The following is a 115343-nucleotide window of genomic DNA, read 5'->3' as shown; positions in this document are numbered from 1 at the left end:
CATCGATGATCTTTTTGATGGGCTGTGCTGTAATTAGGTTATCTGATTTAAAGTGTGGTAATTATGGATAACTCTTCTCTTCCTGTTGCAGTGATTACGGGCGCAAGCCGTCGTTTGGGACTACTTATGGTGTCTTCGTTTCTTGCGCGGGGATGGCGTGTAGTGGCTCTTACACGAACAGTTTCCGACGAGCTCAGTAATTTGTCCTGTGACGAGTTAGAGTGTGTGCATTTTGATGCGCTAGATGCTAGCAATATTGAAACTGTAGTAAAGCGTCTTCAGGCTCGATACGAACACATCGACTTCTTACTTCACAATGCCTCAATCTATGAAAAAGACGCCGAGCATGAAGACGATTTTAGTGATTTTTATGACTCGCTTTATAAGATTCATATGAAGACGCCCGCTCAGTTAAACCGAAGACTAGAGGGGCAACTGACCAAATCAATTCGCCCAACCGCGAATGTTATTCATATAACCGACATCTACGTATCAAATCCGAACCCAGATTACGCCCTATATTGCTCGACGAAGGCAGGCCTTGAGAGCTTAATGATTTCTGATGCGAAGAGGCTTGCGCCTAAGGTTCGGGTAAATGCGATACGACCGGGTCCTGTAAAGTTTCTGCCTGAGCACAGTGATAGCGATCAAAAAAAGGTACTGCAAGAAACATTACTTGCTACAGAGGGCGGTTTCGAGGTTCTGGAGCAGGCTATCTGGTCGATCCTCGACAATGAATATATGACTGCCGCCGTGGTCAAAGTGGATGGTGGCCGCTCGGTCGCTCGTTAAGTGGCCTAAAACAGATATTGCATGAGTATTTGCTTTCGCCCCTTGCGCGGCCTCAATACAAATTCGCGTGTAGGGCTCTTCACTAGTTGTAAAGGGCTCAACAGATAGTTTGTCAGACACGGACAGAATGTCGATGTCTAATGGCCTGTCCTTCTGACTGCTAAGCGGGTCTGTTCTATCTCGTCCTTCCTGCTCTTCTAACTCTACAAAGTATGCTTTTAAATCGTCTGGGGCGAGGTCGGTACGAATAATCATGACAGCATTCAGGAATACATTGGAAGTATTAATGTTGCACGGTTGGGTTTGCACAATAGGAGATAAAAACGCCGCACCAAACTTTTCGATAATGGTTTCAATCGCTTTTTGTAAGTGATTTTCGGGTTCGATATTGGCGCCTAGACTCAAATAATACCAATCCATTAGTTTGACCTCTCTAATAGCGCTCGCAGTTGTGGTTCCATGATTCGTGCGATTTTGGGTTGTGCCGATAAGTTGGGGTGAATACCATCGTTTTGCATCCACTCAGGCCGGGTCGCAATTTCTAACATGAAGAACGGCACTAATTCTACGTTGTGCTCTTGAGCAACTTGAACATAGATTTGTTCAAACATTTGGGTATATCGCGGGCCGAAATTGGGTGGTATTGCAACAGCACTAAGTGCCACATTCACATTATTGTTTTTGCTGATTTGAATCATTTCAGATAGGTTTGCCCGTACTTCTGAAATTTGGAACCCTCGTAAACCGTCATTACCACCTAACTCAATAAATACCCAGTCAGGTTGATGCTGCTCGAGAAGACTCGGAAGTCGCCTTAAACCTCCTTCGGTAGTTTCTCCACTAATGCTCGCGTTGATTAGCTCAAAACTTGGTTGTTCCTGTTGCCATTGATCCTGAATGAGCGAAACCCATGCATCGGACTCAGAAAGTCCGTAACCCGCACTTAAACTGTCTCCTAAAATAATCATTGAGACTTTTTCTGCGTTCACCCGTATAGAAAAGCATGTCAAGATAAGAAAACAGACAATAACGAGGAATTGTTGACCACTATGGCGTTTATTGAAGCTCATTCTATTTCCCGAAAAGTTGAAACTGCGACCGGCGAATTACAAATTTTGTCGAATGTAGACCTATCTATTAACCGAGCTGAAACACTGGCCATCGTGGGCGCCTCTGGCTCGGGTAAATCAACACTTCTGTCTTTACTTGCTGGTTTGGACTTACCATCTACCGGTTATGTTGCCATAGATAACGTAAATTTATCAGATTTGGATGAAGAATCCCGCGCAATTCTTCGCGGTGACAAAGTCGGTTTCATTTTTCAGTCGTTCCTTCTGGTTCAGAGTTTAACTGCTCTAGAGAACGTGATGTTGCCGGCAGAACTTGCGGGTGTGCGCAACCCAGAGGACCACGCTAAGGAACTGTTGAAAAAGGTAGGCCTTGCTGAGCGTGTAACCCATTTCCCTAATCAGTTATCAGGAGGAGAGCAGCAGCGTGTCGCGATTGCTCGGGCGTTCATTGGTAAGCCTGAAATTCTTTTCGCGGACGAGCCTACCGGTAATCTGGACCGTGCCACAGGTGAAAAGGTAGAAGACTTACTATTTGAGTTAAACCGTGAATTTGGCACAACACTTGTGGTGGTTACCCATGACGAACGACTCGCAGAGCGTTGTCACCGTATTATCCGCATAGAGCAAGGCACGGTGGTAAACCAAAACAAAGAAGCAGAGGTTTAACTCATGCGTGTTGCAAACTGGCTGAAGATTTCCTTTCGCTTGCTTCGCCACGAGCTTAAACGGGGCGAGCTGACTATTATGGCCATAGCAATTGCGTTTTCTGTGGCGTCGGTGCTTTCTCTATCAGTTTTTAGTGAGCGCCTACAAGCTGGCATTTTGGCTCAAAGTTCAGAGTTCTTAGCAGCTGATCGTGTTTTACGTTCTCGGCAAGAAATTCCCATTCGTTGGATTGAGCAAGCGAGAGAGCAAGGCTTACAGAGTGCAAGAAGAACTACGTTTAACTCCATGGTGTTTGCCTCTAATGAATTGGCATTGGCGGATATAAAAGCCGTAAGTGAGGAATATCCGTTGCGCGGCACCTTGGAAATTGCTGAGCAGCCTTTTGCACAAGGTAATGCGACAGAAAGTTTACCAGTGCCGGGTGAAGCTTGGGTTCATTCAGGTCTTTTCCAACAGCTCCCTATTGAGCTAGGTGATTCGATAGAAGTTGGGAACACGAGCTTTGTTGTTACTAAAGTACTTATTAAAGAGCCTGACAGTGGTTTCAGTGTGTTTGCAGATGCGCCGACAGTACTTATTCCCTACAGCGACCTAGCCGCTACAGGTTTAATTCAACCGGGTAGTCGAGTTAGTTTTAATTACTTATTTGCGGGCGAGCCTGAAGATATAGATACCTATGAGCAGTGGATAATCCCACAACTTGATGACTTAACGCAGAGCTGGCGAGGCATTCGAGACGGTGACTCACCGTTGGCTTCAGCATTGAACCGAGCTGAACGATTTATGTTACTTGCGAGTCTGTTAGGCGTTGTATTAGCGGCGACAGCAGTGGCTGTAGCGGCGCAGAGATATTGTCAGCGTAATTACGACGCAGTCGCAATCATGAAAACATTAGGCGGAAACAATGGGTTTGTTCGTTCGATTTTCGTTACCCATTTATTACTGCTCTCTTTGTTTAGCATATTCATCGGTAGTGTTCTCGGCTACTTCATTCAGCTGGGTGTAGGCCACTGGGTGGCAAAGCAATTAGCTTATAGTTTACCTGCGGCAAGTTGGAAGCCTTGGGGGCTTGCAATTAGTACGGGGTTACTAAGTGCGCTTTTGTTTAGCTTATACCCATTGTTGCGCTTATTAAGCATTCCTCCATTGCGGGTCTTACGTCGTGAGCTGGATGGAGACAACGTAAAGCGAGTTATTCATTGGTTCGCGTGTGGTGGCGGAATACTGTTGCTCATGGTGCTTTATAGCCGAAATTTAACTCTTTCGTTAGCACTATTTGCGGGCGGGGCTTTCGCGGCTATGGTTTTGCTGTTGATAGGGCGATTACTGATTCGCCTTAGCCGACAAGCGGGGATGCAGGCAGGAAGTAGCTGGCGATTAGCTATGGCTGGCATGCAAAGACGCGCGAAGGAAAACAGTTTACAAATGTTGAGCTTTGCTACCGCTATTATGTTGCTTTTGCTGGTATTGGCGCTGAGAACCGAGTTGCTTGACGACTGGCAAAACCAACTGCCTGAAAACGCACCTAACTTTTTTGTCGTGAATGTAGCACCAGAGCAGGTGAGTGATATGCAGACGATGTTCACAGCAGAGAACATTCAGGCAACTGATTTATATCCCATTACGCCTGGGCGCTTGGTTTCAATCAATGGTCAATTAGTTCGCGATGAAGTGAGTAAAGAAGACCGAGACAATAGTGATGTGCGCGAGGGGTTTGGCAGAGAACTTCAGCTTACTTGGCGTAGCACTTTACCACCTGAAAATAACTTGATTTCAGGGCGTTGGTTTGAAGGTGAAGAGTTAGGTGTGTCTGTTGAGTCTGAGGTAGCAGAGCGCTTGGCATTGAAACTCGGTGATATATTGGAATTTCGTGTAGGAGGTGCGGAATTTGAAGTTCCAGTGTTGAGTATCCGTGAAGTTGATTGGAATACAATGCAGCCGAACTTCTACATGATTTTTAATGAAAACACGATTAGCCAGAATTCAGCCACCTATATTGCGAGTTTCTATTTGCCATCGGAGCGAAAAGCGGAGCTGTATGACTTATTTAAGAGTTTTCCCCAAGCGTCACTTATCGATGTAGACGACATAATCCAGCAAATCCGCGGAGTGATCGGCCATGTATCGATGGCAATTACGTTTGTTATGGTATTAGTAATGTTTGCCGGTGGTTTGGTGTTGCTTGCTCAGGTTCAGGCTTCACTGGAAGAGCGAGAACAGGAAATTGTGATTTTAAGAACCTTAGGGGCTCGCAGTAAACTTCTTACTCAGGCAGTGAGTTATGAGTTCATCATTTTGGGAGCATTGGCAGGGTTTATAGCTGCAGTTGCGATGGAAGCGTCAATCTATATTTTGCAAACCCAAGTTTTTGAAATGGCACCAACGATACACTGGCGATTCTGGCTGTTAGGTCCGGTGGTGGGAGCCTCAGTGGTAACGTTGCTAGGTTGGTTCAGCTGTCGTAGCCTTTTACGACAGCGAACCGGAACGCTCATTCGCGCACTAGCGTGAGGGAAAAATAGCTTTAAGGCAGGGCTCTATGTGTTCATATTTAAACGTAAAGCCTTGCTCTTGAAGTTTCTGCGGTAAAACGGCTTGGCCTGTGAGTAGCAAGTCCGCCATCTCTCCAAAAGCTAGCCGCATGGTAAACGCAGGAACGCGAAACAGGCACGGGCGATTTAACGTTTGTGCAAGGCATTTGCTGAATTTTTCATTGCTGACTGGCTGGGGCGCAGTCGCATTAAATACACCTTGGCAGTTCTCGTTTTCCAACAGGAATTGAATCATTTCAATCATGTCTTCGATATGTACCCAAGACATCATTTGTTGACCGTGGCCAATGGGTCCTCCTAAGCCAAGTTTGAACGGTGTAACCATTCGGTTCAATGCACCACCTGATGGCGACAAAACGATACCCGTTCTTAGAAGGCATAATCGGGTTTTGGTTTCTGCTTGTTTCGCTTTGTCTTCCCATGTTTTGCAAAGCTCGTGGCTAAACTCGTCGTGCGCAATGTAATCTCGCTCTGTGACTTTTTCATCTCCCTGGCGCCCGTAATAACCTACCGCAGAGCCTGAAATAAAAGTAGCTGCCGGCTTACTTGAGGCTTCAAATAATGCCACTAGCTCATCAGTGGTTTGCCAACGACTTTTCTCAATTCGCGCTTTATGTTTTTTGGTCCAGCGCTTCTCTGCAATGGGTTCTCCGGCAAGGTTAATTACAGCGTCAAAGTCGTTCAAGTTCTTTAATTCTGACAGACGATTGATATAGGTGTGTTTATCACTCAACTGTCGAGCTGCACTTTCAGGTCGACGCGTCAAAATAGTGTAGTCGTGGTCATACCGTTCGATGAATGCCGAACCAATAAGTCCTGTACCGCCTGTAATCAGTATTTTCACAAAAGCTCCTAGAACCGCAATTTACTCAATATACGTAAGTTTAGCCATTTAGCTCATTTCAGCACCTAGATTGCTTACATTACGTTCAACTTGTCATTGTGACAAGTTGCCCATGATGTGCTTTTCACGTATGTTCGTGATTTAGTTTTTACAATAAAGGGAAAGCTTGTGAATACGCCTCTAGAGTCTTACGGTGCGGTAAGTCGGTTGTTTGTTATTGTCGCCGCAGTTGTTGTTGTGTTGGCAGGCCTAAAAGCTGCTAGCGTAATTATCGTTCCGTTGTTGCTGGCTATCTTTATCGCAGTCATTATGCAGCCGATGCTAGCTTGGTTTAAGTCTAGAGGTTTTCCAACCGTACTGGCCATCGCCGCTGTTTTCGTAATTATTTCTGTTTTCGCATTTGGCTTAACTATGCTTATTGTGCAATCAGTGAATGACTTCTCTGCAAGTTTTCCAGAATACCGAGACCGGCTAACAGGTGAGTTTGCTGGCATCGTTTCATTACTTGCCCGATTCAATATCAATATTAATGTTGAGTTGTTGCAATCGCAGCTAGACCCAAGCCGTATCATGACTTTTTTAATGAGTATGCTTTCTGGGCTTGGTGGCATGATGACCAATGCATTTTTGGTGATTCTGATCGTGGTATTCATTTTAAGTGAAGCTGCAAACCTGCCAAGAAAAATAGCGATGGCTTTCGATAAAGCCGACGACCAATTACACTCACTTACATCGTTACTAAGCTCTATTAATAAATACCTCGCGTTAAAAACCGTAATTAGTTTAGTGACGGGCTTAACAATAGGTTTTGGTTTATGGCTTATGGGCGTAGACCACTATGTACTGTGGGGTGTGCTTGCGTTCGTTTTGAATTACATTCCAAATATCGGTTCTATATTAGCAGCCGTACCAGCAATCCTTTTGGCGCTCATTCAACACCACCCAGCAATGGCTGGCGCTGTAGCTTTGCTATTTTTGGCCGTTAACGTAGTTATGGGTAATTTAGTTGAACCCCGCGTTATGGGACAAAGATTAGGTTTATCAACCTTGGTGGTGTTTTTGTCGTTAATATTTTGGGGGTGGCTACTTGGGCCTGTAGGCATGTTACTTTCGGTGCCTCTGACTATGATGGTGAAGATAGGTCTACAAGAGAACCCAGATACGCGTTGGCTTGCTATTCTTTTGAGTGGTGATGAGGTGTTACACAGCCGCGCACATGCATTAACCGACGAGTCTAAACAACAGAAGCAGAGCGATGATTGATGTAGCAACAGGTCCGCTGTGGAGCACAGCTAGCCAAGTTTTTAGCCAAAGAAATCAGTTTCAAGCGGAACTTGATCGGCAAGATAACCTGCGAAAAACGCCTGAGCGCGAGCGGAGCAGGGTTGCGGACTATTTACGTCAAAATAAAGACTTAAACCGGGCTCAAGTGCGTTATCCGTTTGATAATCTCAACGCTACGGTGAACATTCAAATGCCACCGAGCGTTGTGAATATCTACGTATGAGCAGTTACATTAAGACCTTGTAGCTGCCTTCATTGATGCCGTGAACTCAGCGAGCTGTTCAAGCATTGCCACTTCATTTTCTAAATTATCTGCAATAATTTTCACCACCGCTGAGCCGCTAATTGCTCCAGAAGCGCCACTTTCTAATGCAGTTCGAACATGCTCTGGGGAGCTTATTCCAAAACCGAGAAGTGGGGGACTACTGTTCGCTTGTTGTAACTCCGCAATAGCTTCAGTTGCTGGTTTTTGTAATGTATCGCCCGTTCCGGTTACACCAGCTCTGCTCAGTAAATAAACATATCCTTGGCTATTTTGAGCTACTTGTTTACGTAAATCTGCTGTCGCATCAGGTGGGCATATATAAACCGACTCAACACCGTTGCTATTCGCTATATCTCTGTAACCACTCGACTCTCTCATCGGTACATCGGCTATGAGCACCGAATCTACACCAACTTCAGCGCATAGCTTGAAGAAGTGCTCAACGCCATTCGCGTGAACCAAATTACAATACACTAATAACCCGATGGGTAAGTCTGGGTATTTGTCCCGAACACGCTTAAGCAGTGAAAAGCAGTTTGCAACGGTTGTTCCTGCAGCAAGGGAACGAAAGTTTGCGGCTTGAATTACCGGGCCGTCGGCAACGGGATCAGAAAACGGTAAGCCTAGTTCAAGTGCGTCTGCGCCACCTTCTACTAGCGCATCAATAACTTTTTCGCTGCTCTCCAAATTAGGATCACCAAGCGTGACAAAGGGAACAAATGCGCCTTCATTGGCAGATTTTAGGCGAGAAAACATGGTTGTATATCTAGACATTATTCTGCGCCTCCTTGAGCCATAATTTTTCGTACATGATCAATGTCTTTATCTCCACGGCCTGAAAGGTTGAGTACTAATATTTCAGGCGATGTTGCTTCTTTAACGCGTTTCAATGCATAAGCTATTGCATGTGCAGACTCTAAAGCCGGAATAATGCCTTCTTTCTGACTTAATTGTTTGAACGCATCTAGTGCTTCGTCGTCGGTTACACTGGTGTACTGTGCGCGGCCAATGGATTGCAGGTATGCGTGCTGCGGGCCAACTCCAGGGTAGTCTAATCCTGCAGATACAGAGTAAGACTCTTCTATTTGACCTTCTTGCGTTTGCATAAGATACGAACGACAGCCATGTAATACACCCGGTTTACCTGCACTTAGAGTTGCGCCGTGCTCTCCAGAATCAACACCATGACCGGCAGGTTCAACCCCTGTTAGTTTTACGGAGCTTTCGTCAATAAACTCGGCAAACATACCAATAGCGTTAGAGCCGCCACCCACGCAGGCGATAACTTCATCGGGCAGGCGTCCTTCCGCTTTGAGTACTTGCTCTTTTGCCTCCGCACCTATCATACGGTGAAATTCTCTAACGATAGTTGGGAATGGGTGTGGGCCAGCTGCTGTACCAAGTAAATAGTGGGTTGTGCTATAGCTTGCAGTCCAGTCGCGTAGAGCTTCGTTTACCGCGTCTTTTAGAGTGCCACTACCCGTGTCTACCGGAATAACCTCGGCTCCCATTAGCTCCATTCGAAACACATTGGGTTGTTGTCTTTCGGCATCTTTTTTACCCATGTAAATGACACAGTCTAGGTCTAATAACGCACATGCTAATGCGGTAGCTGTTCCATGTTGGCCTGCGCCGGTTTCGGCGATGATGCGTTTCTTACCCATGCGTTTTGCAAGTAAAGCCTGACCAAGAACTTGGTTAGTTTTATGAGCACCGCCATGAAGCAAATCTTCCCGTTTTAGGTAGAGTTTTACTGGGCTATTTTCAGTTAAGTTTTGGCACAAAGTTAGCGGAGTTGGTCGACCCAAGTAGGTATTTAATAATCCCTGAAACTCTCGTTGAAACTCAGGATCTTCTTGCGCGTTGTAGAAAGCCTGCTCCAGCTGATCAAGCGCAGGTAATAATATCTCGGGGACGTACTGCCCTCCGAACTCACCAAAGTATGCGTCAAACTGTTTCATGATTACTGCTCCTGTTTCCGTTCAACGTGTCGTCCGTATTTACGGATAATTTTGAATAATTGAGAAATTGCATGTGCATTTTTAAAGCCTGGCTGGGTTTCTAAGCGCGAGTTAAAGTCGTAACCACGGCAGCCTGTCGATATTGCCTCTAAAACATTCGAGGACCCAAGACCGCCTGCGAGCATAAGGTTTGCGCGTTGCTTAGGCAGTAATGACCAGTCGAATTGCTGACCTGTGCCTCCGCGACCATGATCTACAACGTAGCGAGCTGCAGTTAAGTCAGGCAAGTTAGGTTTTTCGGAGTTTAAATTGACTGCTGCCCACACTTCACAAGACGCCGGAATTCGGTCTTTAATCTGCTGAATAATTTGGTTCGCGCTGTCTTCCTGCTTTGGAAGGTCGTGAATTTGAACCCCGAATAAACGTGCCTCGCGAACCCACATGACCACCAATTCAGCATTAAATTGGGGATCTTCAGCACTAAAAACGCCGATGTAATTAAGTTCAGGTACTTGTTTGGTAATGGTTGCTGCTTGTGTCAGCTCTACTTTTCGTGGAGAGCGAGACACGTGAATAAATCCACCAAACACTGCTCCACTGGCAGCTGCCACTCTTGCAGTATTCGGGTGAGTGATTCCGCAAACTTTATTTTCACCAAAAATAAGTTGGCGGCATGCTAAGTCTATGTCGACTTGCGCCGTAAGGTGACTGCCCACTAAAAAACCGTCTACAACAGCACCATGTTTCCTGACATCATCGTGCGTTGTATACCCAGACTCGGCAATAAGGACAGCGTCGCTTGGTGCTAATGCGGCAAGTTTATCCGTTTGTGATAAGTCCACAGTTAAATCACGGAGGTTACGATTATTAATGCCAATGATGCTTGCACCTAATTCTTTGGCGCGCTGCATTTCTACCTCGTTACTTACTTCGGTAAGCACTTCCAATTTAAGTTTGGTTGCTAGTTCGCATAGCTCCGCATATTGACGGTCGTCGAGAATGGAAAGCATTAATAAAATAGCGTCTGCACCAAAATATTTCGCTAAAGCAACTTGGTAGGGCAAAACAATAAAGTCTTTGCATAGCAGCGGCAACGAAACTTGAGACCGAACTGCTTGAAGGTAGTCAAAGCTACCTTGGAAAAAATCTGGCTCGGTTAATACTGAAATTGCCGAAGCATAGGGTTGGTAAGTTTTAGCAATAGCTACCGGATCGAAGTCAGAGCGAATCACACCTTTGGAAGGCGACGCTTTTTTACACTCCAAAATAAACCCTGGTTCTCCCTGCAATAAGTTCTCTTTTAGGCTGCGAGAAAATTTTTCCTGACGAACCATATTCATCGCTTGTTGCAAAACATGCTCTGGTGAATAGTGCTGCTCAAGCTTCTTCAAGCTTTCTAACCTTTGCTCGACTATTTTTGTAAGCACAGTGGGCACTGCTGAGCTTGTAGAATAACTCATAAACATAGCTCCGCTTGGAACTGTTGCAGGTGAGTTAGAGCTTGTCCCGAATCTAAAAAGGATATGGCTTCAGCTGTTCCAGCTTTCAGCGTTGTTGCTCGTTGGGTCATATATAAAATGGCTCCTACATTCATTGCTATCGCGTCTCTGTGCGCAACACGGCCTTTGCCGGCAAAAACATCTTTCATAAACTGTGCGTTTCTCTCGGCGTCTCCCCCTTTAAGGTCGTTAACACTTGCCCTTTGAACACCGAAATCTTCAGGGGTAACGGTATATTCGATAATTTCACCTTGATTAAGTTCGGCGATAATTGTTTCGTCATGCAAAGCTAACTCATCTAAACCGCTCCCATGAACAACCATTGCTCGCGGACAGTTGAGCAGTTTGAGTGTTTCTGCAACAGGTGCACAAAGTTCGGGTTTATATACACCAAGTAGTTGTACGTCGGGTTGCGCTGGATTGATTAGAGGCCCAAGCAAATTAAATAGTGTCCGTGTTTTCAAAGCTTGCCTTGCCGGCATCGCGTATCGTACTCCCGGATGATAATGCGGCGCGAAAAGAAAGCAAAACCCATGTTGGTCGAGAAGTTTCCGGTTGTCGTCTGGCGAGCCTTCTAACGGAATGGATAGGGCTTCTAGGACGTCTGCAGAGCCGGAGCGTGAGGACACGCTTCGGTTACCATGTTTAGCAACAGGCACACCCATTGCTGCGGCAACCAAACCAGCAGAAGTAGAAATATTAATGGTATTGCTACCGTCGCCGCCTGTTCCACAAGTATCCGCTAACAGACCTTTTGGGCGTGGAAATGGTTTTGCTGCTTGTCGAAGTGCTTGAGCTGCACCTGCAAGTTCTTCAGGTGTTTCGCCCTTAATTTTTAGTGCCATTAACATGCCGGCAATTTGCGTATCCGAAAGTTGTCCTGCAATAAGGTGGTTGAACAGTTTGTAGGTTTGCTCTTGATTCAGGCTTTCTCCGTTTAAAACCTTAGTTAACTCATTCATTGTGCCACCTCTGTAGTGCTTGATTTGTTCATTAGGTAGTTAACCGTTTGTGCTAAAAGTTGTTCGCCCTGTTGCGAAAGGATGGATTCAGGGTGAAATTGAAATCCCATTACAGGGAGGTGAGAGTGCTCAATCGCCATGGGGATGTCTTGAAAACTGGCTATAACATTCAATTGCTCACTCACTCGATGAGCCATTAACGAGTGATAGCGGGCTACCGGCAGCGGTGCCGCTAGGTTCGAGAAAATGTTGTGAGCTTCGGTATCTATATGCGACGTTTTACCGTGGACGGTCTCATAGCAGCGCGCGACTTGACCTCCGAAGTACTCCACCAAAGCCTGAAAGCCCAAGCAAATACCAAGCATTGGAAATCTATTTTCGCAAAGCCCAATTAATTCGATGAGTACGCCGGCTTCGCGGGGATGCCCAGGTCCTGGTGACATGACAACCAGTACCGGCCCTAATCCTTCAAGCTCTGTTAGCTTTGCTTCTAAGGTATTGATAGGTGTTGTATTTCGGTATACCTCAAGGTGATAACCTAAACTCGCCAAATCATCCACAAGGTTATAAGTAAAGCTGTCTTGATTATCGAGCATAAGAACGGACTGCTGCATTATCGTGTTCCTCTCGTTTGGCTAAGTTTTGACTCTGTAGTCGATATTGCGCTCAGAACTGCTTGCGCCTTTTGTACAGTTTCTTGCAATTCAGATTCAGGATTTGAGTCGTGAACAACACCGGCGCCTGCTTGCACGGTGGCGATACCGTTTTGCACGAAGGCGGAACGAATCACGATACAGGTGTCCATATCACCGTTACCTGTTAGATAGCCGACAGCACCGCCATAACTGCCTCGCCGCTGCTTCTCATGTTCTCGAATGAACCTCGCTGCACTTAACTTTGGTGCTCCAACTAAGGTGCCCATATTCATACAGGCTCGGTACGCATCTACAGCGTCTAACTCTGGCTTGAGGGTACATACCACTCGCGACACAAGGTGCATCACGTGTGAGTAGCGGTCCACTTTCAATAAGTCGGCGACATAACGGGAACCGGGTACGCCAATGCGCGCTAAGTCATTTCTGGCTAAATCAACGAGCATCATGTGCTCTGAAAGTTCTTTTTGATCGCTTCTAAGGGCAACCTCAGTGCGTGCGTCGAGGTCTAGATTTATAGAGCCGTCTTGGTGTTTTCCTCGGGGGAGTGTACCTGCTATGGGATAAAGTTCAGCTTGTCGCGTTGCTGCGGTGTATTTCAAAGCTGACTCTGGTGATGCGCCAAATAGTTCAAAGCTATCTGCTTGCATGTAGAACATGTAAGGACTTGGGTTGTCTTGTTTGAGTTGCGCATAACTTCGAAGTGCATTCGAGCAATTCAGTTTAAATTCCCGTGAGGGTACAACTTGGAATAGTTCTCCGTTTCTTATGTTTTCCTTTAATGCTGTGACCGTATTCATAAAACTTGCTTCATCTGGAGTCACAGAGATATGGACAAGATCTCCCATAAGGTTTTCTTTTTCTTGATGATCCATCTTGGGCATTTGTACGCGCGCCAATATTTCTCCCATTCGACTACAAAGTGTTTGGTAGCGTGCCTTAACGTCTTCACCACCCGGAAGTGTCCCTATCAGCGTGGCATCTTGTTGCTGGTGGTCAATAACAAGTAGTGTCTCGGCAAGGTAGTATTGGAAATCTGGGCATGTGTTAGAACCTTCTGGAACATCAGGAAGTTGTTCAAAAGACGCAAGGTAGTCATAAGCAAATACGCCAGCTAAAAAGGGCATAAGTGGTTCATCGCTTAACGACTTTAGCTTAAGTTGAAGGGTTCTCAGTACATCAATAGAGCTTGGATACAGCAGCCTTTCTGACTCACTGACTCCAACTGGTGGCGTTTGGAATTGAATAGTTAACGTTGACTCTTGAAGCGTGGACAATTCCTCAAACTCGCTTTTTAACCATGTGAGCAATTGTTTACCGTTTTTGGTTAAGGCAGTCACATTTACACTTTGATGAGTGCAGTTAATTCTTAGTGAGGCATCAATAAGAATTAAGCTTTTCAGGTGGTTTCTAGAGTCTATTTCTGCAGACTCTAAAAGAATGTGTTCTCCATTCTCCTCCCGCAAGCTTAAAAAGGCATTTAACGGCTCCTGTTGATACGGAGTAGTTAGGTGAAGGGGAACCACCTGCCCAGGTTTTATTGCGGTTAATGTTTCAAATTGATCCATGTTCTATGACTCGCTATCTCGTAATTTCTGCTAATGATTGGCGAGCCAAATACAAAAAAGCCCGCTTCAGAAGCGGGCTTTTCGAAGTTTGTAATTATAAAAAAGTTACAATACACCGTCACCCGCAAGCTGCGAGTGCCACCAAAAATTATGTTGTGTATTGTTTAAGTAATTCATATTTTCTCTAAATGCTTTTTCTTCTAAATGCGTGAACTCGAGAGAGTTATTATCAACTCGGAACTAATCGAGCTAAGTTGTACAGCGAAAAGATACCGATGCTTGTCATTTGTGTCAATAGAAATTTCAGGCGTTTGCCAGAAAGTTAAAATTAACACGGTAAATGGTGAGTTTATGAGCAAAAGGGCGTACCATATCTCGTTATGAACACGAACGAAGCCAAGACCCCGATGAGAATCGATCTGCACATGCATACCAACATATCTGATGGCGAGCTTACGCCCGAGCTTCTAATGCTTAGAGCCAACCAGATGCAGCTCGATTATATTGCTATTACCGATCACGATGCCGTGAGTGCTACAACACTTGCGCGCCAAGCGAAGACTCAGTATTCATTAAAATCACCGGAAGTTATTAGCGGAATAGAAGTGAGTTGCCGTTGGCATACTTTTGAAATTCACGTGTTGGGCTGGAACTTTGATGAGTCTCACGCCGCGATGGAAGCGTTAGTCCTAGAGCAACAAAACAAACGAGCTGAGCGAGCGAGAAAAATTGCCGAAAAATTAGTAAAGGCTGGCGTTAAAGCCGAACACTTGCCAACTAGTTCTAGCGACATAGACATCTCATCCCCTCGCGTACTCACACGACCTCACTTCGCTGATGCTCTTGTGCGTCATGGCTACGTAAAGACGCATGAGCAGGCATTCAAGCAATACCTAACCAAAGGAGCGCGTGCCTATGTACCTACCGCCTGGACTTCTATTGAAGATGCCGTAGCTGTAATAAAGCAAGCCGGAGGAACAACAGGTCTTGCGCATCCGTTAGCCTATAAAATGAGTTCGAAGTGGTTGCGTCGACTTATACAAGAGTTTAAAGCCGTTGGTGGCGATGCATTAGAAGTTGTATCCTGCCAACAAACAAAAGAACAACGTGCTTGGTTACAGGAGCTGGCCGATACTTATCAGCTTCCCGTATCCGTAGGTTCAGACTTTCACCGTCCGGGTCCATGGAGAGAACTTGGCAGGAATTTACAATTACCTGAGAACGCGACGCCCGTATGGTCGTCATGGAATATTACCCAGCGTCACGTGGAATAGAGCATGAGCGAATACATTGAAATACATCCCGTAAATCCGCAGTCTCGACTTATTCAAGCTGCCGTTACTGCTATTAAGAATGGGGCCGTTGTGGTTTACCCGACTGACTCGGGCTACGCCATTGGCTGTCAGTTGGAAAACAAAAATGCGGTGCAAACCATTTGCAGAATTAGAAACATCGGCAAAGACCATAACTTCACACTAATGTGTCGTGATTTGTCGGAGCTTTCGGTTTACGCGCGAGTAGACAACCAAGCTTTCAGGCTTTTAAAAAATAACACTCCTGGCGCGTATACGTTTGTATTGAAAGGTACCAAAGAAGTACCTCGCCGGCTGTTAAATCCGAAAAGAAAAACGATTGGTTTGCGTGTGCCTGAAAATAAAATAGCACAGGCGTTGCTGGAAGAGCTTGGTGAACCACTGATGTCGACTACGCTTATTTTACCAGGGCAAGATTTTGCTGAGGCTGATCCTGAAGATATCCGCGATAAACTCGACAGCCAAGTCGACGTTATTATTGACGGTGGCCGTATTGGAGAGCAGCCAACGACTGTTGTCGACATGAGCGATGGTGAAGTTAATATTTTGCGAGTTGGGCAAGGTGACCCAGATCCATTTGAGTTCTAAATATGAACGACAACGTTGAACTAACAGCTGATTCAGAATTGGGAGAACAACAGTCCTTACCACTTGGCTTCGTGCGTGGTGAGCCTGTTATTGAACGCCCAGAAGACTTGTATATTCCCCCTGAAGCTTTAGAGATCATGTTAGATGCTTTTTCTGGGCCCATGGATTTGTTGTTGTATCTTATTCGGCGTCAAAAAGTAGATATTCTTGACCTTCCTATACTGTCGATAACGAAACAGTATATGGAGTATGTGGAGCTCATGCGTGAGTTAAAGTTGGAGCTCGCAGCCGACTACTTAGTTATGGCAGCTATGCTTGCTGAGATTAAGAGCCGGTTGTTATTGCCTAAACCTCCTTCTGAAGATGATGAAGAAGAAGACCCAAGAGCCGAGTTAATTCGTAGACTGCGAGAATATGAAGTTATTCGTGAAGGTGCTCATCAACTCGACCAACAGCCACAACTGGAACGTGATTTCTTTTTTGCAGCGGCGACCACTGACGCTAAAGACTTAGCTGCCCATACGCCGCCGGAAGTGTCGATGGAAGAGTTAAGTTTGGCGTTAGCGCGAGTTATGCGGGTTGTACAAGCTCAAACGCACCATCATATAAAAAGAGAAGCACTGTCTACCCGAGAAAGAATGAGCGCAGTGTTAGAACGCTTAGCGGATAATGAAAACGTAGATTTCATTACTTTATTTAAAGTGGAAGAGGGTAAGCCGGGTGTTGTGGTAACTTTCTTAGCTATTTTAGAGCTCAACAAGGAAGGTTTAATTAAACTTGTTCAAGCCGAGCCGTATTCAGATATTTATGTCAGTCGAGCTAGTGAGCAAGCTACTGAGCTAGAGGCGTAATATGATTAACGATAAACAGTTAAAGCAACTGGTTGAAGCAGCTATTTTTTCGTCCGAGCAGCCGGTAACCATTGACCAGTTGCTCACTGGCGTGTTGGCTCAGTACTCATTAAACAAGCCTCGTATTCGCCAGGTAATCGATCAGTTACAAAATGAATACAACGAAAAAGGTGTAAACCTTGTCGAGTTAGCTTCGGGCTATCGGTTTCAAACGCGTCCAGAACTTGGTCCCGCATTATCTCAAATGTGGGCAGAACGCGCACCTCGATACTCAGCAGCGCTGATGGAAACGCTGGCGCTTATTGCATGGCGACAACCCATAACTCGCGGTGAAATAGAAGCGGTTCGTGGCGTTTCGGTAAGCACGCAAATTATGAAAACCTTGCAAGAGCGAGGTTGGGTAAAGGTTGTTGGTCACAAAGAAGTTCCTGGACGTCCAGCTCTTTTTGCCACGACCAAGACATTTTTAGACTATTTTTCTATTCAATCCGTGGCGGATATTCCTGCTTTAGCAGAACCGCCAGAGTCCGACACGCGGGAGCGTGACAATCAAGAGGAAATACCAAGTGGATAACACTGAAAAGTTGCAGAAAGTATTAGCACGAGCTGGCGTTGGTTCCAGACGCGAAGTTGAGTCGATGATTAAGGCTGGAAGAATTCGTGTGAACCAGCAGGTTGCTCACTTAGGAGAGCGTGTGGGTCCCGGCGCCGATATTCGCGTTGACGGACATAAAGTAAAAGTTCCTGATGCTGATGCCGTACCGTGCCGTGTAATTGTTTACCACAAACCAGAAGGGGAGCTAGTTACAAGGAAAGACCCAGAAGGCAGACCCACTGTTTACGAATCGTTACCGAAAGTGAGTAATGGCCGATGGATTGCTATAGGTCGATTAGATATAAATACTTCTGGGTTATTGTTATTCACAACCGACGGTGAGCTTGCGAACCGTATGATGCACCCGAAGTATGAAATTGAGCGTGAATATGCGGTGCGTGTATTCGGTGAAGTTACTGAAGCGAATGTGCAGCAGCTTAGAAAAGGAATTCAGCTCGAAGACGGCATGGCGAGCTTTAAGCAAATTAAGCGTCGCGGTGGTGAAGGCATTAATCAATGGTTCCATGTTGTACTTACAGAAGGACGTAACCGAGAAGTAAGGCGTATGTGGGAAGCATTGGGGCTTACTGTAAGTAGGCTTATGCGCATTAGAATGGGTGACCAATTGCTACCTAAAGGCTTAGTTCAGGGTGGCTGGCTTGATTTGAATTTGAAAGAAGTAAACCATTTACGCAGTTTGGTTAAAATGCCAGAGCTAGAGTCGGCACCGGTGATTACCAAGGAAGATAGGCAACGAGACATGAAAAGAGCCAGACGCTCAAAACAAGCGAAGTATCAAAAGAGGTCCTAAGCCTTGCCAGCAAGTTTGGTCCCCGAATGGATTCCTAGTAAGGCGCTTTGGTTACGTTGGCCGGAGCGCCCCGATGTTTGGCCGAACCACGGGAAAGCTACTCAACAAGAACTTCTATTGTTATGCAAAGCTTTGCGTGACTCTACAGAAGTTAGTGAGATAGCGATTAATCTTATGGTGAGTACCGCATCTAGTAGTTATGTACACAACCAACTCGCACAACATAACCTCACTCACGTCCAGTTATTTGAAGTCGCCTATGCGGACCTGTGGAGCAGAGATTGCGCTCCTTTAGTCTGTTCCGACGGTAGCTTGCACCACTTTAATTTTGATGGCTGGAGTGGCATTGACCATCAATGGCAACTCGATATTTCAGCAAGAAACTGGTTGAGCCAAAAGCTACAAGCTGAAACGCCGAGCTTGCTGATTGCAGAACATGATTTTGTCTTAGAAGGTGGAGCAATTCATACCGATGGGCAAGGAACCGCGCTTGTATGTGCCGGTAGCTTGTTACAAAGGGAAAAGAATAAACATTATTCAACTCAAGATATCGAAGCCTTACTAAAAGACGCTCTGGGTTTGAAGAAAGTGATTTGGCTTCCAGGAACAATGTCCGCTGACGAAACGGGTGGCCATGTGGATAATATGGCATGCTTTTTAGCACCTGGTGTGGTGGCTGTGAACGATACTGATTACTCGAATGAGCTGACTACGCGCCAGACACATCCAGATCATCAACAATGTTTAGCTGTAGAACGCGTGCTTAGCGAGAGAACCGATGCTAACGGCAATGCATTTGAACTGGTGAAATTACCATTGCCTATGCCGCCAAGATTAACTATGGAAGAGTCTTGTGCTATCGAGTCGTCGAGTAGTGTGCGTGAAAGGCCAAGTCAAATGCCTTTGATGGCAACCTACGTAAACTTTATAAGATTGAACAATACTATTGTTTTGCCGGCATTTGGTTGCTCGTTAGATCAAACCGCTAAGTCGATAATGACAACTCACTTTCCACAATTCGAAATTATTCAGACACCTTGTCGCGCCCTTCTGGTAGGTGGTGGAGGCTGGCATTGCGCAAGCTGGAATGAACCTGATTTTGAGAAGCTAGCAAAACTATGAAAAACAAAGACCCGCAACAGGAATTGAACGACGACGAGTCGCAAATTGAAGAGCGTGCAGTTGGATTACTTAGTCGACGTGAACACAGCTATGTGGAGCTGAAGCGTAAGTTAATCCAAAAGGGTTTCGAGAGTGATGCAGTGCTGCGCGTACTTAACAAACTTCAGGAAAGGGGTTGGCAATCCGATCAAAGGTTTAGCGAAGGGTTTGTGCGGCAACGGATTATGCAACGCCGTGGACCTTTGAAGATCAAGTCCGATCTTATGCAAAAGGGAATTCACTCCTCGCAAATGGAAGAGGCGATGAGCGTTGAAGACGTTGACTGGAAAACATTGGCTGTAGAAACATTGGTAAGAAAGTTTAGAGAGCCGGCAAAAGGCGACTTAAAAGCCCTTGCCAAGAGACAAAGGTTTCTTGCTAGCCGAGGCTTTTTGCCTGATCACATTCGTTACGCGATTGACGTTACAGAAAGCGATGATTGGGACTGGGAACACGCTATATTCTAACGCCAAAGCGTGGTATATTTTCGCCTTAATTTCACGCGTTTTCGCATAGTTGCGAGAGCGCTTCAGTTGTAAATCCAATAAGTTAATTCGGGATAGCATTCCATGAGTATGACAAGTGCTGAAATTCGTTCTGCGTTTTTTAAATTTTTTGAAGACCGTGGCCACACTGTGGTTCCTAGTGGTTCATTGATTCCCGGAAACGATGCAACACTGTTATTTACCAATGCCGGAATGGTGCCTTTTAAAGACGTATTTTTAGGGACTGACAAGCGAAACTACACCCGTGCGACAAGCTCTCAGCGCTGCGTAAGAGCTGGTGGTAAACATAATGATTTAGAAAATGTAGGCTATACCGCACGTCACCATACGTTTTTTGAGATGCTGGGTAACTTTAGTTTTGGTGACTACTTTAAGCGCGAAGCTATTCAGTATGCTTGGTCTTTCTTAACTGAAGAACTGAAACTACCTAAAGAAAAGCTTTGGGTAACGGTGTTTGAAGAAGACGACGAAGCATACGATATCTGGGCGCAAGAAATTGGCGTAAATGAAGACCGTATCAGCCGTATTGGCGCAAAAGATAATTTCTGGCAGATGGGTGATACCGGGCCATGTGGTCCATGCTCTGAGATCTTTTATGATCACGGCGAAGAAGTGTGGGGCGGTCCTCCGGGAACTCCTGAAGAAGACGGTGACCGATACATCGAAATTTGGAATTTAGTTTTCATGCAGTACAACCGTCAAGCCGACGGTACGCTAGACCCATTGCCGAACCCTTCAATTGACACCGGTATGGGATTAGAGCGCATTGCGGCGGTAATGCAGCATGTTCACTCGAACTATGAAACTGATACCTTCGTTGCGCTCATCAATAAAGCAGCTGAACTTACGCACACTAGCGATCTTTCGCAGCAGTCTTTACGTGTAATTGCAGACCACATTCGTAGCTGTTCGTTTTTAATTACGGACGGTGTTTTGCCTTCTAACGAGGGACGCGGTTACGTTTTGCGTCGTATTATTCGCCGTGCTATTCGTCATGGGCATAAGCTTGGTACCAGTGAACCATTTTTCCATAAGTTAGTTGCAGAATTGGTTCGTCTTATGGGCGACGCATTCCCTGAATTAGCGAAGGCCGAAAAGGCTATTGTAAAAGCGTTGCAGCAAGAAGAAGACCAGTTTGCTAGAACTGTGCAGCGCGGATTAAGTTTGTTAGAAGACGCTATGTCCGACTTAACTGAAGGTGACGTTCTGGCTGGCGATGTTGCGTTTAAACTTTATGACACATATGGATTTCCGCTTGATTTAACGGCCGACATTACCCGCGAAAAAGGTATTAAAATCGACCAGAAGGGTTTCGATGACGCGATGGCCGAGCAGCGTGAACGCGCGCAAAAAGCTTCAAACTTTGGCGTTGATTACAACGCTCAAGTTACTTCAGCCACTGTAACTGACTTTGTTGGCTATACAGAAACACAAAAAGACCAGGCCGAAGTCGTTGAACTATTCGTTGAGGGTAGTGCGGTAGACGCTGTTGCTCCGGGCACAGAGGCAACTGTTGTGCTGGCGCAAACTCCTTTTTATGCAGAAAGTGGTGGTCAGGTTGGCGACCAAGGCGTGTTTAACAAGGCAAGTAGTGAAGTTTTCGTAGTACAAGACACCCAATACCTAGGAAAGGGGATTGGCCATGTGGGTAAGGCTACTCAAGCTTTGAAAGTGGGTGATAAGGTCGAGGCGGTTATTAATGCTGAGCGCCGAGCGGCTATAAAGCGTAATCACTCCGCAACCCATTTAATTCACGCTGCGTTGAAAAACATTCTTGGCGACCATGTAAACCAGAAAGGTTCGTTAGTTGAAGCTGAGCGTTTCCGCTTTGACTTTTCCCATAGCCAAGCCTTAACAGCGGATGAATTGAAGGCCATTGAACTTCAGGTGAACCAACAGGTGTTGGCAAATCACACTTTGAAAACGCAAGTGATGCCTATCGAAGAAGCAAAAGCAGCTGGCGCAATGGCATTGTTTGGCGAAAAATATGACGACGATGTCCGTGTTGTTTCCATGGGGGAATACTCTATGGAATTGTGTGGTGGCACGCATGTTGAACGCACAGGCGACATTGGCTTATTCCGTATTTTGTCTGAGGGCGGTATCGCATCAGGCGTACGCCGTATTGAAGCGGTTACCGGAGATGCTGCATTGGCATTTATGCAAGGGCAGTCTGAACAGTTGCGAACACTGGCTTCTGTATTGAAAACCGATCCAAATAAAGTTTCGGAGCGTATCCAACAGGTACTTGAGAAGCAAAGAGGCTTAGAGAAAGAACTTGCTGATTTGCAGAAAGCAGCATCGGCTGAAGCTGGAGCCAAGCTCGCAGATTCTCCGGAAATGATTCATGGTGTAAAAACCGTTATTGCTTCTATACCGGGTGCAGATCCTAAGGGCTTGCGCGAGTTAGTAGACCAACTGAAAACACGCTTACAAGAAGGTATTGTACTTATTGCCGTCCCTGGTGATGACAAAGTAAGTTTAATTGCAGGTGTGTCAAAAGGACTAACAGGCAAAGTTAAGGCTGGTGAGCTAGTAAACGTAGCTGCTGGATATGTTGGTGGTAAAGGTGGCGGACGGCCTGATATGGCTCAAGCCGGTGGTAACGAACCAGCACACACAGAGAAAGCATTGGCTGAAGCCAAAACATGGTTAAATGAAAAGCTTGGATAGTTTGGTCGCATAACCTATTAATTTCAGCGCTGTTTTGAAATGTTGTTACTCCTGACTTAATAAGTTGTGCTATGCTTTTTGTTAGAGAGCAAGGTCAGCAGGTGCTGTTTACATAAGTAATAATTAATATACTACTTATGTTATAGTGTCATTCTTAATCAACTTGATACTATGCGTGCGCAGTAGCGCTTCAGTGGGAAACTCGAAGCCTATTTGGAATCGGTATTGAAGGAGCCAACTAAATGCTAATCTTAACCCGCCGGGTAGGTGAAACACTCATGATCGGTGATGACGTCACCGTGACTGTTCTGGGTGTAAAGGGAAATCAGGTGCGTATTGGTGTTAATGCGCCCAAGGATGTCTCGGTACATCGGGAAGAGATATACATGAGAATTCAGCAGGAAAAAGACGGGAACGACACTGCTGACGAATAAAGTTTAAATTTAAGAAACCGGCTCTTCGCCGGTTTTTTTGACCGAAATTGAATCATTTTGGCTATTAAAACCGCAATCAGTGGAAGAATTCCTAAAAAGCGTTGACATATTCGCTAATTTCTCTAGAATTCACGCCCACAAGTCGCGGTGAGGTGGCCGAGAGGCTGAAGGCGCTCCCCTGCTAAGGGAGTATAGGGTTTGTAGCCCTATCGAGGGTTCGAATCCCTCCCTCACCGCCAGTTAAAACAACGCGCTCGTAGCTCAACTGGATAGAGTACCTGGCTACGAACCAGGCGGTTGGAGGTTCGAGTCCTCCCGAGCGCGCCAGTTTTAACACATACCAACTTTATGATGCGCTCGTAGCTCAACTGGATAGAGTACCTGGCTACGAACCAGGCGGTTGGAGGTTCGAGTCCTCCCGAGCGCGCCATTTCCTTGTTTTATATCTACTATTACAAATGACACGGCATTTCCTTGCCTTGTACCCTCGAATATTTCTGCGCGTTCTGTACACTTAGATAATTCATTTACTCGTTGGAGTAAATATTAAATTCAGAAGAGCGCGAGTTTATGTCGAATCAATTAATTACAAACGCAGTTGAACTCATGTTTGCAGGAATGGGCGTAGTCTTTTTGTTCTTGCTCGTATTAACTACGGTCACCTATATCTTAGGTTGGATCGCACCGAGTAAAGAACCCGCTCAACGTGAAACTGCCACATCGACCAATACTTCAGATCATTCTTCCATAGTTGCGGCCATCGCTGTTGCTGTGAAGCAGTACCGTAAGGACAAGGGGAGTCAAAAATGAGTCAGCCATTAAAACTAACAGAACTAGTGCTAAGAGACGCTCACCAATCATTGTTGGCAACGCGGTTTAGACTAGAAGACATGCTTCCTATTGCTGAGAAGCTAGACCAAGTTGGTTATTGGTCTATGGAGAGCTGGGGTGGCGCGACTTTTGACTCTTGCATTCGTTATTTAGGCGAAGATCCTTGGGAGCGCTTAAGAGAAATTAAGAAGGCAATGCCAAACACGCCTCAGCAAATGCTGCTGCGCGGACAAAACCTATTAGGCTATCGTCATTATGCTGATGACGTAGTAAAGCGCTTTGTGGAGCGTGCTAAAACGAATGGTGTAGATGTTTTCAGAATTTTCGACGCCATGAATGATGTACGTAACCTAAAGACGGCTATTCAAGCAACCATAGACAATGACGGACATGCTCAAGGCACAATGTCTTATACAGTGAGCCCGGTGCATACGCTTGAGAAATGGTTAGATATGGCTGAAGAGCTTGAGTCTTTGGGATGTCATTCGATTTGTATCAAAGACATGGCCGGGCTTTTACGTCCGTACGATGCACATGAATTAATCACTGGCTTGAAAAAGCGAGTTTCTATTCCTATCGCCATGCAATGCCACGCAACAACTGGTTTAAGTACTGCAACGTACATGAAAGCCATCGATGCTGGAATAGACATGTTAGACACCGCTGTATCTTCCATGAGCATGACTTATGGCCACACAGCAACTGAAACTATTGTTGCAACAACGGAAGGCTCTGAGCGCGATACAGGTCTTTCTCTCGAGCGTTTGGAAGAGATTGCTACATATTTCCGTGGAGTACGGAAAAAATACGCCAAGTTTGAAGGTGCGCTTAAAGGCATTGATGCGCGAATTCTGTTGGCACAAGTTCCAGGTGGCATGCTTACGAATATGGAAAATCAACTGCGTGAGCAGGGGGCTGCGGATAAATTTGATGAAGTACTCGCCGAGATACCAAAGGTTAGAGAAGATTTAGGTTTTATTCCTCTGGTTACACCAACCTCTCAAATTGTTGGTACTCAAGCTGTATTAAACGTTCTTACTGGGGAACGGTACAAGTCTATTTCGAAGGAAACAGCTGCTGTACTGAAAGGTGAGTATGGCGCTACAGCTGCACCAGTGAACGAAGACATTCAAAAACGCGTGCTTGACGGTGGCGAAGCCATTACATGCAGACCAGCGGATTTGCTTGAGAACGAATTTGATAGCATCAAGAGTGAGCTTCAAGAAAAAGCCAAAGCGTCTAACATCGAACTTGCTGAAGATTTAGATGACGACGTACTCACATATGCGTTGTTCCCACAGGTAGGGCTTAAGTTTCTTGAAAATAGAAATAACCCAGATGCTTTTGAGCCAGCTCCAACGGGAGAAGAAACGACCAGTTCAGCAACTCCTCAATCAAATACCGGCTCAGAAACTTATGATGTGCGAGTGGACGGCAAGGTGTTCAATGTTGAAGTAGGTCCGAATGGTAGTCTGCAAAACATTAAACAAACCTCATCTCAAAAAGAAGATGCTCAACCTGCTCCTAGCACGACTGGAAATGGTGCTGAAATAAATGCTCCATTGTCAGGCAACGTCTGGAAAATCCTTGTGAAGAAAGGTGATCAGGTCGCAGCAGGGGATGTCGTTATTATTCTTGAAGCGATGAAAATGGAAACTGAGATCAGAGCTGAAGAGGGCGGCATAGTTCAAGATTTACACGTCGCAGAAGGCGCAAGTGTTCAGACTGGAGAGGCGTTAATTAGCCTGCAGGGAGAGTAACCAAAATGGACATTCTTAATACACTTTGGGAGTCAACAGGAGTTGGCTCGCTGTCTCTCGGCATGGCTGCGATGATAGCGGTAGGCTTATTGCTTATTTACCTAGCCGTAGTCCATAAGTTTGAACCCTTGCTACTACTTCCTATTGGTTTTGGAGCCATCCTGACCAATATTCCATTGGCCGGATTAAACGAAGACGGTGGCTTGCTGTATTACCTTTATGCGGCGGGTATCAGTACAGGTGTATTTCCGTTGCTGATCTTTATGGGTGTTGGTGCACTGACGGACTTTGGCGCATTGTTGGCTAACCCGAAGGTCATGGTACTTGGCGCCGCGGCTCAATTTGGTATTTTCGCAACCTTGATTGGTGCGGTGGCTTTGAATGTTGTGCCAGGACTCGAGTTTACACTTCAACAAGCATCGGCTATCGCGATTATTGGTGGGGCAGATGGTCCAACCGCTATTTATCTAGCATCACAGTTGGCACCAGAACTATTGGGTCCCATTGCTGTGGCTGCATATTCTTACATGGCTCTTGTACCGATTATTCAACCGCCGGTTATGCGTTTATTAACAAACGAGAAAGAGCGAAAAATTCGTATGGTGCAGCTTAAGCCTGTGTCTAAACGTGCGAAAATTCTATTTCCATTGTTAGTGTTATTACTTACTGCGATGCTGTTGCCTACCGCTGCTCCTTTGGTGGGAATGTTTTGCTTGGGGAATCTGATGCGCGAAAGCGGCGTAGTAGAGCGTCTAAGTGGTGCCGCGCAGAATGAGCTCATTAATATTGTAACGATTTTCCTTGGCTTGTCTGTGGGCGCACAGTTGTCAGCTGCCAAGTTTTTATCGGTGCAAACGCTAGGCATTTTGGTACTCGGTGCGATTGCCTTTGTTATTGGAACAGCAGCCGGCGTGCTTATGGCGAAGCTTATGAACGTATTTAGCAAGCAGCCAATAAATCCGCTTATTGGTGCTGCTGGGGTGTCTGCAGTGCCTATGGCCGCGCGAGTGGTGAACAAGGAAGGCTTAAAAGCCGATCCGCAGAACTTCTTGCTGATGCATGCCATGGGACCAAACGTCGCCGGCGTACTTGGCTCTGCGGTTGCTGCAGGTGTTCTATTGGCACTTGTTGGCTAAATGAACTAGTCGAGCTGCGTAAGCCACATCATTAACGTGTAAAACGCAGCGATAACACAGCTGAAAATGAGGATATACAAGAACCCTTGTTTTCCTTGTTTGAGGCTGTAGCCCCTTGTTTGTAAGTAAAATACCCAAATGAGGCAGAGCACTAGTGGTATTAAGAAGAGTAGTCTAATCATTGCTTTGTCTCGTTGTTTAATTCAGTTTGAACCATCTGTAAGTCATGTGACGCTTGCTCTGCTTGATCGAGCAGGGTCTCTAACCCCATAATTTGGTCTGCAATTGCCCCGGAGTCTTCCGCGCTTGCTGCAGTTTCTAACGCAGCTGCCTTTTTGTGCAATGCATTTAGCCCTAAATTACCAGCCGCACCTTTTAAGGTGTGAAAATAACGTCTGGCTTCATCGTACTTTCCTTTATAAATGAAGTCAGACACTTTCTGAGCACTTTGTCTGTATTGTGCTACAAGTTGCGACACCAATTTAATATAAAGGCCTATGTTCTGATTAAGGCGCTTTAAGGCACCTTCGAAGTCGACACCCTTTACAATCGGGTAACGCACAGTGGGTGCGCTCGTTGTTTCTACTTTAGGTTTAATTTCTTTCTGCTCGTATGGACCTGGTAATGCCCATTTGTTGATCTGGTTAATCAAGAACTCTTCGTCGATAGGTTTAGGAATATGTCCTTGCATACCAGCAGCCAGTGACTTCTCTATATCTCCACTCATTGCATTCGCAGTCATCGCTAATATAGGAAGTTGTTGATAACTAAACTGCTGTCGAATCGACTCTGAAGCTTTATAGCCGTCCATAATAGGCATTTGAATATCCATAAGAACAAGCGCGTAAACGCGGTTTTGAACTTGCTCTACGGCTTCTTGCCCATGATTTGCAATGTCGACCTGAAAACCTAAGTTTTCCAGTATTTCTCGGGCCACATGCTGGTTCACTTCGTTGTCTTCGACGACCAAAATAGGCGCGTTACGTAGTGACTCAGAAATTTTGTGTTCTGATTTCGAAGCCTGCCCGTCTTCAAGCTGTGATTTTGTCTTGAATACCGCTGAAGAAATGACGCGCGCAAGCGTGTTTGTTGTGTAAGGCTTGGTAATAAAGTCTCGGGCCCCAACTTGTTTAACTTTTTCAGCTAATTCTTCAGCATAGTAGCCCGTCGCAATAATCATTTGCGGGCAATTTTCTTCACTAAACTCTTGGTGTACGCGCTCTACTAACGTTACGCCGTCGATGCCAGGTAGCCGCCAGTCGATGAGCATTACCTGGTAGGGCTCTCCGTTTTTCACCGCCTCATGTAGAATATCGAGAGCTTGCTCACCTGTTCGTGCCACTTTTGCGTCCATGTCGTATGAGCGGAGTGTTTCGTATAGCATTTCACGAGTACTTAAATTGTCATCTACGGCAAGAATACGCGTGCCGCTTAGCTTTTCTAATATGAGTTGATGGTGAGACACGTCTTGGTCGCTTTGAATAGGTAACGCCAACTCAATGTAGAAGGTAGAACCTTGTCCTTGCGAACTGGTTACACCCATATCTCCGTTCATAAGGGTAATAAGACGACGCGAAATAGTGAGTCCTAAACCTGTTCCGCCAAACTTCCTCGTGGTAGAAGAGTCGGCTTGGGTGAATGCCTGAAAGAGGTTTGCGCGCTGCTCTTCGCTCATACCTATGCCAGTGTCGGTAACCGAAATACGCAAGTAAATTTGACTGGAAGTTTGCTCGAGCAAAGTACAGGTTACGGAGATTTCACCTTCTTCGGTAAATTTAATGGCATTGCTCACAAGGTTGATCAACACCTGACTTAAGCGCATTGGGTCGCCCAGCAGCATCGTGGGAATATTTGCTGGAAGGTTGATAATAAACTCTAGGTCTTTGTCATAGGCTTTGTAGGCGAACATATCGGCTAGTGTGCCTAAGACTTCGTCGAGGTCGAAAGGAATTCGCTCAATCGTAAGCTTATTAGCCTCGATTTTGGAAAAGTCGAGGATATCGTTAATAACCCCGAGAAGAGCTTTAGAGGAACTGTCTATGACTTTCAAGTAACGCTTTTGCTTAGCGTCGAGCTCGGTTTTTAATGTAAGGTTAGCCATTCCGACAATAGCGTTTATCGGCGTGCGAATTTCGTGGCTCATATTGGCAAGAAAGTCACTTTTAGACTGGTTCGCATGTTCTGCTTCATCTTTCGCTTGTTCCGCAGCTATTTTCGCTTTTTCCATTTGCTCAGAGGCCGCGCGTACACTAGTAATGTCGTAGTAACTACATAACACGCCAATAACTTCGCCATATTCTGAGTATAAAGGAACACAGCTATGCTCTACCCAGCGTTGTTGGTTGTTCGCATCTGTAATTTGTAGCGACAGCTCTCGGGGGAGGTTCTTGTCCTGATTTTTCAAATCTTCTGTGGTGAAGTTGAATAGGGCTTGATTGGCTTGAAAGCTTTCAAAGTTTTCAACACTTTCACCAATGATATCTTCAGGTTGTTGAAAGCCAAAATCTTTGAGGAACGCTTGGTTTGCACCCAAAAAGTTCATATTTTGGTCGAACCAATAAACTCGATTGGGTAAATCGTTAAAAACTTGCTGGAGTAATTGTGTGCTACTTGGTGCAAAAAATGCGGGTGAAGCTGTTGCTGTATGAAGCTCGCTGTCTTTCCAACCCGAACGTGTTTTCCAGCCATAAACCAATGAGGCAAGTAGTAAAACCACCAGCAAACCAACAGCTGGCGTTTTGGGTAACAAAAATACACATACCAAACCTAAGGCATTAAATAACCAGTATCCGTGTTGGAACCAAGTCCAGATTTTTGGACGAGATGTTGCGTTCAATCGCAGCTCCTTTGTATGTATTTTTCTGTAGAGTGTGGCAAACTACGCGGCATCATATCAAACATTAACTGGAACGTTATGCAGTTACATTATGGACTTGCGCCAGACGCTTTGTTGGAGCTACCGGAAATTCGTAGTAGCTTGCAACATTTACAAAGAGGTATTGAACGCGAAGCACTGCGCATAACACCTCAAGGACGTCTTGCAACCACGTTACACCCAGAAAGTCAGTTGGGCGCCACGCTTACGCATCCGCATATCACCACAGATTATGCTGAAGCTCTTATGGAATTTATCACACCTGTGGCAAGGTCGGTACAAGAAACACTGGCTCAGTTGCGTGATCTCCACCGTATTACGTTTAACGCAATTGGTGACGAATTGCTGTGGCCATTGAGTATGCCGTGCTATGTAAACGAATTAAGTGATATTCGCATTGCGCAGTATGGTTCTTCGCACACAGGGCAAATGAAGCAAGTATACCGCAAGGGCTTAACTCATCGGTACGGCGCGATGATGCAAACGATTGCCGGCGTGCATTATAACTTTTCTGTACCAGACTCGTTTTGGAAAGCGTTATCGCAGGCGAACGGAGAAATTGACTCAGTAGAATATCGCTCGAGCCGTTATTTTGCGCTTATACGTAATTTCAAGCGGTTAGCTTGGGTTATTCCATACTTCTTCGGGGCTTCTCCTTTGCTTTGCCAGTCTTTCCTGAAACACGCAAATGGCGATCTTGAGCTAGAAAAATATCCTGGCGGTTGGGCGGGACTGCCATACGCCACTTCATTAAGAATGAGCGATTTAGGCTACACCAACAAAGAGCAAGCTGAGTTGGGTATAACTTACAACTCATTGGAAGAATATGTCGCGGGCTTGCGCAGAGCCGTGTTCACGCCGTCAAAGTCTTTTGAGGCTATTGGCGTTCGTGCGGGTGATGACTGGAAGCAGCTCAATAGCAATATTTTACAAATTGAAAACGAATTCTACTCGCCAATTCGCCCTAAACAAGTTGCGAAATCTGGTGAAACTCCAACACAAGCCCTAGAGCGGGGTGGGGTTGAGTACATTGAGGTTCGAGCATTAGATGTAAACCCGTGGAGCTCAGTAGGTATTACTGAAACCCAAATGCGCTTCCTTGATATGTTTTTATTACATTGTTTAATTTCACCGAGTGCTGACCTGTCTATTGAAGAGCAATTAGATACTGAACGTTTGGTGACTGAGGTTGTACTTGAGGGAAGAAAGCCGCACCTAGTGCTAACCGACGAAGCTGGAGCCATTTCAGTACAAGAGCGTTTGGAAAACCTTTTTGAAGCGTTTCAACCTATCGCTGAAGCATTAGATGAATCTCGTGAAAGCACGCCTTACCACGACGTAATCAATGAACTAACGGTTGCTATCGAAGACCCTGAGCAGACTATGTCTGGCAAGTTGTCTGCGCATCTTCAGAATTCTGTAGGTGATCAAGAGCATCCAGCAATGGTTTGGGCTGAACAGTATAAACAGCAGTTGCAAACTAGCTCGCTGGAGTTTTATACGAGTGAACATGTTGAACAATGGCGAGAAGAGTCTTTAAGCGCAAAAGCCAAAGTAGAGCAAGACTCTGAAGGTTCGTTTGCTGAGTTCTTGGAAGCTTACTTTAATAGGGCTCAGGAAAAAAAACAGCGCGCCGAATGGGGCGCGCTTAAATAAGATTTACAACTTTTCCAGGGGATGAAGGCTTACATCTTAACCTTTCAGTAAGTATGAGTGCGGGATAAGAAAAAGGTTCAAAAAAATGCAGAAAAAATTTTTAGCGCTTACAGCCTCGGCGATTTTAGTGACTTCTCTTGCGGGCTGTACAACGGCTCCGCCCCGAGAGCCGGAAAATATTTGTAATATATTTGAAGAACGTCGCGACTGGTGGAAAGACGCTAAACGAATGCGTGATGAGTGGGGCGCTCCTATTCATGTACCCATGGCGATGATGTATCAAGAAAGCTCCTTCCAAGCTCGAGCTCAGCCTCCTCGCCGCTATGTTCTAGGCTTTATCCCTTGGGGCCGGATTAGTGACGCGTATGGTTACGCTCAGGCAAAAACCATGACTTGGGACGACTATATTCGTGAAACAGGAAGTCGCAGAGCGCGCAGAGACAACTTCGGTGACGCTATCGACTTTATGGGGTGGTTCATTAGCAAGTCTCAGCAAATAAACGGCGTATCGAAGTGGGATGCTTATGCCCAATATCTCAACTATCACGAAGGTTGGGGTGGCTATCAGCGCAGAAGCTATAACCAGAAGCAGTGGCTAATCCGCGTGGCGCGTCAGGTCGATGAGCGCTCTACGCGTTATGCACAGCAGTTAGCGGGTTGTGAGAAAGACTTGAACCGTGGATGGTTATGGCGTTTGTTCTTCGGTTAGAAAAGTAATTTAAAAAAGCGAGCTTAGCTCGCTTTTTTTCTGGACTTTTTCCGAGTGCTAGGCAGGATACGAACCTCTTTAATCACACTATCGGTGACTTCGATAATTTCAATGCGATGGTTCGCTATTTCCACACACATGACGCTGTCTGGAATGTCTCCAATATGCTCTGTTAACAAGCCATTGAGTGTTTTTGGACCGTCGATAGGGAAGTTTAACTGCAACTCTTTATTGAGTTCTCGTAGGTTAGCCGTTCCTTCAACTACCATGCTGCCGTCTTCTTCACGGGTCATGTTATCGGTTGTTTGACCTGCGATTGTTGTCGTGAAGTCACCCACGATCTCTTCAAGAATATCCTCTAGTGTAACTAGACCTTGAATGTCGCCATATTCGTCAACAACTAACCCGATGCGTTCTTTATTTTGCTGGAACTTCACAAGTTGCACGTTCAGCGGCGTTCCTTCTGGAATAAAATAAATGTCACGCGCAGCTCTTACTAACGAGGGTTTGTCGGCTTCATCTTGGTATTTAGTAATGAGTCGAACCATGTCTCTGGCGTGAAGGAAGCCGATTGCGTCGTCTATTTCACCGCGGAACAATACGACCAACGTGTTTTGCATATTAATTAACTGGCGCGTAATTACGCCCCAGTCTGCATTGATATCAATAGCATTGATGTCGTTGCGCGGAATCATGATGTCGTCTACGGTCACTTTTTCTAAATCGAGAATGCTAAGTAACATTTCTTGGTGTCGAGACGGAATGAGTTGGCCTGCTTCGTGAACTACAGTACGAAGCTCTTCAGCGGACAACGTGTCCTTTCCTGCAGCTTGTGGGTTAATACCCATCATGCGCATAAGACCATTGGTAATGAAGTTAACAGCTGCAACTAATGGGTAGAATATTTTGAGCATTGGCTTAAGCAGCCAAGAGCTAGGAAAAGCAATGCGCTCTGGATGCAATGCAGCAATTGTTTTCGGCGTTACTTCGGCAAAAATGAGTACCATAAGTGTCAGTACAACGGTGGCTATAGCGATACCGTAATCACCGTAAAGGCGCATACCAATAATGGTAGCGATAGCCGATGCGGCTATGTTTACTAGGTTGTTGCCGATAAGAATCAGACCGATCAGCCTGTCGGGTCTGTCGAGCAGGAAAGAAACGCGCCTCGCGCCACGGTGGCCGCTTTGTGCTAGGTGTCTCAGGCGATACCTGTTAACCGACATCATGCCAGTTTCAGAGCCCGAAAAGTAACCAGAGATAAGTAACAGAATGCCTAGTGCGATAAACAGCGTACTAAGGGGAAGTTCGTCCAAGTTATTTTCCTGTTATGAATACGAGGTTACTAATGTATGGACGCGCGCGAGGATGTCAAGTTCTCTTTTCAACGAACGTGATTAAGAGATAATCACGTCGCGAACAATTCGGCTACCAAAATACGCAATACTTAGAATAATTGAAGCAATAATCGTCCAAATAACAACTGGACGACCGCGTGCTCCATTGAAGTAATGAACCGCAATAATTGAGCCATAGCCCAGCCAAGCGGCGATAGAAAGTACTGTTTTATGGAGCTGTTCAGAGGCAAACAAGTTATCTACAAACAAGAAACCTGCGACAATAGCTAGCGAAAGCACTATTGTGCCGGCAGTCAGAAGACGAAAGAAATATTGTTCTACAGACATAAGCGGCGGTAAGCGCTCGTCTAACGCTTTTGCAGAACGTTGTTTTAATACCTTGTTCAGGTGAAGGATTTGCAGCGCGTATAAAGTGGCTAGTAATAACAAACTAAATGCCAACAAAGACAATACGATATGTACAACCAATCCTACCGATAAGCTACCGGTGGTTTGGCTCGATGAACCTGCGAACAATAACGCAAGAATAACGCTGACTAAGGCAAAGCCAAATATGGCCGGGCGCAACATAAGCGAAGCAAGCTGTTGCCCTCTACTGAGTGAAAAAACGCCTAATAGCCAAGCAATTGCTGTAAAAGCGGTCAGGAAGTCGAGTGACTCCATTCCCATACTGTTAATAATGATGGCGATAAAGAAACCGTGAAGTACGACTGCACTGACGCTGGTAACGGTAACGCGTTGCTGCAAAGTACGAGAGGCAGTTAATCGCTGGTTAAGGAAATAAATAGAAAATGCGTAAGCGACCAGGCTCAGAAGGGCTAGTGTGCTAGAAAGAATAGGCGCAGTCATTTTATTATCCTGATTTTTGAGAATGATTCGCATTAAGATTTTGAGATTATAAGCGGTTTCATCGCCAAACCCAAATGCTTTAAGTATAATACCGAAAACTTTGTCGACAGGAAGAAAACATGTTTGAGAATTTAAGTGAACGTCTCTCGCAAACTTTAAAGAATATTAGCGGGCGCGGGCGTCTTACTGAAGACAACATCAAAGATACTTTACGTGAAGTGCGAATGGCGCTGTTAGAAGCCGATGTTGCACTTCCTGTAGTAAAAGACTTTATTGCTAAGGTTAAAGAGCGTGCACTGGGTGTAGAGGTCAATAAAAACCTTAACCCTGGGCAAGTATTTGTAAAAATTGTTCGCACCGAGCTAGAAGTAGCCATGGGCGAAGCAAATGTACCGTTAGACCTGTCTACTCAACCTCCGGCCGTAATCATGATGGCGGGCTTGCAAGGCGCGGGTAAAACCACAAGTGTGGGTAAGCTTGCGCGTCATTTGCGAGAGAAACAAAAGAAAAAAGTTTTGGTGGTGAGTGCCGACGTGTACCGCCCAGCAGCGATAGCGCAGCTAGAGCGATTGGCGGAAGAGGTTGAAGTTGAGTTTTTCCCTTCAAGCACAGAACAAAAGCCAGTAGATATTGCTAACGCTGCAATTGCGCACGCGAAGAAAAAGTTTCTTGATGTTGTATTGGTGGATACCGCTGGTCGATTAGCGGTTGATCAAGAAATGATGGAGGAAATTAAAAACCTTCATCAAGCCATTACGCCGATCGAGACTTTATTCGTGGTTGACGCCATGACAGGTCAAGACGCGGCAAACACAGCGAAAGCGTTTAACGAAGCTCTACCGCTTACTGGTGTCATTCTTACTAAAATTGACGGTGATGCACGTGGCGGTGCTGCGCTTTCTATTCGTCATATCACGGGTAAACCCATTAAGTTCCTTGGTGTTGGTGAGAAAAACACTGCGCTAGAGCCATTCCATCCAGACCGTATCGCTGGTCGTATTTTGGGTATGGGCGATGTCCTGAGTCTTATCGAGGAAGTTGAACAAAGAGTCGATAAGGAAAAAGCCGAAAAAGTTGCCAAAAAGGTCATGAAAAGCGGGAAGTTTAGTTTAGAAGACTTTCGTGAGCAGCTGGCGCAAATGCGGAATATGGGTGGCATGATGGGACTAATGGATAAGTTGCCAGGCATGGGACAAATGGCGGGCAAAATGCAGGGGCAACTAGACGACAAGTCGACCTTGCGCATGGAAGCCATTATTAGCTCTATGACCGCGCAGGAACGAAATCATCCTGACATTATTAAAGGCTCAAGAAAACGCAGAATCGCTGCTGGCTCTGGTGTCCAAGTACAAGATGTGAACCGCTTATTAAAGCAGTTCACGCAAATGCAAAAAATGATGAAGAAGATGAAAGGCGGCGGCATGGCTAAAATGATGCGCCAAATGGGCGGAAAAATGCCGCCTGGAATGTTTCCTGGTGGCCGTTAATCAGCCTTTTTACTTGCTTTTTGGCGAAAAATCCGTAGAATCGTGCGACCTCTCAATCTAGGTTGAGGGGTACTTTAACTTTGAACATTCATTTTGCAGTTGAAAAATTGCAAACCAGAACTAATTGAGGACGGTAATGGTAACCATTCGTTTACAACGGGGTGGCGCGAAAAAGCGTCCATTCTACCAAATGGTTGTTACTGACAGTCGTAATGCTCGTGATGGGCGTTTCATCGAAAATGTCGGTTTCTTTAACCCTCTGGCTCGTGGCCAGGAAGAAAAACTACGTATTGACTTAGGTCGCGTTGATCATTGGTTAGGCCAAGGTGCCCAACTTTCTGATCGTGTAGCGAAACTTGTTCGCGAACACAAAGCAGCAGCCTAAGGTTAAATATTCGATGACTTCAGACGCAGTAAAGGACGAAGATCTCGTAGTTTTAGGAACGCTTGGTGCTGTTTACGGGATCAAGGGTTGGCTTCGAATCAACGCGTTTACGGACGAAGCATCAGGAATATTTGAATATGCACCGTGGTTTATTGGCCGTAAAGGTGCATGGCAACAAACTGAAGTCAGCCAATGGCGCTGGCATAATAAAGGTTTAGTTGCGAAATTAGCGGGAATTGAAGACCGAGACGCAGCAGCGCTGTTAACGGGTATGGAGATTGCCGTACCGGCAAGTGAATTGCCGGAGCTTGAAGAGAACGAATTTTATTGGCGTGATCTTGCAGGCATGCGTGTTGTAAATGAAAAAGGTTACGACATGGGTGTTGTGGATCACTTACTGTCCACAGTTGCTAACGACGTTTTAGTGGTAACTGCAAACAGTAACGATGCCTTCGGAAAGCGTGAACGTTTGATTCCGTTTATTCAGTCTCAATATGTGACTGAAGTAAACAAAGAGTCGAACACGATAACGGTAGACTGGCCTGCGGATTTCTAATGGCTAATGAACTACACGTTGGGGTGGTTACACTGTTTCCGGAAATGCTAAGTGCAATTACGGAATACGGCGTAACACGACGCGCAGTTAAAGAAGGTTTGCTTTCAGTAGACGCGTGGAATCCTAGAGATTACACAACTGACAAGCATCGTACCGTGGACGACCGGCCTTATGGTGGTGGTCCTGGAATGCTCATGATGGTAGAGCCTTTAAGAGCGGCGATAGCCGACGCAAAGCAAGCTATTCAAGAGAGCTCTGGTACGAAACCCAAAGTGATTTATTTGTCGCCGCAAGGTCGACGCTTAGATCAAAAGGGTGTTGTTGGTTTAAGTCAAACTCGTTCGCTGGTTCTCGTAGCTGGGCGTTACGAAGGAATTGACGAGCGTGTTATTGAAAGCGATATCGACGAAGAGTGGTCGATTGGCGATTTTGTGCTTTCGGGCGGAGAGTTACCGGCGATGGTTCTTATCGATGCATTGGCAAGGCAGGTTCCTGGTGTATTGGGACATAACGACTCAGCGCAAGAGGACTCTTTTGCAAACGGGCTGTTAGACTTCCCACAGTACACGAGACCTGAAGTTCTTGATGGCAAATCGGTGCCTGCTGTATTACTCAGCGGACATCATGAAGAAATTAACAGGTGGCGGTTAACACAGTCTTTAAAAAGAACGTGGGAACGGCGACCCGACTTAATCAATGACCTAGCTCTGACTGACGAGCAACGAGATATTTTGGCGAAAATTGTCGACCAAGAAGAACGTTAATCGGGTGGTTTATCTAGGAGGAGAAAACAGATGGCTAAAGTAAATAAAGCTATTCTTCTTGAGCTCGAAAACGAGCAATTGAAGCAAGATGTACCGGAGTTCGCTCCAGGTGACACCATTATCGTCAATGTTAAAGTTAAAGAAGGTAACCGTGAGCGTGTACAGGCCTTTGAAGGTGTTGTAATTCGTAAGCGTAACCGTGGTTTACACAGTGCTTTTACAGTTCGTAAAGTATCTAGTGGTGAAGGCGTAGAGCGTACGTTCCAAACTCACAGCCCATTAATCGACAGCGTGAAAGTTAAGCGTCGTGGTGCTGTACGTCGTGCGAAACTTTACTATCTTCGCGAGCGTAGCGGTAAATCTGCACGTATCAAAGAAAAGTTGGGTTAATTCTCGACACGAAAATCCCGGCACTTGCCGGGATTTTTTTTGTCTGTACACTGGCAAATATGAATAAAGAAGCCATACAAACCGCTGTAGAAACTATTCTTTTGGCACAAGTGGGTTCGCTAAAGGAATTTGAGCTTATTCAAAAATTACAATCTCCGCCCTATGAAATTTTGAGTAAGAAAGCTTTACACGGAGAGCTTTCACTCTTTCAAACCCACTTCTTAGTTTTCCATTGCTTATATAAAATTCGCCAACAATGGCGGAAAGAGCAGTTCCTTGATTTGAATATTGACGCTTTAGATATTCGGTTAATGCCATACGACGCCGGGCAGTCGGGTTTAGTTGTCGAAGATAAACTTGAAAAATACTATCTCGACTGGGATGAGTGGGAAAAAACTACACAAGCCGATGTGGAATCTTTACTGAATCAATTCTGGTCAGGGTTTATCGAAGAGAGTCGCCCGCCCAGTGTGTCTAAAGATGATGCATTAGTGACACTTTCTCTGGAAGCCTTGCCAAGTAAAAAGTCCGAATTAAAGGATGCATATCGGCGAGCAATTCATCGTACTCATCCCGACAAAGGTGGAAGCGCAGAAGAAGCCCAAGCCGTGCAACTAGCCTATGAGTCACTGCTGTTTTACGTTTAAGTCGTTATAGGTATTGTTGCATCACTTCGTCTAAAGCGTCTGGGGAAACGGGCTTATGGAGCGTATGGTTCATTCCTGCTTCTCGGCATGCGTTTAGCTCGTTAGAACTCTGATGGCCGGTAAGCGCAATGATTGGAGTGTGTATAAACGCCTCTTGCGTACGCAGCTTTTCGCAGACTTCCGCACCGTTTAGCTTAGGCATTTCATAATCTAAGATAATTAGCGATGGGGTACATGATTGAGCCTTTTCTAAAGCTTCCTCGCCATCGCCCGCAGTTACAATTTGGCACTCGTAAGAGCTTAGCATTGCTTTAAGTACTTCAAGGCTAATAAAGTCGTCATCTGCAATTAAAACAGAATTCATGGCTTGTCCAAATTTGCTTAGTGGCCCTTCAGACTATCATAGCTATATCTAAAATGAGAACTACCCCAAAAGCCATGTTAGCCATGCTGCATTCACAGCAAGCAATAAGTAACCCCACCAGCCAGATACGAGGCGAACTTGAGGTGCGGGGGAAATAGCCTTTTTTCCGTGAATCATGGCCATAGCGAGAGGTTTGCCTAGAAATCTATAAGCTATGATTGCTGAAATATGAAGAATGATGAGTATTTTTAGGACTGACCACAATGAGTGGTGAATTGAAGTAAGCGTATAAGCTAGGTCGGTGCTTACCCAAGGGGCTAAAGGCCCGCGAAAGAATATACCATCGTCTGTAAACAAGCCTGTTATTCCTTGGCTCAGAATGATGACCAGCATGAGTAATACAGACCAACCACCTAGCGGGTTGTGGGTAACACCAAGATCTTTTTGCGTTTCAGATTTAAAATTCTTAATGTAGTTTAAGGTCGCTTTGGGTGAGCTTATAAAATAACTGAAGCGAGCGTTTTCACTTCCGATAAAGCCCCAAATAAAACGAGTGAGTACGAGTGAAAGCATGAGAACACCAATTTGCTGGTGTAAATCGACGTATTCCGGTTTACCGCCGGTAAACCATAAACATAGAATACCGATAATTAGAAGGCCGTGAAAACCACGTATAAATCCGTCCCAAACTTTCACAAGTACAACTCCTTTGTTGATTTAGTCAGCGCGGTAATTGTTATGGCATTCACGGCACGTTTGTACGGTAGCCATAAATTTCGCTCTTATCTGACCCATATTGTCGTCTTCGGCGGCTAACGCTAACTCTGCAGATGCGTCTACTAAAGCTTGTGCTTTTTGTTCAAAGTCACTCCAGTCTTCCCAGATTTCTGGCAGTGCGTCAGTGCCTTCGCTAGTGTTTGCACCCGCGCCGGTAAAGCCGTCCCATGGAATATGTGCTAAGTGAGATAAGTTTTTACTTTTCTGCGCGAATACTGCGGCGTCAAATTCAACATCGCCACGCACCATGTCAGCCATAACGCCGAAGTTGGCGCGAATAAGTTGTAATGCGCTTTGGCGATACTCGATAGCGTCTTGTGCTTCATCCGATTGTGCCAGCGCGGAGGTTGCACTGCTTAATAATAGAACTGTTAAGCCACTTGCTAAAAGCTTATTGAATTTACCTTTCATAGAACATCTCCTGAATGCCTTAGCATTGATGGGTTGAAATTGTATTCCTTTCGTATGACAAGATTATGGCATTTTTTTGGTCGTTCTGTGCTATCCATTCGTCTACGAAGACTTGCTATTCTTCTCAATATAAAGGAGAAATGGGTGTATTAAAATTTCTTGTGAGGAAAAACACATGAGGGGAAAGTTTCAGTTAGCTGCATTGAGTGTTTTGTTAGGAACCTTTCCGGCATTGGCAGATCAAACCACGCCAGTGCAAGGAATTCATAACAACAATCCTTCCGTTGTAGCGTTAACTAACGCAACTATTATCACCGAGCCTGGTGAGCGTATCGAGAATGCAACGCTTGTGGTTCAAGACGGCTTAATTCAGAGCATTGAACGAAGTAATCGAGCTCCTTCTGGAGCGCGTGTTGTAGACGCTACAGGTTACACCGTATATCCAGGTTTTATTGACGCTTACAGTAATTACGGTGTTGAGCAGCCAGGTGATCGTCCACGAGGTGGCAGAAGCAATGCTCCTGTTTATACGAATGAGCGCCAAGGCGGTAATGCGAGTAATGCAGCGGTGCACGCAGAACAGCAGTGGTTCGAAACAGTAACTCCTGATGCTAGCGAAGCACAGTCTTATGTACAGCATGGCTTTACCTCTGTGCAGTCGGTAAGAATGGACGGCATTTTCCGAGGCCGAACCACGACGCTTTCTCTTGCCGATAAACTACCAAACGACATTATTTATAATGCTGTGGGCCACCATGCAGCATCTTTTGACAAAGGTAGCTCAAGTCAACAGTACCCCAACTCTCTTATGGGTAGCATAGCGTTGATTCGTCAAACGCTTTCTGACGCTGCTTGGTATGCAGAAGCTGCAGGCTTAAACACTTTACAGGGCCCTGTAGAGTTTAATAGCGCGTTGGATAGCTTGAAAAGTTTGAATTCAGAGCGCGTCATTTTTGAAGCCTCTGATGATTTAAATCTTTTAAGAGCACGTCGTGTGTTTGCTGAGTTCTCAGTGCCTTTTACTGGTGTCGGTTCAGGTTTCGAGTATTCTCGAATTGATGAAATTAAAGCAGCCGATTTAGACCTAATTCTTCCGGTAAACTTCCCAGCAGCTCCAGAAATGGGTGATCAGTTCTCTGAACTAGACGTTTCTCTTGCTGACTTGCGTCACTGGGAGCGTGCTCCAGCTAACGCAGCGGCTTTGGAGCAAGCTCAAGTGCGCTTCTCGTTCACGATGCACGGTTTAGACAACAAACGAGACTTTTGGAAAAATATCCGCAAAGCAGTGGATTATGGATTGTCTGAGCGACAAGCTCTGGCCGCGTTAACCACAATTCCAGCAGCACAAGCAGGTGTGTCAGGGCAGGTGGGGCGAATTTCTCCAGGATATCGCGCTGACTTTGTTGTGGCTCGTGGAAACTTATTTGAAGACGGGGAAATTGTCTCCGTTTGGTTGCAGGGTGAAGAACAAGAAATTGGTAACATGCATCCGGTTTCTTTCTCTGGTGAATATGCAATGTCGCTGTTTGACCATGACCTTAGCCTGACAGTAAGTGACTCTGGAAGAGTAAGCGCGACGTTAAAGATTTCTGAAGATGAAGAAATTTCAGTACGTGACGCTCGCGTTGAAGACGACAAGTTGAAGTTTTTGGCAGACCTTTCCGCTTTAGATATGCCGGGGACTTATCGTTTCGAATTAGAAAGGGAAACCGTTACTACACTAGCTGGCCGAGCGCAGAGTGCTGGTGGGGCGTTAGACACTATCGTGGCAACGAGCACTGCAAATGATGAGGAAAGTAGCGCTTCTGAGCAAAACTCAGGAGATGCGCAACAGCCTGTGGAGTTCGTTAGCCGTTTAACTTATCCAAATGTAGGTTTTGGTCGCGAAAGTCAGCCAGAGCAAATGAATCTTCATATTCGTAACGCCACGATTTGGACAGCAGACGACCAAGGTGTATTGGAAAACGCTGATATGTTGGTGCGCGACGGACGTATCCATCGTATTGGTCGCGACTTGTCTACGCCTCGTGGTTATGAAGTTATCGATGCGACCGGTATGCATGTGACACCAGGTATGGTTGATGAGCATTCTCATATTGCTATCTCGCAAGGTGTAAACGAGGGTACAGAAGCCGTTACTGCAGAAGTTCGTATTGGTGACGTTGTTAACCCAGATGACATTCATATTTACCGCTCTCTGGCTGGTGGAACAACAGTAGCTCACTTGTTACATGGTTCGGCTAACCCGATTGGTGGACAAGGCCAAGCGATTAAATTGCGATGGGGCGAGAGTGCCGAAGGACTGAAGTTCGACCAAACACCGCCAACTATCAAAATGGCGCTTGGTGAGAACGTGAAACAAAGTAACTGGGGTGACTTATACACCGCACGTTACCCTCAAACGCGTATGGGTGTAGCAGCGATTATGCGTGACTACTTCCAGACCGCACAAGAATATACAGAAGCTCAAGAGCAGTATGCCGACTTAAGCCGTTCAGAGAGACGCAGAACTGCGCCGCCTCGCACGAACTATCGACTGCAAGCTCTAGCTGAAATTCTGCAGGGTGAGCGTTTTACTCACGTACACAGCTATGTGGCATCAGAAGTGTTGTCGTTGCTAACTGTTGCTGAAGACCTTGGTTTTAGAATTCAAACGTTCACGCATATTCTTGAAGGCTATAAAGTAGCAGAAGAACTTGCGGAACATGGCGCCGGCGCCTCAACATTCGCCGACTGGTGGGCCTTTAAGTTTGAGGCCTATGACGCTATTCCATTTAACGCTTGTTTAATGATGGAACAGGGCGTGTTAACGAGTATTAACTCTGACAGCCGTGACTTGCAGCGCCGTTTGAATACCGAAGCTGCTAAATCTGTTCGTTATTGCGATATGGATGAGCATGAAGCTTTAAAAATGGCGACTATTTATCCTGCAATGCAGCTTCGCATTGACGAGTACGTGGGTAGCTTAACGCCGGGTAAACATGCGGACTTTGTGATTTGGAACGAACATCCGTTGTCTGCCTATGCGCAACCACAACAAACTTGGATTGAAGGGCGTAAGTACTTTGACCGTAGTGATGATTTAGCACAACGAGCATTGATCGCTGAAGAGCGAGAAATGCTCATTGAAGCTGTACTTAATGCAGGACAGGAAGCTCACCGCGGTGCACGTGGAGGTTATCGTCAGGCACAGCCAGAATGGCATTGTAACGACAACCATGATGTTTGGTTGGAAGATATTTATCATAGTCACGCGCTTGAGCAGGCAACGAGGGAGCTACACTAATGAAAAAGTTTATATTTAGTATTATCGCATGTGTTTCTTTCTCAGTGAGTGCTCACAACATAGCTCCGGGAAGTTCATCAGAGCAGTCTATTTTGTTACAGGGTGGAACCGTCCATACGGTTTCTAGCGGTACTTACCCTGAAACAGATATTCTAATGACCGGCGACACTATTACCGCTATAGGTCGAGACATCACTGCACCAGAAGGAACACGCGTTATTGATGTTTCAGGCCAGCATATTTACCCTGGTCTGATCGCTATAGACACAACCTTGGGTTTAATTGAGCTAGAACAAGCTCGACCTACCGACGACGTGGAAGAAGTGGGTGACGTGACGCCGGAAGTGGTTGCGCACCATGCATTTAACGCCGACTCCGAGATCATTCCTACGGTTCGCTACCTAGGTATTACTCATTCGTTGATCGTCCCTGAAGGAGACCTTGTGCGAGGTCAGTCTAGCTTAATGCACCTTGATGGTTGGAACTGGCAAGATGCACTGCAATTGGGCTCGCTGGGAATGCATGTAACTTGGCCTAGAACCGGTTTAAACAATGCGTGGTGGGAGTGGAGAACTCCAGCACAGCAACGTGAAGCAAATGCCGAAGCTCGCCGTGAACTCCAAGACGTGTTTACAACTGCTGAGGCTTATCATCATGCTCGTACAAGCGGCAACCAAGACCGTATCGATCAACGCTGGGAAGCTATGCGAGGTTTGTTTTCAGGTGACATGAAGCTATTTATTCACGCCAATGATCGTCGTCAAATTGAAGAAGCCCTCGCGTTCAATGCAGAGTATGGCTTTGACATGGTACTTGTAGGTGGACGTGACGCTTGGATGATGACCGACGTACTGGTTGAAAATGACCTTCCAGTTGTCTTTACATCCCCTTACGGTTTGCCTGCTCGTGAAGACGAAGCTTATGACACGGCATATGCTACACCGGCTAAGCTCTATGAAGCTGGTGTTCAATTTGCGATAGGTTACGCCGGTTACTGGGACAGTCGTAACTTAGCTTTCGGTGCGGGTAATGCCGTAGCGTACGGTCTTGAATACCAACAAGCATTGCGTTCAATTACGCTGTCTGCAGCCGAGATTCTGGGTGTTGAAGATACTCTAGGCTCGATTCAAGTAGGTAAGCAGGCGACGTTGATTGTGTCTCGCGGCGACGTTCTTGATCACCTTGGACAAGACCTGTCAATGATGTTTATAGAAGGGCGAGAAGTAGAACTTACAAGTAAGCAAAAGCAATTGTTCGAGAAGTACCAAGAGAGAATAACGGAATAAGTAATTTATTCGTTATCTAACAATTGTTTTAGTGTTCTACGCAAGATTTCTGGTGCGAATGGTTTATCGGTTAAAGCATTCACACCAGCTTGCTCAATTTGAGTTAACTGTAATTCGTCAGCCCGTGCCGAAACCATAAGAATTGGAATGTGTTCGTGTCCGGGCTGATTTCTCACTGCTTCTGCAAGCTCTCTACCATCCATTTCCGGCATATGATAGTCGGTACAGATTAAGTCAAAGTCATTGTGTTCAGCAGCCGATACACCTTCTTTACCATTCGCGGCTTCTACGATACTCGACACGCCAATACTCTCAAAAACTCGGCGTAAATAATGACGCGATAGATTACTGTCGTCGACAAGTAACACTCTAAGATCTTCCACATCAAAGTGGTCGAGGTTAAAGTCTTCTGGTGCTATAAGGTCTAGCGTGGCGTTTATTGCAGTTTGTAAGTCTTTTGACGTAAAGGGCTTAGGTAATATTGCTATGCAACCGGCTTGTTTGAAGAGTTCTAGATGTTCACGTTTGTGTTCGCTTGAAACCAGCATAAATAGAGTCTGTTCAAGAGCAGGATGCTCGCCAATGAAATGCAGTAAATCCATCGCTTCACCGTCTGCGAAGTACATGGCGCTGGTTACAAGATCCGGTTGGAACGATGGTAATTTCGCTTTAGCTTCTTCAATCGACCCGGCTGACTCTACATGGGTTATGCCTTCTTCTTCTAGATGACGAAGGATAACCTTGCGCTGAACGTCAGAGGGTTCTACAAGAAGAATTGATAACTGGTCAGTCGTTAAATTAGCCATACTTAGGTTCAAAACCCTTTAAACACACATCGTTGTTCTCAGAGAGTATGGCAAACGTCAGAGTTTGACAAGCTTTAAGCATATTCAAAACAGGGGTAGACTAGCAGCATTAGAGCGCATATTTTAATAACAACAGCACTTGAGGTACGAACATGAACCTTTTTACGGAATACTCTAGCGATCGGAAGCAGTTTACCATTCGTGTGAAAGGGAAATTTGACTTTAGTATGGTACAGGAGTTTCGCCAAGCGTACTCTGAGATAGGCAATGAACCCGTTAATATAGTTATCGATTTCCGCGAAACCGAATATATCGACAGTGCCGCATTGGGTATGTTGCTCAATATGCGTAAGGCCTTGGGAACCTCTGCAAAGTCTATTCAGTTGATCAATTGCCGCTCTGAAATCAGAAATATTCTAGATATTTCAAGATTCGACAAGTTGTTTCAAATCGACTAAAGCTTGTGCGTGTTTTAATCGTCGACGACCAGTCTATTATTCGTCACGAACTAGGCACCATGGTTGCTCAGTTTGGTTATACCCCTTTAACTGTAGATAGCGGTTTAGAGGCTATTGAGGTCTATCCGGAATTTAACCCAGACATCGTGTTACTCGACGTTATTATGCCAGGATTAAAAGGCTATGAGGTTGCAGTAGAGCTCAAGAAGCTGGCAGGGCATGTCCATTTACCCATTATATTTATCACAGCACTCGACGACAAAAGAAGCTTGCTTAGAGGATTTGAAGCGGGTGGAGATGACTTCATCAGTAAGCCATTTGATCCTTTAATTTTAAGTGCGAAGTTACGAGCGCACATGCGAACAAGAAGTTTAAGCCAAAGTTTAGAAGAGAAAAATAAGCGGCTAGCGTACTTTAACTCTCGTACTGAGAGAGAGTATCGAATTGTTCAACATATCTTTAGTAACGCGCTGGACAAGAACCTACCGAAACTTAATCAACTTCAATCGTTGTTTCTTCCTCAATCTGAATTTAACGGAGATGTCTTTCTTACCGCGTGTGGGCCACTGGGAAATCTATATTTGTTTTTTGGAGACTTTACAGGCCATGGGCTCGCGGCAGCCATAGGAACATTACCGACGTCACAAACATTTTTCACTATGGCGTCACGAGGTAGTTCAATTACCGAGATAGTTAGCGAACTTAATAAACGGTTGCAGCAACTTTTACCTGAAGATATGTTTTGTGCTGCGGTGGTTATGGAGCTCTCGGCTTCTGGAGAACGGATTTCATATTGGAATGGTGGAATGACGCCACCGGCATTGATTGACCCAGATGGTGGCTTACATAATTATTTGACGCCACAGCACGTTGCGTTGGGTATCCTAGAAAACGAGCAATTCGACTCTGGAATTACCTCTTTCGCCGTAGAGCTAGGTAGTAAAGTTATCCTAACTACAGATGGATTGACTGAGTTCGTGGAGCCTTCGGGTAAAATGATGGGGATGGATGGTGTAATCAATCTGCTCGAAAGACATAGTTACTCTTTTGACAAAATTAAAGAAGATATTTGCGACCGCCTCGAAAACCACCAACAAAAAGACGATATTACGTTAGCGGTATTAGATTGCGTGCCTACGCAACTCAATGTTTCACATACGCCCGAGGCTCTTTCTACCATGCCGTTTGAACTGCGGGTTCATTTGAACGTAGAGCAGATTCGAAGCCATGATCCGGTTACGCGTATATTACGTGCATTTAAAGCCGTAGAGGGTTTCAGAGCTCACGCCACTGCAATATTCACTTTAATGTCGGAAGTATATGTGAATGCCATCGATCATGGTCTTCTGGGTATGGACAGCTCTTTGAAAAACTCCTACGAGGGGTTTGAAAAGTATTACCTTGAGCGGGAGAAGCGGTTAGATAATTTACGAGAAGGTCATGTAGAAATTAACGTAAATTATGTACCTGAAGATAAAAAGATATATTTTGAAGTGACTGATTCAGGGGAGGGGTTAACTAGCCTTCAGCAAAATGAAGCTATTGAATTTTCTGAATTGAGTTATGGCAGAGGTTTGAGCCTCATTAAGGAACTTGCCGCAAATGTAGAATGGTTAAACGAAGGTAAGACTATTCGGGTAAGTTATGACTTGGCCAGGTCAACCACCGGCTAACTTTACGGTATAACCTTCTTGTTCCAGCAATGCCTTGCACACTTCACGCTGATCGCCTTGAATTTCAATGGTAAAGTCTTTCACACTGCCGCCAACACCACATTTCTTTTTAAGCTTTTTAGACAACTGCTTCAGGTCTTCTGAACCTAATTGAAGTCCATCAATCACTGTTACGCCTTTGCCTTTCCGACCCTTAGTTTCTCGACGAATACGAACAATGCCATCACCATCTGGGATGGATTCTGGTTCCTTTTCTTGGTCGATACGTCCGGTGTCAGTGCTGTAAACTAGTTGGCTGAGTTGGTCTTTAAAGCTCATGTACTACCATTTCTTTTTCGGCTGGAATAACTCGTCTAAATCGTCTTTCTTATTACGCTTTTTAGCATCAGCAGCATTAGAGTCTCTGAGTTGCGACATGATTTCTTCGAGTTGAGTGTCGATATAATGCGCCTTTTCAGTTACGTAATCGTCTGTTACCGCTGTGTCTCCTAGCATTTTAACAGCTTTCTCATAGTACTGACGAGCAGAGCCCAACATGTTCGACTTTTTCGCGTTATCACCTCTGCGAACTAAACTCTCTACGCTAATCTTAATAAGGAGCTTTTCGATACGAGTTTCTTCTTCGTGGAAGGTTTGGCTATCGACGCGGTTACGACCGTGTTCAGCACGCAACGTTTGCCTAATTCTTTTTAGTGCTTTAATCATAGTGACAATCTGCTTGTCACCTTCTGGTACGGTAAAGGATTCTAGCAATAGTCCTTTGTCTTCTGGGTTGTATGCCGCAATCGCCTGTTCGTATTCATCTAATCGAGTTTTTAGATCGTTCGACTTGGGTTGAATGTCCACAAGTAGTTTCAGAGCATCGCGAGCTCTAACACGGAGTACTTGAACGATAGATTTGCCTAAGGGGAAGTCGCTACATACTGCAATGAGGTCTTCAGTTTGATCTAATACCCCACGATAGCGCAGCAATTGTTGGCGGCGCTCTAGGTCGGTTTTTTGCTTATGCTGTTGAATCGCGTTTACGCCTACGGCAAGCGCAGATAAAGCGAGTATCAGTATAATTATTATGGTTATAAGCATATTGGCGTTAATCGCTTCCTATTTAATCTAATACTCTACCTGAGTTCATTGTTTTAGGGTAGCCTTAGCGTAAATAAGCTACCTCCTAATGCACTGTCATTACTTAGAAAAATACTGCCATTACGATCTTCCACTTGATGAGCTTGCGCAATCAACTTAGCAAAATATAAGCCCAATCCGGTCCGGCCTGAATCTAATTCCATCGCCTGCGGGCTAGTTCTACTTGCATCGAGCATAGACAGTGGGTAGCCGCTTCCATCGTCTCCAATTTCTATAACTAACTCGTTGTTGATTGTGTCTACACCTATTTCAACCGCAACCTTACTTTTCGCGTAACGTAGAGCGTTAATGATCACATCATTGACTAGAATAAGAATTAAGTTTTGGTCAAAAAACCAACTGCCATCATGCTTAACCGAAGTAGTTAACTCAATTCCATGATGAGCTGCATAAAACTGATTACTCGCCTCAAGCTCTTCCGCTAATTCGTCTAAAAAATGCTCTTCTTTGTTTATTGGAAGCTCATCTTTTTGTTGACGGAAAAGGCTCAGCAGTTGCATTAATCCTGTGTTTAGTCTTTGTGTCTCATAATGAATATCGGCAAGTTGGCGTCGAGGTTGAGGTTTTTCTACTTCTTCAGCCACACTTTCAATAGCTTGCAGCAAAAGAAACAACGAATTTTTCATGTCGTGAACGCTTGCTGCAAGAACGGACGAGAAATCGAGGTTATCGTTTTGTTTGACAGGAGGCATAGATACTGACACTCTCATAAGAATTAGGAATAACAAATCATAGAACAACCTCACGGAATTTCTCATGAAGCTGCAACAGTTGCGTTATATCGTAGAAGTGTTGAATAACAATCTCAATGTTTCTGCAACTGCAGAACACCTTTATACCTCTCAGCCAGGAATAAGCAAACAAGTTCGTATGTTGGAAGATGAACTTGGTATTCAAATTTTTGGACGAAGTGGTAAGCATCTAACGCACGTTACCCCGGCGGGCCAGCAAGTTATCGAGATTGCTCAGAATATTCTAAGCCAGGTAGAGGCTGTAAAGTCTGTAGCGGCTGAGCATACTCACCCGAAGCAAGGTAAGTTGAATATTGCTACTACACACACCCAGGCTCGCTATGCGTTACCCGGTGTAATTCAGGATTTTATAAAAAGATACCCAGATGTAAGCCTACATATGCATCAAGGTTCGCCCTCGCAAATAAGTGAAATGGCGGCGAAAGGTGTTGCCGACTTTGCGATTGCGACAGAGGCACTGCACTTGTATCAAGACCTTATTATGTTGCCTTGTTATCACTGGAATCGCTCGCTGCTGGTTCCAAAGGGACATCCTTTAACCGCGCTTGACACGGTTACAATCAAAGACCTAGCCGAGTACTCATTGGTTACTTATGTTTATGGTTTTACTGGACGTTCGCAACTCGACGAGGCTTTTAACAAAGCACGCTTAGAGCCCAAGATAGTGTTTACAGCGACAGATGCGGACGTGATTAAAACTTATGTTCGTATGGGGTTAGGCGTTGGTGTGTTAGCTACAATGGCTTATGAACCAAGCAGAGACTCTGATTTAGTGGCAATACCCGCAGGGCACTTGTTTGCGCCGAGCACAACCAAAATTGGATTTCGCCGTGGCACCTTTTTACGTGGCTACATGTACGATTTTCTTGAGGGGTTTGCGCCACACCTTACGAAGGATAAAATTGAGCAAGCTATGCCACTTCGACACCAAGAAGATATTGATGCTTTGTTCGATTTAGACAAACTGCCCACGCTTTAACACGTGGGCTTTTGAACCTTACAACTCAGAGTGTTTAGCACTCAGTAATGTTGACCGCTAAACCACCGCGTGCGGTTTCTTTGTATTTTGTCTTCATGTCATTGCCTGTGTCCCACATTGTCTTAATTACTTTGTCTAAAGACACTTTGTGGTCGCCACTGCCTCGAATAGCTAATCGAGCAGCATTAATAGCCTTCACAGCACCCATTGCATTACGTTCAATACATGGAACTTGAACAAGGCCACCCACTGGGTCACATGTTAGGCCTAAGTTGTGCTCCATGCCAATTTCCGCGGCGTTCTCAACTTGGCTAATGTCGCCGCCCATTAATTCAGCTAGCGCGCCTGCTGCCATTGAACAAGCGACACCAACCTCACCTTGGCAACCTACTTCTGCACCTGAAATAGAAGCGTTCTTCTTGTAGAGAATACCGATCGCCGCTGAAGTGAGCAGGAATCTGCAAATTGCGTCATCGTCTAACTTCTCAATGAACTTGTCTGCATAACGCATAACCGCAGGAATAATGCCCGCAGCACCATTAGTCGGAGCTGTAACTACACGACCACCGGCTGCATTTTCTTCGTTCACTGCAAGAGCAAACAGACTCACCCAGTCCATAGCCTGCATAGGATCTGTAGACTTTTCGTTTTTAAGACGCTGATAAAACGCTGGTGCACGACGACGAACTTTCAGTCCACCTGGCAAGATGCCCTCGGTTTTAATTCCGGTGTCGATGCACTGAAACATGGTGTTCCAAATATGGACAAGACCTGAGCGAATTTCGTCTTCGCTTCGGAATACTTTTTCATTCGCCATCATCAAAGAGCTAACACGTAATCCGTTTGTTTTACATTGCTCCATTAACTCGGTTGCCGTGTCAAAGGGATAGGGAATGGGCTTATTGTTCTGCTCAATAGCTTCTTCCAGAGTTTCGTCGAACTCTGCATCACGCACGATAAAGCCGCCACCAATGGAATAATAAAGATCGCTAAACAACTCTTTGTCGTCTTTAAAGAGTATAATTTCCATCGCATTGGCATGTTTAGGCATGGTTTTTCTGCGATGAAATTGAATTGCTCCGCTACGAGGAAACGAAATTTCATGCTTACCGAGCAACTTTAGTGTTTCTTCTTTGTCGACTTGTTCTAAAAAGCTGTCGACTTTAGTTGTGTCACAAGTCTCCGGAGCATCTCCAGCAAGACCCAATATAACGGCTTTCCCGGTACCATGACCTTTACCCGTTTGGCCAAGAGAACCATAGAGCTCGACTTTTATATGAGTAACGTCCGCTAAATTACCTCCTTCATTCTCATATTGCATAAGGAACTCTCGGGCGGCTCTCATTGGGCCAACCGTATGGGAACTTGAAGGGCCAATACCTACTTTGTAAATATCGAAAACACTTATCATATAAATTCTTTTAGTTACTCTTGATGGGTTTGGAAATGAACATGGTGCGTAGTGTGGTGATTTTCAATCAGTATAGCAAGCTTCTAAAACACTGGTCGGTACACTTCTTGGCCAGATGGATTAAGCTGATCGGCTAAGCGGCGAATAATTGCGGCCGTTGCGCCCCAAATCAGACTATTTTGCCATGGAATAAAGTGCACCATTGGATACATGGAATTATTGCGGCTAATTTGCAAATGGTTTGCTTGTTCAACTAATTCCGCAAGCGGAACCACAAGCACTTCTGAAACTTCGTTGGCGTCGGGCACTATTTCAACATGAGTTTCTACGATGCCAATAAAAGGTTGAATAACAAATCGCGTTAAAACGGGCTGCGGAGGTAGTGTACCTATTACATTTACAGCTTCTGGCGCAATCCCCAATTCTTCATGGGTTTCTCTAAGTGCTGTAGCTCTTAAATCTATGTCAGAGGGTTCACGCCGCCCCCCTGGGAAACAAATTTGATTGGCATGGTGTCGCATAAACGCAGGGCGCCGCGTAAGTATCACCTCGAGCTCGCCATTGTTGTCCCGAATAGGCACAAGAACACCGCTTGGCTGCCAGTCTAATTGTGGCCAAGTAGGGTAACTAGGCTGATGAAGAGAAAACCTAGCGTGCAGCTCTTCTAACGTATAGTTTGCCATTCAGTGGGGTTGTTCCATTAAAGGTAAAATTTTAGCAACCTTGTCGAAAGTTTCTCTATATTCAATTTCCGCGGTGGAGTCGATGACAATACCACCACCGGCCCAGCAATAAATATGACCTTCCGTTGTGCAAAGGGTGCGAATAGTTATGCTACTGTCTGCTCGACCATGCCTTGAGAAGTAAGCTAAGCTTCCACAATAAACCGATCGTCGGTGTGGCTCTAACTCTTCAATAATCTCCATCGCTCTTACTTTTGGCGCTCCAGTAATAGAGCCGCCCGGAAACATAGCGCGCATAAGGTCGAAAGCGGAATAATTTGGATTGAGTTCACCTACAACAGTGCTGACTAAGTGATGAACTGCTGGAAAGCTCTCGAGTTTAAAAAGCTCGGGTACATGAACTGTACCTGGCATACAAACGCGACTCATGTCATTGCGAAGTAGATCTGCAATCATGAGATTCTCAGCACGGTCTTTCTCACTTGCCAATAGCGCTTGAGCTTCGGCTTGGTCTTGTTTTTCGGAACTGCCTCGGGGGCGAGTTCCCTTTATGGGGCGTGTTTGAACATGCTTGTTGTCTGTCACCTTCACAAAGCGCTCGGGTGATAGGCTCAGTACAGCACCGTCATTCAGTTGAATATAGCCTGAGAACGGAGCTTTGTTGTGGCTTCTAAGGTGACAATACGCAGACCAACTGGAGCCCTGAAAGGATGCTTGGAAACGTTGTGCAAAGTTGATTTGATACGCGTCCCCAGCCTTCAAGTACTCAATTATTTGCTCAAATTGCTTTTCATATTCAGGCTGAGTCATGTTGCTTTGCCAAGCCGAGGTAAGTTGAAAACTATCGCTTGATTCTTGCTGATACGGTGTTTGCCAAAACTCTATTTCACTGTCGCGGGTGCTTTGCTTTGGAGATACAGCAAAGACTTTTTGGTGTTTGTGGTCTAAAACCAATGCTCGCTGATAAATGCCAAAACATGCGTCAGGTAAATTAATGTCGTGCTTTGCTTTTGTAGGCAAACGTTCAATAGTTCTGCCCATGTCGTATCCAATGTAACCCAAAGCCCCACCTAAAAACGGTAGGTCGCTGTTTTCCATGGAAGTACTTTCTAACGATTCGTTCTCTAGCGACAAGTTTTCGCTAAGTGGATGCACTAAGCTTTCTAAGGTTTCGAAAAACTCAGCTTGGGCGATAGATTTGCCATCCACAAAAGTAACCCCATTTCTACTCTCGATTACTTGGTAAGGCTTTCGTACCAGAATGTCGAAACGACTGTCTGGATGATTTGAATTGGCAGAATCAAAAAGCATGGCATAAGGTTCGTTAGCGAACCGCGAGAAAACTTCTAATGCTTTTCCCCATTTAGCGTAGGGCAATTCAATCAATTTTATTGTATTTGATGACATGGACCTGCTTCTAACGACTGGCGAGAACACGACGAAGAGAGTATCATACCGCACACTTTTCGGCATTAAATCGATACATCATTAGCGTGCAATGATGTTTGTATACAGGAGGTCTAAATGACTGTTATTCGTCAGCAGGACTTTATTGATTCAATTGAAGACGCACTCCAATTTATTTCTTACTACCACCCAATCGACTTTGTTGAAGCGCTTGCTGAAGCATACGAAAAAGAGCAAAGCGAAGCGGCAAAAAATGCTATTGCACAAATGCTCGTGAATTCACGCATGTCGGCGCAAGGGCGCAGACCTTTGTGTCAAGACACCGGTATCGTTACCTGCTTCGTCAAAGTAGGTATGGGTGTGAGCTGGGACAAAACTGACTTAACTGTTCAAGAAATGGTTGATGAAGGAACGCGACGCGCATACACCAATGCAGATAATCCATTGCGAGCTTCGATTGTGGCAGACCCAACAGGGGCAAGAAAAAACACCAAAGACAACACACCGTCGGTGGTGCATATCGATATGGTGCCGGGTGACGAAATTGAAGTCATGATTGCCGCCAAAGGTGGCGGGTCAGAGAACAAAACCAAAATGGCGATGTTGAATCCTAGCGATAACATTGCTGACTGGGTAGTAGAAACCTTGCCGAAAATGGGTGCAGGTTGGTGTCCTCCTGGAATATTAGGCATTGGTGTTGGCGGTACAGCAGAGAAGTCTGCAGTTCTGGCTAAAGAGTCGTTAATGGAACCTGTAGACATTCAGGAACTTATTGCGCGCGGACCACAAAATGCCGAAGAAGAGTTGCGCTTAGAAATCTACGAACGTGTCAACAAGCTTGGTATCGGTGCTCAAGGTTTAGGCGGTTTAACTACAGTCGTTGACGTAAAGATTAATTCTTTGCCAACGCATGCGGCATCTAAGCCTGTAACCATGATTCCGAACTGTGCGGCTACGCGCCATGTTCATTTCCACCTTGACGGTTCAGGGCCGGCTCATTTAGAGCCTCCTAAATTAGAAGATTGGCCGGACATTACCTTTGAAGTGGGCGACAATGCACGCCGTGTAAACTTAGATGAGTTAACGCGAGAAGACATCGCCTCTTGGAAGATGGGCGAAACTGTATTGTTGTCGGGTAAATTACTGACCGGCCGTGACGCTGCTCACAAACGCATTAAAGAAATGTTAGACAAGGGTGAAGAGCTACCTGTCGATTTTACTAACAAGTTCATTTACTACGTGGGTCCAGTTGACCCTGTAGGCGACGAAGTTGTTGGACCTGCAGGGCCGACAACTTCTACTCGCATGGATAAGTTCACCGACATGATGCTGGACCAAACCGGTATTTTAGGCATGATCGGTAAAGCTGAACGGGGCCAAGCAACGGTAGAGAGTATCGCGAAACATAAAGCGGTTTATCTAATGGCCGTTGGTGGTGCAGCTTACCTTGTTGCGAAAGCAATCAAAAAGGCTGAGGTAGTAGCATTTGAAGACTTGGGAATGGAAGCTATTTACGAGTTTGAAGTAGAAGATATGCCAGTAACTGTTGCTGTAGACAGTAATGGACAAAATGCTCACCAACAAGGACCTGCAATTTGGTCAGTGAAAATTGCCGAATTAGAAAACGCCTAAAATTTTCTGAATTTTTTTGATAAAAGAGCGGCTTCAATAGCCGCTCTTTTCGATCTCAACGGGAATATTTTTGGTGCGGTTCGTCGTTATGGGACGTTTTACAGCTCGAATGAATGCGCAGGTTAGTGGCTTATCCTGAATCGGAAGAGTTAACCATAAGTAGCGAATTTTTTGCTTCGAGTGCGCAATTTTTAATGTGACTTGCTGTGGCACATGAGTTTTTTCACATTGCAGCATGGCATACAGTAAACGGTCGCGCTGGCAAGGCTCATACCAACTCAAAAATTGTTGTAGATTTTGTTTGGTGCCATACCGTGGGGACTCGTCGTGAAGTTCTGAAGCTTGATCAGACCAAAAGCAGAGCTGCTTTTGAGCTTCAAAAATCATAAAGCCAAGAGGCTCGTCTTGGTCATGTTGTATGGGAATGATAAAAGCGAAGATATGATGTCCGCCGGCGTCTAGCTTGGTCATGAGTAATGTACCCACTTGTACTTCTCGAGCTGTATTCAGATATGCAATAGACTGCCCCTTGTGCGGAAGGGCTTTACTTTCGAAGTCGGGCTGGTTGAGGCAGTAGTCGTGCCAGCATGTGCGGGTTGGCGTAGTGCGTACACGTTCGCACTGATTGTTTACCGCTAATACAAAACCTTTTTGGCTTAATATAAATGCGGGTAAACACTCATCTTCTAATGTCCGCAACAACGCGTTGTAGCGGGTTTCGTACTGTGATTGAATCATCCTTAATTCCTCTTGCTGCTGTACTGTCCATAGTTGTATTCAAGGGAGATCAAGTATGGTCACGACACGAAAGTTTGCAAAGGTTGGAAGCTTTCTTAAGAGATTGTTGAGTGGATTAGTGAGAAACAGTTGTGCCTAAGTTTTTATGGTTTTACACTGGAACTTCAATAACAACAAAAAGAACAAATGCGTTTAAAATACATCCGACTCGCGGGTTTTAAATCCTTCGTAGATAACACCAAAGTTGCGTTTCCTGAGCAAATGACTTGCATTGTCGGGCCGAACGGCTGTGGCAAGTCGAATGTGATTGACGCAGTGCGCTGGGTGCTGGGTGAAAGCTCTGCAAAGAATCTGCGCGGTGACGCAATGATCGATGTTATTTTTAACGGCTCGCAAGCCCGCAAACCAGTGGGGCAAGCTAGTGTTGAATTAGTATTCGACAACCAAGATCACAGGTTACAAGGTGAGTTTGCTGACTTTGATGAGGTGTCAGTAAAACGAGTTGTTACACGTGACGCTCAGTCGTTGTATTTTTTGAACAATGCAAAGTGTCGCCGACGAGACATAACGGACCTGTTTTTAGGTACTGGGCTTGGACCTCGTAGCTATGCCATTATTGAACAAGGCATGATCTCTCGCCTTATTGAGTCTAAACCACAGGAGCTTCGAGTATTCATCGAAGAGGCTGCTGGGATTTCTAAGTACAAAGAGCGTCGTAAGGAAACGGAGAGTCGTATTGGCCGTACGCGTGAAAATCTCGAGCGCCTGACTGATGTCCGAGAAGAGTTAGGTCAACAACTGGCTAAACTTCAGCGACAAGCTTCGGCCGCAAAGCGTTACCAAACGCTAAAAGCAGAAGAAAGAACCTTTAAAAGCCAGTTGCAAGCTTTGAAATGGCTTCATTACCAGCAGCAATGCGACCGTGTTGAACGAGATCTTCAAGCAGAAGAAACAGAGTTAGAGAAATGGTTAGCCGAACAACGTGGAAGTGAGCGTGGGCAAACTGAATTTCGACAAAAAGAGCTCGACTTACAAGAGCAGGTTGACCAAGTTCAAGAGAAATTTTATCAAGCATCTAGCCAAGTCACTTCGGTGGAGCAGCAAATTCGTCACCAACGTCAACTGGCACAAGAAAAGCGCAAGCAACAAGAAGAAATTTCACAGCAGATAAAATTTGCAAAAGAAGAACTGGCAAGTGAGCAGGAGCAGTTGGCTACTTTAGATAGTGTTATCTCGGATGTTGAAGAAACACTCGCACAGCAGCAAGAGGTTTATGAAGAGCGCCTTATTCACCAAGAGCAAGCACAGGAAAGGTTGAACGCTTGGAACGAAAAATGGCAGCAACTGCAAGCAGATGTTCGGCAAGTTGAACAAGATATTTCTCTCGCGCAAGCTCAGCTTAATGCTAATCAGCAAATGTTACAGCAACAGCAAGCAAGGTTTGACACAGTTGTTTCCGAACTTGAGTTATTGAAAACGGAAGCTCCTGCCAGCCCTAAAGCTCTTGAGGAAGAGCTGACAGAACTTGCTAAAGACGAAGAGAAGCAGAAAGAGCTTTTGCACGCTAAAAAAGAACTCCAAAAAGCCATTAAAGAGCAAATAGCGGAACAGCGAGAAGCTAACGATCATCAACAAGAAGTACTGCATACATTGCAAGGTCAACAAGCTTCGTATAAGCAGTTGATTCAGTCTCAGGAAGTCGAGCTAGATAACTTTTCTAAAGGCTGGCTTGAAGAGAACGGTGTTGTCGGTACAGTTAGTGAGTACCTAGAAGTCCCTGAGCAGTGGCGACAAGCTGTCGAGCTATGGTGTCAAAGCGCACTATCAGCACCCGTTATTTCAGGCGCGGTAACAGATGTCCCGAATCAATTTAAAGGTTTATTCTTCACTTTACCTGCCCAGAGAAACGTTGAGTTGCCTGCTTTGGCGGCGCGATTGAGCGGTAAAATGACGTCTTCAAGTTTATTTAATGGCATTGCTGCGGCTGAAAGTTGGGCAGAAGCGCAAGAACTACTATTGAACTCTGAATGGCGCGCAGTGGCATTACCCGACGGTCGTGTAGTGGGGAAAGACTTTTTACTCTCACAAACCGGTGAGCAAGACAGTGTGCTGGCGTGGCAGTCGGCGCTGTCAGATGTAGAAGAAAACCTTAAAACGACTCAGGCAGAAATTACTCAGAACAAAGCGAGGCTTACTGAGCTTGAACAACAGCTAGCGCAATCCGATATAGATATTGACCAGCAGCAAGAATCGTTAGCAAACGCGCAGCGTGCTGCAACAGAGGCAAGAGAACGCTTTAATTATGCTGCCTCTGCGCTTGAGAGACATGAAAAACAGGTGCGCAAGCTGGCGGATGAGAAGGTTGTGTTGGAAGAGTCGATTGCTTTACTTGTGGCCGAACAAGAAGAAGGCCAAATGAAAATGCTCGGTCTTGAAGAGCAATTAGAAGCGGCTAGACCGACCATGAATGAGCATGAAACCTCAGGTCTTACGGTAAAAGCTAATGCTGAGAGCAGCAGCCAGGCTGTCGCCGACGCGCAAAGCCAACTGCATACTATTCAATTGTCAGAGCAGGAGAAGAAAAGCCAACTTGTTCACGCACAAAAGCATATTCAGCGGTTAGAAAAAACATTGTTAGAGCTTTCTGAAAGGCAAGGCTCACAAGTAGACGATGAAAGCTACGAATTTGAGATTCAGCTTTTAGAAGAACAACTAGCCGAGCACTTAATGCAAAGAGAAAGTGCGGAAACAGAGCTTGTCACTGTAAAAGAACAGTTAAGTGCTATTCAAGAAGAGTTAAGTGTATTAAATAAGGGACAGTCGGCAGTGCACGAGCGCATCGCGGCACAACGAGAGAAGGTGGAAAGCCGGAAGTTGGAACTAGCAGCTTCTCGCGAGCGCGGTCATGCATTGTTAGAGAGTTTTAGTGAGGAACAAGTATCACTAAAAGAGGTCTTAGAAAACATGCCTGAAGAGGCAAATGAAACGGAATGGCAAAAAGCCCTCGACGAACGCGCAAGAAAGATTCAGCAATTAGGTGCAATAAACCTTGCGGCAATAGACGAAGTCGAGGCGCAGTCGGAACGTAAAGAATATTTAGATAATCAATATGAAGACTTATCTTCTTCGCTAGAAACGTTAGAAGACGCCATTAAGAAGATAGACCGTGAAACGAGAAGCCGATTTAAGAAAACTTATGATCAGGTAAACGCTGATTTGCAGGCTTTGTTTCCGAAGGTATTTGGCGGTGGTTCGGCATATTTAGATTTAACCGAGGACGACTTGCTCGAGACGGGCGTAACCATTATGGCGCGACCTCCGGGCAAGAAAAATAGCACCATACACTTGCTGTCTGGCGGGGAGAAAGCTTTGACCGCGTTAGCGTTAGTGTTTGCTATTTTCAGACTGAACCCAGCTCCATTTTGTTTGCTCGACGAGGTTGATGCACCACTCGACGATGTGAACGTAGGGAGATTTTGCCGTTTAGTGCAAGAAATGTCAGAATCGGTGCAGTTTATTTACATTAGTCATAATAAAATCGCGATGGAAATGGCCACTCATCTTGCAGGGGTAACTATGCAAGAGCCAGGTGTGTCAAGGTTGGTTGCAGTTGACGTAGACGAAGCTGTAGCTCTCGCGGAAGCGTCTTAATTATAAGAAACAGGAATAGGAATGGACGGCGTGCGCATAATTCTCATTGTTCTGGGATTAATCGTAATTTTAGGTTTGCTTGGGCATGGCCTTTGGAGTATCCGCAAAGGGCAAGGTGGGGCGCGCAGAAATCCGCGGTCTAAAAAGCAGGGTGCGCATAGAAATACTGAAGCAACGAATAGTCGCCAAGTAGACGCTTCAGGATTCGACCAAGACGGTATAGGCCAAGTACGAACTATTAAAGCAACGAGCTCTAGCGTGTCTGGCGTAGCATCAAATAAAAAGACTGAAGCAAAGCCGGTTAAAGAAAAGCCTTTGGTTGAGAAAGGTCCTAAAGAAAAGAAAGAACCCTCGATTGCTCAACCATCGCTCTCACAGCAAACTCTTTTCGAAGAGCTGGAAGAAGAGCAGGTCACCAAGCAAGAGAAGCCTAGGCAAGAGCCTTCGATTGGCGCAGAACAAATCTCTCTCGGTTTTGATGATGAGCCTGAAATATCCAAGCCCGAGCAGGAAGAACACGAGGCAGAAGAGCCGCATGCTGAGCCCACAAGTGAAGCGGATGACTCGGATGATGAACAGTTACAGGATCATGTTACTGATGAGCAAGAAACGGGCGTTGAAGGCGAGACTGACGGTGAGCATGAGGCTCAAGAGAATGACATAGAAGTGATAACCCTTTTCGTTTCCGGGGATATTCAGGGTGCAATCTTGCTACAAACGCTTACCGAGCTTGGATTGAAGTTTGGAGAAATGGATATTTTCCACCGCCATGAAGATACCGCAGGAAAAGGGCCTAAGCTGTTCAGTATCGCTAATATGTATAACCCAGGCGTATTTGATTTAGACGGTATCGAGAACTTCTCGACTCGCGGGGTCGCGTTATTTATGACTTTGCCTATAGAGTCAGACGGTCACAATGCATTTACCATGATGTACAATGCAGCCAACAAAATAGCAGAGGCTATGCCGCGTGCAGCTGTTCTAGATGGCAATAGAAACCCAATTACTAAACAGTCTGTACAGCATACCTACCAAAAGATTAGAGAATTCGAGCGCAGGCAGAAAATAGCTGGCGCGTCACGATAGTTTTGGAGTTGAGTCGTGCCCTTAAATTTTTCTAGCGTTGAAGAAGAAGTTAGTTACTTACGCGACACCATATTTGAACTTGATTACCAATATTATGTGCAAGATCAACCAACAGTCCCAGACGCAGAATACGACAGACTGTATCAGCGTTTAGTTGATCTTGAAAAGGCAAACCCAGAGTTACGCTCAGAGCAATCACCGACACAACGTGTTGGCGGGGTAGCTTCTGGGCAGTTCCCCTCAGTAACGCATGAGCAACCAATGTTGTCTCTCGACAAAGCAATGTCGGAGGACGACTTCCTAGCTTTCCAGAAACGCGCTCACGAGCGCCTTGATATTCAGACTACGTTGGCCTGGTGTGTAGAACCAAAACTAGATGGTCTTGCGGTAAGCCTGCTATACGAGAACGGCCTACTGGTTCGTGGGGCAACTAGGGGCGACGGTAGTACCGGGGAAAATATTACCGACAATGTTAAAACGATTCGTTCTATTCCGCTTAAACTTCGCGGTGACTTCCCTGAAAGGTTAGAAGTGCGCGGTGAAGTATTTATGCGTAGAGACGTTTTTGAGCATATGAATGAGCAGGCATTGAAGGACGGTAGCAAAGTTTTCGCGAATCCCAGAAATGCCGCCGCCGGAAGCTTACGCCAGCTAGACGCGAGTATAACTGCAAGCCGCCAACTATCTTTTTATGCTTATTCGATGGGTGCGGTGGTACCGGAACGACAACTAAACAACGACAGTCATTATGCTCGGCTACAGCAGCTTAAGGACTGGGGCTTTCCAATGTGTCCAGAGACTAAACGACTAGACTCTGACCAAGCGTGTATTGATTATTATCAGTACATATTAGAGCAACGAGACGCGCTAAATTACGAAATTGATGGTGTAGTTCTTAAAGTGGACGCCATTTCACAGCAGCAAAACCTAGGCTTCTCTGCTCGAGCGCCAAGGTGGGCTGTTGCTTGGAAGTTTTCAGCTCAAGAAGAGTTAACGTGGCTTCGTGGTGTCGACTTTCAAGTAGGAAGAACGGGAGCAATAACGCCCGTAGCACGGTTAGAACCTGTGCAGGTAGCGGGTGTGACGGTATCTAATGCAACACTGCATAATGCTGATGAGATAGAGCGTTTAGACGCTAGAGTCGGCGACCGGGTTACTGTGCGTAGAGCAGGCGATGTTATTCCGCAAATTGTTGGCGTGGTTTTAGAAGAGCGTCCGGAACACACTGAAGTTATTTTATTTCCAGACAGTTGCCCAATTTGCGGCTCTCACGTCGAACGCGTTGAGGGTGAGGCGGTAGCGCGTTGCACAGGTGGTTTATTTTGTGCTGCACAAAGAAAGGAAGCCTTGAAGCACTTTGCCTCTCGAAAGGCTATGGATATCGATGGTCTCGGCGATAAGCTTATTGATGCATTAGTTGAACGGGATTGGGTTAAAGATCCTGCAGACTTGTATGGATTAACTCTACACCAGTTAAGTGTATTGCCTCGGATGGGACAAAAATCTGCGCAAAATCTATTGAATGCTATTCAAAAAAGCCGAGAAACAACCTTGCCAAGGTTCTTGTATAGCCTAGGTATTCGAGAGGTTGGCGAAGCAACTGCGATGAATTTGGCGCATTATTTTGGCGAACTAGAGCCTCTGAGAGAAGCTTCTATGGACGCATTGCAGGAAGTGCCTGATGTAGGTCTTATTGTCGCCAAACATATTTATAACTTCTTCCGAGAAGCACATAACCTTGAAGTGATTCAGCGACTGACGGAAGGTGAACAAGCCGTTTCTTGGTCGAGTATAGAGTCTGTCGAGAAGTCAGACGACTTAGCAGGTAGAACCTATGTGCTTACCGGAACATTGTCAAAAATGACTCGTGACGAGGCCAAAGCAGCACTGCAAGCTCGAGGTGCAAAAGTATCGGGAAGTGTTTCAGGTAAAACAACAGCGGTGGTTGCAGGTGAAAGTGCTGGGTCTAAATTGACTAAAGCTGAGCAACTCGGTGTACCGGTTCTAACCGAAGACGACTTATTAGAGTTACTCAACTCTGCGTGAAGATAAGTCTCGCACAAAGCCGTCACTGGTGATATCAACAATGCCGGTTTCGTCGAGTTCAAACTTAATGCTAGGCGTACGCTTTTCGAAGATAAGCGCGTTGTCGTCAATGGCGACTCGAATTCCGAATAAAACGTTCGCAAGGCTGGGTTCAAGCACTAGCTTATGTTCGCCTATTTCAACGCTAAACGAGCGCATATAACGGTTGGCAAATTCTTGAATATAAACCATTGAGTCAGCTTCCAGCACAGCTAGCTGAAGGTTGTAACTTTGTGGGGGAGAGGACATGGCTACAGCTTGAGAGCCTGCTCGGAAATGCCAAATACCATTGCGTTGCTCGAAAGCTAGTGGATAATTTACGGTAACCTCTGTACCGTCCCCAAGAACGGCCGTGCCGGTAAATGCTAACTGAAAGCCGCGTTCATTTTCGTTTTGTTCTTGGCTGTTTGCGGTTGCCACGAAACCCAACAAAGCAACCAGAAATAGGCTTTTCAAGATATTCATGCTTAACCCCCTTGGGTAATATCCACATGTAATTTAAGTAATTCACCGGGCTGCAGGTAGCGCTCGCGAGTGATTGAGTTCCATCGTTCAATGTCTGCAACAGTAACACGAAATCGACTAGCAATACGTGCTAATGAATCACCTTGGCGAACTCGGTATTCGACAGTACGCGTTATGGCTTGTGGGGTTGGTGCTGATTGAGAGCTAACACTATCGGTATCGTCGTCTATCCAAATGGCTAACTGTTGACCCAAACGCAAAGTATCGCCTGGTGCCATATTATTCCAACGTGCTAATTCATTTACGCCAACACCATGCTGGCGACTAATTTCCCAAAGCGAGTCGCCTGCCTGCACTTCGTGGTTAATTCTGCGGTCACCTTCTGGTTCGTTTTGACGTTGTTGGCGTCGTTGATCGCTCGCCAGCTGGTATACTTCAGCAGCTTCGCTTGCTACAGGAATAAGTAGATAGTCACCTGAACGAATTAAGCTACCCGAGATATTGTTCGCACGCTGAATCGCGCCTGGAGTTGTGTTATAGGTGCGGGCAATGGAAATTAAGCTCTCCCCCCCACGTACACGGTGTCTTTCCCACTCTACCCACTGGGTGCGGTCGGACTCGGCCATGGCACGTTGAAATGACTCGGCAGCAGCCTGCGGCATGAGTAAATGGAAAGGACCGTCCGGAGCCGTCGCCCAGCGGTTATAACCCGAATTGAAGCGATGTAACTCATTCACTTCCATTCCCGCCATGGATGCGGCTAAGGCTAAGTCCATTTGTTGTCCTACATCAACAATTTCGAGTACCGGTTGGTTAGGTGTAAAGCGCCATGCAATATCTTGTTGATGACGTTCCGCAAGTAAACTACTGAGCGCTAATATTTTGGGTACATAATTTCTGGTTTCGCGTGGTAACGATAAACTCCAGAAATCCGTGGGTAAGCCGCGAGATTCATTTCGACGAATCGCGTTGGCTACGCGGCCCTGCCCACCATTGTACGCCGCAATAGCGAGTAACCAGTCACCGTCGAAGGTGTCATTGAGACGTGCAAAATAATCAAGCGCAGTATGAGTTGCAGCAACAACGTCTCTGCGACCGTCGTACCACCAGTTAATATCCAAACCGTAATGCAAGGCGGTGCTTGGGATAAATTGCCATAAGCCACTTGCGCGCCCATGAGAATAGGCAAATGTGTCGAAAGCACTTTCTACGATAGGTACAAACGCCAACTCTAAAGGTAGTCCACGTTTTTCAATTTCTTCGACAATGAAGTACATGAGTGGCGCGGCACGCTGTGTGACGCGAGGAATATAACTAGGGTTATTTAGATACCACTGGCGGTGAGCTTCAATACTTGCTTGGTCAGGTATTTCGATATCAAGTTGTAAACGCACGCGCTCCCATAAGTCTGCCTGTTGTTGAGGAGACAATGTTTGTTGTTCTGGTTGCTGATATGGAGCAGGGCGGCTAAGCGTATATTTTTGAATACCAGTGTCACGGGGAAGTTGTTCAGGTGTAACTGGAGCAAGTTCACTAAAAGGAAGATATTGAGTTAACTGGCAAGCGGTTAACACCATAGACGCTAGTGCTAAAGAAGAAATCTTCAGACATAACCAGCCTTTGGCTTTTCGCCTTAGAGTGTCTTGGCTCATACTTTTCCCCAAAAAATGTTGTGGTGCTTTTGTATATTATTTGACTTGTATTGTATGTAATTATGCTGTGTCTTTCCACTGGCGAACTGCAGCGAAAACGTCAATGGGCGTCGCCAAATTAGAGTTACTGTGCGCTTCTGCAGCTTTGCGAACTGTATTTGTATGAGTTCGCAAAAATGGGTTGGTCGCTAGTTCGTTTTTAAGCAGAGAAGGAACGGTTGCGATACCTTTTTCTCGCATGTTTTTAACGCAACTATATCGCTCTTGTAATGCCTTGTTGTTGGGCTCTACTTGCATCGCAAAGTTAAGATTCGCAAGCGTGTATTCATGCGCGCAGAAAACTTGGGTGTCGGCTGGTAATTGCGCTAGTTTACTGAGCGAGCCATGAAACACTGTAGGTGTACCCTCGAACATACGGCCGCAGCCACCAGCAAATAATGTATCACCGCAAAATAACCATGGTTTAGCATAATAAGCGATGTGGCCGTTGGTATGGCCTGGACAACTGAGCACCTGGAACGATGGAAACCCCTTCACATCTGCGTTCTGTCCTTCTGTTAAAGGATGGGTGATATGTTTAATCTTTTCGTTTTCGGGCCCGAACACTAGAGTATCGCTCGTGGCTAAATCATTCACTCCACCCGTATGGTCGGCGTGATGATGAGTAATAAGAATAGCTTTTAGGTTAAGGCCGTGCTCGCTTATGAACTTTGCAACGCCTGATGCCTCACCGGGGTCAACAACAATACATTCTTGTTGGTCATTTACTAATAACCAAATATAGTTGTCGTTAAAAGCCGAAATGCGATGAATTTGCATCATACCTCCGAAATTTTATGCTATGCGTGCAGTATATGAGGAAATCGAATGTTTTTAAAACCAGCTCGGAACTCAAAACAACGCCGCAAACCTGAAACCTGGGAAGACTTAGAGCATGGGGATTGGTGGTACTCGTCTTTAAGTGCGTGGTTACACGAAAGCGATCCTATTGTATTTGGACAGTATATGGTGTCGCTAGGTCAGTTTGATATTCCTTGGCCAGACTGTCGCATTAAAGCTCATTACTCTGTAGCCCCTGAGCCCGGTGCAGATGTTATTGCAGAATGGACAGAGCTGCCTTTCGCCATTGATTCGGTAGACTGGGTTTCTCTTCCATTTGTACTCGAATATTCATCAGACCCGCACCGGATTTTGAGAGAGGCAGATCGAATGTTGCGGGCGGATGGGCACATGATGATTGTATGTAATAACCCATGGGGTTTGCATAATGCCATTCGGGTCTTACCCAAAATGCGCAAACGAGCACCTTGGAATAGCCGAATGTTCACTGCACAAAGAATTATGGACTGGTTGTCTTTATTAAATTATGAAGTAGTGCATTTCGGCTATTTCGGTTCGGGTTGTCCATGGCCAAGTACAGCGCATAAGCCAGTGAAAGATTCCTTCTTTTATAGTCGGGTACCCTTGTTTAGTGCCGGTTTTGCCATTATTGTTCGTAAACGTGAGTGGCCGATTACTTGGAGTAAGTTGAAAGCCAAGAAACGACAAAGGCTTTCGAGTTCAGAGATTGTTCCTGTCGGTCGTCACGCGTCACAGCGGAACTGAACATAAGCGTTTTAGTCCGAAACATAACCGTAAAGAAATAGGAGACAATATGAAGTCTGCTCAACAGTTAGTCGCAGAGGCTAAAGAGAATATCCAAGAAATGAGCGTGGATGAACTTGAGTCTAGTCTGCAAAAAAGCGATGAATCAGTGGTGATTGATGTGCGTGAACCCGCAGAATACGCCAATGGACACATCGCGCATTCTGTAAATTTACCGAGAGGTATTTTAGAGTTCCAACTTGCATCTTTGCCGCAAGTAGCTTCGGCAAGTTGCGCACCTGAGGTTGCATTAGAACAGCTTCGTCAAAATCGTGTATATCTTATCTGTCGCACAGGCGGTCGCAGTGCACTAGCTGCCCAGTCATTGCAGCAAATGGGATTTAATGACGTTGTTTCTATCGATGGCGGTATGACTGCGTGGGAAGCTTCTGGTAAAGCTATGCATAAATAAATGCACGATTAATCCATTTGACAAAACATTAGTTAATGCTAATATATGGGTATGAATATGACACATATCTCCGTAGAGGAAATGCAGAAAAATGCTTCTGCAGCAGAGAAGTTACTAAAGTCATTGGCGAACAGCCATCGACTTATGGTGTTGTGTCATTTGGTACAGGGAGAGAGTACTGTTGGTGAACTCGAAGCCAAGCTAGATATTTCGCAGTCGTCTCTGTCGCAGCATTTAGCAAAGCTAAGAAGCCAAGGTATTGTAGGTTATCGCAAAGAGGGCACAACGGTGTTTTATCGTATTGAAGACAAGAAAGCATTAGCGGTTCTTGACTCGCTATACGGTATATTTTGTAAGCCGTAAATTTTTTTTTGCGTTTTATTATTAGCATTTTCTAATTTAGGGGTATCTTATGAATATAGATCGTTTTGTTTTAGGTTTTGCAGGAGCAATGGTATTGCTTTCAGCTGTATTAGCTTGGCAGGTAAATACTTGGTGGTTGTTGCTAACTGCGTTTGTTGGACTAAATTTGTTTCAAAGTGCTTTTACTGGGTTTTGCCCACTCGCCATCATATTAGCGAAGCTGGGTATTAAGTCAGGTTGTGCTTTTAAATAATGCTTCGACATATCAACAGTTTAAAATAAGAGGAACGTGACATGGAAAAAGGTCAAAACGGCGGCATTATCGCTAAATTTTTATCGAGCACGTTTCCTCCTATTTTTATTATTTTCGCTATAGTCGCGGGCTTTATCGCGTTATTGTTAACGCCGAAGGAAGAAGACCCACAAATTGTCGTGCCTATGGCCGACATCCTTGTGTCTGCTCCTGGCTTATCCTCTGAGCAAGTCAGCACGCAAGTCACTGAGCCTGTTGAACGCCTAGTGTCGCAGATTGATGGAGTGGAATACGTTTATTCTCAATCACAGCGTGATAGCGCAGTGATTACCGTGAGGTTTTATGTCGGTGAAGAACGTGAAGAATCACTCGTAAAGTTATACAACAAGCTTTATTCCAATCAAGACCAGATTCCAAGTTTTGTTGCCCACTGGGCGATAAAACCGGTAGAGATTGACGATGTACCTATTGTAGTGGCAGCGCTTTACTCAACCTCTCCAGAAACTATAGATTCTCACCATTTACGACGGGTTGCTGAAGAGGCGACACAGACCTTAAAAGCATTGCCGCATACGAACCGTGTTGAGGTTGTAGGTGGCGAGTCGAGAAGAATTCAAATCTCATTAGACAGCTCGGCATTAGCTGCTCATAACACAACAATAGACGATATCTCATTTGCTTTAAGCGCGAGTAATGTGCAGCAAAGCGCGGGTGAGCTGACACAAATGAACGAAGCTATTCGTGTAGAAAGTGGTCAGTTCATTCGGTCTGCAAATGAAATGAAAGACTTGGTGGTGAATGTTGTTAATGGGCGTCCAGTTTATTTGCAAGACGTAGCGTCGATTGTGGATGATGCGCATGAACCTGAAAGCTACACGTTGTTTTATCCCAATATTTCATCGACCTCAGTGCAACAGGATCTTGGTCCGTATCCGGCAGTATTTGTGTCCGTTGCAAAGCAGCGGGGAGCAAATGCCGTTTCAGTTGCGCAAGATGTTCTCACAGCTTTAGATCAAATAGATTCGCAATGGTTGCCCGAGAACGTACAAGTCGAGGTTATACGAAACTATGGTGAAACCGCTGAAAGTAAAGTAGGTGAACTGGTTTCGAGCCTAGCTGTGGCTATTATTGTGGTGGTCGTTTTTGTGGGCTTGTTTTTGAATTGGCGCGCGGCTGCGGTAGTGGCGATCGCCATTCCTATTAGTTATGGCGCTACGCTAGGCGTTGACCTGTTGTTCGGTTACACCATTAACCGCGTAACCATGTTCGCGCTCATTCTAGCGCTTGGGTTAATTGTGGACGACCCTATCGCAGCGATAGACAACATTGAACGCCACATGAGTGAGCAGGGTAAGAAAACTAAATCTGCCATTGTGGGTGGTATGCTAGAAATTCGTAGTGCGCTGTTAATGTCTACTGTGGCAATTATCATCGTATTTACGCCCATGTTTTTTATTACGGGAATGATGGGCCCTTACATGGGCCCCATGGCGTTTAATGTTCCTGTTGCCGTTATATTTTCTACTCTGACCGCGTTTTTGGTAACGCCTTGGTTGGCGTGGAAAATTATGAAAGTGGCTGAAAATAAGGGGGCGTATAATCCGCAGAACTCATTGCTGTATAAAGGCTACAGAAAAATTTTAGAGCCAGCATTAGACACAGCTAAGCGAAGAAAAATATTTTTATGGTCGGTGTTTGGGCTGTTTATCGTAGCAGCAGCCTTACCCGCTTTGCGGTTGGTTCCGCTTAAACTATTACCCCACGACAATAAAAACGAGTTTCAGGTTGTGCTCGATATGCCAGAGGGTACGCCTCTGGAAGCAACTTCTAATGCTCTGAATGATCTTGCTCGTTATTTGCAGCGTGTTCCTGAAGTAGAGTCGGTGTCTAGCTTCGCAGGTGTAGCTTCTCCTATGGACTTTAATGGCATGGTGCGCCATTACTTTAAGCGCTCGTATAGCTATCAAGGCGAACTCAGAATCGTATTGGTCGATAAATTCGAGCGAAGCATGCAGTCCAATGAAGTTGTTACGCGGTTGCGTGATCCCTTGGAGCGAATCGCGGAGCGCCATGAAGCGCATATTGAATTGGTACAGGTTCCTCCGGGACCTCCAGTTTTGGCTACTATTGTTGCTGAAGTGTATGGCGATGAAATGACGTCTTATTACGAATTAGAGCAGGCCGGTGCTACTGTTGCTGAGCGCTTGAGACAAGAAGACTATGTGAGTCAAGTCGATACTTCGGTACCGGCAGCCCAACAAGTCTGGCGTTTTGTTGTGGACCAAGAAAAAGCGGCGCGTTCAGGAATTGCTCCTGCCGACATTCACAGTACATTAGCCGCAGCTATTGAAGGTCGTGATATCGGTATTCTTCATGTACCAGCGGAAGTGAATCCATTACCTATCGAAATTCGCTTACCGCCAGAACAGCGTAATAGCCTAGGAAGACTTTTATCATTAAAAGTACGAGGGCAGCAGGGCTTTGTTACTTCGAGTGAGGGAGAATTAGAGTCTGCTCCAGCTCCGATGGTTGCTTTGTCTGAACTTGGGGAGTTCCAGCAAGAATTCTTAGATCGGCCCATTATGCACAAAAACCTAAAACCCGTAGTTTATGTTTACGGTGAAGTAACCGGTCGCGTTCCTGCCGATGCTGTGGTCGACACAATGGTTGACCAAGGAAGTGATTCTTCGAGTTACCGACCGCGTTGGCTGCGTACGTACTTTAGCAATGGTTCGGGGCTAGGTTGGACCGTGCCGGATGACATTTCCGTAGTTTGGAATGGTGAAGGTGAGTGGAAAATCACACTGGACGTATTTAGAGATTTAGGTATCGCTTATGGCGTCGCTTTGCTCGGTGTATATATTGTTATGGTTCTGCAAACTGGTTTGAAAGCCGTATCAGGTATTATGATGCTTTCTATTCCATTGACCATTATTGGGATAATGCCCGGGTTTTGGTTCTTAAATTTATTTTCAGCCGATATAGCGGGATATCCTAATCCAACATTGTTTACCGCAACCGCCATGATTGGAATGATCGCGTTGGCGGGAATTGTTGTGCGAAATGCTCTGATTCTTATCGAATTTATTCAGCAACGACTACAAACCGGTTGTGAGCTGAAAGATGCCCTTTTTGATGCGGGTGCTGCGAGAACACGGCCGATTTTGCTTACAGCAGGTACAACTATGCTAGCGAACGTGGTTATTACATTAGATCCTATTTTTAATGGATTAGCTTGGGCCGTTATTTTTGGTATTACCGCTTCTACTTTATTTACTCTGCTGGTTATTCCGGTGGTTTATTACAGTATGTATCACGACAGTCCAGGACATGGTCTTCCAGAGTCCGCATTAGCCCAGAACTCTGGCGATCAATAAAGGAGAAAGAAAATGACTAGAACGAAACTAATATCTATTGTCGCGTCGGTGGTCGCTCTTTTGATTGTATTTTCTATTCTCGCTGGAATGTGGGTGCCAAAAGTTGACTCGACAAATTTGGCGGAGCAGCGCACTGAGGCACCTGAAACAATGCGTTTAACGCTTACAACCTCTCCTGAATATCGTTATTTCAGTGGTCAGGTTTACCCTCGTCAAACTTCGTCCTTGTCTTCGCGTATTACCGCGCGCGTGGCCGAAGTTTTGGTGAACGCGGGAGACTCAGTGCAAGCTGGAGATGTATTGCTAAGGCTCGAGAATGACGACCTAAGTGCCCGAGTGCGTCAACAGCAACAAGCTTTAGCTGCTGCTCAGGCTCGTGTAAATGAAGCGCGAACAAGCTTCCAGCGTGTAGAGGCTTTAGTGGCTGAACGCTTACTTCCGCAGGCTGCTTTAGATGAGGCAAGGGCATCGAAAGATACTTCTGAAGCAGAGCTAAACGGCGCGAGAGAAGCTTTGAGTGAAGCCCAAACGAGCGAGAGCTTTAGTGTTATTACCGCACCTTATAGTGGCATCATTAGTGAGCGGAGCGTGTATACCGGTGATATCGCAACTCCTGGAATGCGCTTAGTAAGTATGTATGCGCCAACTAGCTTGCGGTTAGAAGTTCACGTAAGTGAGTCAATCTTAAGTGAGTTACAGCTTGGTGATACGTTAACTGCTGACCTGACGGCTATCGACGCGTCAATGCGTGCCGTAGTAACCGAGATTGAACCGGCAGCCGACCCAGGCTCACGAAGCTTTACCGTGAAGTTGGAGTTAGCAGATACCGCAGGGTTATACCCGGGGATGTATGGGCAAATCAGCGTCGTCAACCAAATGAGTGAGCAACTTTGGGTGCCAAAAGCCTATGTTTTAACCATTGGACAGTTAGACTACCTCGACGTATTTAGCGACGGTCGAACCGAGCGCCGAATAGTGAAGCTTGGCGAGGAGTTCCAGAGGGAGTCGGGTGAGTATGTTCAAGTATTATCTGGCGTTACTGCCGGTGAGTCGGTTGTCATACCTTGATCTTCTTGGGTAGGTTTTCCCGCTGCAATTCGGGCTAGTTCGTCGCACCTTTCATTTTCAGGGTGCCCTGAATGACCTTTCACCCAGTGCCATGAAATATGGTGGCGTTCAGTCGCTTTGTCTAAACGCTGCCATAAATCTGCATTTTTTACAGGTTTCTTCTGGCTGTTTTTCCAACCCTTTTTCTTCCAACCATGTATCCATTGAGTAATACCTTGGCGAACATATTCGCTGTCGGTCCATAACTCTATATGACAACTTCTTGTAAGCGTTTCTAACGCAACTATTGCCGCGAGAAGCTCCATGCGGTTGTTGGTGGTTAAATGAAACCCTGCGCTGAGTTCCTTGCGGTGTTTGCCGTATACTAAAATTGCGCCATAACCACCGGGGCCAGGATTACCTAAGCAAGAGCCATCTGTATATATAGCGACTTCTTTTTTCCCGAATTCTTTTTCCTGACCCATGGAAGCTGATACCATTCATTATTATTTGTGAAGAGTATACTTGGCGAAATCAGATGACTCAATTCGAAAGCCCAAGCCGGCAAATTATTCTGGACACCGAAACTACGGGTATAAACCCAAAAGACGGCCACCGCATTATTGAAATTGGCTGTGTTGAGATGATTGACCGGAAGTTAACGGGTAATCACTTCCACGTTTATATCAACCCTGAACGAGTTGTTGAGCAAGAAGCAATTAACGTTCACGGTATCACGAATGAGTTTTTGGAAGATAAACCTGTATTTGCTCAGGTTGCCTCTGATTTTATTGAATTTATAAAAGGGGCGGAACTTGTTATTCACAATGCCCCGTTCGATGTAGGCTTCTTAGATCATGAGTTTTCGCTATTAAGCCCTGCTCCAGGTGAAATTGCTGACTTCTCTACCGTGTTCGATACTTTGGTATTTGCCAGAAAGCAATTCCCAGGGCAACGAGCCAGTCTAGATGCTCTGTGTAAGCGATATGACATCGACAACTCTCACCGTACCTTGCACGGCGCTTTACTCGATGCGGAAATTCTAGCTGAAGTTTATCTTTTTCTTACAGGAGGACAACGTAAACTAGGGTTTCAAGGTGCACAAAGTGAATCAGATTCTGATGATGCACAAGCGATAGTGAAGCTAGATTCTAACCGCCCGAAATTAAAGGTTTTACGTGCTTCTGCCGAAGAAGATAAAAGACATCAAGAATACCTCGAAGGCTTGGCCAAAAATGGAGAATGCATTTGGTCACAAATAGAATCAGTTTCAGAGTAAAAGAACTTACCAAAGCTGCCGTTAATGGCTTAGCTTTGGTGTTTTGTTGTGCTTTTTTAGGCGCTTTCCCTGTAAATGCACAATCAGACGAGATGAATGAGAACGACCCAAGACGGGCGTTCACGCTGTTAGAACAAGAGCCTCGCCAACAACTCCCATTAGAAAACGACCGCTTCCGTATAGACTACGAAGTTGATGAAATAATTCTCGTATTTTTTCGACTCCCAGACACTGCACCTGTTGTTCTCACACGCCCTGATGGCAGTAAGTGGTATGCTTCTCGTCACCCGCAGGGAGAAGTAACTTGGCACAGCGGTCATGACTTTGACATGATTCGTATTCGAGAGCCCATGCCTGGTCCTTGGCAAGCTACGGGAATGATCAGGCCGAACAGTCGCGCAATGGTCTATACCGACGTACAGTTGCATCCGGAAGACTTCCCAGAACTGGTTTTTGTGGGTGAGCGTTTGCGGCTAGAAGGGCATTTAACCGAGAACGGTGAACCTGTTTCTCAGCTCGACTTTCGTAGTGCGATAAAGCTGGAAATTAAGATGCAAAGCACGAATAACCCGAACTATGACAACTTCGGGCAGCCGCCTTTGCCTGTAGGAGAGTTTTTAGATGATGGCAGGGGAATGGATGCTGTGCCGCGAGACGGAACTTTCACGGGGCAGTTTGAGTTAGATATTGCGTCTGGTGAGTATATTCCTACGTTTTATGTAGAAACACCGTTACATCGTCGAGTTGTGGAAGGCGACGTAATGATGGTTCGACAAGTACCAGTACGGCCTAGAATGGAAGTTTCCGATGAGGAAGGTGAACCTCACCGCATGTTTTTCACAGTGGATGAAGAATATGTTCGTTTAGACGATATTGTAGTGTCTGGTCGTGTCGATTTTCCAAATGGTGAAACAGAGAACATTGCCCTAAGCACAAGGCAGGGCGACGAGCTTTATGCGGAAATCCCAAGCTATACCTTCGGTGTTTTCGAAGTTGTGATGCGTTTAAGCGCTACCGATGTTAATGGTAGAGAGTTCCAATTGAATATTCCTCCATTTGATTTTCGAGCTCAACCGCCTGCGCCACCAGGACCTACCGCAGCTGAAATTGCGGCTGCGGAAGCTGCCGAACAAGAGCGTATCCACCAACAAGAATTGGCGGAAATAGAAGCTGAAAGGCAAAAAGTTCAGAACCGAATTATATTGGTGGTTGGCATCAATTTAGGGATTGTAGCTCTCTGGAGTATCTATATTTTAATTCGTCCCAGTGCAAGTAAACGGAAATTAAAAGCAGCAAAAAAGAAGAAGAAAAAGAAGGATAAAAAAGGAGCAGAAGACGAGATGACAGAGCTTTAATCTCGATATTCGCTGCAAAGATAATCAATTAGCACGAGATTATAGAAAAAGGGGTTGACTAGCCATGCCCTTACTCGTATTATCCTCGCCGCATTGAGGGACACCTTCAAAGCACAAGTAACGTGGAGCGGTAGTTCAGTTGGTTAGAATACCGGCCTGTCACGCCGGGGGTCGCGGGTTCGAGTCCCGTCCGCTCCGCCACTTACTTTTTCGCTTTCCTCTCTTAGATGCAAATTCCAGTGTGGAGCGGTAGTTCAGTTGGTTAGAATACCGGCCTGTCACGCCGGGGGTCGCGGGTTCGAGTCCCGTCCGCTCCGCCACTGCTGGAAGACTTACCGTTGGAGCGGTAGTTCAGTTGGTTAGAATACCGGCCTGTCACGCCGGGGGTCGCGGGTTCGAGTCCCGTCCGCTCCGCCATTTTACGAATCCTCTGTAAGCTCACTATATTCTATGGCTTTGTTTTTGCCCGATTGTTTTGCGGCATACATGGCTCTGTCTGCGTATCGAATCAATAGTTCTGGGTCTTGTGCATCGTCAGGGAAGTTGGCCATACCGATACTTGAAGAAACTCGCACCTTGTTACCTTGTATGTTCACTGGTTGCTGTAAGTACTTTTGAAGCCTTTCAATAAGAGGGTGATAAGCGTTGTCAGACTCATGATTGAGAAGCACAATAAACTCATCCCCACCGATGCGTGCGACAGTGTCGCTTTTGCGAACACTCGTGCTGAGCCGTTTGGCAACAACTTCTAATAGATAGTCACCAGCTGCATGACCATAAGTGTCATTTACCGGCTTGAAATCGTCCAGATCAACGTAGACAAGGGTAAGTGTATTGCCGCTGCGTTTAGCTGCTTCAACCGCCATGTATAGCCTGTCGTTGAGCAAGGTTCTATTGGGTAAGTTAGTGAGTGGATCGTAGTGAGCGAGTTGCTCTAAGCGTTCTTGTTGCTGTTTTAGCAGTGTTACGTCACTAAAAATACCCACAAACTGTTCGATGTTTCCGAGATCGTCATACACCGCCGAGATCGTTTTTCTCTCACAATATATGCTCCCATTCTTCCGACGATTCCAAACTTCACCTTGCCATAAACCGTCATGAAGTAGGCTTTGCCACATATCGGTGTAGAATGCTTTTTCATGCTTACCAGAGGATAAGATACTCGGTTGTTGCCCAATAATTTCATCACGGCTATAGCCTGTGATTCGAGTGAATGTAGGGTTTATTTCAATAATGGTGCCATCGACACTAGTGACCATAATTCCGTCATGGGTGTTTTTGAAAACGCTAGAGGCGACTTTCAGGTCTTTCTCGGCTTCTTTTTCATCGGTAATGTCCATGATGTAACCATGCCAAACCAAATTTCCCGAGGTTTGCTTTTCTGGTCTAGCTTCACCCCTTACCCAGCGCTCACCTTTCCCCGGTAATAAAACTCTGTATTCTTGACGCCACAGGGTGAGTTGTTTACCCGATAAATCGATAGTGTTTAACACTGTATCTAAGTCATCGGGGTGAATCTGGGCTGCTGCGTTCCAAGCGTCTTCCCGGGCTTGTTCAGGAGATACCCCATAAATATCTTTAATATGTGCAGAGGAGAAGGGGAAGTACATGTGCCCATCAGGTTCTTTCACGAATTGATAGAGCATACCAGGAACTTGCTTAGTAATTTGGTTGAGCAACTTTTCGCGCTCTTTCAGTGCGTACTCCCACTCTTTTCTCTCAGAAATGTCGGTATGGAGACCGAGCATCCGCGCGGGGTTTCCATCTTCATCCCACTCTACAACTTGACCACGGCAGGCTATCCAAAGCCAGTAATCGTCCGCATGGTAAAACCGAAACTCGGTGTCTAGTTTATCTCCGTCAATTTTAAGAGCTTCTCTAATGAGTGCCTCGGTTCTTTTTAAATCGTCTGGGTGAACTATAGACTGCCATTTGCTGTAAGAAATGAATGGAAACTCACTACGTTTCATTCCCAGCATGTCGTAATTGGTGGCGCTCCAATATATTTCATTGGTTTTTATGTTCCAGTCCCATAAACCGTCCCCTGTCGCTTGTAGTGTGAAGCGAAGCCGTTCCTCTTGTTCTTCTAATTTTTGCTGAGCTTCCATTTCTGAGGTAATGTCGCGCCAAACCCCATACACACGCGTAGTCTTTGAGTTCTCATCCTGAATAATGCGCATCTCGTCACGTATCCAGTGATAAGTTCCATCTGCGAATTTCCAGCGATATTCGTAAATTAGATAACCTTGAGTGAGCAGGGCTTCGTTGGCTTGGCTCTCCACTTGTCTATCGTCGGGGTGTATTTGCTCACTCCACCAGCCTTTTTTTAGTACGGTTTGCTCGTTGTAACCGGTGATGTCCTTAATATTTTCACTCACCCAGTCGGCTACAGGCTCTTTCTCGTCAACATACATGGTGTAGAGCACTGTAGCGTTAGCACTTTGAGTTAAACGAGAGCTGTGCTCTGTAAGATGAGACTTGTCCGTGTTTTGCATATTTTATTCCGGCAACTGCTTCTTAGGACCTTGACCTATTTATGTGTAGCATGAATTTCTATTGTTTGCTTTTACGAACCTGCAACTTGAGGCACAATAGTGAACTTATTTTTAGATTTCAAACAGCCATGGGTGTGTTGTAACAGGCCCTAAATGCTTATCGGTTTATAACTATAAAAATCAAATGAAAACATCTCCTTTTGTACATCTACATATTCACAGTGACTTCTCGATGCGAGACGGTTTGCAGAAAGTAAAACCGCTTTGCGCTGAAGTTGCGAAAGCAAACATGCCGGCCATGGCTATAACCGATGAGATGAATTTATGTGGACTTGTGCGCTATTACCAGAATGCTCGAAGTGCAGGCATTAAACCAATCGTAGGCGCTGATCTTCGGGTTATTTTTGACGACTGGCCAGATGAAGCTTTGCGTATCACTGCATTGGTGATGAACGACGAAGGCTACAAAAACCTGAAAATTCTTATTTCAGAGGCTTATTTAAAAGGACATCGCTTGGGCTACCCTTGTGTCGACCAAGAATGGTTGAGTAGATACAACGAAGGGCTAATTATTTTGTCTGGCGCTCAATTCGGTGACGTTGGACAAGCTATTCTGAAACGTAATAGGGAAGCGTTGCAGCGCTCAATATCGTTTTATCAGACCTATTTTCCTGACCGTTATTATCTCGAGTTAACACGCACCGGAAGACCTGGTGAAACCGAGTGCGTTAATGGCGCAGTAGACATCGCTGCCGAATTTAACTTACCGGTAGTGGCAACTAACGATGTTGCGTTTATTAATAGTTCGGACTTCGATGCGCATGAGATTCGTGTAGCTATCCATGATGGGTATACGTTAGCTGATCCACGCAGACCCAAAAAGTATACGGAGCAGCAGTATTTGCGTTCCGCTGAAGAAATGGTGGAATTGTTCTCTGACCTTCCAGAAGCTATCGAAAATACGCTGGAGATTGCGAAGCGTTGTAACTTAGAAATTCGATTAAATGAGTACTTCCTGCCTCAGTTTCCCACAGAGGGTATGTCTGAACCTGACTTTTTAGTGAAAAAATCAGAGGAAGGATTAGAAGATCGACTCAGACAACTATTTCCTGACGAGGCTGAAAGAGCAGAAAAAAGACCTCCTTATGACGAAAGGTTGAAAATTGAATTAGATGTAATCAATAGCATGGGATTTCCTGGTTACTTCCTTATCGTGATGGAGTTTATTCAGTGGAGTAAAGACGAAGGGATTCCAGTAGGGCCGGGTCGTGGTTCAGGAGCAGGATCTCTGGTCGCTTATGCGCTTAAAATTACAGATTTAGACCCACTTGAGTTCGAACTACTATTCGAGAGATTTCTAAACCCAGAGCGGGTTTCCATGCCCGACTTCGACGTCGACTTTTGTATGGACCGCCGTGATGAAGTTATCGAGCACGTAGCAGAACTCTATGGTCGAGACGCAGTTTCGCAAATCATTACTTTCGGAACCATGGCAGCAAAAGCAGTAGTGCGCGACGTGGGTAGGGTGTTAGGACACCCTTATGGTTTCGTGGATCGAATTTCCAAGCTTATTCCCGGCACTCCGGGAATGACTCTTGAGGGCGCATTTGAAGAAGAACCGCGGTTACCCCAGCTATACGACTCTGACGATGAAGTTCGCGAAGTGATCGATATGGCGCGAAGGTTAGAAGGGGTAACTCGGAACGCTGGTAAACACGCGGGTGGCGTAGTTATATCTCCGACAACAATAACTGACTTCTCGCCGCTTTATTGCGATGAGGAAGGGAATTATCCAGTTACCCAATTTGATAAGAACGATGTTGAAACAGCAGGTTTGGTTAAGTTTGACTTCCTCGGTTTAAGAACGCTAACCATTATTCAATGGGCTGTGGATATGGCCAATGAGCGTTTACAGCGAGAAGGTAAAAAGGCAATCAATATAGAGTCCATACCTTTAAATGACTCTCGTTGTTACGACGTTCTGAAACGCGGAGAGACAACCGCTGTATTTCAGCTTGAATCTCGCGGCATGAAAGAGCTTATTAAACGTCTGCTGCCAGACATTTTTGAAGATATTATCGCATTGGTTGCTCTATTCCGTCCTGGGCCATTGCAGTCAGGCATGGTCGACAACTTTATTGACCGAAAGCACGGGCGCGAAGAGATTTCTTATCCCGACAAGACTTGGCAACACAAATGCCTAGAGCCAATTCTACAGCCGACCTATGGCGTTATTTTGTATCAAGAGCAAGTTATGCAGATTGCGCAGGAAATGGCTGGGTACACTCTGGGGGGGGCCGACCTATTACGCCGAGCCATGGGTAAGAAAAAGCCAGAAGAAATGGCAAAGCAGCGTGAAGTGTTTCAAAGTGGTGCTGCAAATAACAATATAGACCCCGAGCTTGCGATAAAAATATTCGACTTAGTAGAAAAGTTTGCTGGTTACGGGTTCAACAAATCGCACTCTGCAGCATATGCGTTGGTGGCTTACCAAACGTTGTGGATGAAGGTGCATTTCCCGGCAGAATATATGGCTGCGGTTATGTCTGCTGATATGGATAACACGGACAAAATAGTTACCCTGGTGGATGAATGTGACCGCATGGGCATAAAAATACTGCCACCAGACGTTAATGCAGGCAAATACAAGTTTAGCGTTAATGAAGAGCAGCAAGTAGTTTACGGCATCGGCGCTATTAAAGGGGTGGGTGAAGGCCCGATCGAGAGTATTATAGCTTCTCGTACCGAAGGCGGGCCTTTCGTAGACTTATTTGATTTTTGCCGTCGTGTGGACCTTAAGAAACTTAATCGCCGAGTTATGGAGCGACTTATAAAGGCGGGTGCGCTGGATAATTTAGGGCCACATCGTGCTGCGCTTATGGCAAACCTTGAAAAAGCCATGCGTCAAGCTGATCAGGAAGCGCAAGCTGCTGCTGTAGGACAAGCAGACCTATTTGGGATGTCTGATGATAGCGCCGACAACGAAGCTAAAGGTGGTAACTTTGATGAAGTACCGCGTTGGCAGGAGTCAGTATGGTTAGACGGTGAACGTGAAACCTTGGGGCTTTATTTAACCGGACACCCGATTAATCGTTATGTGTCTGAGCTGAAGTACTATACTCAATTGAAGCTAAAGGACATTGCAGACGCGCGAAAGGGTGACCAAGTTGCTGTCGCAGGCTTAGTTCTTGATGTACGAGCGATGGTGAATAAGAAAGGTCAGCGTTGGGGGCTTGTGACCTTAGATGACAAGTCCGCGCGAATCGATGTAAAGCTGTTTAGTGAAGCATTTGAAGCGTGTGAAGCTTTGTTGCAAAAGGACGCGGTTATATGGATGCGCGGAGAGGTCGGCTTTGATCATTTCAATAGCACGAATACAATGACCGCCAATGAAGTTCTTACGATAGAACAAGCACGAGCACAGTTTGTCAAACGGTTGGCAATCTCGTTAGACTGTGACGAGGTTTCTGAAGATCGCAAACGACCGAATGAAACACGGGTCGACCGTTTATTGAAAGCGATAAAGAATGCACCGCGAGGTACTTGCCCAGTTCTTATGCATTGTAGCATTGAAGGTGCTGTTGGCAGCTATCAGGTAGGGCCTAATTGGTATATTGAGCCACTAGACGATGTGGTTTACGAGTTAAGCCTATTAGTAGGCGAGCAGAACGTACAATTTGAATTTGAATCTTAGGCGGAAAGCGTAAGCATGAATCAGAATTTTTTGGAATTTGAGCAGCCTATTGCAGAGTTGCAAGCGCAAATTGATGAACTTCAAGCCGTAGGCGCAAAAGGCGGCTTGGATATCGATTTAGAGTCGGAAGTTAAACAGCTGAAAAAGAAACGCGGTGAATTAGTGAAGAAAATTTTCTCTAATTTGTCGGCGTGGCAGGTGGCGCAACTGGCTCGTCATCCATTGCGTCCATATACCCAAGACTACATTAAACATATTTTCACTGACTTTGATGAGCTTGCCGGTGACCGCGCATATGCTGACGACAAAGCTATTGTGGGTGGTGTTGCTCGTTTAGACGACTCTCCAGTGATGGTGATTGGTCAACAGAAAGGGCGTGAAACGAAAGAAAAAGTGAAACGTAATTTCGGTATGCCAAAACCAGAGGGCTATCGAAAAGCCATGCGTCTTATGGAAATGGCGGAGCGCTTCAACATGCCTGTAGTCACCTTTATCGATACTCCGGGAGCCTATCCAGGTATTGGCGCTGAAGAACGAGGCCAAAGTGAGGCTATTGCGCGAAACTTGAAGATTATGTCGAGGCTTACTGTTCCTACTGTTTGTACGGTAATCGGTGAAGGTGGTTCTGGAGGTGCTTTAGCTATCGGTGTGGGCGACCGCGTGAACATGCTGCAATACAGTACTTATTCAGTTATTTCTCCTGAAGGTTGTGCATCTATCCTTTGGAAAAGCGCAACGAAAGCTGAGCTTGCCGCTGAAGCTATGGGTGTTACAGCACAACGTTCGTTAGAGCTTGGTTTGGTTGACGCTATTATTGAAGAACCCGTCGGCGGAGCTCATCGAGACCATGAAGAAATGGCGATGCGGGTAAAGCGCCAATTGCGCGAAGACTTAACGTCATTAAAAGAGTCTTCAAAGCAAGAGCTGCTCGAGAAGCGATATCAAAAACTTATGAATTTTGGTTACTGCTAATTGTTAGAAACAGCTTTTTACCAATCCTTTGACAGATTAATGGCGCAGCTGCAGCTGCGCCCAGGGCAACAGGTTGTTGTTGCTTTAGGTGGCGGAGCTGACTCTCAGTCGGTGTTAGCTTTGTGCGACCAATTCAGAAAACTTCATCCAGAATTCCAATATCTCGCAATTCACTTAGACCATGCATTTCACGAAAACTCGCCACAATGGGCAGAGTTTTTGGCTAAGGACTGTAAGCGACGAAATTTTCCGACGCATATTGAGCCATTACGCGTTCCTCAAGGGGCTCGAATTAGCAAAGAAGCAGCGGGTAGAGAAGCTCGTTACCGTCGACTTGCTGAGCTTACTGAAAATGATGCAGTTATTCTGTTGGGGCAACATCGCTCAGACCAAGCGGAAACCTTTTTATTGCAACTAAAGCGCGGTGCAGGACCAAAAGGCCTCTCGGCGATGGCTGTAACCGCTGACTTTACCGCAGAAAGAACATTAGCTAGGCCACTACTTGAGTTTACCAAAGACGAGATCTACGACTTTGCAAACCAATTCGAATTATCGTGGATTGAGGATGACACCAACACTGATACGTCGATTGATCGTAACTTTTTGCGTCATGAAATAATGCCCCGTTTAAAAGCCCGTTGGCCGAGCATAGAGAAAACTATAGCGCGTTCTAGCGAGCTTTGTGCGGAACATGAGGCTTTGCTGCAAGAGCTTCTAGAAGATGAAATGAGGCAAAGGGTAAATGATGACAATAGCTTGAGTTTACTCGATTGGGCTTCACTCTCGGAGGCGAAGCAAAAAGCGATTATTCGTATTTGGTTAGAGCAGTTGGGGGCAACGTTACCGTCACAGTCGATTATGCATGAATTAATGGCTCAACTTGCCCGTTTCCCCCAAGGAAAGGTTGGAGTGCGTTGGGCAAGCTACCAAGTTGTTCGCGTCAAAAAATCGTTGGTATTGCAGCACAACGATTAGTTGGCAAAGCAAATCTTATTTTTACCGCTTAATTTAGCTTCGTAGAGTGCTGTGTCTGCGCGGTTGAGTAAAACTTGTTCTTCTTCAGGTTTGTTTGACATCAACGCAGCCCCAGCGCTGCAGCCGATATTATATTCAGCAAGCATAGAGTCATGCTTCATGCCGAGCTGTATACGTTCAAAAACCTGAGATGCACTTTTCTCGTCTGCATCTTTCAGTAGCAGTACAAACTCGTCTCCGCCATATCTAAATATTTCGTCGTAGCCACGCAGTTGCGCCTTAGCGGTGCGGGCGAAACGTTGCAGAATTCTGTCGCCAACGAGGTGCCCAGCGTTGTCGTTTACTGCTTTGAAACCATCTAAATCAAGAATAACGATTAAGTATGGGATGTCGAAACGCGCTTGACTGGCTTTAGCACGAACAATGGCTTCTTCCATCAGCAAGCGATTACCAACCCCTGTCATGTGGTCGTGCATAGCCTGCCGACGCACTCGCGCATACCGCATTGCATTACGTAGCGGAAAAATAAGTTTCTGGTGGTATTGATTGAGCTTCTTAATATCGTTAGCACTAAAGCCAGATGCTTTGCTGTATACCAGTTGTCCTAGATACTCGCCGTCAGCGTATATTGCTGCGCTATGTTGAGGTTGCTGCTCGACATAGCCAAAAACCGCAAACACTAGTTCGTCGGCAGCGAAAGTTAAGCTACTAATTTGTAGTGTTTGCTGCACTTCTTTACCGTATAGAGCGAGGAGTTGCTCAATGTCTAGTGTGGTTTGCAACTGCTCAGCAAGCTTTCCTCGCTTTTGGAAAGTTTCCGAGCAGGCAAGTACCTGAACCGTATTTTGTTCTTTCTGCAATTCAATAGTTACCACGTTCTTTACCTCTATGGAGGAATTGATGTGGCAAATAAAGCAAATTACGTGCCTATATGCTTAAGTCTTTGTTATTCATTTAATAATTCATCGCTTACGGGGTGCTTTAATGAGCTTCTTTACAAAAGAGGCAAAATATTGCCAATTATTCGACAGGCTTTCCGCCTAGCTCTAAAAATGGGTGAATTTCTTCGCTTTGCTTCATTGCATCTTGGTAGCCCAACTCAATGAGTTCACGGCAATATTCTTTTTCGAAGAGTAAGTAACTAATTAAGCTCGACGGTGTGTCGCGGCTAACACCGAGTATGCTTAATACTCGGCGAACCGCTTTAGGCATGCGTTTGTAATGGCGGTGCGCTATTTCGTTAAAGTCATGGGCAGAATGGATGAGCTGCGAGTCGATACGCCGCAATGTTTCATGAGGCACACCCGCTTGCTCCAGCTGGTGTGTTGTTTTATTGACGCGTTCAAGGCGCTCCAAGTCCGAATTTAGGGTGTCGGCAAAAATAGTATCGAGTAAATGACCGGCAATAGCACCGCCACTGGGTGGCTCGGTTGAAATGGTTTTAGATTCTATTTGCGGTTGCTCTAAGCCAATAACTAGGATTTTGCTGGCGCCCAAGTGAACTGGTGCACTCAACGGTGCCATTTGGTGAATAGAGCCGTCGCCATAGTAGGTTTGATTTACACGTGTGGCAGGAAACAACAAAGGAATAGCTGAAGAAGCCATTAAGTGCTCTGTATTTAATCTTACGCGTGTACCTCTGCGCTTGGCGCGCAACCAGTTTTCATACTGTGGTATGCCCTCAAAAAAGCTTACCGACTCACCTGTGCTATAAGACGATGCCGTCACGGACACTGCGCGTAGATGTCCATTATGAATATGACGATCAATGCGCTTAAAGTCGATGACTTCGGAGAGTAATTCGCGAAGCGGTTGGTTGTTAAACAAACTTGGCGAGTTACGTCTTACACTATCTTGTTGGAATAAGTGACCAATACGACTGAATAATTGCCCAAATATCGCAGAGTTACTGCATTGGTAGACTTGCTCGGTAGTGAAGTTGCTCCACACATGCTCTAAGCGCTTAACTGACAAACGAAAATTAGAGGCGTAACAGGCAAGGGCTGTGGCGTTTATAGCGCCTGCTGAAGTACCACAAAGAATTCTAAAAGGCAGAGGGTGCGCGCGCGGAACCATGGCTGCAATACCTTTCAATACACCAACTTGGTATGCAGCTCTGGCACCACCGCCAGTTAAGAGTAATGCAGGTTCCCTCGATGAAATCATAGCGTTCTGGCAGCCTTATTTGTCACTAGATGTGAACTAAGAAACACTCGGTTACATATTTATGAGAATAGAAACACAACTTCTACGTACTGTATATGTCACACCCGTGTTATTTAATTCATAATATGTCGAGTTGGCTATAGATCTCAATTGGCTCGTTCTTAATTTTATCGAATAAGGAAAGGCATTCGATGGCTGTTCACAAAAGACAAATTATTCTACCGTTTGTAATCATTCTTTTTGCTCTATTTATATTAGTAGTGCTTTCTAGCATGCGACCACAACCTATGCGCGGTCAGCCACCGAGGCCTGCCGTGTTAGTGGAAGTGGTTGAAGTTGAGAAGAAAGACGAAACCTTTGTGGTGGATGGTTACGGTACGGTGAACCCACGCTACCAAACTCAAATTGTAACGGAAGTGAGCGGCCGTGTAGTTCGAATATCCGAAAAGTTTGTGGCAGGTGGTTTCTTTCAAGAAGGCGAAGTACTCCTTGAGATTGACCCTTCTGATTATGAAGCTAATCTCGAAGATGCACGGGCAAACGTTGCGCGCGCGCAGTCTTCGCTGGCAACCGAGCGTGCGCTAGGACGAGTTGCGGAAGCAGAGTGGCGCTCAATTGAAGCGGGTGAAATTCCAGAACTTGGTTTGCGTCAACCTCAATTAGCCAGTGAACTTGCCAATTTGCGTGCAGCAGAAGCACAACTTGATCGAGCAGAGCGTAACTTAGAGCGCACGGTGGTAAGAGCCCCGTTCTCGGGTCTATTACAGGCAAAACAAGCTAATTTAGGCCAATACTTGGGTGTGGGTACGTCTATTGGTATGTTTTACGGCACTGAAGTCGCCGAAGTTCGAGTTCCGCTTACCGACTATGATTTGTCTTTCCTTGACCAACAAATGATTAACTCTGAAACCTCGGCGGGCCCTTCTGTATCGGTCACTGCTGAAGTAGCTGGAGAGTTTCGTAGTTGGCAAGGTCATTTGGTAAGAACAGAGGGTGTATTAGACCCAACGAGCCGCGTGATCTACGGGGTGGTAGAAATTCAAGACCCATATAATCGTGAACATCGAACCCATGAAACCCCATTGCAGTTCGGTCGCTTTGTAACCGCTAACGTTGAGGGGGTTACGGTTCAGGGACTCATCGAATTGCCTCGTCATGCTATTAATACAAACGGAGAAGTATGGGTAGTTACCGAGGAGCGTTTACTTGAGCGTCGCGAAGTCGTTTCTTACCGGCTAGATGAACAAACCGTGTTTGTATCGTCTGGACTAGAGAATGGCGAGCTTGTAATGACAACACAATTAGACAATCCTCTGCCAGGTATGAAAGTTCGCTTGCCTGGAGACCCTTTGATTCCGCAAGAGGAAGCGGCTGAGCCTGAAGCGGAAAACGGAGAGGAGGGTTAAGTCATGAGCGAAGAAAGAGCCATGAGCGAAGAAAAAGGTATTATTGCCTGGTTCACGCGCAATAAAGTGGCCGCCAACTTATTAATGGCGGTTATCATTATCTCCGGTATTTTTGCTGTGTTTGCAATTCGCAAAGAAACATTCCCGATGGGCGAGAGTAACCAGATTACCGTAAGAGTGGTATATCCTGGAGCTGCTCCTCAAGAGGTTGAACAAGGCATAATTATTCGTATTGAAGATGCGATTGATGATGTTCAAGGAATCAAAGAGATTCGCAGCACCGCTAATGAGGGAATGGCTACGGTTTCGATAGAGACTGATACTGACTATGACATTCAGGAAGTTATGGACGAAATCCAAATGAATGTGGACAGTATTTCCAGCTTCCCTGCTCAGATTGAACCTCCGTTAGTATATCGGGGACGCCCAACTACACAAATTCTATGGATGTCTCTTTACGGAGATATTGATGAACGCGCAAGAAAGCTTCTTGCAAACGATATTCGTGATGAGATTCGTAATTTACCTGGAGTAAGTCAGGCGGATGTCGTTGGTACGCGAAATTATGAAATTGCCATAGAAATATCTGAGGAGAACCTACGCCGCTATAACCTAACGTTCCAGCAGGTCGTGCAGGCAGTTCGAGGCACCTCACTTGATGTGCCGGGTGGTTCTATTCGTACGCCCAACGGCGATATTTTATTACGCGCCAAAAACCAAAGCTATGTGGGACGTGAGTTTGAGAATATTGTTTTAATTAGCCGTCAAGATGGAACTGAGCTGACGTTAGGCGAAGTGGCTGAAGTGCAGGATGGATTTGTCGAGCGCCGCTTTTTTGCTGAGTTCGACGGTAAACCCTCCACTTTTATTCGTGTAAATAGTTTAGGTACACAAAACGATTTAGCCATAGCTGAAACAGTTAAAAGCTATATAGAGCGCAAGAAAAGTGAGTTGCCGCAAGGTGTGCAACTGGATTACTGGGGCGACAGTTCTTATTACCTTAAGGGCCGTTTAAACTTAATGCTGAAAAACCTTATTTTTGGGGTTGTTTTAGTACTCGTAGCGCTCTCTCTATTTCTGCAAATTCGCTTAGCGTTCTGGGTAATGGTAGGCATTCCGGTGTGCTTCTTGGGTACATTTGCCATGATGAATTTACCGATGATTGGTGTGTCGGTAAATATGATTTCTTTGTTTGGATTTATATTGGTGCTCGGCATTGTGGTCGATGACGCCATAATTATTGGAGAAAGCGCATATACCGAAATAGAAGAGAAAGGTTCAAGTGACGAAAATGTTATCCGTGGTGCTAAGAAGGTAGCGGTACCTGCAACTTTTGGGGTATTAACGACAGTAGTGGCGTTCCTTCCCATGCTATTTGTGGATGGGCAAATGGAAACCATTTTGCAGTCGATTGCCTTTGTAGTAATTCTTGCGTTGCTGTTTTCTTTGATCGAGTCGAAGTGGATTCTACCTGCCCATATTAGCTCTATGAAATTTTCGAAAGATGGGCAAACCAAACAAAACGGCTTTCAGCGTATGCGCAACGGCATTTCCGACGGACTTAAGCGTTTTGTTGAGTCGAAATACAAGCCTTTTGCGAGAAAATGTGTCGAATACCGCTATACCACCATTGCTACGTTCTTTGCGTTAATGATTGTGATGATAGGTCTTATTCAGTCGGGTGCTGTACGTTGGGTGTTCTTCCCGAACGTACCTAGTGACATGATTTTCAGTAGTATTACGATGCAGCCGGGTACTCATGAGTCGCAAACTATTTCGTCACTTCGTCAGATTGAGAGTGTAATCAGAAATATAGACGAAGAGTATCAAGAAGAATACGGACAAAATCTGATCTCGCATACAGCTATGTTCCTTAACGGTGATAGCGGTGGTCAAATTTTAGTCGAGCTAGAAAAAGGTGAAAACCGAGAAATTAATGGTTTTGAGATTGTAAATCGTTGGCGCCAGCGTGTTCCTGAACTTATTGGCGTGAAGGAACTTAATTTCCAAGCGAGTATTGGACCTGGTGGCGGCGGTTTCGACCTTGAATTTCAGTTGAGCGGCTCTGATTTAGATGAGTTGGCAGCTGCGGCGCAGGAGTTGAAAGAAGTTGTTGGAGGCTACAGTGGTGTGTTTGACGTTTCTGACACGTTCGGTACACCACAAGAGGAAATTCAACTTACCTTGAAGCCGGCTGCGGAGTCTTTAGGCTTGCAACTTCAAGACGTTGCAACTCAAGTGCGTTATGCCTTCTACGGAGCAGAGGCTCAACGTATACCTCGCGATGACGAAGAAGTGCGTGTAATGGTGCGTTACCCACTAGCCGAACGTACGTCGATCGGCAATTTAGAGTCTATGATGATTCGCACCGACGATGGTCGTGAAATTCCGTTTAGAGAAGTAGCTGAAGCTACATTTGCAGATGGGTTTAGCAGCATCAACCGTATTGGTGGGGTGCGCTCAGTTAACGTACGAGCGCGTGTCGACAAAAGTAGCGTAGAACCGCGTGAGGTGGTTATGGACGTTATGATGAATCGCTTGCCTTCTATTCTCGAGAAATATCCTAATGTTCAATTTGGACTGGAAGGTGCGAGCCAAGATGAGCAAGAAGCCTTGGGCTCTCTGATCTTTGGTTTTATCTTAGCTATGTTTGCTATTTACGCGTTGATGGCCATTCCACTGAAGTCGTATTCCCAGCCTCTCATCATAATGTCTGTTATACCGTTTGGTTTCATCGGTGCAGTGTTAGGACACTTGGTTTTGGGCATGTCGATAAGCATTCTAAGCTTGTTCGGACTGATTGCTCTCGCTGGTGTTGTTGTGAACGATAGCTTAATTTTGGTGGACCATGTCAACCAAAATAAAGATGACAAGAAGTCGATCAAAGATGTTGTGGTAGATGCCGGTGGCGCGCGCTTTAGGGCTATCGTGCTTACCTCATTAACAACATTCTTAGGCCTAGCTCCTATGGTGGTAGAAAAGAGTTTACAGGCTAAAATTGTTATACCTATGGCGGTGTCGTTGGCCTTTGGTATTTTGTTTGCAACGGTAATTACCTTGCTGCTTATTCCATGCTTGTACGTGGTTCTTGACGATATTGCGCGTTGGTGGAGAAAAGAACCGAGAACAGTACAGGAAATTGACTAAAAATCAGTTAAACTATGGGCTCCGTTATATGGTCTGATGGAGCCCACATGGAATTTTTGCCACTGTTCGACCTGATTGCGATTGGATGGTTTTTCACGTTTTGGGTTGGCTACACAATTTATGCGCGTAAACGCGCTAAAAAATACAACTCGCTAAGTAGTATTTTATGTACGCTGCGCGTGGACTGGATGAACGCGGTAGTGCGCAAGGAGCAACATATTGCCGACGCCGCTCTAATTGGAAACGTCGAACGTACAGTAACGTTCTTCGCCTCTTCGACCATTCTTGTCCTCGCGGGTGTGCTCACCGTCACTGCGTCAAACGACGCTTTCGTGAGTGTTCTCGATGAACTTCCTTTTACAGCCGAGCAAAGCCATACATTGGTGCTACTGAAGTTAGCAGGTCTTGCTACGGTTATGGTTTATGCTTTTTTCAAGTTTACTTGGTCGGTTCGTCAATTTGGTTTCGTATCTATTTTATTGGGAATGGCTCCATCTGTAATCGGCTCTAAAGTCACTGAAGAAGCTCGTGAACGTTTTTCGCTAAATGCAGCTAAAATACTAGACCAAGCAGGCCATGAATATAACTACGGACTTAGAGCTTATTACTTCGCTTTGGCTTATCTTTGTTGGTTTGTAAGCCCGTGGTTGTTTATGTTGGCCACATTGGTGGTGACCCATGTACTGTTTCGTCGTGAGTACAATTCTAAGGTTCTTCGTGCTTTGTTAGCGGTACACGACAAACAGCCAGGCCCGAAAGCTAACCAGCCTGAATAAACTAATACAAATGAATTGGAGGTAGGTTTGTTACCTACAGAGAACTTTTTGAGTTGGACTCGTAAAAACGAGTGGGGTACTTCTTCAACTTCTAGTGAAATTTTAAGTAATGGAGTAAAGGTAGAAGTTTGGGATAGTGGCGTTATTGCTTTTACTCCTGAACAAGCTAATCAACGTGACTTGGTTCTATCGTCTGCGGTGCACGGAGATGAAACTGCGCCTATTGAAATATGTGACCAATTAATAGAGGCCATTCGAGCCGGTGAGTTAGTGCCTCAATGCAGAGTGTTATTTTTGTTTGCTAACCCTGCAGCAATAAATGTTGGTCGTAGATTTGTAGAAGAAAACATGAACCGTTTGTTCAATGGCGGGCACAGCCAGGGCGAAGGTTTAGTAAATAAAGAGAGAGTGCGGGCGAAGCAAATCGAAAGCTATGTCGCCAAGTTCTTTGATGAAGCTCCAACTGGTGAGCGTGAGCGATTACACTACGATCTACACACGGCTATTCGTGATTCTAAGCATGAAAAGTTTGCAGTTTATCCATTTACTCATGGCAAGCCTTATAAGAAGCGTCAGCTTCAACTACTACATGCTATGGGTGTGCCGGTTATCTTGTTAAATGATGGACCAACGACAACTTTTTCTTACCACTCGGTAAAGCATCATGGTGCTGACGCCTTCACGGTTGAGTTAGGCAAGGTGAAGCCATTCGGCCAAAACGATATGAAAAGCTTTGCACCTACAATAAAAACCTTAAAAGCATTGCTTACAGAGAAAGAGCCGGAACTAGCTCCATTTTCTCCGCAAGATTTCAGTATCTTCCAAGTGCTTAGGAGCATTAATAGAACAGTAGAAGACTTCGAATTAAATTTCTCTGACTCGTTAGCTAATTTTACGCCATTTGAAGAAGGTGAGTTGTTAGCAAGAGACGGTGAAAAGGAATACAGAGCCCAATGTGACGGTGAAGCAGTCATTTTCCCGAATGCAAAGGTGGCATTAGGACAAAGAGCTTTGTTAACAGTGGTTTCCAAGCCCGCAGAGTCTTTTGATCTGGTCTGATGTCAGGTTTGTACACTGAAAGTTTATGTTCAAAATTTGCAACGACCTTTACGTAAAGGTAAAGTTGCGCCCAAATAGCGAATGAAAAGATTCTGAGGAATCGTACAAGAGAAAACGTTATGGCAAATAAAGCAGCAACAACGAACAATATTGTGACCCAATTGGAAGTGATTCCGGGTGACGCAATCAAAATTCCTACGTTTCAGCTTTTGAAAGAAGATGGAACCGTTAATAAAGGTGCGAAGTTACCTGAAATTGACAAAGAGCTCGCACTGAAAATGTTCAGCACCATGCAGTTTATCCGCTTGTTGGACGAACGTATGTTTGCGGCGCAGCGCCAAGGTCGTATTAGCTTTTACTTATCTTCGTTAGGTGAAGAAGCGGCGAGTATTGGCTCTGCTGCGGCACTTAAGTTTGAAGACATGATTATGGGGCAATATCGTGAACAGGGCGCTTTAGCGTACCGAGGTTTTACGGTTGAGCAGTTCATGGATCAGCTTTTCTCAAACGAGAAAGACTTGGGTAAAGGACGTCAAATGCCAGTGCATTATGGCTGTGCTGCATTGAACTTTATGACTATATCTTCGCCTTTGGGCACGCAAATTCCTCAAGCGACGGGTTATGCGTATGGTCAGAAACAAGATGGCAAAGGCGAATGTACGCTTGTTTACTTTGGTGAAGGTGCAGCGTCAGAGGGTGACTTCCACGCTGGCTTAAACATGGCTGCCGTTTCTAAGGTTCCTGTCATTTTCTTTTGTCGTAACAACCGTTATGCCATTTCCACTCCTTCTACAGAGCAATTTGCGGGTGACGGTATTGCGCCTCGCGCAGCTGGTTACGGTATGAAAGCAATTCGTGTCGACGGTAATGATATTTTTGCTGTTTATGCGGCGACTAAAGAAGCTCGCAGAATTGCAGTAGAAGAAAATGAACCAGTGCTTATCGAAGCAATGTCTTACCGTATGGCTGGTCACTCAACTTCAGATGATCCGACGGGCTACCGTACCAAAGAGGAAGAAGAAGAATGGCGTGGAAAAGAGCCTATGATTCGCTTCCGCAATTGGTTGATTAAGAAGGGTTGGATCACCGAGGAAGAAGCTGACGCGCAAATGGCGGAGCATAAAAAAGCGGTACTAGCTGAGCTGAAAAAAGCTGAGCAAGTTCCGGCGCCACATGTTGACGAAATTATTGAAGATGTTTACGACACTCCGCCAGAGCACTTGAAGAAGCAGCTTGAAGCATTAAAAGAGCATATTCGTAAGTATCCTGAAGCGTATCCGGCAACTTCAAAAGGAGTGAAATAATGGCCAAGATGAATTTACTACAAGCCATTAATAGCGCACTTGATGTTGCAATGGCGAAGAACAATAAGGTTTGTATTTTTGGTGAAGACGTAGGGCACTTTGGTGGTGTTTTCCGTGCAACTAGTGGTTTACAAGAAAAATACGGCCGTGATCGTTGTTTCAACACACCATTGGTAGAGCAAGGCATTGCAGGTTTTGCAAACGGATTAGCGGCGCAAGGCGGCTTTCCTATCGCTGAAATCCAGTTTGGTGATTATATTTTCCCTGCTTTTGACCAAATCGTGAATGAAACGGCTAAGTTCCGTTATCGCTCAGGTAATGAGTTTAATGTAGGTGGTTTAACTATCCGTACACCTTATGGCGGTGGTATTCACGGTGGCCATTATCACTCACAATCTCCAGAAGCTTATTTTGCTCACACTCCAGGTTTGAAAATTGTGGTTCCGCGTAACCCGTATCAAGCGAAAGGGTTATTGTTGAGCTCTATTTTTGACCCGAATCCAGTTTTATTCATGGAGCCTAAGCGCTTATACCGTGCTGCGGTTGGTGACGTTCCTGAAGAAGAATACACTTTGCCACTAGGTAAAGCTGAGGTGGTAAAAGAAGGTACAGACGTAACCGTACTGGGCTGGGGTGCACAGGTAGAGGTTATTGAAAAAGCCGTTGAGATGGCAGAAAAAGACGGCGTAAGTGCGGAAATCATCGATTTACGTTCTATTTTGCCATGGGACGTAGAAACAGTAGCTAAATCTGTCATGAAAACTGGGCGTCTTGTTATCAGTCAGGAAGCGCCTCACACCATGGCATTTGGTAGTGAAGTAGCCGCCACAATCCAAGACCAGTGCTTCTTGTACTTGGAAGCACCCATAATGCGAGCTTCGGGCTTAGACACACCTTACCCGTTAGCGCATGAGAAAGAATACTTCTCGGATCACTTAAAAACATACGAAGCCATTAAACGCTCGTTAAATTATTAATAGGAGTGACCATGAGTACTGATTTTATATTGCCGGATATCGGTGAAGGTATTGTAGAGTGCGAAATTGTTGAATGGGTTGTTCAAGAAGGCGACAGCATTCAAGAAGACCAAGTCGTTGTGGAAGTGATGACCGATAAAGCGGTTGTTGAAATTCCTGCAAAATTCGATGGTACTGTGACCAAGCTGTACTACGCGAAGGGTGATATTGCCAAAGTGGGTGAGCCTCTGTTCGCTATTGACGCTGAAGGAAGTGCTTCAGCACCAGCTGAAACAGAAACCAAGCCACAAACCAAAGAGCCTGCACCGACACCTGAAAAAGCTGCGTCTAACGACCAAGCGTCAACAAGTTCAAGTGATTTTATCTTACCGGATATTGGTGAAGGTATTGTTGAGTGTGAAATCGTGGAATGGAAGGTTTCACAAGGCGATACCGTTGAAGAAGACCAAGTTGTTGTAGAGGTGATGACTGATAAAGCGGTTGTTGAGATTCCCGCAAAGTCGGACGGAACCATTGGTAAGCTTTATTACGCGAAAGGCGACATCGCTCGTGTTGGTGAGCCACTGTTCTCGTTAGTTTCAGAAGGTGGCGAAGCAAGCAGTAGCGAGCCTCAGAATGATGCTCCAGCTCAGCCAGCAACGGCTGAGCAAGTTAGTACTCGAGCTGAAGGTGGTGAGTTTGAACCACCACAACCCGCTGCGCCGGGTAAAGTATTGGCCAGCCCTGCTGTGCGCCGACTAGCGCGCGAGAAGGATATCGACTTAACGCAAGTACAAGGCAGCGGTAAGAAAGGCCGCATTCTCAAGGAAGACGTAAAATCGGGCGGAGCCGCACAAGAAGTTAAGTCTTCAGGGACTCAGTCTTCAGCTCCAGCAAAAATGTCTACATCTGGTGGTACTCGCACAGAGCCTATGCGCGGTGTTCGTGCTGCTATGGCGAAGCAAATGGCGGAATCTGTTCGCACCATACCGCACTTTACTTATGCAGAAGAATTCGATTTGACCGAGTTGCGGAAACTTCATGCCAAGTTAAAAGCGCAGTATGCAGAGCAAGGTATTCGCTTAACGTTAATGCCTTTCTTTATAAAAGCTTTGTCTTTGGCGATGAGCGAATTCCCAATCATGAATGCGCAGCTTAACGACGATGCAACCGAAATTACCTATTACGATGACCACAATATCGGTATGGCTGTGGCCACTAAAGTTGGGCTTATGGTGCCGAACATTAAAGGTGTTCAAAACATGTCGTTATTGGAAGTTGCAGAGGAAGTTAACCGTTTAACCGCTTCTGCACGCGAAGGTAAAGTTGCACAAGCAGATATGAAAGGTGGCACTATTACCATCTCTAATATCGGCGTTGTAGGTGGCACGGTAACAACTCCAATCATTAATAAGCCAGAAGCTGCAATTGTTGCATTAGGCAAGGTACAAACCTTACCTCGCTTTGCTGATGACGGCTCTGTGGTTGGACGCGATATGATGACTGCAAGTTGGTCTGGCGATCACCGCATTATTGACGGTGCGACTATTGCGAACTTCAACAAACGTTGGCAGCAATTCTTAGAAGAACCTATGCAAATGCTGACGGTAATGAAATAAAGTTCAGCTATGTTGATGTTTATAAAGGCGCTTTTCACATAAAGCGCCTTTTTTATATCTACAAAAGCTTGCAAGTTTTTGTGTAAACGCTAAAAATGAGTCAACTCAATACAATTAAATTCGCATTGGAAATAACAAAAATACTAAGGACACTTATGAGCGACTATGAACCAAACACAGGTGTATTAACGCCTAGAGAAGAGCAAGCAAAAACCAGTGCGCTTATTGCGTATGGTTTGATGGTTGCAGGAATGTTTACGGGTATTTTCTGGATTGCCGGTGTGATTTGGGCGTTTATAAAACGCGGGGAAGCTGTAGGAACTATCTTTGAAAGCCATTTCACCAATGTAATTAAAATATGGGTTTGGGGCTTAATTTGGCTTGTTGTGGGCACAATACTGCTGATAGTAGGTATCGGCTTCATTATCTATTTTGCGGCATGGGTATGGACTATCTATCGCTTAGTCAAAGGACTTTCTAGGTTGACGTCTCACCAGCCTTATTTATAAGCCTTCATGTACGAGCCAAAGACTAAACCGAATAATAGCAGCGTGAGTTCATTTCTGGCTGCTGTGAAAGATGAGAGTAAGCGAGAGGACTGCTTCAAGCTTCTAGACCTTTTTACTGAAATAACAGGTTGTGAAGCAAAAATGTGGGGCAGTTCTATTGTTGGCTTTGGCTCGTATCAATACCAAAGTAAAAGTGGTTATCAATCGGAATGGATGAGAACTGGGTTTTCGCCAAGAGCGCAGGCTTTGTCGTTGTATATTATGCCTGGGTTTTCGGAAGAGTCGGAGCTTCTGTCCAAACTTGGGAAATATAAGACTGGAAAGTCTTGTTTGTATGTAAAGCGACTTTCAGATATCGACGAGGAGGTATTGAGAGCGCTCATAGTCCAAGGTTTTCAAACAATGAACGAGCGCTACCCAACCGAAGAATAAAACTTATCTGTTCGCGACTAGCTTTCTCACTAAACCAGGAAATAAACGCTGAAGTCTCGGCGCTAACTTACTTAATCCCGAACCGACAACAACTTCTGCCTTGTCTTTTTCGATGGCCTGAACGATCTCTTTGGCGCATTGCTCTGCAGAAATGCCACCAGCGTTGTCTGGGTCTGCTTTATTCAGTTTCTCACCCGTGCCGGTAAGGGCATTGTGAGCGATTTGGGTGTGTACAAAGCCCGGACAAATGGTTGTACACGGGATATTATTTTCTTTCATTTCTGCGCGTATGCAGTCCATATAGCCAATAATGCCAAATTTAGAGCCCGCATAACCACTTCTAAGCTTTGTACCCACCTTACCGGCTACAGAGGACACTGTGACGATATGACCGGATCTACGAGCTACCATCGTTGGAAGTACTGCCTGAGTGAGCGCAACAACGCTAAAATAGTTTATTTCCATAAGATCACGGAAAACTTTTAGGTCGGTTTCAAGGGCTAGGCTTCGCTGAGAGACTCCGGCGTTGTTAATCAGTATATCTATTTCTTTTTCATTCGCTAAAGCTTGTGCTTGCTGAAAAGCAGCTTCTGGCTTCATTAAGTCCATAGGCACGACTTCGTGCGCTCCGGGTAATTTTTCTGCCAGAGCTTTTAACTTATCTTCACTGCGCGCAGTAAGAATGAGTTTTGCTCCACGTGCTGCGAGCGCCTCAGCGAGAGCTAAACCAATGCCTGAAGACGCGCCTGTTAACCAAATTGTTTTTCCCTGAATATGACTCATGCGTTGCCTCTTATGATTTTTCTAATAGCACTTTAACAGGTCTGAAGCTTTTACGGTGAATTGGACATACACCGTGACTTTCTAATAATTCTAGATGTAATTTTGTTGGGTAGGCTTTATGTTTGGCAAATTGATACTGTGGGTACTTTTCGTCCCATGCCAACATTTGGCGGTCACGTTCTACTTTGGCCAAAATCGAGGCTGCACTAATTGCTGGCTCTACAGCGTCCCCACCAACAATTGCTTGTGCTGGAATAGTTAGGCCCGTGGGTACTTTATTGCCGTCAATAAGCGCCTCTTGCGCCTGAATAGGCAAGGCTTCTATTGCACGACGCATGGCTAACAGCGATGCATGCAGAATATTGAGTTCGTCAATTTCTTCAGGATCACATTGAGCAATAGCCCAAGATAGCGCTTTTTCTCGGATCTCAACATTCAGTTTTTCACGTTTCTTTTCACTGATCTTCTTAGAGTCGGCTAACCCTTCAATAGGGTTGTTGGGGTCTAGAATAACCGCAGCAGCAACCACTGGGCCTGCAATAGGACCCCTTCCTGCTTCATCAACACCACAAATCACAAACACATTTCCTTGATCATGCGCTCAATCATATTTAGTGAGGGCTTTATTTCGTCTAAACGAATGAACTCGTCAGGTTGGTGGGCTTGGTTAATTGAGCCAGGACCCATAACTATAGTTTGGCATCCCAAATCATCAATAAAAGGGGCCTCAGTACAATAGTTTGCTGGCTGTGAGCTTTGGCCGCTTACTCGTTCTGCCATTTTGACTAATGCACTGTCGGCAGCACATTGGTAGCCCGGAATAGGTTCATGCATGGCTTCAATAACAAGTGCGTTTGGAAAACGCTTTTGAATTTCACTCAGTTGCTGGTGTAAAAGTTCACTAAGTAAATCTACCGACATGCCCGGGAGAGGGCGCATGTCCATGTGAAGTTCACAGCAGGCACAAATGCGGTTCGCAGCGTCACCACCATGGATATGGCCAAAGTTCATTGTTGGGTAAGGAACTTTGAAAGCGGGCTCATGGTAGTTGTCTTTTAAATGGCTTTTTAGCACTTTTAGTTCGCCTAATACCTCGTGCATGATGTCGATGGCATTCACGCCTGCTTCGGGGTCTGAACTATGTCCAGACTTCCCTAATATGCGAACACAGTCGGTACTGTGTCCTTTGTGCATACGCACGGGAGTCATTGAAGTGGGCTCGCCTATAATGGCGTAGTCTGGCTTTAGGTTGGGAAACTTAGAGAGTTCACGTGCTCCTGCCATGCTGGTCTCTTCGTCGGCGGTGGCGAGCACATAAATAGGCTTTGTGAGCTTGGATAAATCGATATTTTTTAGAGCTTCGAGTACAAAAACGAAAAAGCCCTTCATGTCTGCGCTACCTAACCCGTAAAGCTTGCCGTCGGCTTCAGTTAGCGTAAATGGGTCACGCGTCCAGCGGCCTTCGTCCCAAGGTACTGTGTCTGTATGACCTGACAGTAGAAGTCCGCCTTGAGCATGGGCGGGGCCAATATGTGCAAGCAGATTAAATTTATTGGGCTGGCTCGATAACGGTTCAATTTGCACATGAAAACCAAGCCCTTCTAGCCATTGACCGAGTTGTTGAATAACCTTTTCATTGGACATGTCCCATTGAGGGTTTAAACAACTCACCGACGGTAGGGCAATCAGAGACTTATACATTGAAATAAACTCTGGTAACGCTGCCATGAATAATTCTCCTGCTCACTCTTATAATCGTGTTAAGTCTATCATGATAGATACAAAAAGAGCTGCACAAGGCAGCTCTTTCATTATGCGTTATTGCTATTAGCTATAGCATTAACCGGCTGGGTACAAGTAATTTGATTGAATACCTAGCGGTAGGCCAACAGTCCAATAGATAAGTAGGAAGGTTGTCCAAATGATAAGTAAGCTCACACTGAATGGCAGCATCATAGAAACCAATGTTCCAATACCTGTATTTTTCACGTAGCGCTGACAGTAAACAACGACCAGTGGGAAATAAGGTAGTAGTGGGGTAATTATGTTACTTACGGAATCGCCAACACGGTAAGCCGCCTGAGTAAGGTCGGGTGAAATACCAAGTTGCATAAGCATCGGTACGAAGATAGGTGAAATAAGCAACCATTTAGCACTTGCTGAGCCCACAAATAGGTTAATTACTGCAACCAGTAAAATAATACCGATAAGTGTAACTGGCCCTGGAACGCCCAAGCTTCCAAGGAAGTTAGCGCCTTTCATTGCAATAAGAATACCGAGGTTTGAGTCGCCAAAAGCCTTGATAAATAATGCGCAGAAAAATGCCATAACGAGGTAATAAGCCATGGTTTCCATGGTTTTTGACATCGCCATAATGATGTCTTTTGACTCTTTAAATGCGCCAGACACATAGCCGTGAACGATACCTGGTGCCCAGAACAGCAAGAAGATAAGCGGTACGATTGACTGCATAAGTGGTGCGTCAAAAGCTGCAATTTCACCAGAAGGAGAACGAAGCGCTGAAGTTTCAGGCCATACAGCTGCAACAAGTAAAACCACGCCTAGTAACATAGTTAGACCACCAGCACGGAATGCTTTGCGGTCTTGTGCACTCACTTCTTCAATTTCAGGCATGTCATCTTTGTCACCGTCGATTTCTACCCCTTTTAAGCGAGGCTCAACAATCTTGTCGGTGATATACCAGCCCACCAATACAACGACAATTGAAGACAGACCTGTAAACATCCAGTTATTAAGTGGATTGAGGATAATGTCTGGATCGTATAACTGAGCTGCGGTTTGCGTAATGCCTTGTAGCATTGGGTCGATAGCACTTGGTACAAAGTTGGCACTAAAGCCCCCTGAAACACCGGCAAATGCTGCAGCGATACCTGCTAGCGGGTGTCTGCCGGCAGCATAGAAGATAATACCGCCTAGAGGAATAACCAATACATAACCTGCGTCTACAGCCGTGTGGCTCACAATAGCAACAAGGATAAGAAGCGGTGTAAGTAGGAATTTCGCGGTATTATTTAAAAGCAACTTAATGGCTACATTAATAAAGCCACTGCGCTCTGCAACACCAATACCCAGCATTGCAACAAGTACAACACCTAACGGCGCAAACGAAGTAAAGGTAGTTACCATGCTTGCTAAGAACTGTGCTAAAGCGTCAGGTGCAAGTAGGTTGTTTACAACGATTGGCGCGCCTGTTCTTGGGTCGGCTTCGCCATAGCTGAACTGTGAAAAGATTAAACTTAGAATCCAGACTATGACCAATAGGCCTGCGAACATAACTGCAGGGTCTGGGAGTTTGTTTCCGATGATCTCAACGCGATTGAGAATGCGGTTGAGGAGGCCGTTTTGGTTATCGGCCTGAGCATTATTTTGACTCATTGTTGTTCCCCGTGTTTACGCACGTGTTTTTATATAATGAATTCAAATTCCCTTCGAAATGTATGTGCACATTTCGAAGGAAACGCTAACTAAGAAGCCTAAGAATACATGGAACACCGCTTAGGGGGTAGGGGAAAACACAATTTTGTCGATTAGAAGCTGAATCTTGCGCCGATTCCCCAACTAGAGCCTGAATATACCTCTTCGAATGTCACTCCGAGAGAGAATTGTGGGCTGAAGTACCACCAGCCAGAAGCTACGGCGCCAGAGTCAGAAGGTGCGTTGTCAAAGTTGATATAGCGATAACCCAAACGAGTTTCAAATACCTCAAATCTATTCCTGAAGCTAGTATTTAGAGTGTAGAAATCCATACCGCTTCCGAATAAGTTACCACCGTCGGCTAGTCGGCCAATAGAGGCAGAAAAGTCCATGGTTACGCCGTCAGCTATGGTGAAATACTTACCCACCCCTGCGTCGTAAAGCGACTCTCTTCGTGAGCCTCCACCAACGACTCTGTAACTAGAGTTTTGGTAACGGCCAAACACAAATAACTTGTGGTTGAGCTCATATTCCGCGTCAAAAAATATACCGCTCTCACTGCGGCTACTGTCTAAATATGTGGCATTGATATGCGTATAGTTAGGTTGGCTCATGCTTACGGCTTTTGCCGGTAGTGCAATGGTAGTTGCAGCAGCGATTGTGACTAAAGGTAATAGCTTGATAAGTTGACGCATGAATAACACTCCCTTTTCTATTTGTCGTGGCCGAGTATACCATTCCCAATCGTCAAAAAAGTCCAGTTTGCCGAATTTTTGCGTTTCAAATTGTTGCTTTGTGTTAGCATTTTTACAAAATCGATAAGGTTGGTAAAACTATGAAAACAACAATGAAGTTATCTGTTTTAGTGAGCACTATTTTATGTGGTGGCTTGCTGACTGTTCCTTTGCACGCGATAGAGCGTGAAGATATCCGAGTTAGTGCAGTAGATGCTCCTCGCTACATCTCTTTGGGGGAAAGTGAACATACTCAAGCGCTTCGTGACAGTATTGCCTCGCAATACTTTGGCTTATTGGCACAAGGTCAAGAGCTTTCAGGGATTTCGGGTGCTACTCCGTCCGTTGCTGTATTACAGCTTCCAGTAGGCACTCAAAGGTTTACTCAAGGGGCTCTTGAAGTTGAAGGAGCTGAAAACGTGAGCTTCTATTTGAATGGCGAACGTTTAACGAGTCAGAACGGAACGGTAGACCTAGCTTTGCCAACCGGTGACCATTTATTGACTGTGTTGGCTGAGGGTATTGAGCAATGGTCTAGCGTTGATATGGATTGGCAAGGTAAGGCAGACCATGATGTTATTGACACTAGCTATCAAACGGAAGTTCGATTAGGACAAACCCACTCTTTTGACGCCCCGACGGCAACCGTATTTGCTGCATCCGCAGACGGAAAATATCTAGTCTGGAGAAAGCAGAGCTTCGGACATGAAACGGGAAATAATGCCCAAAACGAACTTGAGATTGTAGACACGACAACAAATCGTACTGTTTATCGTTGGAATCAAGCCAGCGCTCATAGTTTTGCATGGCACCCAGATCAGAACACTTTGGCTTTCATCGATGGCGGTGTAGTTCATCTTCTTGACATTCAAAGCATGAACTTGCGTAGCTTAACTTCTTCATTGGAAAGTATTGGCGGACTTCATTGGTTGGGTAACGACCAGTTGCTCTTTAGTTGGCGTAAAGCTGGAGAGCAAGACGGTGATATGGTCAAACGTTACCGAGCTCTTGAAGATCGTTGGTCTTATTTCCGCGACAATAGCCAGATTTACCTATTAAACACCCAAACAAAACTTATATCGCAAGTGTCGGACTCCTCAGTAAGTACAAGCTTAGAGTCTGTGCATGGCAGCGGCGACCGTATTTTGGTTAGCAGAAGTGTTGTCGATTACCGAGAGCCCGCTCACTATTTAGTTGAACTTTATGAATTGGCGTTAGCTACGGGTGAAGAAACTCAAATAGGCCAATATCGTACTTTTAACCAAGCGATGTACATGGGTGACGACATTTATGTTGTTGCGGGACCTGAGTTTGGTAACGGAGCAGGAAGAAACTTGCCTGAGGGTATGCTGGCAAACAATTATGACGGTCAGTTATACCGCTTAAATGGAAGCAGTGTTGAGCCCTTGAGCCTTGAGTTCGATCCGGCTATCGGTAGCATTGAAAAGTTAAGTGACAACCATTTATTGCTCGACGTAACAGACAAGGACACTTCTCAGTTGTATGTGTTTGACACAGAACAGCGCCAGTTTGAGAAATTAGCGACAAATATGGATGTGGTAAGCACTTACGCTTTGTCAGCAAACAATAAAGAGCGTATCTATTTTGCGGGTACTGATGCGACACAACCCAGCCGCATGGGCGTTGTAGGTGTTAATGGTTCAAATCCTGAAATTCTGTGGGACAGTGCTGATACGCATTATGCGCAGGTAAACATTCATGATATTCGTGAGTGGAACTTCGAAAATGAACGTGGCGATACCATTCACGGTCGTATTTATTTACCGCCAGAGTTCGATCCCTCGGCTCAATATCCTGCTTTAGTCTATTACTATGGTGGAACTTCGCCTGTACAAAGAGCATTCACTGGCCGCTACCCGTTTAATCAATGGGCCGCTCAGGGATATGTGGTTTATGTGTTGCAACCTAGTGGCGCAACAGGTTTTGGTCAAGAGTTCTCGGCTCGGCACGTGAATGCTTGGGGGGAATATACCGCTAATGAAATTATTTACGGTACGGAGCGCTTTCTTGAAGCTCACAGCTTTGTAGATCCAGAAAGAGTAGGCCATTTAGGTGCTTCTTATGGCGGCTTTATGACCATGTTATTAGCTACCATGACAGATATTTACAGTGCTTCTATGTCGCATGCTGGTATTAGTAATATTACGTCGTACTGGGGCCAAGGCTGGTGGGGGTTCCTCTATTCTGGCGAGGCAAGCAAAGGTTCATTCCCGTGGAATAACGAGGAGCTGTACACGCAAAGAAGCCCTATCTATCATGCTGATCAAGTTACCGCCCCAATGCTGTTAATTCACGGAGATGCTGACACAAATGTTCCTCCAGGGGAAAGTCACAATATGTATACGGCATTGAAGTTGCTCGACAAAGAGGTTGAACTCGTAGAGTTCCTAGGGGCTGACCATCATATTATTTATCGCGATGAACGCTTCCGTTGGTGGGATACCTATATGGCGTTTTTCGATAAACATTTGAAAGACGAGCCGCAGTGGTGGGATTACTTGTACCCTGAAGCCGAGTAACCGATCTCTTGCTTAGAGTGAGTTTACCTATACAACCCCAATACGTTCTGCCACCTGTTATGGTGGCAGTTCTATTACTGTTGCTGTTTTGGTTGCCCGACAGTTGGAAGCTACATTTTGTATTTGTGCGTTCAGACATCGAGGCAGGGGAATGGTGGCGAATCATTACCGGCCAATGGATGCACTGGCGGTTCTCTCATCTTGCTTTCAATATTGCGGGGATTGCGATGATTTGGTTTTTGTTCGCCGAACATGCGCCGACGCGAAGGTACCTGCTCTTACTCGCTGTCACTACAATCGGCTGCATGCTGGGAACATATTTGTTTGCAGATAGTATTACCCAATACGTAGGTTTCTCTGGCGCGTTATACGGAATGTTTGCTTGGGGGGCTGTCCGTGATATTCGCGCCAAACGGTATTTGGCTTGGTTATTACTCGCCATTATTTTGGGTAAGGTTTCGTTCGACTACTTCGTTGGGCCTATGAGTTTAGGCTCCACAAATGCAGATGTTTTAGCGACGCCGACACACTTCTTTGGCGTGTTAAGCGGTATAGCGCTAGCGCTTATACAGCGTACTCCCAGTGTTCATAAGCACCCAGCTAGTTAATATATATTTGTCATTACTTTTTGGTGTAGTGCCTCTATGGGTGTGAGTGAAATAGGCTGGAGCAATAACCATCCGGCCCTTCTTGGGCTTTATCTGCCTATCCTGATAGTAGAAGTCTGTTGTTCCACCGTCTTCTACATCATTCAAGTAGTACATAAACAGCAATGTGCGGTGTAAAGCTTCAACGCTTTGGGGTTGCGGGTAAACCTCGCAATGCCAGTAGTTGTAGTTACCTATACCTGCACGATACCTCTGTGCTTGAATGCTCCCCAGTCTATAGAGAAGCTTCATGTACGACTCTTCCTGTCCTTTCGCAACGTCATGGAAGTTTTCGTGCGTTAGGTTCACGACTTTACCTGACCCGGGGTCTTTAACCTTTAAGGCTACTGGCGCAATAAGGCCGAAATGGTATTTCTTAAAGTACGACAATACATGTTGCGCAGTCGTCGCTCGAATATGTTGCAGCGCCGCTTGGTACTCCTGATGCTGATCTAGGTACAAGTCATGACTTACCTTTTTATCTTGCTCTACTCCTGCGCCAGTTCTCCCCTCAACTAAATGAGGGGACTGGTCAAAGGTTTGAATGAATTGATCGCAAAAATCAGCCGGTAAGGCATTATCTATAACTTCTATAAAATCTTGCATGTTATTGGCTGGCGCTTTGGGAGATGGTGCATTGACCATTCACTAATTGTACCGTTGGTTCGGGCATTACTTCGCAAGTAGACATTAGGCCTTCTTGCTCATTAAGTTCAGCCGATAGCGCGTTGTAGCGTTGTGCCAGCATTTCTAAAGTTGCTTGGTCACTCGTTATCGTTGAGTAAGCTAAATATCGCGCTGGTCCACCGCATGGACGTTGTCCGACAGGAAGTACCTTACATTGACTTAACTCGCTTGCTTTGGCCGCACCAATTTCGTTTAGTATGGCGCTCATCAGGTTTTCTTGGTTGTCCTGAGTGACAACACCTGGTTTACCCATATTGGATGGCCCTTCTTGGGAGCTTATTGCACAAGCGGTTAAAGCGAGAGTTGCGCCAAGCAGGGTAGCTAGGTTGATGGTTTGTTTTACCATTTGTTTCATAACAAGCTGTTTCATATTGCCTTCCTTAATCTTTGGCTTTTTTCATTATTTCATTGATTGTATGTGCACTTTTTTGAGGATGAAAGGGTATTTAAAATTCTTTAGCAAAAACGCTGCTTCATTCCTTTCGTATTGGGCTGTTTAACTTGTATAAAACCTACAGTAGTTATAGGATCACAAGGTTATTTTTGAAGTTAATAAAGGCAAAACAATGAGCTCTATTCCTCATGTAAATGTTGGTTTATACGACCAAGATTTTGACAGATTTGTACGTGAACTTGGTGAAGGTTACGAAGAAAATGGATTCGTGGCTTTAACTAGTCATGGTATTGCTGCCGAAAAAATTCACGGTGCTTTAGACACAACGCGTGAGTTGTTCGATTTACCTGAAGACGTGAAAATGCAATATAAGTCCCCACAAGGCGGTGCGCGTGGCTATACGCCGTTTGGAACAGAGATTGCGAAAGACTCTGAGCACGTTGACCTAAAAGAGTTCTGGCATGTGGGAAGAGAGATTGAAGGTGAAGCGCCACACGAACAGTTACTTCCTAACATTTGGCCAAAAGAGCTACCTCAATTTAAAGAGAGAATGTTGGAGCTATACCAAGAGCTAGACGCTTTGGGTAATCGTGTTCTGGAAGGTATTGCTGTTTATTTAAAGCAGCCGCGTGACTACTTTAAACAGCGTGTAAACTTGGGTAACTCAATTCTACGCCCATTACACTACCCACCGATTGTTGAGGAAGGCACACCGTCTGTTCGCGCAGCTGCGCACGAAGACATTAACGTGATCACCTTGTTAGTGGGTTCTCGCGAGCCAGGCTTAGAAGTATTGTCGAAGTCAGGCGCTTGGATTCCAGTGACCATTTTAGAGGGCGCTATTATTTGTAACGTGGGCGATATGCTACAACGTTTAACTAATGGTGTATTGCCTTCGACTACGCACAGAGTGGTTAACCCGCCTGCACCTCATAACAAATCATCGCGTTATAGCATTCCGTTTTTCCTACACTTTAATTCTGACGTTGTGATTGACGCGTTGGACAGCTGTGTGAGTGAAGAAAACCCTAAAAAAGAAGAAGCGATTACTGCGGACGATTACTTGAACGAACGTTTGCGCGAAATCGGTTTACTTAAGTAATGAGTTTACTGGGTCGCTTAGTTTGGATTTTAATCAAGCGATCACGGGTTGGAAAATGTGAGCCTCTCGAAAAACTTCGAGTGCGCTCACGTGTCATGCCTCATGATCTTGATTTAAATTTCCACGTCAACAATGGTCGCTACCTTACTTTTGCAGACTTAGGGCGAATGGACTGGTTTATTCGAACCGGTTGCTTTCAAGCTGCAAGAAAAGAAAAGTGTATGCCGGTTATTGGCGACGTAACTGCACGCTTTATTCGCCAGCTGAAAGCGTTTGACCGGTTTTATGTAGAAACCGAGCTATTGGGTTGGAGCGAAAAGTGGGCGTACATTCAACATACTATTCTAGATAAGCAAAACAGGCCAGCGGCTATCGTGGTTGTGCGGGGAATGTTTTGGAGTAAAGAAAAGGGTGGTATGAAGCCCGTAGACTTACTTGCTGCAACAGGAAACCATAGTTTAACCTCTCCGGAGTTACCTGAGTGGGTACAGAAGTGGGAAGACAGCTTGAATACTTTGTCTGCGAGTTATAAGAAAAAATAGCTTACTTAGCTTGTTGAATGAAAATAAAAAACCCAGCCGAAGCTGGGTTTTTTGTACGTATATATTGAGCTTAATTAAGCTGCGTCTTTGGCTTCACTTTCACCAGACTTTCCTGCAAGCAAGTAGTCGTGGTCGAAGTCATCAACGTTGATCACTCTCAAGCGGCCTTGTTCAGCACGTTGAAGCAATGCAACTTCTTCGTCGTTCAGTACGCCTAGTTCTTTACCTTGCGCTGCTACTTCTTCCAAGCGAGTGAAAGACAAGCGTTTGCCTGCAGCTTTCTCTACTTTTGCATGAAGAGGTTCAGCTGCAATAATGTCTTTAAGCACGGTTTCAAGGTAACCAAATGGTGCGTCTTCAGACAAGCATTGGCCTTCACCTAAACGAGAGCGAACGTCATTTGGCTCCATTAAGATTCTTGAAATCTTGTGTTCAATTACGTCTGACGGAGCTTTTACAAAGCGACCGAACGGATAAGTAACTAAACGTAAGAAGCTACCTACAACACCAAAGTTGTTGTACAGAGCACGCTGGCTTTCTTGTAGCTTGTTCATTGAGTCTTGCATCGCCCAGTGTACGAATGGAAGGTCTTCTTTTGGACGACCATCGTCTTCAAAGCGCTTCAATACCGCCGAACCAATGTACAAGTAACTTAGCATGTCACCTAGACGTGCAGAAATACGTTCTTTACGTTTCAGTTCACCGCCAAGTACGCCCATAGCAACGTCTGACATTAATGCTAGGTTGCTGCTAAAGCGTGTCATTTGTTTGTAGTATTTCGCTGTTGAGTCTTTCGCAGGTGCGTGGCTGAAATGGTAACCACCTAAACCTAACCATAGTGAACGCACGAAGTTACTCATTACGAACCCGATATGGCCAAATAGCGCCTTGTCGAAACGACGTAATCCTTCAGGACCTTTCACGGCTGCTGCTTCCATTTCCTCAAGTACATAAGGATGGCAGCGAATAGCGCCTTGACCGTAAATCATCATGTTACGAGTAAGGATGTTTGCGCCTTCAACCGTAATAGCGATTGGTGTGCCTTGGTAACCGCGTCCAAGATAGTTGTTTGGGCCCAAGCAAATACCTTTACCGCCGTGAATGTCCATCGCGTCGTTCATCACTTCACGAAGTTTCTCGGTCATGTGGTATTTTGCGATAGCAGAGATAACTGAAGGTTTCTCTCCTAGGTCGATACCACCCGTAGACATCTTGGTTACAGAGTCCATTAGGTAAGCATTACCACCAATACGTGCCATCGCTTCTTCAACACCTTCCATTTTTCCGATTGGAAGTTTGAATTGGCGACGAATGCGCGAGTATGCACCGGTAACAAGCGCGATTGATTTGGCACCACCAGCGCTGTTCGAAGGTAGTGTAATAGCACGACCAACTGACAAGCACTCTACTAGCATTCTCCAGCCTTTACCGGCCATGTCTTTACCACCAATAATGTAATCGAGTGGGATAAAAACGTCTTTGCCGCGAATAGGACCGTTATGGAAAGGTACATTTAATGGGAAGTGGCGGCGGCCAATTTCCATACCTTTCGTGTCGCGAGGAAGCAATGCAGCAGTAATACCCAAGTCTTCAGTATCGCCGATTAGGTTTTCTGGGTCGTACAGTTTAAATGCTAAGCCTACAACAGTAGCAATAGGTGCAAGGGTAATGTAACGCTTATTGAAGTTAAGCTTGATACCTACGATTTCTTTACCTTCCCATTCACCTTTGCAAATTACGCCAGTGTCTGGGATAGCACCTGCGTCTGAACCTGCTTCTGGGCTGGTAAGGGCGAAACAAGGAATTTCTTCACCCGTTGCCAAGCGTGGAAGGTAGTGTTGTTTCTGCTCTTCAGTACCGTAGTGTTGAAGTAATTCGCCCGGACCTAAAGAGTTCGGTACACCTACAGTACTTGCCAAAATAGTTGAATGGCCAGCAAGCTTTTGCAATACGCGAGATTGCGCGTAAGCAGAAAACTCTAATCCACCAAATTCTTTCTTGATGATCATCGCAAAGAATTTGTTGTCGCGAAGGAACTGCCATACTTCTGGCGACATATCTGCAAGTTCATGGGTCGACTCCCAGTCGTCCATCATTTTACAAACTTCTTCACACGGACCGTCTAAGAACTCTTGTTCTTCTTTAGATAAGCGAGGAGCAGGGAAGGTATGTAGCTTCTTCCAGTCTGGCTTGCCACGGAAAATTTCGCCGTCCCACCAAACAGTACCTGCTTCGATAGCGTCGCGTTCGGTTTGTGACATCTCAGGCATGATTTTGCGATATACCTTAAGAATGCCGCCCGTAAATAAAGCGCGACGAATAGGGGTGATGAGTAGAGGCAATAGAAGCACGCCTGCAATTACCCAAGGAACCCATAGGAAAATATCTAATGTTGTACCAATAGCTAACATGACAGCAGTACCTGCTGTGAAGGTTAGCAATGACACACGATGGTAGGTTAGTGCGCCTAGCACGATTAATGTAGCTAAACACCAGATTAGGACACTCATTGTTATACTCCTGAATTCGAGGTCTGACCAGTTGCCTTCAAGGTAGATCAAATCTACCTGTTTTGCAAGTTCAAAATCGATGAACTAAACACTAAAAGATATGTCTATCAATACATTCGAGCTTATGAGAAAGTTCACTTTGTGTCCGATGTAGTAGCTGGAGAAAAGTAGTCTGTGGGTACACTAATTCTGAATTCCGTACGAAAAATTGCCGCTAGGGTGATGTTACTCCCTGCGCAGGCTTTCGCCCTGGGCCTTATGATGTTTGCGCTGTCACCACCTCTAGTGGCAGATGAGTCTGTTACTGCGGAAGTGAATCAGCCTTATGTTGCTCATTACGAAGTGACTCGCCGGGGACGTTCTCATGGTGAGGCCATCCGTCGTTTAGAATTATTGGAAAACAGTCAATATCGCTACTACACGGAAACAGAAGTTTCCTTTTTGTTTTTGTCTGATCGACGTGTACAAATTACAGAGTTTGAGTTCGTGCAAGGTCAAATTCACCCTCTAGTGTATGAATATGAGCGCACAGGAACAGGGAGTGACGATCAACTTACTTATGACTTCGCAGAACATTCGAATGAGCAAAATATTCTAGATGCCAACTCTGTGCTCCATCAATTACAGCTCGGCTTGGCGAATGGCCAGTCTGAATTCGAGTTTGACGTACTCAACGAGCATGGAGAAAGAGAAACGTACCGCTTTGAAGTTATGGGAGATGAAACGGTTAGTGTGCCTTATGGAACGCTAGACACGTTAAAAGTTGCTCGAGTGCGTAACTCTCAGCGAAGAGAAACTTACTTTTGGTTTTCGCCGTTGTTGAATTACTCTCTGGTGCAGATGCAACAAATCAAGGAAGGGAAGGAGCAAGCTAAGCTGTCTCTGAAGTCGATACAGCTTAGCGCACTCCAGGAGTCTTAGTCTGCAGCGTAACCTTGTGGCCCTAACAGCGTGCCGTCTAAATGTGCGCCTTGCTCGGTAAGTTTCAGCCGTCCCTCGCATACCCACTTCAGTACAAGTGGGTATATGCGATATTCCTGCTCGTGAACACGTTCTTGCAGGTCTTCAACAGTGTCGCCAGCAAAGATTGGGATTTGTGCTTGCAGCACTACAGGCCCACCGTCTAGTTCTTCACTCACAAAATGCACGCTCACGCCATGAATATCGTCACCGGCGTCTAAAGCTCTCTGGTGTGTATTAAGTCCTTTGTATTTGGGTAACAAAGAAGGGTGGATATTGAGCATTTTACCTGAGAAGTGACGAACCAAATCAGCGGTAAGAATGCGCATGAATCCAGCAAGTACAATAACGTCTGGTTGATAGCTGTCGATAAGCTGCGTTAATGCCTGGTCATAGTCTTCTCGTGTTGCATATTCTTTATGCGAGAGAACTTCGGTGTTTATACCCAGTTGCGCTGCTTTGTCTAAACCTTTTGCGTCGGGTTTATTACTAATCACGGCAACAACTTCACCTGGTATTTGTCCTTCTTGACAGGCCTCAGTTAAATTCACCATGTTGGTGCCTGAGCCTGAAATAAGAATAACGACACGCGCTAAGCTCATTCAGTAAACTCCACCGCTTCTTCCGCGTCATTACGGCTCTCAATGGTTCCGAGTACCCAAGCACTTTCGCCTTGGTCGTTCAGGAATGTTACGGCTTGTTCAGCTTGTTCGGCTGGAACTGCAATAACTAGTCCGACGCCGCAGTTAAAGGTTCTGAACATCTCGTCGCGAGCTATGTTGCCGTTTTCTTGTAACCAACTGAAAATTGTTGGCCACTGCCAACTATTCTTCTTAACAACAGCTTTTGTACCTTCAGGTAGCACACGTGGAATGTTCTCTTGGAAGCCGCCGCCAGTAATGTGAGAAATCGCGTTAACTTGAACGTTCTTGATAAGCTCAAGCACAGGTTTCACATAAATTTTCGTCGGCTCTAGCAAATGCTCTGCGAGAGTTTTCCCTTCTAAGTCTTGATTGATATCGGCACCAGAAACTTCTAATACTTTACGAATCAAAGAGTAACCATTTGAGTGCGGACCAGAAGAAGCCACGCCAATTAATTTGTCACCTGCTTTGACTTGAGTGCCGTCAATAATTTCGCTTTTTTCTACTACACCGACGCAAAAGCCTGCGAGGTCATAGTCGTCGCCTTCGTACATACCAGGCATTTCAGCTGTTTCACCACCAATGAGTGCACAGCCAGATTGCTGACAACCTTCACCTATTCCTGTGACTACGTCGGCTGCAACGTCTACATTTAACTTGCCGGTGGCATAGTAATCTAAGAAGAAAAGAGGCTCTGCGCCTTGAACGATCAGGTCATTCACACACATCGCGACTAGGTCGATACCCACTCCGCTATGTTGTTTTAAATCGATGGCCAATCTTAGTTTAGTACCGACACCGTCTGTGCCAGACACAAGCACGGGCTGCTTGTAACCTGTTGGAATTTCACAAAGAGCACCAAAACCACCAATATTTCCCATAACTTCTGGGCGGTGGGTTTTACGCGTAACGGTTTTGATTCGTTCTACAAGTGCATTTCCAGCGTCGATATCTACGCCAGCGTCTTTATAACTCAAGGAAGGTTTTTGCTCGCTCACGAGTTTGTCCTCAGCACAAAAGTGTCTTCTTGTCGCCCGACAGGCAGGATGTTTGATGTCGGGTGCGAATTCTACCACAATCCTATTCTGCATAAACGACAAATCCTGTTTTTTTATCTTTGTTCACTAGGAAAAGTGGTTCTGTGTCGTTGCAACCGCTAGGATAGTGAAAAGATAGCGCAGCAAGGAGCTTCTCATGGCACGTATTTTAGTACTGTATTATTCCAGTTATGGACACATAGAACGTATGGCTCAAGCTATTGCTGAAGGGGCTCAAGACGGTGGTGTAGACGTAGATATCAAACGAGTACCTGAGTTAGTGAGTAGCGAGATTGCGGAGAAGTCCGGTTACAAGCTCGAGCAAAGTGCGGATATTGCAAAGCCAGAAGATCTCAAAGATTACGATGGTGTTATTTTTGGGACGCCAACTCGCTTTGGCATGATGGCTTCGCAAATGAAAAATTTTTTAGACCAATGCGGTTCACTTTGGGTGAATGGGGACATGGTTGGGAAAGTAGCCGGTGTATTTACGTCTACCGCCACGCAACACGGCGGGCAGGAAGCTACATTACTCAATTTCCACACGGTGCTTTTACATTTGGGTTTCGTTATCGCAGGGTTGCCGTACAGCTTTAAAGGACAAATGGTTATCGATGAAGTGACTGGGGGAAGCCCTTATGGCGCAACAACCTTAGCTGGTGGCGATGGTAGCCGCTGGCCAACAGAAAATGAGCTGGCGGGGGCGAGATTCCAAGGGGAATACATTGCAAAGCTTGCGAGAAAACTTCAATAATATAGACATTAACTTGATGTATTTAACCAGAACGAGACTGATATGAGCGAATCATTGCCGAACTGCCCTAAATGCGACTCCCATTATGTTTATGAAGACCAAGCGTTGTTAATTTGCCCCGAGTGCGGTCATGAATGGAACCCGAGCGAGGTAGTTGGGTCTGATGAGGAAACCTTAGATATTAAAGACACTAACGGACAACCGCTAGTTGAAGGTGACAAAGTCACGTTGGCGAAAGATCTAAAAGTAAAAGGCACTTCACAAACACTTAAAGTGGGTACTAAAGCCGTTATTAAGAGACTTGTAGACGGCGACCACGATATCGACTGTAAGGTTGATGGTGTGGGGCCGATGATGTTGAAGTCTCAATTCGTTAAAAAGGCATGAGGTACTAAAAATGCGTATCAAATTGAAAGTTTTAGCGAGTCTTTGTGCACTAACTGTTGTGGCATGCAGTAGCTCCCCAACCGGCCGCGCAACGATTAACTTCATGAGCAGTGATCAGCTCAATGAAATGGGTCGTGCTTCTTTTACCCAAATGAAAGAAGAGGGCAATGTTACACAAGACCCGGAGTTAAATGCCTACGTACAGTGTATTACAGACCATTTAGTTGCTGTTTTGCCTCAGGAATACCGTGAATATGATTGGGAAGTTGCGGTATTTGAGGAAGAAACGGTTAACGCATTCGCATTACCTGGTGGCTACATGGGCGTATACACAGGAATGATACGACTGGCTGAAAACCAACATCAGCTCGCTGCGGTAATGGGCCATGAGATCGGACATGTGATGGCTGAGCATGGTGGTGAACGCATGAGCGGTAATATTCTAGTGTCTGCTGGATTGTTCGCAGCTGATTTAATCTTGTCTGATCGACCTTCAGAGCAACGGAACTTGATTATGGCTGGGTTGGGTGTAGGGGCTCAAGTGGGAGTGTTGCTTCCATTTAGCCGTACTCACGAGTCTGAAGCCGATGAAATCGGCCTTCAGCTTATGGCTGAGGCTGGGTTTGAACCTGGGCAGTCTGTTCGTTTGTGGGAACTGATGGCTGAGCGGTCACAAGGCAGTGGTCCAGAAATACTCTCTACGCACCCTGCGCCGGAAAGTCGTATCGAAGACTTAGGTGGGCAAGTTCCAAGTGTAATGCCGTATTACCAAGAACGAGCACAACAAGGTAGTTTGCCAAGCTGTGAAAAGCCGCAACTTGACTCGTTGAATACAGACTCAAAAGCGACAAGTAAATGATTAAAGTTGGTTTAGTGGGGGCAACGGGCCGAATGGGGCTACAAGTTGCCCAAGCACTCTTGGGGCATAAAGAAGCGCAGCTTGCAGCTGCTATAACACATAGCCAGTCGACTTCTTTAGGGAAAGAGATAGGCGCTTGTCTTGGCGTGCAAGCTGGGCATTCAGAGCCAGCAGGCCTTCAAATTACAGATCAATATTCAAGTTTGGAAGGTTGTGACGTGGTTATCGATTTTGCCGTTGCCGAGGGTTTGTCGGAACGTTTAAAAACTTACCAAGCAATGAATAAACCTGTAGTGCTTTGTACTACGGGGCTCTCTGAACAAGACACAAATGCTATTCATGAGCTGTCGGAGAGTTTGGCGGTAGTTTATGCAGCAAATACTAGTGTGGGAATCACGTTATTACGACACCTTGTGGAGCAGTCTAGTGCGATATTGGGAATAGACGCCGATATAGAAATTGTTGAGGCGCACCATACTCGTAAGAAAGACGCTCCATCGGGTACTGCATTGTTATTAGGGCAAGCCGCTGCTTCGGGAAGAGGCCAGGATTTGGCACAGGTGAGAGCTTTTGACCGTAATGGCGAGGATATGACGCATGAAAAAGGCTCAATTGGGTTTGCGTCGATTCGTGCTGGAGACATAGTGGGTGAACACACGGTTTACCTAGTTACAGGGTCGGAGAGACTAGAGTTAACCCATAGAGTGGCGTCTAGAGCGACTTTTGCAGAAGGTGCAATTAAGGCTGCGCAATGGCTTGCGGATAAATCTGCAGGAAATTACACCATGGAGGACGTTCTTGGGCTAGACGCAAAGCCGTGAATTTCGTACAATACTAACAATTTGCCGAACGCCGGCAAGCTAACTGTGTCAACGTTCCTTTTTGCGTTCAA

General features: G+C 45.5%; 103 protein-coding genes, 6 tRNA genes and 1 other annotated feature. Of the genes, 69 read left to right on the top strand and 40 right to left on the bottom strand.

Annotated features, from left to right (window positions below; translation table 11 throughout):
• Positions 1-63 precede the first annotated feature (63 nt).
• Positions 64-792 (top strand): SDR family NAD(P)-dependent oxidoreductase, encoded by a 729-nt coding sequence (locus DQX04_RS04180; protein WP_111914620.1) that lies wholly within the window; start codon positions 64-66, stop codon positions 790-792.
• Here DQX04_RS04180 and folK read toward each other — a convergent pair.
• Positions 673-1212 (bottom strand): 2-amino-4-hydroxy-6-hydroxymethyldihydropteridine diphosphokinase, encoded by a 540-nt coding sequence (gene folK / locus DQX04_RS04175; protein ID WP_111914619.1) that lies wholly within the window; start codon positions 1210-1212, stop codon positions 673-675. The genes DQX04_RS04180 and folK overlap by 120 nt on opposite strands.
• Positions 1212-1760, bottom strand: a complete 549-nt coding sequence (locus DQX04_RS04170) for an arylesterase (RefSeq protein ID WP_243618880.1) — start codon at positions 1758-1760, stop codon at positions 1212-1214. Before DQX04_RS04170 ends, folK begins: the two co-directional genes overlap by 1 nt.
• An 81-nt stretch (positions 1761-1841) precedes the next feature.
• Between DQX04_RS04170 and DQX04_RS04165 the strand changes: the two genes are divergently transcribed.
• Positions 1842-2528, top strand: a complete 687-nt coding sequence (locus DQX04_RS04165) for an ABC transporter ATP-binding protein (RefSeq protein WP_111914617.1) — start codon at positions 1842-1844, stop codon at positions 2526-2528.
• A 3-nt stretch (positions 2529-2531) separates the two neighbouring features.
• On the top strand, positions 2532-5039 hold the full coding sequence (locus tag DQX04_RS04160; RefSeq protein WP_111914616.1) for an ABC transporter permease: 2508 nt from the start codon (positions 2532-2534) through the stop codon (positions 5037-5039).
• Here the strand turns inward: DQX04_RS04160 and DQX04_RS04155 are convergent.
• On the bottom strand, positions 5031-5924 hold the full coding sequence (locus DQX04_RS04155; protein WP_111914615.1) for a TIGR01777 family oxidoreductase: 894 nt from the start codon (positions 5922-5924) through the stop codon (positions 5031-5033). The genes DQX04_RS04160 and DQX04_RS04155 overlap by 9 nt on opposite strands.
• A gap of 168 nt (positions 5925-6092) precedes the next feature.
• On the opposite strand from DQX04_RS04155, the gene DQX04_RS04150 reads away from it, so the two are divergent.
• Both DQX04_RS04150 and DQX04_RS04145 read left to right on the top strand, forming a co-directional pair.
• Positions 6093-7187, top strand: coding sequence for an AI-2E family transporter (locus DQX04_RS04150; protein ID WP_111914614.1), 1095 nt, complete (start codon positions 6093-6095; stop codon positions 7185-7187).
• Positions 7180-7431: a hypothetical protein gene (locus DQX04_RS04145; RefSeq protein WP_111914613.1), complete on the top strand. Its 252-nt coding sequence runs from the start codon at positions 7180-7182 to the stop codon at positions 7429-7431. The genes DQX04_RS04150 and DQX04_RS04145 overlap by 8 nt, the downstream gene beginning before the upstream one ends.
• Positions 7432-7440: 9 nt before the next feature.
• Here the strand turns inward: DQX04_RS04145 and trpA are convergent, their stop codons facing one another.
• Genes trpA through DQX04_RS04115 form a run of 6 tightly spaced genes read right to left on the bottom strand, consistent with a single transcriptional unit; the run spans position 7441 to position 14116 of the window.
• Positions 7441-8247: a tryptophan synthase subunit alpha gene (trpA, locus tag DQX04_RS04140; protein ID WP_111914612.1), complete on the bottom strand. Its 807-nt coding sequence runs from the start codon at positions 8245-8247 to the stop codon at positions 7441-7443.
• On the bottom strand, positions 8247-9434 hold the full coding sequence (gene trpB, locus DQX04_RS04135) for a tryptophan synthase subunit beta (RefSeq protein ID WP_111914611.1): 1188 nt from the start codon (positions 9432-9434) through the stop codon (positions 8247-8249). Before trpB ends, trpA begins: the two co-directional genes overlap by 1 nt.
• 2 nt (positions 9435-9436) lie before the next feature.
• Complete coding sequence (gene trpCF / locus DQX04_RS04130) at positions 9437-10894, bottom strand: bifunctional indole-3-glycerol-phosphate synthase TrpC/phosphoribosylanthranilate isomerase TrpF (protein ID WP_111914610.1); 1458 nt, start codon at positions 10892-10894, stop codon at positions 9437-9439.
• Complete coding sequence (trpD, locus tag DQX04_RS04125) at positions 10891-11895, bottom strand: anthranilate phosphoribosyltransferase (protein WP_111914609.1); 1005 nt, start codon at positions 11893-11895, stop codon at positions 10891-10893. The genes trpCF and trpD overlap by 4 nt, the downstream gene beginning before the upstream one ends.
• Positions 11892-12509 carry an aminodeoxychorismate/anthranilate synthase component II gene (locus DQX04_RS04120; RefSeq protein WP_165831937.1) on the bottom strand — a complete coding sequence of 206 codons (618 nt, stop codon included), beginning with the start codon at positions 12507-12509 and terminating at the stop codon, positions 11892-11894. Before DQX04_RS04120 ends, trpD begins: the two co-directional genes overlap by 4 nt.
• On the bottom strand, positions 12509-14116 hold the full coding sequence (locus DQX04_RS04115; RefSeq protein WP_111914608.1) for an anthranilate synthase component 1: 1608 nt from the start codon (positions 14114-14116) through the stop codon (positions 12509-12511). The genes DQX04_RS04120 and DQX04_RS04115 overlap by 1 nt, the downstream gene beginning before the upstream one ends.
• 51 nt (positions 14117-14167) lie before the next feature.
• Positions 14168-14266: a sequence feature (Trp leader region), on the bottom strand.
• A gap of 275 nt (positions 14267-14541) precedes the next feature.
• Between DQX04_RS04115 and DQX04_RS04110 the strand changes: the two genes are divergently transcribed.
• The 15 genes from DQX04_RS04110 (at position 14542) to DQX04_RS04040 (ending at position 26775) form a co-directional block, all read left to right on the top strand.
• Positions 14542-15390, top strand: a complete 849-nt coding sequence (locus DQX04_RS04110) for a PHP domain-containing protein (protein WP_165831936.1) — start codon at positions 14542-14544, stop codon at positions 15388-15390.
• A 3-nt stretch (positions 15391-15393) separates the two neighbouring features.
• Positions 15394-16017: an L-threonylcarbamoyladenylate synthase gene (locus DQX04_RS04105; RefSeq protein WP_111914606.1), complete on the top strand. Its 624-nt coding sequence runs from the start codon at positions 15394-15396 to the stop codon at positions 16015-16017.
• Positions 16018-16019: 2 nt separating this feature from the next.
• Positions 16020-16868: a ScpA family protein gene (locus DQX04_RS04100; protein ID WP_207801083.1), complete on the top strand. Its 849-nt coding sequence runs from the start codon at positions 16020-16022 to the stop codon at positions 16866-16868.
• A 1-nt stretch (position 16869) separates the two neighbouring features.
• On the top strand, positions 16870-17442 hold the full coding sequence (scpB, locus tag DQX04_RS04095) for an SMC-Scp complex subunit ScpB (protein ID WP_111914605.1): 573 nt from the start codon (positions 16870-16872) through the stop codon (positions 17440-17442).
• Positions 17435-18274: a 23S rRNA pseudouridine(2605) synthase RluB gene (gene rluB / locus DQX04_RS04090; protein WP_111914604.1), complete on the top strand. Its 840-nt coding sequence runs from the start codon at positions 17435-17437 to the stop codon at positions 18272-18274. The genes scpB and rluB overlap by 8 nt, the downstream gene beginning before the upstream one ends.
• Positions 18275-18277: 3 nt before the next feature.
• A complete protein-coding gene (locus DQX04_RS04085; protein ID WP_111914603.1) occupies positions 18278-19396 on the top strand; it encodes an agmatine deiminase family protein in 1119 nt (372 codons plus the stop codon).
• On the top strand, positions 19393-19902 hold the full coding sequence (locus tag DQX04_RS04080; RefSeq protein ID WP_111914602.1) for a regulatory protein RecX: 510 nt from the start codon (positions 19393-19395) through the stop codon (positions 19900-19902). Before DQX04_RS04085 ends, DQX04_RS04080 begins: the two co-directional genes overlap by 4 nt.
• A 102-nt stretch (positions 19903-20004) precedes the next feature.
• Entirely contained in the window at positions 20005-22614 is a 2610-nt protein-coding gene (alaS, locus tag DQX04_RS04075) for an alanine--tRNA ligase (RefSeq protein WP_111914601.1), read from the top strand.
• A gap of 242 nt (positions 22615-22856) precedes the next feature.
• Positions 22857-23048, top strand: coding sequence for a carbon storage regulator CsrA (gene csrA / locus DQX04_RS04070; RefSeq protein ID WP_111914600.1), 192 nt, complete (start codon positions 22857-22859; stop codon positions 23046-23048).
• A gap of 146 nt (positions 23049-23194) precedes the next feature.
• Positions 23195-23287: transfer RNA gene (locus tag DQX04_RS04065), tRNA-Ser, on the top strand.
• A gap of 11 nt (positions 23288-23298) precedes the next feature.
• Positions 23299-23375: transfer RNA gene (locus DQX04_RS04060), tRNA-Arg, on the top strand.
• Positions 23376-23401: 26 nt separating this feature from the next.
• Positions 23402-23478: transfer RNA gene (locus DQX04_RS04055), tRNA-Arg, on the top strand.
• A 140-nt stretch (positions 23479-23618) separates the two neighbouring features.
• Positions 23619-23858, top strand: a complete 240-nt coding sequence (locus DQX04_RS04050) for an OadG family protein (RefSeq protein ID WP_111914599.1) — start codon at positions 23619-23621, stop codon at positions 23856-23858.
• On the top strand, positions 23855-25639 hold the full coding sequence (gene oadA, locus DQX04_RS04045) for a sodium-extruding oxaloacetate decarboxylase subunit alpha (protein ID WP_111914598.1): 1785 nt from the start codon (positions 23855-23857) through the stop codon (positions 25637-25639). Before DQX04_RS04050 ends, oadA begins: the two co-directional genes overlap by 4 nt.
• 5 nt (positions 25640-25644) lie before the next feature.
• Entirely contained in the window at positions 25645-26775 is a 1131-nt protein-coding gene (locus tag DQX04_RS04040; protein ID WP_111914597.1) for a sodium ion-translocating decarboxylase subunit beta, read from the top strand.
• A 178-nt stretch (positions 26776-26953) separates the two neighbouring features.
• Here the strand turns inward: DQX04_RS04040 and DQX04_RS04035 are convergent, their stop codons facing one another.
• Entirely contained in the window at positions 26954-29611 is a 2658-nt protein-coding gene (locus DQX04_RS04035; protein ID WP_111914596.1) for a response regulator, read from the bottom strand.
• 78 nt (positions 29612-29689) lie between these two features.
• Here DQX04_RS04035 and gshA point away from each other — a divergent pair, with 78 nt between their 5' ends.
• Together gshA and DQX04_RS04025 are read left to right on the top strand one after the other, a co-directional pair.
• Entirely contained in the window at positions 29690-31306 is a 1617-nt protein-coding gene (gshA, locus tag DQX04_RS04030) for a glutamate--cysteine ligase (protein WP_111914595.1), read from the top strand.
• Between the two features lie 85 nt (positions 31307-31391).
• On the top strand, positions 31392-32015 hold the full coding sequence (locus DQX04_RS04025; protein ID WP_111914594.1) for a hypothetical protein: 624 nt from the start codon (positions 31392-31394) through the stop codon (positions 32013-32015).
• A 23-nt stretch (positions 32016-32038) separates the two neighbouring features.
• Here DQX04_RS04025 and DQX04_RS04020 read toward each other — a convergent pair whose 3' ends face one another.
• Positions 32039-33331, bottom strand: a complete 1293-nt coding sequence (locus DQX04_RS04020; RefSeq protein ID WP_111914593.1) for an HlyC/CorC family transporter — start codon at positions 33329-33331, stop codon at positions 32039-32041.
• Positions 33332-33412: 81 nt separating this feature from the next.
• A complete protein-coding gene (locus DQX04_RS04015) occupies positions 33413-34222 on the bottom strand; it encodes an inner membrane protein YpjD (protein ID WP_165831935.1) in 810 nt (269 codons plus the stop codon).
• A gap of 119 nt (positions 34223-34341) precedes the next feature.
• Here DQX04_RS04015 and ffh point away from each other — a divergent pair, with 119 nt between their 5' ends.
• The 6 genes from ffh to DQX04_RS03985 all read left to right on the top strand — a co-directional run bounded on the left by ffh (position 34342) and on the right by DQX04_RS03985 (position 38451).
• Positions 34342-35709 carry a signal recognition particle protein gene (gene ffh, locus DQX04_RS04010; RefSeq protein WP_111914591.1) on the top strand — a complete coding sequence of 456 codons (1368 nt, stop codon included), beginning with the start codon at positions 34342-34344 and terminating at the stop codon, positions 35707-35709.
• 136 nt (positions 35710-35845) lie between these two features.
• On the top strand, positions 35846-36094 hold the full coding sequence (gene rpsP / locus DQX04_RS04005; protein WP_111914590.1) for a 30S ribosomal protein S16: 249 nt from the start codon (positions 35846-35848) through the stop codon (positions 36092-36094).
• Between the two features lie 13 nt (positions 36095-36107).
• On the top strand, positions 36108-36650 hold the full coding sequence (gene rimM, locus DQX04_RS04000; RefSeq protein WP_111914589.1) for a ribosome maturation factor RimM: 543 nt from the start codon (positions 36108-36110) through the stop codon (positions 36648-36650).
• Positions 36650-37414: a tRNA (guanosine(37)-N1)-methyltransferase TrmD gene (trmD, locus tag DQX04_RS03995; protein WP_111914588.1), complete on the top strand. Its 765-nt coding sequence runs from the start codon at positions 36650-36652 to the stop codon at positions 37412-37414. The genes rimM and trmD overlap by 1 nt, the downstream gene beginning before the upstream one ends.
• A gap of 30 nt (positions 37415-37444) precedes the next feature.
• Positions 37445-37804: a 50S ribosomal protein L19 gene (rplS, locus tag DQX04_RS03990; RefSeq protein ID WP_111914587.1), complete on the top strand. Its 360-nt coding sequence runs from the start codon at positions 37445-37447 to the stop codon at positions 37802-37804.
• Positions 37805-37863: 59 nt separating this feature from the next.
• Entirely contained in the window at positions 37864-38451 is a 588-nt protein-coding gene (locus DQX04_RS03985; RefSeq protein WP_111914586.1) for a DNA-J related domain-containing protein, read from the top strand.
• A 4-nt stretch (positions 38452-38455) separates the two neighbouring features.
• Here the strand turns inward: DQX04_RS03985 and DQX04_RS03980 are convergent, their stop codons facing one another.
• Genes DQX04_RS03980 through DQX04_RS03970 form a run of 3 tightly spaced genes read right to left on the bottom strand, consistent with a single transcriptional unit; the run spans position 38456 to position 40003 of the window.
• The gene (locus DQX04_RS03980) at positions 38456-38815 is read right to left on the bottom strand and encodes a response regulator (RefSeq protein ID WP_111914585.1); all 360 of its coding nucleotides are present in this window, start codon (positions 38813-38815) and stop codon (positions 38456-38458) included.
• Between the two features lie 60 nt (positions 38816-38875).
• Positions 38876-39511 (bottom strand): cytochrome b/b6 domain-containing protein, encoded by a 636-nt coding sequence (locus DQX04_RS03975; RefSeq protein ID WP_165831934.1) that lies wholly within the window; start codon positions 39509-39511, stop codon positions 38876-38878.
• A gap of 21 nt (positions 39512-39532) precedes the next feature.
• Positions 39533-40003, bottom strand: coding sequence for a cytochrome c (locus DQX04_RS03970; protein WP_111914583.1), 471 nt, complete (start codon positions 40001-40003; stop codon positions 39533-39535).
• 175 nt (positions 40004-40178) lie between these two features.
• Between DQX04_RS03970 and DQX04_RS03965 the strand changes: the two genes are divergently transcribed.
• On the top strand, positions 40179-43289 hold the full coding sequence (locus tag DQX04_RS03965) for an amidohydrolase family protein (RefSeq protein WP_111914582.1): 3111 nt from the start codon (positions 40179-40181) through the stop codon (positions 43287-43289).
• The gene (locus DQX04_RS03960; protein ID WP_111914581.1) at positions 43289-44575 is read left to right on the top strand and encodes an amidohydrolase family protein; all 1287 of its coding nucleotides are present in this window, start codon (positions 43289-43291) and stop codon (positions 44573-44575) included. Before DQX04_RS03965 ends, DQX04_RS03960 begins: the two co-directional genes overlap by 1 nt.
• 5 nt (positions 44576-44580) lie before the next feature.
• On the opposite strand, the gene DQX04_RS03955 is transcribed toward DQX04_RS03960, so the two are convergent.
• Complete coding sequence (locus DQX04_RS03955) at positions 44581-45381, bottom strand: response regulator (protein ID WP_111914580.1); 801 nt, start codon at positions 45379-45381, stop codon at positions 44581-44583.
• A 152-nt stretch (positions 45382-45533) separates the two neighbouring features.
• Here DQX04_RS03955 and DQX04_RS03950 point away from each other — a divergent pair, with 152 nt between their 5' ends.
• Together DQX04_RS03950 and DQX04_RS03945 are read left to right on the top strand one after the other, a co-directional pair.
• The gene (locus DQX04_RS03950) at positions 45534-45839 is read left to right on the top strand and encodes an STAS domain-containing protein (protein ID WP_111914579.1); all 306 of its coding nucleotides are present in this window, start codon (positions 45534-45536) and stop codon (positions 45837-45839) included.
• A gap of 5 nt (positions 45840-45844) precedes the next feature.
• Positions 45845-47512 carry a SpoIIE family protein phosphatase gene (locus DQX04_RS03945; RefSeq protein ID WP_111914578.1) on the top strand — a complete coding sequence of 556 codons (1668 nt, stop codon included), beginning with the start codon at positions 45845-45847 and terminating at the stop codon, positions 47510-47512.
• Here the strand turns inward: DQX04_RS03945 and yciH are convergent.
• From yciH to DQX04_RS03930, 3 genes are read right to left on the bottom strand one after another with little or no spacing between them, the layout of a single operon-like run.
• Positions 47498-47830 (bottom strand): stress response translation initiation inhibitor YciH, encoded by a 333-nt coding sequence (gene yciH / locus DQX04_RS03940; protein WP_111914577.1) that lies wholly within the window; start codon positions 47828-47830, stop codon positions 47498-47500. The two genes, DQX04_RS03945 and yciH, sit on opposite strands and share 15 nt — an antisense overlap.
• Positions 47831-47833: 3 nt before the next feature.
• Positions 47834-48595, bottom strand: a complete 762-nt coding sequence (locus DQX04_RS03935; RefSeq protein WP_111914576.1) for a hypothetical protein — start codon at positions 48593-48595, stop codon at positions 47834-47836.
• A 53-nt stretch (positions 48596-48648) separates the two neighbouring features.
• Positions 48649-49347, bottom strand: a complete 699-nt coding sequence (locus DQX04_RS03930) for a sensor histidine kinase KdpD (protein WP_111914575.1) — start codon at positions 49345-49347, stop codon at positions 48649-48651.
• Positions 49348-49411: 64 nt separating this feature from the next.
• Here DQX04_RS03930 and cysB point away from each other — a divergent pair, with 64 nt between their 5' ends.
• Complete coding sequence (gene cysB, locus DQX04_RS03925; RefSeq protein ID WP_111914574.1) at positions 49412-50386, top strand: HTH-type transcriptional regulator CysB; 975 nt, start codon at positions 49412-49414, stop codon at positions 50384-50386.
• Positions 50387-50420: 34 nt separating this feature from the next.
• On the opposite strand, the gene DQX04_RS03920 is transcribed toward cysB, so the two are convergent.
• The 3 genes from DQX04_RS03920 to pabB form a co-directional block, all read right to left on the bottom strand.
• Positions 50421-51797: an L-serine ammonia-lyase gene (locus DQX04_RS03920; RefSeq protein WP_111914573.1), complete on the bottom strand. Its 1377-nt coding sequence runs from the start codon at positions 51795-51797 to the stop codon at positions 50421-50423.
• 83 nt (positions 51798-51880) lie between these two features.
• A complete protein-coding gene (locus tag DQX04_RS03915) occupies positions 51881-52480 on the bottom strand; it encodes a CoA pyrophosphatase (RefSeq protein WP_111914572.1) in 600 nt (199 codons plus the stop codon).
• Positions 52481-53887: an aminodeoxychorismate synthase component I gene (gene pabB, locus DQX04_RS03910; protein WP_111914571.1), complete on the bottom strand. Its 1407-nt coding sequence runs from the start codon at positions 53885-53887 to the stop codon at positions 52481-52483. It lies immediately after the preceding gene.
• A 117-nt stretch (positions 53888-54004) separates the two neighbouring features.
• Between pabB and DQX04_RS03905 the strand changes: the two genes are divergently transcribed.
• Positions 54005-55519, top strand: coding sequence for a fumarate hydratase (locus DQX04_RS03905; protein ID WP_111914570.1), 1515 nt, complete (start codon positions 54005-54007; stop codon positions 55517-55519).
• 33 nt (positions 55520-55552) lie between these two features.
• On the opposite strand, the gene DQX04_RS03900 is transcribed toward DQX04_RS03905, so the two are convergent.
• Positions 55553-56257 (bottom strand): hypothetical protein, encoded by a 705-nt coding sequence (locus tag DQX04_RS03900; RefSeq protein WP_111914569.1) that lies wholly within the window; start codon positions 56255-56257, stop codon positions 55553-55555.
• Positions 56258-56443: 186 nt separating this feature from the next.
• Between DQX04_RS03900 and smc the strand changes: the two genes are divergently transcribed.
• From smc to ligA, 3 genes are read left to right on the top strand one after another with little or no spacing between them, the layout of a single operon-like run.
• Positions 56444-59908: a chromosome segregation protein SMC gene (gene smc / locus DQX04_RS03895; protein WP_111914568.1), complete on the top strand. Its 3465-nt coding sequence runs from the start codon at positions 56444-56446 to the stop codon at positions 59906-59908.
• Positions 59909-59938: 30 nt separating this feature from the next.
• Positions 59939-60994, top strand: a complete 1056-nt coding sequence (gene zipA, locus DQX04_RS03890; protein ID WP_165831933.1) for a cell division protein ZipA — start codon at positions 59939-59941, stop codon at positions 60992-60994.
• A 15-nt stretch (positions 60995-61009) separates the two neighbouring features.
• Positions 61010-63040, top strand: coding sequence for an NAD-dependent DNA ligase LigA (gene ligA, locus DQX04_RS03885; RefSeq protein WP_111914566.1), 2031 nt, complete (start codon positions 61010-61012; stop codon positions 63038-63040).
• Here the strand turns inward: ligA and DQX04_RS03880 are convergent.
• From DQX04_RS03880 to gloB, 3 genes are read right to left on the bottom strand one after another with little or no spacing between them, the layout of a single operon-like run.
• A complete protein-coding gene (locus DQX04_RS03880) occupies positions 63023-63544 on the bottom strand; it encodes a hypothetical protein (protein ID WP_111914565.1) in 522 nt (173 codons plus the stop codon). The two genes, ligA and DQX04_RS03880, sit on opposite strands and share 18 nt — an antisense overlap.
• Before the next feature lie 2 nt (positions 63545-63546).
• Positions 63547-65196 carry a LysM peptidoglycan-binding domain-containing protein gene (locus DQX04_RS03875; RefSeq protein WP_111914564.1) on the bottom strand — a complete coding sequence of 550 codons (1650 nt, stop codon included), beginning with the start codon at positions 65194-65196 and terminating at the stop codon, positions 63547-63549.
• 60 nt (positions 65197-65256) lie between these two features.
• Positions 65257-66015 (bottom strand): hydroxyacylglutathione hydrolase, encoded by a 759-nt coding sequence (gene gloB, locus DQX04_RS03870; protein WP_111914563.1) that lies wholly within the window; start codon positions 66013-66015, stop codon positions 65257-65259.
• A 48-nt stretch (positions 66016-66063) separates the two neighbouring features.
• Here gloB and DQX04_RS03865 point away from each other — a divergent pair, with 48 nt between their 5' ends.
• The 6 genes from DQX04_RS03865 to DQX04_RS03840 are packed head-to-tail and all read left to right on the top strand — an operon-like array spanning position 66064 to position 72313.
• The gene (locus tag DQX04_RS03865; protein ID WP_111914562.1) at positions 66064-66801 is read left to right on the top strand and encodes a methyltransferase domain-containing protein; all 738 of its coding nucleotides are present in this window, start codon (positions 66064-66066) and stop codon (positions 66799-66801) included.
• A 49-nt stretch (positions 66802-66850) separates the two neighbouring features.
• Positions 66851-67252 (top strand): rhodanese-like domain-containing protein, encoded by a 402-nt coding sequence (locus tag DQX04_RS03860; RefSeq protein ID WP_111914561.1) that lies wholly within the window; start codon positions 66851-66853, stop codon positions 67250-67252.
• A gap of 57 nt (positions 67253-67309) precedes the next feature.
• Positions 67310-67615: a metalloregulator ArsR/SmtB family transcription factor gene (locus DQX04_RS03855; protein ID WP_207801082.1), complete on the top strand. Its 306-nt coding sequence runs from the start codon at positions 67310-67312 to the stop codon at positions 67613-67615.
• Positions 67616-67664: 49 nt separating this feature from the next.
• A complete protein-coding gene (locus DQX04_RS03850; protein WP_111914560.1) occupies positions 67665-67868 on the top strand; it encodes a DUF2892 domain-containing protein in 204 nt (67 codons plus the stop codon).
• A gap of 41 nt (positions 67869-67909) precedes the next feature.
• Complete coding sequence (locus tag DQX04_RS03845; RefSeq protein ID WP_111914559.1) at positions 67910-71245, top strand: efflux RND transporter permease subunit; 3336 nt, start codon at positions 67910-67912, stop codon at positions 71243-71245.
• 12 nt (positions 71246-71257) lie between these two features.
• Positions 71258-72313: an efflux RND transporter periplasmic adaptor subunit gene (locus tag DQX04_RS03840; protein ID WP_111914558.1), complete on the top strand. Its 1056-nt coding sequence runs from the start codon at positions 71258-71260 to the stop codon at positions 72311-72313.
• Here the strand turns inward: DQX04_RS03840 and rnhA are convergent.
• A complete protein-coding gene (gene rnhA, locus DQX04_RS03835; protein ID WP_111914557.1) occupies positions 72265-72777 on the bottom strand; it encodes a ribonuclease HI in 513 nt (170 codons plus the stop codon). The genes DQX04_RS03840 and rnhA overlap by 49 nt on opposite strands.
• Positions 72778-72830: 53 nt before the next feature.
• Between rnhA and dnaQ the strand changes: the two genes are divergently transcribed.
• The 5 genes from dnaQ (at position 72831) to DQX04_RS03810 (ending at position 75343) form a co-directional block, all read left to right on the top strand.
• Positions 72831-73571, top strand: coding sequence for a DNA polymerase III subunit epsilon (gene dnaQ / locus DQX04_RS03830; RefSeq protein WP_111914556.1), 741 nt, complete (start codon positions 72831-72833; stop codon positions 73569-73571).
• Positions 73541-74926: a TIGR03503 family protein gene (locus DQX04_RS03825; protein WP_165831932.1), complete on the top strand. Its 1386-nt coding sequence runs from the start codon at positions 73541-73543 to the stop codon at positions 74924-74926. Before dnaQ ends, DQX04_RS03825 begins: the two co-directional genes overlap by 31 nt.
• Before the next feature lie 124 nt (positions 74927-75050).
• A tRNA-Asp gene (locus DQX04_RS03820) sits at positions 75051-75127 on the top strand.
• A 42-nt stretch (positions 75128-75169) separates the two neighbouring features.
• A tRNA-Asp gene (locus tag DQX04_RS03815) sits at positions 75170-75246 on the top strand.
• A 20-nt stretch (positions 75247-75266) separates the two neighbouring features.
• Positions 75267-75343, top strand: a tRNA-Asp gene (locus DQX04_RS03810).
• Positions 75344-75345: 2 nt separating this feature from the next.
• Here DQX04_RS03810 and DQX04_RS03805 read toward each other — a convergent pair.
• On the bottom strand, positions 75346-77421 hold the full coding sequence (locus DQX04_RS03805) for a bifunctional diguanylate cyclase/phosphodiesterase (protein ID WP_111914554.1): 2076 nt from the start codon (positions 77419-77421) through the stop codon (positions 75346-75348).
• Between the two features lie 184 nt (positions 77422-77605).
• Here DQX04_RS03805 and dnaE point away from each other — a divergent pair, with 184 nt between their 5' ends.
• The 3 genes from dnaE to tilS are packed head-to-tail and all read left to right on the top strand — an operon-like array spanning position 77606 to position 83062.
• On the top strand, positions 77606-81115 hold the full coding sequence (gene dnaE / locus DQX04_RS03800) for a DNA polymerase III subunit alpha (RefSeq protein ID WP_111914553.1): 3510 nt from the start codon (positions 77606-77608) through the stop codon (positions 81113-81115).
• 15 nt (positions 81116-81130) lie between these two features.
• Entirely contained in the window at positions 81131-82087 is a 957-nt protein-coding gene (accA, locus tag DQX04_RS03795; RefSeq protein ID WP_111914552.1) for an acetyl-CoA carboxylase carboxyl transferase subunit alpha, read from the top strand.
• A gap of 39 nt (positions 82088-82126) precedes the next feature.
• Complete coding sequence (tilS, locus tag DQX04_RS03790; protein ID WP_126266337.1) at positions 82127-83062, top strand: tRNA lysidine(34) synthetase TilS; 936 nt, start codon at positions 82127-82129, stop codon at positions 83060-83062.
• On the opposite strand, the gene DQX04_RS03785 is transcribed toward tilS, so the two are convergent.
• Both DQX04_RS03785 and DQX04_RS03780 read right to left on the bottom strand, forming a co-directional pair.
• The gene (locus DQX04_RS03785; RefSeq protein ID WP_111914550.1) at positions 83059-83937 is read right to left on the bottom strand and encodes a GGDEF domain-containing protein; all 879 of its coding nucleotides are present in this window, start codon (positions 83935-83937) and stop codon (positions 83059-83061) included. The two genes, tilS and DQX04_RS03785, sit on opposite strands and share 4 nt — an antisense overlap.
• Positions 83938-84082: 145 nt before the next feature.
• A complete protein-coding gene (locus DQX04_RS03780; RefSeq protein WP_111914549.1) occupies positions 84083-85228 on the bottom strand; it encodes a patatin-like phospholipase family protein in 1146 nt (381 codons plus the stop codon).
• Between the two features lie 191 nt (positions 85229-85419).
• Between DQX04_RS03780 and DQX04_RS03775 the strand changes: the two genes are divergently transcribed.
• From DQX04_RS03775 to DQX04_RS03735, 9 genes are all read left to right on the top strand, one after another.
• Positions 85420-86634 carry an efflux RND transporter periplasmic adaptor subunit gene (locus DQX04_RS03775; protein WP_111914548.1) on the top strand — a complete coding sequence of 405 codons (1215 nt, stop codon included), beginning with the start codon at positions 85420-85422 and terminating at the stop codon, positions 86632-86634.
• A 3-nt stretch (positions 86635-86637) separates the two neighbouring features.
• On the top strand, positions 86638-89781 hold the full coding sequence (locus DQX04_RS03770) for an efflux RND transporter permease subunit (protein ID WP_207916190.1): 3144 nt from the start codon (positions 86638-86640) through the stop codon (positions 89779-89781).
• Positions 89782-89828: 47 nt separating this feature from the next.
• Complete coding sequence (locus DQX04_RS03765; protein WP_111914547.1) at positions 89829-90557, top strand: DUF599 domain-containing protein; 729 nt, start codon at positions 89829-89831, stop codon at positions 90555-90557.
• A 27-nt stretch (positions 90558-90584) separates the two neighbouring features.
• Entirely contained in the window at positions 90585-91616 is a 1032-nt protein-coding gene (gene astE / locus DQX04_RS03760) for a succinylglutamate desuccinylase (RefSeq protein WP_111914545.1), read from the top strand.
• Between the two features lie 119 nt (positions 91617-91735).
• Positions 91736-92920 carry a thiamine pyrophosphate-dependent dehydrogenase E1 component subunit alpha gene (locus DQX04_RS03755; RefSeq protein WP_111914543.1) on the top strand — a complete coding sequence of 395 codons (1185 nt, stop codon included), beginning with the start codon at positions 91736-91738 and terminating at the stop codon, positions 92918-92920.
• The gene (locus tag DQX04_RS03750; protein WP_111914541.1) at positions 92920-93897 is read left to right on the top strand and encodes a transketolase C-terminal domain-containing protein; all 978 of its coding nucleotides are present in this window, start codon (positions 92920-92922) and stop codon (positions 93895-93897) included. Before DQX04_RS03755 ends, DQX04_RS03750 begins: the two co-directional genes overlap by 1 nt.
• Positions 93898-93908: 11 nt before the next feature.
• On the top strand, positions 93909-95495 hold the full coding sequence (locus DQX04_RS03745) for a dihydrolipoyllysine-residue acetyltransferase (protein ID WP_111914539.1): 1587 nt from the start codon (positions 93909-93911) through the stop codon (positions 95493-95495).
• Positions 95496-95650: 155 nt separating this feature from the next.
• On the top strand, positions 95651-96004 hold the full coding sequence (locus DQX04_RS03740) for a hypothetical protein (protein ID WP_111914538.1): 354 nt from the start codon (positions 95651-95653) through the stop codon (positions 96002-96004).
• A gap of 6 nt (positions 96005-96010) precedes the next feature.
• A complete protein-coding gene (locus DQX04_RS03735; RefSeq protein ID WP_111914536.1) occupies positions 96011-96436 on the top strand; it encodes a DUF1801 domain-containing protein in 426 nt (141 codons plus the stop codon).
• Between the two features lie 3 nt (positions 96437-96439).
• Here DQX04_RS03735 and DQX04_RS03730 read toward each other — a convergent pair whose 3' ends face one another.
• The 5 genes from DQX04_RS03730 to DQX04_RS03710 all read right to left on the bottom strand — a co-directional run bounded on the left by DQX04_RS03730 (position 96440) and on the right by DQX04_RS03710 (position 101349).
• Positions 96440-97219, bottom strand: a complete 780-nt coding sequence (locus DQX04_RS03730; protein ID WP_111914534.1) for an SDR family oxidoreductase — start codon at positions 97217-97219, stop codon at positions 96440-96442.
• A gap of 10 nt (positions 97220-97229) precedes the next feature.
• Positions 97230-97796: a ribonuclease HII gene (gene rnhB / locus DQX04_RS03725; RefSeq protein WP_111914532.1), complete on the bottom strand. Its 567-nt coding sequence runs from the start codon at positions 97794-97796 to the stop codon at positions 97230-97232.
• A complete protein-coding gene (argE, locus tag DQX04_RS03720) occupies positions 97793-98947 on the bottom strand; it encodes an acetylornithine deacetylase (protein ID WP_111914530.1) in 1155 nt (384 codons plus the stop codon). Before argE ends, rnhB begins: the two co-directional genes overlap by 4 nt.
• A 111-nt stretch (positions 98948-99058) precedes the next feature.
• Positions 99059-100615 carry an AbgT family transporter gene (locus DQX04_RS03715; protein ID WP_111914528.1) on the bottom strand — a complete coding sequence of 519 codons (1557 nt, stop codon included), beginning with the start codon at positions 100613-100615 and terminating at the stop codon, positions 99059-99061.
• A gap of 152 nt (positions 100616-100767) precedes the next feature.
• Positions 100768-101349, bottom strand: a complete 582-nt coding sequence (locus DQX04_RS03710; protein ID WP_111914526.1) for a hypothetical protein — start codon at positions 101347-101349, stop codon at positions 100768-100770.
• 152 nt (positions 101350-101501) lie between these two features.
• Between DQX04_RS03710 and DQX04_RS03705 the strand changes: the two genes are divergently transcribed.
• Together DQX04_RS03705 and rrtA are read left to right on the top strand one after the other, a co-directional pair.
• Positions 101502-103928: a S9 family peptidase gene (locus DQX04_RS03705; protein WP_165831931.1), complete on the top strand. Its 2427-nt coding sequence runs from the start codon at positions 101502-101504 to the stop codon at positions 103926-103928.
• A gap of 59 nt (positions 103929-103987) precedes the next feature.
• Positions 103988-104536 (top strand): rhombosortase, encoded by a 549-nt coding sequence (gene rrtA / locus DQX04_RS03700; protein ID WP_111914523.1) that lies wholly within the window; start codon positions 103988-103990, stop codon positions 104534-104536.
• Here the strand turns inward: rrtA and DQX04_RS03695 are convergent.
• Both DQX04_RS03695 and DQX04_RS03690 read right to left on the bottom strand, forming a co-directional pair.
• Positions 104486-105181, bottom strand: coding sequence for a 2OG-Fe(II) oxygenase (locus DQX04_RS03695; protein ID WP_111914522.1), 696 nt, complete (start codon positions 105179-105181; stop codon positions 104486-104488). The two genes, rrtA and DQX04_RS03695, sit on opposite strands and share 51 nt — an antisense overlap.
• Position 105182: 1 nt before the next feature.
• Complete coding sequence (locus DQX04_RS03690; RefSeq protein WP_111914520.1) at positions 105183-105632, bottom strand: hypothetical protein; 450 nt, start codon at positions 105630-105632, stop codon at positions 105183-105185.
• 196 nt (positions 105633-105828) lie between these two features.
• Between DQX04_RS03690 and DQX04_RS03685 the strand changes: the two genes are divergently transcribed.
• Together DQX04_RS03685 and DQX04_RS03680 are read left to right on the top strand one after the other, a co-directional pair.
• On the top strand, positions 105829-106758 hold the full coding sequence (locus tag DQX04_RS03685) for an isopenicillin N synthase family oxygenase (RefSeq protein WP_111914518.1): 930 nt from the start codon (positions 105829-105831) through the stop codon (positions 106756-106758).
• 80 nt (positions 106759-106838) lie between these two features.
• Positions 106839-107300 (top strand): thioesterase family protein, encoded by a 462-nt coding sequence (locus DQX04_RS03680; RefSeq protein WP_165831930.1) that lies wholly within the window; start codon positions 106839-106841, stop codon positions 107298-107300.
• Between the two features lie 74 nt (positions 107301-107374).
• On the opposite strand, the gene fadE is transcribed toward DQX04_RS03680, so the two are convergent.
• Positions 107375-109810 (bottom strand): acyl-CoA dehydrogenase FadE, encoded by a 2436-nt coding sequence (fadE, locus tag DQX04_RS03675; RefSeq protein ID WP_111914514.1) that lies wholly within the window; start codon positions 109808-109810, stop codon positions 107375-107377.
• Positions 109811-109984: 174 nt separating this feature from the next.
• On the opposite strand from fadE, the gene DQX04_RS03670 reads away from it, so the two are divergent.
• Positions 109985-110731, top strand: coding sequence for a DUF3108 domain-containing protein (locus DQX04_RS03670; protein WP_126266336.1), 747 nt, complete (start codon positions 109985-109987; stop codon positions 110729-110731).
• Here DQX04_RS03670 and purN read toward each other — a convergent pair.
• Together purN and purM are read right to left on the bottom strand one after the other, a co-directional pair.
• Positions 110728-111372, bottom strand: coding sequence for a phosphoribosylglycinamide formyltransferase (purN, locus tag DQX04_RS03665; protein WP_111914510.1), 645 nt, complete (start codon positions 111370-111372; stop codon positions 110728-110730). The two genes, DQX04_RS03670 and purN, sit on opposite strands and share 4 nt — an antisense overlap.
• Positions 111369-112412, bottom strand: a complete 1044-nt coding sequence (gene purM / locus DQX04_RS03660; protein ID WP_111914509.1) for a phosphoribosylformylglycinamidine cyclo-ligase — start codon at positions 112410-112412, stop codon at positions 111369-111371. The genes purN and purM overlap by 4 nt, the downstream gene beginning before the upstream one ends.
• Before the next feature lie 196 nt (positions 112413-112608).
• Between purM and wrbA the strand changes: the two genes are divergently transcribed.
• From wrbA to dapB, 4 genes are read left to right on the top strand one after another with little or no spacing between them, the layout of a single operon-like run.
• Positions 112609-113205, top strand: a complete 597-nt coding sequence (wrbA, locus tag DQX04_RS03655; RefSeq protein ID WP_111914507.1) for an NAD(P)H:quinone oxidoreductase — start codon at positions 112609-112611, stop codon at positions 113203-113205.
• A gap of 42 nt (positions 113206-113247) precedes the next feature.
• The gene (locus DQX04_RS03650) at positions 113248-113592 is read left to right on the top strand and encodes a zinc ribbon domain-containing protein YjdM (protein ID WP_111914506.1); all 345 of its coding nucleotides are present in this window, start codon (positions 113248-113250) and stop codon (positions 113590-113592) included.
• 16 nt (positions 113593-113608) lie between these two features.
• Positions 113609-114451, top strand: coding sequence for a M48 family metallopeptidase (locus DQX04_RS03645; RefSeq protein WP_111914853.1), 843 nt, complete (start codon positions 113609-113611; stop codon positions 114449-114451).
• On the top strand, positions 114448-115272 hold the full coding sequence (gene dapB / locus DQX04_RS03640; RefSeq protein ID WP_111914504.1) for a 4-hydroxy-tetrahydrodipicolinate reductase: 825 nt from the start codon (positions 114448-114450) through the stop codon (positions 115270-115272). Before DQX04_RS03645 ends, dapB begins: the two co-directional genes overlap by 4 nt.
• Positions 115273-115343: the final 71 nt, after the last annotated feature.

It is taken from the genome of Aliidiomarina sp. B3213 (genome assembly GCF_003290085.1).
Taxonomy (GTDB): Bacteria; Pseudomonadota; Gammaproteobacteria; order Enterobacterales; family Alteromonadaceae; genus Aliidiomarina.
Note: the sequence above shows the minus strand (reverse complement) of the source record. Positions and strands in the feature narration are given on the sequence as shown.

Coding starts and splice junctions, on each gene's coding strand:
- dapB (WP_111914504.1), top strand. CDS start 114,448: ATGATTAAAGTTGGTTTAGTGGGGGCAACGGGCCGAATGGGGCTACAA.
- DQX04_RS03710 (WP_111914526.1), bottom strand. CDS start 101,349: ATGCGTCAACTTATCAAGCTATTACCTTTAGTCACAATCGCTGCTGCA.
- DQX04_RS04120 (WP_165831937.1), bottom strand. CDS start 12,509: ATGCAGCAGTCCGTTCTTATGCTCGATAATCAAGACAGCTTTACTTAT.
- DQX04_RS04105 (WP_111914606.1), top strand. CDS start 15,394: ATGAGCGAATACATTGAAATACATCCCGTAAATCCGCAGTCTCGACTT.
- DQX04_RS04080 (WP_111914602.1), top strand. CDS start 19,393: ATGAAAAACAAAGACCCGCAACAGGAATTGAACGACGACGAGTCGCAA.
- argE (WP_111914530.1), bottom strand. CDS start 98,947: ATGGCAGCGTTACCAGAGTTTATTTCAATGTATAAGTCTCTGATTGCC.
- gshA (WP_111914595.1), top strand. CDS start 29,690: ATGCAGTTACATTATGGACTTGCGCCAGACGCTTTGTTGGAGCTACCG.
- DQX04_RS03750 (WP_111914541.1), top strand. CDS start 92,920: ATGGCCAAGATGAATTTACTACAAGCCATTAATAGCGCACTTGATGTT.
- DQX04_RS04145 (WP_111914613.1), top strand. CDS start 7,180: ATGATTGATGTAGCAACAGGTCCGCTGTGGAGCACAGCTAGCCAAGTT.
- wrbA (WP_111914507.1), top strand. CDS start 112,609: ATGGCACGTATTTTAGTACTGTATTATTCCAGTTATGGACACATAGAA.
- DQX04_RS03970 (WP_111914583.1), bottom strand. CDS start 40,003: ATGAAAGGTAAATTCAATAAGCTTTTAGCAAGTGGCTTAACAGTTCTA.
- DQX04_RS03860 (WP_111914561.1), top strand. CDS start 66,851: ATGAAGTCTGCTCAACAGTTAGTCGCAGAGGCTAAAGAGAATATCCAA.
- DQX04_RS04100 (WP_207801083.1), top strand. CDS start 16,020: ATGAACGACAACGTTGAACTAACAGCTGATTCAGAATTGGGAGAACAA.
- purN (WP_111914510.1), bottom strand. CDS start 111,372: ATGAGCTTAGCGCGTGTCGTTATTCTTATTTCAGGCTCAGGCACCAAC.
- DQX04_RS03850 (WP_111914560.1), top strand. CDS start 67,665: ATGAATATAGATCGTTTTGTTTTAGGTTTTGCAGGAGCAATGGTATTG.
- DQX04_RS03960 (WP_111914581.1), top strand. CDS start 43,289: ATGAAAAAGTTTATATTTAGTATTATCGCATGTGTTTCTTTCTCAGTG.
- ffh (WP_111914591.1), top strand. CDS start 34,342: ATGTTTGAGAATTTAAGTGAACGTCTCTCGCAAACTTTAAAGAATATT.
- folK (WP_111914619.1), bottom strand. CDS start 1,212: ATGGATTGGTATTATTTGAGTCTAGGCGCCAATATCGAACCCGAAAAT.
- DQX04_RS04115 (WP_111914608.1), bottom strand. CDS start 14,116: ATGGATCAATTTGAAACATTAACCGCAATAAAACCTGGGCAGGTGGTT.
- DQX04_RS03955 (WP_111914580.1), bottom strand. CDS start 45,381: ATGGCTAATTTAACGACTGACCAGTTATCAATTCTTCTTGTAGAACCC.
- rnhA (WP_111914557.1), bottom strand. CDS start 72,777: ATGGGTCAGGAAAAAGAATTCGGGAAAAAAGAAGTCGCTATATATACA.
- cysB (WP_111914574.1), top strand. CDS start 49,412: ATGAAGCTGCAACAGTTGCGTTATATCGTAGAAGTGTTGAATAACAAT.
- DQX04_RS03900 (WP_111914569.1), bottom strand. CDS start 56,257: ATGATTCAATCACAGTACGAAACCCGCTACAACGCGTTGTTGCGGACA.
- DQX04_RS03875 (WP_111914564.1), bottom strand. CDS start 65,196: ATGAGCCAAGACACTCTAAGGCGAAAAGCCAAAGGCTGGTTATGTCTG.
- DQX04_RS03730 (WP_111914534.1), bottom strand. CDS start 97,219: ATGAGTCATATTCAGGGAAAAACAATTTGGTTAACAGGCGCGTCTTCA.
- oadA (WP_111914598.1), top strand. CDS start 23,855: ATGAGTCAGCCATTAAAACTAACAGAACTAGTGCTAAGAGACGCTCAC.
- DQX04_RS03770 (WP_207916190.1), top strand. CDS start 86,638: ATGAGCGAAGAAAGAGCCATGAGCGAAGAAAAAGGTATTATTGCCTGG.
- smc (WP_111914568.1), top strand. CDS start 56,444: ATGCGTTTAAAATACATCCGACTCGCGGGTTTTAAATCCTTCGTAGAT.
- DQX04_RS03980 (WP_111914585.1), bottom strand. CDS start 38,815: ATGAATTCTGTTTTAATTGCAGATGACGACTTTATTAGCCTTGAAGTA.
- pabB (WP_111914571.1), bottom strand. CDS start 53,887: ATGTCATCAAATACAATAAAATTGATTGAATTGCCCTACGCTAAATGG.
- DQX04_RS03805 (WP_111914554.1), bottom strand. CDS start 77,421: ATGCAAAACACGGACAAGTCTCATCTTACAGAGCACAGCTCTCGTTTA.
- DQX04_RS03705 (WP_165831931.1), top strand. CDS start 101,502: ATGAAGTTATCTGTTTTAGTGAGCACTATTTTATGTGGTGGCTTGCTG.
- DQX04_RS04040 (WP_111914597.1), top strand. CDS start 25,645: ATGGACATTCTTAATACACTTTGGGAGTCAACAGGAGTTGGCTCGCTG.
- rimM (WP_111914589.1), top strand. CDS start 36,108: ATGACTTCAGACGCAGTAAAGGACGAAGATCTCGTAGTTTTAGGAACG.
- fadE (WP_111914514.1), bottom strand. CDS start 109,810: ATGAGTGTCCTAATCTGGTGTTTAGCTACATTAATCGTGCTAGGCGCA.
- DQX04_RS03920 (WP_111914573.1), bottom strand. CDS start 51,797: ATGATAAGTGTTTTCGATATTTACAAAGTAGGTATTGGCCCTTCAAGT.
- DQX04_RS03745 (WP_111914539.1), top strand. CDS start 93,909: ATGAGTACTGATTTTATATTGCCGGATATCGGTGAAGGTATTGTAGAG.
- DQX04_RS03740 (WP_111914538.1), top strand. CDS start 95,651: ATGAGCGACTATGAACCAAACACAGGTGTATTAACGCCTAGAGAAGAG.
- DQX04_RS04050 (WP_111914599.1), top strand. CDS start 23,619: ATGTCGAATCAATTAATTACAAACGCAGTTGAACTCATGTTTGCAGGA.
- DQX04_RS03735 (WP_111914536.1), top strand. CDS start 96,011: ATGTACGAGCCAAAGACTAAACCGAATAATAGCAGCGTGAGTTCATTT.
- accA (WP_111914552.1), top strand. CDS start 81,131: ATGAATCAGAATTTTTTGGAATTTGAGCAGCCTATTGCAGAGTTGCAA.
- csrA (WP_111914600.1), top strand. CDS start 22,857: ATGCTAATCTTAACCCGCCGGGTAGGTGAAACACTCATGATCGGTGAT.
- trmD (WP_111914588.1), top strand. CDS start 36,650: ATGGCTAATGAACTACACGTTGGGGTGGTTACACTGTTTCCGGAAATG.
- trpB (WP_111914611.1), bottom strand. CDS start 9,434: ATGAAACAGTTTGACGCATACTTTGGTGAGTTCGGAGGGCAGTACGTC.
- tilS (WP_126266337.1), top strand. CDS start 82,127: ATGGCGCAGCTGCAGCTGCGCCCAGGGCAACAGGTTGTTGTTGCTTTA.
- DQX04_RS03755 (WP_111914543.1), top strand. CDS start 91,736: ATGGCAAATAAAGCAGCAACAACGAACAATATTGTGACCCAATTGGAA.
- DQX04_RS03985 (WP_111914586.1), top strand. CDS start 37,864: ATGAATAAAGAAGCCATACAAACCGCTGTAGAAACTATTCTTTTGGCA.
- DQX04_RS04180 (WP_111914620.1), top strand. CDS start 64: ATGGATAACTCTTCTCTTCCTGTTGCAGTGATTACGGGCGCAAGCCGT.
- rrtA (WP_111914523.1), top strand. CDS start 103,988: ATGGTGGCAGTTCTATTACTGTTGCTGTTTTGGTTGCCCGACAGTTGG.
- DQX04_RS03965 (WP_111914582.1), top strand. CDS start 40,179: ATGAGGGGAAAGTTTCAGTTAGCTGCATTGAGTGTTTTGTTAGGAACC.
- gloB (WP_111914563.1), bottom strand. CDS start 66,015: ATGCAAATTCATCGCATTTCGGCTTTTAACGACAACTATATTTGGTTA.
- DQX04_RS03650 (WP_111914506.1), top strand. CDS start 113,248: ATGAGCGAATCATTGCCGAACTGCCCTAAATGCGACTCCCATTATGTT.
- DQX04_RS03780 (WP_111914549.1), bottom strand. CDS start 85,228: ATGATTTCATCGAGGGAACCTGCATTACTCTTAACTGGCGGTGGTGCC.
- DQX04_RS04025 (WP_111914594.1), top strand. CDS start 31,392: ATGCAGAAAAAATTTTTAGCGCTTACAGCCTCGGCGATTTTAGTGACT.
- DQX04_RS03695 (WP_111914522.1), bottom strand. CDS start 105,181: ATGCAAGATTTTATAGAAGTTATAGATAATGCCTTACCGGCTGATTTT.
- alaS (WP_111914601.1), top strand. CDS start 20,005: ATGAGTATGACAAGTGCTGAAATTCGTTCTGCGTTTTTTAAATTTTTT.
- rpsP (WP_111914590.1), top strand. CDS start 35,846: ATGGTAACCATTCGTTTACAACGGGGTGGCGCGAAAAAGCGTCCATTC.
- dnaQ (WP_111914556.1), top strand. CDS start 72,831: ATGACTCAATTCGAAAGCCCAAGCCGGCAAATTATTCTGGACACCGAA.
- DQX04_RS03715 (WP_111914528.1), bottom strand. CDS start 100,615: ATGAGTCAAAATAATGCTCAGGCCGATAACCAAAACGGCCTCCTCAAC.
- DQX04_RS04160 (WP_111914616.1), top strand. CDS start 2,532: ATGCGTGTTGCAAACTGGCTGAAGATTTCCTTTCGCTTGCTTCGCCAC.
- DQX04_RS03765 (WP_111914547.1), top strand. CDS start 89,829: ATGGAATTTTTGCCACTGTTCGACCTGATTGCGATTGGATGGTTTTTC.
- DQX04_RS04015 (WP_165831935.1), bottom strand. CDS start 34,222: ATGACTGCGCCTATTCTTTCTAGCACACTAGCCCTTCTGAGCCTGGTC.
- rplS (WP_111914587.1), top strand. CDS start 37,445: ATGGCTAAAGTAAATAAAGCTATTCTTCTTGAGCTCGAAAACGAGCAA.
- DQX04_RS03845 (WP_111914559.1), top strand. CDS start 67,910: ATGGAAAAAGGTCAAAACGGCGGCATTATCGCTAAATTTTTATCGAGC.
- DQX04_RS03935 (WP_111914576.1), bottom strand. CDS start 48,595: ATGCTTATAACCATAATAATTATACTGATACTCGCTTTATCTGCGCTT.
- DQX04_RS03905 (WP_111914570.1), top strand. CDS start 54,005: ATGACTGTTATTCGTCAGCAGGACTTTATTGATTCAATTGAAGACGCA.
- DQX04_RS03950 (WP_111914579.1), top strand. CDS start 45,534: ATGAACCTTTTTACGGAATACTCTAGCGATCGGAAGCAGTTTACCATT.
- DQX04_RS03855 (WP_207801082.1), top strand. CDS start 67,310: ATGACACATATCTCCGTAGAGGAAATGCAGAAAAATGCTTCTGCAGCA.
- DQX04_RS03930 (WP_111914575.1), bottom strand. CDS start 49,347: ATGCCTCCTGTCAAACAAAACGATAACCTCGATTTCTCGTCCGTTCTT.
- scpB (WP_111914605.1), top strand. CDS start 16,870: ATGATTAACGATAAACAGTTAAAGCAACTGGTTGAAGCAGCTATTTTT.
- DQX04_RS03690 (WP_111914520.1), bottom strand. CDS start 105,632: ATGAAACAGCTTGTTATGAAACAAATGGTAAAACAAACCATCAACCTA.
- DQX04_RS03915 (WP_111914572.1), bottom strand. CDS start 52,480: ATGGCAAACTATACGTTAGAAGAGCTGCACGCTAGGTTTTCTCTTCAT.
- DQX04_RS03865 (WP_111914562.1), top strand. CDS start 66,064: ATGTTTTTAAAACCAGCTCGGAACTCAAAACAACGCCGCAAACCTGAA.
- trpA (WP_111914612.1), bottom strand. CDS start 8,247: ATGTCTAGATATACAACCATGTTTTCTCGCCTAAAATCTGCCAATGAA.
- DQX04_RS04110 (WP_165831936.1), top strand. CDS start 14,542: ATGCATACCAACATATCTGATGGCGAGCTTACGCCCGAGCTTCTAATG.
- DQX04_RS03685 (WP_111914518.1), top strand. CDS start 105,829: ATGAGCTCTATTCCTCATGTAAATGTTGGTTTATACGACCAAGATTTT.
- trpD (WP_111914609.1), bottom strand. CDS start 11,895: ATGAATGAGTTAACTAAGGTTTTAAACGGAGAAAGCCTGAATCAAGAG.
- DQX04_RS03880 (WP_111914565.1), bottom strand. CDS start 63,544: ATGAATATCTTGAAAAGCCTATTTCTGGTTGCTTTGTTGGGTTTCGTG.
- DQX04_RS04165 (WP_111914617.1), top strand. CDS start 1,842: ATGGCGTTTATTGAAGCTCATTCTATTTCCCGAAAAGTTGAAACTGCG.
- DQX04_RS04170 (WP_243618880.1), bottom strand. CDS start 1,760: ATGATTATTTTAGGAGACAGTTTAAGTGCGGGTTACGGACTTTCTGAG.
- trpCF (WP_111914610.1), bottom strand. CDS start 10,894: ATGAGTTATTCTACAAGCTCAGCAGTGCCCACTGTGCTTACAAAAATA.
- yciH (WP_111914577.1), bottom strand. CDS start 47,830: ATGAGCTTTAAAGACCAACTCAGCCAACTAGTTTACAGCACTGACACC.
- DQX04_RS03840 (WP_111914558.1), top strand. CDS start 71,258: ATGACTAGAACGAAACTAATATCTATTGTCGCGTCGGTGGTCGCTCTT.
- DQX04_RS03775 (WP_111914548.1), top strand. CDS start 85,420: ATGGCTGTTCACAAAAGACAAATTATTCTACCGTTTGTAATCATTCTT.
- dnaE (WP_111914553.1), top strand. CDS start 77,606: ATGAAAACATCTCCTTTTGTACATCTACATATTCACAGTGACTTCTCG.